Annotated in this window: 71 protein-coding genes and 2 tRNA genes; 32 read left to right on the top strand and 41 right to left on the bottom strand. The window is 34.7% G+C overall.

Annotated features, from left to right (window positions below; genetic code table 11):
- Nucleotides 1-272: 272 nt before the first annotated feature.
- Both Q8L85_07475 and Q8L85_07470 read right to left on the bottom strand, forming a co-directional pair.
- On the bottom strand, nt 273-734 hold the full coding sequence (locus Q8L85_07475) for a MarR family transcriptional regulator (protein MDP1724527.1): 462 nt from the start codon (nt 732-734) through the stop codon (nt 273-275).
- Entirely contained in the window at nt 727-1353 is a 627-nt protein-coding gene (locus tag Q8L85_07470) for a DJ-1/PfpI family protein (protein MDP1724526.1), read from the bottom strand. The genes Q8L85_07475 and Q8L85_07470 overlap by 8 nt, the downstream gene beginning before the upstream one ends.
- Before the next feature lie 148 nt (nt 1354-1501).
- Here Q8L85_07470 and Q8L85_07465 point away from each other — a divergent pair, with 148 nt between their 5' ends.
- Nucleotides 1502-1978 carry a DUF6194 family protein gene (locus Q8L85_07465; GenBank protein ID MDP1724525.1) on the top strand — a complete coding sequence of 159 codons (477 nt, stop codon included), beginning with the start codon at nt 1502-1504 and terminating at the stop codon, nt 1976-1978.
- Between the two features lie 71 nt (nt 1979-2049).
- Here the strand turns inward: Q8L85_07465 and Q8L85_07460 are convergent, their stop codons facing one another.
- The 7 genes from Q8L85_07460 to tsaD form a co-directional block, all read right to left on the bottom strand.
- Nucleotides 2050-5790: a hypothetical protein gene (locus Q8L85_07460; GenBank protein MDP1724524.1), complete on the bottom strand. Its 3741-nt coding sequence runs from the start codon at nt 5788-5790 to the stop codon at nt 2050-2052.
- Nucleotides 5791-6008: 218 nt separating this feature from the next.
- Nucleotides 6009-6632 (bottom strand): maleylacetoacetate isomerase, encoded by a 624-nt coding sequence (maiA, locus tag Q8L85_07455; GenBank protein MDP1724523.1) that lies wholly within the window; start codon nt 6630-6632, stop codon nt 6009-6011.
- Nucleotides 6633-6659: 27 nt separating this feature from the next.
- Nucleotides 6660-7247 carry a DUF3501 family protein gene (locus tag Q8L85_07450; GenBank protein MDP1724522.1) on the bottom strand — a complete coding sequence of 196 codons (588 nt, stop codon included), beginning with the start codon at nt 7245-7247 and terminating at the stop codon, nt 6660-6662.
- Nucleotides 7240-8583, bottom strand: a complete 1344-nt coding sequence (locus tag Q8L85_07445; protein ID MDP1724521.1) for a heterodisulfide reductase-related iron-sulfur binding cluster — start codon at nt 8581-8583, stop codon at nt 7240-7242. Before Q8L85_07445 ends, Q8L85_07450 begins: the two co-directional genes overlap by 8 nt.
- Before the next feature lie 575 nt (nt 8584-9158).
- A complete protein-coding gene (locus Q8L85_07440; protein MDP1724520.1) occupies nt 9159-9575 on the bottom strand; it encodes a rubrerythrin family protein in 417 nt (138 codons plus the stop codon).
- 101 nt (nt 9576-9676) lie between these two features.
- Nucleotides 9677-10672, bottom strand: coding sequence for an NAD(P)H-dependent glycerol-3-phosphate dehydrogenase (locus Q8L85_07435; protein ID MDP1724519.1), 996 nt, complete (start codon nt 10670-10672; stop codon nt 9677-9679).
- Between the two features lie 141 nt (nt 10673-10813).
- Entirely contained in the window at nt 10814-11857 is a 1044-nt protein-coding gene (gene tsaD, locus Q8L85_07430) for a tRNA (adenosine(37)-N6)-threonylcarbamoyltransferase complex transferase subunit TsaD (protein ID MDP1724518.1), read from the bottom strand.
- A 449-nt stretch (nt 11858-12306) separates the two neighbouring features.
- Here tsaD and Q8L85_07425 point away from each other — a divergent pair, with 449 nt between their 5' ends.
- On the top strand, nt 12307-13293 hold the full coding sequence (locus Q8L85_07425) for a hypothetical protein (GenBank protein ID MDP1724517.1): 987 nt from the start codon (nt 12307-12309) through the stop codon (nt 13291-13293).
- Nucleotides 13290-14660 (top strand): heme biosynthesis HemY N-terminal domain-containing protein, encoded by a 1371-nt coding sequence (locus Q8L85_07420; GenBank protein MDP1724516.1) that lies wholly within the window; start codon nt 13290-13292, stop codon nt 14658-14660. Before Q8L85_07425 ends, Q8L85_07420 begins: the two co-directional genes overlap by 4 nt.
- 157 nt (nt 14661-14817) lie before the next feature.
- Here Q8L85_07420 and cydB read toward each other — a convergent pair whose 3' ends face one another.
- Together cydB and Q8L85_07410 are read right to left on the bottom strand one after the other, a co-directional pair.
- Nucleotides 14818-15840 (bottom strand): cytochrome d ubiquinol oxidase subunit II, encoded by a 1023-nt coding sequence (cydB, locus tag Q8L85_07415; protein MDP1724515.1) that lies wholly within the window; start codon nt 15838-15840, stop codon nt 14818-14820.
- The gene (locus tag Q8L85_07410; GenBank protein ID MDP1724514.1) at nt 15833-17236 is read right to left on the bottom strand and encodes a cytochrome ubiquinol oxidase subunit I; all 1404 of its coding nucleotides are present in this window, start codon (nt 17234-17236) and stop codon (nt 15833-15835) included. Before Q8L85_07410 ends, cydB begins: the two co-directional genes overlap by 8 nt.
- 492 nt (nt 17237-17728) lie before the next feature.
- Between Q8L85_07410 and Q8L85_07405 the strand changes: the two genes are divergently transcribed.
- From Q8L85_07405 to Q8L85_07395, 3 genes are all read left to right on the top strand, one after another.
- A complete protein-coding gene (locus Q8L85_07405; protein ID MDP1724513.1) occupies nt 17729-18127 on the top strand; it encodes a hypothetical protein in 399 nt (132 codons plus the stop codon).
- A 47-nt stretch (nt 18128-18174) separates the two neighbouring features.
- A complete protein-coding gene (locus tag Q8L85_07400) occupies nt 18175-19146 on the top strand; it encodes a hypothetical protein (protein ID MDP1724512.1) in 972 nt (323 codons plus the stop codon).
- Between the two features lie 130 nt (nt 19147-19276).
- Nucleotides 19277-19353 (top strand) — tRNA-Arg (locus tag Q8L85_07395).
- Between the two features lie 168 nt (nt 19354-19521).
- Here Q8L85_07395 and Q8L85_07390 read toward each other — a convergent pair.
- The 3 genes from Q8L85_07390 to Q8L85_07380 form a co-directional block, all read right to left on the bottom strand.
- Nucleotides 19522-20235 carry an RES family NAD+ phosphorylase gene (locus Q8L85_07390; protein ID MDP1724511.1) on the bottom strand — a complete coding sequence of 238 codons (714 nt, stop codon included), beginning with the start codon at nt 20233-20235 and terminating at the stop codon, nt 19522-19524.
- On the bottom strand, nt 20219-20611 hold the full coding sequence (locus Q8L85_07385) for an MbcA/ParS/Xre antitoxin family protein (protein ID MDP1724510.1): 393 nt from the start codon (nt 20609-20611) through the stop codon (nt 20219-20221). The genes Q8L85_07390 and Q8L85_07385 overlap by 17 nt, the downstream gene beginning before the upstream one ends.
- Nucleotides 20612-20838: 227 nt before the next feature.
- Nucleotides 20839-21444, bottom strand: coding sequence for a hypothetical protein (locus Q8L85_07380; GenBank protein MDP1724509.1), 606 nt, complete (start codon nt 21442-21444; stop codon nt 20839-20841).
- 151 nt (nt 21445-21595) lie between these two features.
- Between Q8L85_07380 and Q8L85_07375 the strand changes: the two genes are divergently transcribed.
- The gene (locus Q8L85_07375) at nt 21596-23194 is read left to right on the top strand and encodes a hypothetical protein (protein MDP1724508.1); all 1599 of its coding nucleotides are present in this window, start codon (nt 21596-21598) and stop codon (nt 23192-23194) included.
- A 214-nt stretch (nt 23195-23408) separates the two neighbouring features.
- Here Q8L85_07375 and umuD read toward each other — a convergent pair whose 3' ends face one another.
- From umuD to Q8L85_07310, 13 genes are all read right to left on the bottom strand, one after another.
- Entirely contained in the window at nt 23409-23846 is a 438-nt protein-coding gene (gene umuD / locus Q8L85_07370; GenBank protein ID MDP1724507.1) for a translesion error-prone DNA polymerase V autoproteolytic subunit, read from the bottom strand.
- Nucleotides 23847-24231: 385 nt separating this feature from the next.
- Entirely contained in the window at nt 24232-24582 is a 351-nt protein-coding gene (locus tag Q8L85_07365; protein MDP1724506.1) for a hypothetical protein, read from the bottom strand.
- A 224-nt stretch (nt 24583-24806) separates the two neighbouring features.
- Nucleotides 24807-25931, bottom strand: coding sequence for an RIP metalloprotease RseP (gene rseP / locus Q8L85_07360; GenBank protein MDP1724505.1), 1125 nt, complete (start codon nt 25929-25931; stop codon nt 24807-24809).
- A 250-nt stretch (nt 25932-26181) separates the two neighbouring features.
- Nucleotides 26182-26436 (bottom strand): Txe/YoeB family addiction module toxin, encoded by a 255-nt coding sequence (locus Q8L85_07355; GenBank protein MDP1724504.1) that lies wholly within the window; start codon nt 26434-26436, stop codon nt 26182-26184.
- Nucleotides 26437-26691, bottom strand: a complete 255-nt coding sequence (locus tag Q8L85_07350) for a type II toxin-antitoxin system prevent-host-death family antitoxin (GenBank protein ID MDP1724503.1) — start codon at nt 26689-26691, stop codon at nt 26437-26439.
- Between the two features lie 96 nt (nt 26692-26787).
- Entirely contained in the window at nt 26788-27720 is a 933-nt protein-coding gene (locus Q8L85_07345) for a phosphodiester glycosidase family protein (GenBank protein ID MDP1724502.1), read from the bottom strand.
- Nucleotides 27721-27723: 3 nt separating this feature from the next.
- A complete protein-coding gene (gene putA / locus Q8L85_07340; protein MDP1724501.1) occupies nt 27724-30876 on the bottom strand; it encodes a bifunctional proline dehydrogenase/L-glutamate gamma-semialdehyde dehydrogenase PutA in 3153 nt (1050 codons plus the stop codon).
- A gap of 106 nt (nt 30877-30982) precedes the next feature.
- Complete coding sequence (locus tag Q8L85_07335) at nt 30983-31927, bottom strand: ankyrin repeat domain-containing protein (GenBank protein ID MDP1724500.1); 945 nt, start codon at nt 31925-31927, stop codon at nt 30983-30985.
- A gap of 174 nt (nt 31928-32101) precedes the next feature.
- A complete protein-coding gene (locus Q8L85_07330) occupies nt 32102-35308 on the bottom strand; it encodes a hypothetical protein (GenBank protein MDP1724499.1) in 3207 nt (1068 codons plus the stop codon).
- Nucleotides 35309-35411: 103 nt separating this feature from the next.
- Entirely contained in the window at nt 35412-38807 is a 3396-nt protein-coding gene (locus Q8L85_07325) for a hypothetical protein (protein MDP1724498.1), read from the bottom strand.
- 275 nt (nt 38808-39082) lie between these two features.
- Complete coding sequence (locus tag Q8L85_07320; protein ID MDP1724497.1) at nt 39083-39553, bottom strand: MarR family transcriptional regulator; 471 nt, start codon at nt 39551-39553, stop codon at nt 39083-39085.
- A 166-nt stretch (nt 39554-39719) separates the two neighbouring features.
- The gene (locus tag Q8L85_07315; protein ID MDP1724496.1) at nt 39720-40787 is read right to left on the bottom strand and encodes an enoyl-CoA hydratase/isomerase family protein; all 1068 of its coding nucleotides are present in this window, start codon (nt 40785-40787) and stop codon (nt 39720-39722) included.
- An 11-nt stretch (nt 40788-40798) separates the two neighbouring features.
- Entirely contained in the window at nt 40799-41938 is a 1140-nt protein-coding gene (locus tag Q8L85_07310; protein MDP1724495.1) for an acyl-CoA dehydrogenase family protein, read from the bottom strand.
- A 281-nt stretch (nt 41939-42219) separates the two neighbouring features.
- Here Q8L85_07310 and Q8L85_07305 point away from each other — a divergent pair, with 281 nt between their 5' ends.
- The 6 genes from Q8L85_07305 to Q8L85_07280 all read left to right on the top strand — a co-directional run bounded on the left by Q8L85_07305 (nt 42220) and on the right by Q8L85_07280 (nt 49825).
- Nucleotides 42220-43497, top strand: a complete 1278-nt coding sequence (locus Q8L85_07305) for a threonine ammonia-lyase (protein MDP1724494.1) — start codon at nt 42220-42222, stop codon at nt 43495-43497.
- 20 nt (nt 43498-43517) lie between these two features.
- On the top strand, nt 43518-45026 hold the full coding sequence (lysS, locus tag Q8L85_07300) for a lysine--tRNA ligase (GenBank protein MDP1724493.1): 1509 nt from the start codon (nt 43518-43520) through the stop codon (nt 45024-45026).
- A gap of 22 nt (nt 45027-45048) precedes the next feature.
- Complete coding sequence (gene ybgF / locus Q8L85_07295; protein MDP1724492.1) at nt 45049-45975, top strand: tol-pal system protein YbgF; 927 nt, start codon at nt 45049-45051, stop codon at nt 45973-45975.
- Nucleotides 45976-46355: 380 nt separating this feature from the next.
- Nucleotides 46356-47723, top strand: coding sequence for a hypothetical protein (locus Q8L85_07290; GenBank protein MDP1724491.1), 1368 nt, complete (start codon nt 46356-46358; stop codon nt 47721-47723).
- Nucleotides 47724-47803: 80 nt separating this feature from the next.
- Nucleotides 47804-48214 (top strand): hypothetical protein, encoded by a 411-nt coding sequence (locus Q8L85_07285; protein MDP1724490.1) that lies wholly within the window; start codon nt 47804-47806, stop codon nt 48212-48214.
- Between the two features lie 252 nt (nt 48215-48466).
- Complete coding sequence (locus Q8L85_07280) at nt 48467-49825, top strand: trypsin-like serine protease (GenBank protein MDP1724489.1); 1359 nt, start codon at nt 48467-48469, stop codon at nt 49823-49825.
- 231 nt (nt 49826-50056) lie between these two features.
- Here the strand turns inward: Q8L85_07280 and Q8L85_07275 are convergent, their stop codons facing one another.
- The 4 genes from Q8L85_07275 to Q8L85_07260 all read right to left on the bottom strand — a co-directional run bounded on the left by Q8L85_07275 (nt 50057) and on the right by Q8L85_07260 (nt 54685).
- Nucleotides 50057-52492: a penicillin acylase family protein gene (locus tag Q8L85_07275; GenBank protein ID MDP1724488.1), complete on the bottom strand. Its 2436-nt coding sequence runs from the start codon at nt 52490-52492 to the stop codon at nt 50057-50059.
- Between the two features lie 429 nt (nt 52493-52921).
- Nucleotides 52922-53614 (bottom strand): class I SAM-dependent methyltransferase, encoded by a 693-nt coding sequence (locus Q8L85_07270; protein ID MDP1724487.1) that lies wholly within the window; start codon nt 53612-53614, stop codon nt 52922-52924.
- Between the two features lie 79 nt (nt 53615-53693).
- A tRNA-Met gene (locus tag Q8L85_07265) sits at nt 53694-53770 on the bottom strand.
- Between the two features lie 639 nt (nt 53771-54409).
- Nucleotides 54410-54685 (bottom strand): HU family DNA-binding protein, encoded by a 276-nt coding sequence (locus tag Q8L85_07260; GenBank protein MDP1724486.1) that lies wholly within the window; start codon nt 54683-54685, stop codon nt 54410-54412.
- A 357-nt stretch (nt 54686-55042) separates the two neighbouring features.
- Here Q8L85_07260 and Q8L85_07255 point away from each other — a divergent pair, with 357 nt between their 5' ends.
- Together Q8L85_07255 and recO are read left to right on the top strand one after the other, a co-directional pair.
- Complete coding sequence (locus Q8L85_07255) at nt 55043-55780, top strand: hypothetical protein (GenBank protein MDP1724485.1); 738 nt, start codon at nt 55043-55045, stop codon at nt 55778-55780.
- 70 nt (nt 55781-55850) lie between these two features.
- The gene (gene recO, locus Q8L85_07250; GenBank protein ID MDP1724484.1) at nt 55851-56549 is read left to right on the top strand and encodes a DNA repair protein RecO; all 699 of its coding nucleotides are present in this window, start codon (nt 55851-55853) and stop codon (nt 56547-56549) included.
- Here recO and Q8L85_07245 read toward each other — a convergent pair.
- Nucleotides 56546-57139: a superoxide dismutase gene (locus Q8L85_07245; protein MDP1724483.1), complete on the bottom strand. Its 594-nt coding sequence runs from the start codon at nt 57137-57139 to the stop codon at nt 56546-56548. The genes recO and Q8L85_07245 overlap by 4 nt on opposite strands.
- Before the next feature lie 350 nt (nt 57140-57489).
- Between Q8L85_07245 and Q8L85_07240 the strand changes: the two genes are divergently transcribed.
- The 4 genes from Q8L85_07240 to Q8L85_07225 all read left to right on the top strand — a co-directional run bounded on the left by Q8L85_07240 (nt 57490) and on the right by Q8L85_07225 (nt 66156).
- Nucleotides 57490-61371, top strand: a complete 3882-nt coding sequence (locus tag Q8L85_07240; GenBank protein ID MDP1724482.1) for a leucine-rich repeat domain-containing protein — start codon at nt 57490-57492, stop codon at nt 61369-61371.
- Between the two features lie 502 nt (nt 61372-61873).
- Nucleotides 61874-63406: an acyl-CoA carboxylase subunit beta gene (locus tag Q8L85_07235; GenBank protein ID MDP1724481.1), complete on the top strand. Its 1533-nt coding sequence runs from the start codon at nt 61874-61876 to the stop codon at nt 63404-63406.
- A 115-nt stretch (nt 63407-63521) separates the two neighbouring features.
- On the top strand, nt 63522-65516 hold the full coding sequence (locus Q8L85_07230) for a biotin carboxylase N-terminal domain-containing protein (protein MDP1724480.1): 1995 nt from the start codon (nt 63522-63524) through the stop codon (nt 65514-65516).
- Between the two features lie 256 nt (nt 65517-65772).
- Nucleotides 65773-66156, top strand: coding sequence for a phasin family protein (locus Q8L85_07225; protein ID MDP1724479.1), 384 nt, complete (start codon nt 65773-65775; stop codon nt 66154-66156).
- A gap of 133 nt (nt 66157-66289) precedes the next feature.
- On the opposite strand, the gene Q8L85_07220 is transcribed toward Q8L85_07225, so the two are convergent.
- The 4 genes from Q8L85_07220 to gatC all read right to left on the bottom strand — a co-directional run bounded on the left by Q8L85_07220 (nt 66290) and on the right by gatC (nt 70167).
- Nucleotides 66290-66610: a DUF6058 family natural product biosynthesis protein gene (locus Q8L85_07220; GenBank protein ID MDP1724478.1), complete on the bottom strand. Its 321-nt coding sequence runs from the start codon at nt 66608-66610 to the stop codon at nt 66290-66292.
- Nucleotides 66611-66922: 312 nt separating this feature from the next.
- Entirely contained in the window at nt 66923-68371 is a 1449-nt protein-coding gene (gatB, locus tag Q8L85_07215; protein MDP1724477.1) for an Asp-tRNA(Asn)/Glu-tRNA(Gln) amidotransferase subunit GatB, read from the bottom strand.
- 2 nt (nt 68372-68373) lie between these two features.
- The gene (gene gatA / locus Q8L85_07210; GenBank protein ID MDP1724476.1) at nt 68374-69867 is read right to left on the bottom strand and encodes an Asp-tRNA(Asn)/Glu-tRNA(Gln) amidotransferase subunit GatA; all 1494 of its coding nucleotides are present in this window, start codon (nt 69865-69867) and stop codon (nt 68374-68376) included.
- A gap of 12 nt (nt 69868-69879) precedes the next feature.
- The gene (gene gatC, locus Q8L85_07205; GenBank protein ID MDP1724475.1) at nt 69880-70167 is read right to left on the bottom strand and encodes an Asp-tRNA(Asn)/Glu-tRNA(Gln) amidotransferase subunit GatC; all 288 of its coding nucleotides are present in this window, start codon (nt 70165-70167) and stop codon (nt 69880-69882) included.
- Nucleotides 70168-70342: 175 nt separating this feature from the next.
- On the opposite strand from gatC, the gene Q8L85_07200 reads away from it, so the two are divergent.
- Together Q8L85_07200 and Q8L85_07195 are read left to right on the top strand one after the other, a co-directional pair.
- A complete protein-coding gene (locus Q8L85_07200; GenBank protein ID MDP1724474.1) occupies nt 70343-72703 on the top strand; it encodes a methyl-accepting chemotaxis protein in 2361 nt (786 codons plus the stop codon).
- A 266-nt stretch (nt 72704-72969) separates the two neighbouring features.
- Entirely contained in the window at nt 72970-73953 is a 984-nt protein-coding gene (locus Q8L85_07195) for a hypothetical protein (GenBank protein MDP1724473.1), read from the top strand.
- 518 nt (nt 73954-74471) lie between these two features.
- Here the strand turns inward: Q8L85_07195 and Q8L85_07190 are convergent.
- A complete protein-coding gene (locus Q8L85_07190) occupies nt 74472-74729 on the bottom strand; it encodes a hypothetical protein (protein MDP1724472.1) in 258 nt (85 codons plus the stop codon).
- Nucleotides 74730-74837: 108 nt separating this feature from the next.
- On the opposite strand from Q8L85_07190, the gene Q8L85_07185 reads away from it, so the two are divergent.
- On the top strand, nt 74838-77888 hold the full coding sequence (locus Q8L85_07185) for a hypothetical protein (protein ID MDP1724471.1): 3051 nt from the start codon (nt 74838-74840) through the stop codon (nt 77886-77888).
- A 91-nt stretch (nt 77889-77979) separates the two neighbouring features.
- Here Q8L85_07185 and lon read toward each other — a convergent pair whose 3' ends face one another.
- Entirely contained in the window at nt 77980-80400 is a 2421-nt protein-coding gene (lon, locus tag Q8L85_07180) for an endopeptidase La (protein MDP1724470.1), read from the bottom strand.
- Nucleotides 80401-80585: 185 nt separating this feature from the next.
- A complete protein-coding gene (locus tag Q8L85_07175; GenBank protein MDP1724469.1) occupies nt 80586-81452 on the bottom strand; it encodes a VacJ family lipoprotein in 867 nt (288 codons plus the stop codon).
- A gap of 239 nt (nt 81453-81691) precedes the next feature.
- Between Q8L85_07175 and Q8L85_07170 the strand changes: the two genes are divergently transcribed.
- The 5 genes from Q8L85_07170 to rodA all read left to right on the top strand — a co-directional run bounded on the left by Q8L85_07170 (nt 81692) and on the right by rodA (nt 86464).
- Nucleotides 81692-82498, top strand: coding sequence for a methylenetetrahydrofolate reductase (locus tag Q8L85_07170; protein ID MDP1724468.1), 807 nt, complete (start codon nt 81692-81694; stop codon nt 82496-82498).
- A 155-nt stretch (nt 82499-82653) separates the two neighbouring features.
- Nucleotides 82654-82986: a tRNA-binding protein gene (locus tag Q8L85_07165; protein ID MDP1724467.1), complete on the top strand. Its 333-nt coding sequence runs from the start codon at nt 82654-82656 to the stop codon at nt 82984-82986.
- Between the two features lie 36 nt (nt 82987-83022).
- Nucleotides 83023-83508, top strand: a complete 486-nt coding sequence (locus Q8L85_07160; protein ID MDP1724466.1) for a hypothetical protein — start codon at nt 83023-83025, stop codon at nt 83506-83508.
- 9 nt (nt 83509-83517) lie between these two features.
- Nucleotides 83518-85356 (top strand): penicillin-binding protein 2, encoded by a 1839-nt coding sequence (gene mrdA, locus Q8L85_07155; protein MDP1724465.1) that lies wholly within the window; start codon nt 83518-83520, stop codon nt 85354-85356.
- The gene (gene rodA / locus Q8L85_07150) at nt 85349-86464 is read left to right on the top strand and encodes a rod shape-determining protein RodA (GenBank protein MDP1724464.1); all 1116 of its coding nucleotides are present in this window, start codon (nt 85349-85351) and stop codon (nt 86462-86464) included. Before mrdA ends, rodA begins: the two co-directional genes overlap by 8 nt.
- On the opposite strand, the gene pip is transcribed toward rodA, so the two are convergent.
- Entirely contained in the window at nt 86461-87402 is a 942-nt protein-coding gene (gene pip, locus Q8L85_07145; protein MDP1724463.1) for a prolyl aminopeptidase, read from the bottom strand. The genes rodA and pip overlap by 4 nt on opposite strands.
- A gap of 387 nt (nt 87403-87789) precedes the next feature.
- On the opposite strand from pip, the gene Q8L85_07140 reads away from it, so the two are divergent.
- Nucleotides 87790-89745, top strand: coding sequence for an acetoacetate--CoA ligase (locus Q8L85_07140; protein MDP1724462.1), 1956 nt, complete (start codon nt 87790-87792; stop codon nt 89743-89745).
- A gap of 13 nt (nt 89746-89758) precedes the next feature.
- Complete coding sequence (locus tag Q8L85_07135; protein ID MDP1724461.1) at nt 89759-90373, top strand: invasion associated locus B family protein; 615 nt, start codon at nt 89759-89761, stop codon at nt 90371-90373.
- 120 nt (nt 90374-90493) lie between these two features.
- Here the strand turns inward: Q8L85_07135 and Q8L85_07130 are convergent, their stop codons facing one another.
- Entirely contained in the window at nt 90494-90934 is a 441-nt protein-coding gene (locus Q8L85_07130; GenBank protein ID MDP1724460.1) for an ArgR family transcriptional regulator, read from the bottom strand.
- A 116-nt stretch (nt 90935-91050) separates the two neighbouring features.
- Here Q8L85_07130 and Q8L85_07125 point away from each other — a divergent pair, with 116 nt between their 5' ends.
- From Q8L85_07125 to Q8L85_07115, 3 genes are read left to right on the top strand one after another with little or no spacing between them, the layout of a single operon-like run.
- Nucleotides 91051-91776, top strand: a complete 726-nt coding sequence (locus tag Q8L85_07125; GenBank protein ID MDP1724459.1) for an ABC transporter substrate-binding protein — start codon at nt 91051-91053, stop codon at nt 91774-91776.
- Nucleotides 91766-92395 (top strand): amino acid ABC transporter permease, encoded by a 630-nt coding sequence (locus Q8L85_07120; GenBank protein MDP1724458.1) that lies wholly within the window; start codon nt 91766-91768, stop codon nt 92393-92395. The genes Q8L85_07125 and Q8L85_07120 overlap by 11 nt, the downstream gene beginning before the upstream one ends.
- Entirely contained in the window at nt 92388-92999 is a 612-nt protein-coding gene (locus Q8L85_07115) for an ATP-binding cassette domain-containing protein (GenBank protein MDP1724457.1), read from the top strand. The genes Q8L85_07120 and Q8L85_07115 overlap by 8 nt, the downstream gene beginning before the upstream one ends.
- The last annotated feature ends 208 nt before the right edge of the window (nt 93000-93207 follow it).

Here is a 93207-nt window from a genome sequence, read left to right as displayed (position 1 = left end):
TAGAGAAGCCCTTAAAAAGGGATTACATATTTTAAAAAAATCATTTAATAACATATTAAAATTGCTTTATCAAATGATAGTAACCGTTCATTCAGAGGCTTGCCCCTTTGAGTGAATTTCGTGTGGATCTCTCAGGGCTTGTCCGCGGGATCCATGGTACAAAAGTCTGCAGAAAATTGTTTATCGTACCTTCTTTAACATTTTCTGGATCCCGCGATCAAGTCGCGGGACGTAGGAAGGGGTTTATGTAGTGCGATTTTTATTAAAATTTACTATATGTCTAAATCCTGTTGAGGTAGCATGATAGTTTCAAGCGTATGGCGCAGCTTGTTCATGGCATCGAGAATTTTTAGCATTTGCTCCTTTCCTAGTCGTTCTTCTAGCTGCTTTGCAAATGCAGCGTGTTGTGGATTGATTTTATTGATGGCCGCGAACCCCTTTTCTGTCAGTTGAAGAAGCATGGCTTTGCGGCTTGACGGGTTTGAAGTGAAGCGCAACATTCCCTCTTCAACAAGTTGAAGGCTTGTCCTGCGTACACTCTGCCGCGTTATGCCCATCCTGCGCGCAATTTCTGCTTGGGTTAACTGTTCATTCAACACGGCTCCAAGAACCTGCCAGCGCGTTGCCGTCAGCCCTACAGGCGCTGTAAGTTGCTCGGCGACGTCAAGAAACAAGCCATTCAGTGCAAAGGCCGTTAGCGCCATTGCGCTGAGTCTTTCCTGTGTCTCACTCATTACCATGTTCCGCCATGAGTTCGTAAAAGCCTTCTGGATTTTGGGCCTTGTATAATTTGTGCCAAGACTGCAAAGTTGTTTCGGTGTAAATATCAAGTTTGCGGAAGATCTCGATTGCAAATTCGATTGGGGCGATGCCGCTTGCAGTGATCAAATTTCCAGAAGTTACGGCAAGCTTTTCTTGATAGTGGAAACCGCCTTTGTAACCTACCATTTCTAGAAAGATCTTTGCGTTACTCGTGTGTGGCAATTCGTCCAATAACCCAAATCTTGCAAGTGCTGCCGTTGCACCACAAATGGCTGCGACCGGAATACCTGCACTCAGAAATTGAGCTGCCTTTTTAACAAAGCTATCAATACTTCCTTTTGCAGCGATATCGCCACCTGGCAATATCAGCATTCGGCTGTCTTGTGGCTCCACCATGTTCAGACTCAGGTCGGGAAGTATCCGCAGCCCGCCTTTGCTGATGATGGGCGCAAGTGAATTGCCGATCGTTTTCACCTGAAACCGGCCAGGCGTTTTCTGGAGTTCTGGCGAATTTAAATGCGCGACTACATAGCCCACTTCCCAATCTGACATGGTGTTGTAAGTTGCGAGATGAATCGTTTGTTTGCTCATGCGTAAAATCCTTCATTAAAATTGACAGCAGACTACCATCATGACAGCATGCTGTCAATTTTGCCTTTGTTGATTTTAAATATTGTTAATTTCAGCGTTCATGTTATGAGTGTATGGTTAAGCATCAAATTCATAAAATAGGATTATTATGATTAAAACTGGTGATGTCGCATTAAGTATAGATTATCTAACATCCTTTATTTTAGAAAATTATAAAGGCATTCAAATAATTGATGCATGGGGTGAAAAAAGCTTCTTTTATAATCCCAATGCTTTTTTAAAACGCGGTGTTTATTTTTGTACTTTAAAAGAAAAAGATGGTGCAAACGATAAAGCTTCGATGTTGAATAGAGATGGCGTTTATAGATTAAATTTTGGCATTTCTAAACAAACCTTTTTAAGGATTTTCAGTTGGATGCCAAAACGTCCTAGTAAAGGTGATGTGATAGAGGGTGTTTATGATTTTACACAGGTTGATTTATTAACGCCGCATCCTGTTTATGGCTGGATGGCTTGGGTGTCGATTTCAAATCCCTCTATGAATTCATTTGAAAAGATTAAAGACTTGATTGATGAAAGCTATACATTGGTTTTAGAAAAATATAAAAAACGTATTTCAATTTAAATTTTTGTAATTTATATTAAACTGACTTTAAACTAATTTTATTTCATTTAAAGTCAGTTCAACATAAATAATTAAAGAATTAAATTATTTTGTTCAAAATCGTTTAATTCTTTAATTATTTTATTAAAGATATCCACAATAGTTGCTTTTGTTTCATCGTCATAAATAGTATTTGGATTTGTGCCAAAATTTAAGCTTTTTAAAAAAGAAAAGTAATTGTCCATTTTAAGGTGAAAATAAAGTGTATTTTTTCTGTCATAGGGTAACATTTTTTTGTAATTATTTTCATCATTATCGTTAAATATAATTTCAATGTCTTCGAAGATTCGTGATATTAAATTTTCTTGGTCGACTTTGTCTATTAGTACATTCTGGATATAAACATTATTTATTATATTGTCTATGGTGTAATTACTATATAGTTGATAGCCTTGACGTTCAACTAAATAACGTGTATACCCGTAATGATGTACAATACCGTACAAATAATGTTTGAAAAAATCAATAAGAAACTTTTTTTCACTTTTTTGATTGTTTGAAGTAGAATGGATATAGATAAAATCCATTAGTTTTTGTAGCATATTTCGGTAATAACCGTTAATAACATCACCCATATGTATGTGTGTCGCAATGTTATCTGGTCCCAATTGTAACATAATATCAAAAAAATGCTTGCTAAATAAAGAGAGATTTATTTTGTCGTGTGATTTATTTTTAAAATAATCTGAAAATAATATTATAAAATTCTTAATATTTTTAGGTGTATAATTTTCAGGATCGTCAAGATTCTCAGGATTTTCAGGATTATTTGGAAAGTTGCTTGTTAAAGAAATAATATCTTCGTCATATAAACAGTTTTGAATATTTTTAGCTATTTTAACAGCTTCATCTAACGAAAATATAGGATTTTCATCATTTTCATTATCTTCATTTGTAAACATTAATAAGCTTACTATGTTAATGAAAGAATAATAAGGTGTTGTTCTGTTGTTTTTTTCGTTTTGTTCATTGGCTATTTGGAAAAATTCATCATTATTATTTTGTATTAAAAGTATTTTTATAAGTTTATTAATTCTTGTGCTTGCTTTTTTTTCACTATCATAAAATGCAGTGTAAGTTTTTAAATCTGTTGGGTTGTTTAATCCGCATTGACAAATTAAGTCAACATAAAAAATTAATTTTTTGCTAGTAATTTTTCCTTTTTCGATTGCTGCATTAATTAGACTTGAAAATCTAATTAATGCTTCAGGTTTTTGGAGGGCTTTTAATTCATTAAATTTATTAAAACTTAATTTAAGTTTTCCCTTGTCTTGTTTTGTTATATCGTCATTGTATTGGACCATATATAAGAATATTTCTAAGAATCTTAAAATATTTTTTCTCTCTGAAGATATAGGGAGAAGGTCAATATGTTCCAGTTTAGAATCATTTATGCATTTATGCATTTCTTCTCGAAAATTAAAGTTATTTTTTTGAGGTGCAGATATTGAGTATTTAACCAAAGCATCTATTGTAGCTTCTGATATTGCTTCATCATTGTTAAAGCTTAAAAACATATCCTTTATTTCATGCAAATGTCCCAATATATATATCACTTCATCGATGTTGGTATGTCGACTTTTACGATTGATTAATTTTTCAAAAAATAATTTGACCCATTTATTATAATAACAGATTGTTGCTATTTGCTTCTGAATGGTTAAATCATTTTGAGAAACATTATTGTTAGATAATACTTGCGATAGAAAATCGAATATTGTTGAATTGGTGTGTGTAACGTAAATTTTAGAAATGTCCTTTAACTGATTTATTGTTTTAGAAGATAAAAGACTTTCGCTTAGAATTTTTGGAAAAATAATTGTATTGAGGGTATCAAAATTATTTTGATGATTTTCTATATCATTTGCAATATCTTCACGTTTTGCAATGTTTAAAAAATTGGATAAGTTAAAATTTTCAATGGGTAAAAGTGCTATCCAATTCCAATAGATATTATCTAAATGTAACTCAAGGGGTGAAGATTTTTGTACATGTGCTAAAGCGTCAAGTATTTTTATACTTATGTCAATATTTCCAGTATTTCTCTTCAATGCTGCAACATTGCGTAAATAATTATGAATAGATTTCATATATTTTAAGCTAATTACCCCTTCTATTTTTTTTATATTTTTTTTAATTACTTGAAAAACAATAGGGCGTTCTTGATCTTTGAGTGTCGCTAATGTTCTTAATATTTCACACATAAGCCCTGATTTTGGCATAGAGTATTTGGTTATAAGATTGGTGTCATTTTCTAGAAAAAATGTTTCTATTTCTTTGAAATAAAAGTATTGTCCATACTCATTTTGATGAATATTCAAAAGATGTCTTTTTAGAACAAATTCGGATCGTTTGTCAGTCAAATTTTTATCCGTAATTTCTTTGTATAAAATTTCAAATAAATCTTCTAAATCTATATCTGTGTTATTGGAAATATTTTCTTCGATTATGTCAAGTATAAAATTTGTGTCAAGATCATAATCTTCATTGTTTAAAATTTTTGGTGTAAAAAATTCAGATGTTAATCTTTTTATGTTTTTAATTTGTTGTGATGAAAAAATATTTTTATTTTGAAAAATATAATTGTAAGTAATATTTTCTATAATATTGGGGTTTACATTGTAAAGAAGCTTAGCCCATAAATGCCATATTTGTTCAGAGGCATCACACACAATAGAGCCTTCAAATAAGTTTTTAAGTAAATCAGTTAAAAAAATGACCTTATCATTAATAATGTTGGGCATGTTGTTTGTGATCTTCTGATCGTCCTTAAGACATTGTTGTTTTGTTAGGTGAACGAGCAGATGATATATAAAATAGATGTGTTTTAGCTCATCAGCATCGGCATCTTCATAAATTTTTTCTGTGCGATAATGAGTTTTAAGCGTTTTTTGAAATTCGTCTAAATTGAAATATTTAAATGGCATTAAGGCAAAAATATTGGTGTTAAGTAATTCTTCAAATTCATAAAATGCCTCGTTGGCGAAATTATAAAATTCTTGCAATAATTCTAGAGAAGTATTAACGTCTATGCCGGTTTCTATTAATTTTTGTAAAATTATAAAAAAAGATTGAAGAACATATCCGTCGAAATTTTTATACATTTCTTTTGATTTAATATCAACAATGACTGCTGTTTGAGAGTCTATGTCTAGCTTTAAAAATTCATCAATTATTGTGCAAATTACATTATCGTGTATATCCGTATAATCTGTGTCCGTATCTGTAAAATCCCCATTTGATTCTAAAATATAATTACCTAAATTAATTAAATTTACATTTTGCGTTATGTTAAGTTTTAACACTTTGGATTTTAAAATATGTTTTTTTAAGATGTTAATAAGATATTTGACACCTTTTTTATTTGGAAATGTTTTTATCACCTGCAATAAAATAGTTTCAATATAATTTTCATATTCTTTAATTTGTATATTATTTTTTACACAATGATAGAATCCTTTAATTTTAATTATATTAAACAAAAGTTGCTTTTTTAATTGTATGTTTTTTGAATCTTTAAAATTAATACAAAAATCTTTTATTTTTTCAAGAAGTTCATATTCATTGTCTTCTATTTTAATTTTTTTATTTGGATTTTCTTCTATATCTTTATTTTCAATATTTGGATTTTCTTTTCTTTTTTTGTGGTAACTGTCATCATTTATGTGTGTGTTCGAAAAATTTTCATCTTCCTCATCACTTTTTCCTGCCATAAGCGCTGATGTGGAGAGAAGTGAAATAAAAAAGAAATAAAACAAAATACGATTTAACATTATGTGTCCCTTTAATGAATGATAATTTTAACTATTTGTATAACTGTACAGCAATACTTACATATTGTCAATAAAATTGAATATTGCCTTAGTTGTTTTGTCAATAGTTTTAAAACTAATAAATATTGAAGACTTTATGGATGGAAGTTATTGAAATAATTTTATGAATATGTTTGGAGCGAGTGATTATTAGATTATCACTTCTAATCTGGTCGATCTTATTCTTTAGGATAAGCTTTTATAAAAGCCTCTAATTTATTCGCATGTTCTGAAATCTTCAAGCATATAGGGTAGGGGGTTAAATCAAAATGAAAACGTTGCGCATTATATATTTGTGGGATTAGGCAAATATCAGCAAGACAGGGCGTGTTTCCAAAACAAAATGTATGCTTTGTAGTTGATTGTTTTAATTTTTCTTCTAATGTATCAAAGCCTTGTTTCAGCCAATGATGATAATAATGATGTTTTTGATCCTCGTTCATTTGCAAATGATCGCGTAGATAATTTAATACACGTAAATTATTTAAGGGATGAATGTCGCATGCAATGATTTGAGCGAATGATCTAATTTTGGCACGTTGCAATGGATCTTTGGGTAATAAGGGTATAGCGGGATATACTTCATCAAGATATTCGACTATTGCTAAGGATTGGCTGATGATTTCAGTGCCAATCTGTAAAGCGGGCACAAGCCCTTGAGGGTTTATTTTTAAGTAAGGGGGTGTGCTTTGTTCTGCAAGGCGTAAATCAATAGGAATTTGTGTGTATTCTAGTCCTTTAAGATTAAGGGCTAATCTCACGCGATAGGATGCTGAGGATCTGAAATAATCGAATAATCTTATAGGCATTGTATTTCTTTCAGGCAAAATTTATAAAAAATCACGTCCTAATTCTTCGCGTGTTTCTTGATTTAACATTGACATATGACCATAAGCTGCATGATTAATGCCTATATAAACCTCTGCTGCAGGGTTTTTAAAAGCCTGAATCAAGGCCGCATCAAAAGGAAAGTGAATAAAATGAACTGACGCTGTTCTGCCACCTGGTTTTGATCGTTCTTGATCTTTTTCAGGTGTTGCGTGAATCCGATCTGTGCCAATCTGCATGTAAATCAGGTCTTCAACACCCCCTAATTGACCTAAAAGGGCGTCGCGTTTGTTTTTGTCTTCAATTTCAAACATCATGGTTGCTGTTAATTCAGATCCATTAGGAATAAGGGGGTTATAGGCATGTAATTCATCGTCAATCTGAGCGTCTCCACCTTTTTCGATGCGGAGCATTTCGTGAATTTGGTAAAACATTGTTTCGTAATTTTCAAAATAAAAATTTACGTAAGGCCCTAAAGCAATACGTCTTTTATTTTTAAGTTCAATTATTTTCGCTTTAAAATCAGGGCGTATTTTTTCGTAAGATTCTAAGGATAAAATATCTTTTTTGGTGATTGTTGTTTTAGTCATTTTTTGACTCCAATAAGCCATATGAAATGGCTATAATTTCAATCGGATTCGGTGCTTTATCATAATGAACACCCTCAATTTCCATGCCTTGCAAGATATGTTCTCCTGCTAAGGGGCATTCCGATACAATATAAGCTGATTTTTTCTTTATCATTTGACGCACGACAGGCTTTCCTTGTTTAAGCGCTACGGGGAAATTATCTTTCATCACACCCCAAGATCCACCATGACCAGAACATCTTTCAACCAAATGAATTTCCGTATCGGGAATCATGCGGAGCATTTCGGCTGCTTTATGACCAATATTTTGTGCGCGTGCATGGCAGGGTAGGTGAATTGAAACGCCACCTTCGATTGGCTGTAATCCTGGGACTAAGCCTTTTTCTTTGGATAATTCCACAATATATTCTGATAAATCATAGGTTTCCTGTGAAAGTAGTTTTATGTCTTCATCTTTAGGTAATAAAAGTGGCCATTCATGTTTTAACATTAAAGCGCAAGAGGGAACGAGGGCGATAATTTTGTATCCTTTTTGAATCCAAGGCAGCATTTCTTTTGAAACATCTTTTGCATTTTGGGCGACTTGGGCTAAATTGCCTTCTTCAAGCAAAGGCATACCGCAACATTTGGGATAGGCGATTTGGCTTTCGACCCCATTTAAAGCGAGGACGGCGCGTAAAGCGAGACCAATATTGGGGTCGTTAAAATTACCATAACAGGTTGCGTATAAAACGACTTTTTGTCCAAAACCGGGTGCCTCTTCGTTTAAAGGTATGGATTCTTTGCCAAGATCCATCAACGTTTTTGGCGCATATTTTGGCAAATGTGCATCCTTATGAACATCTGCAATCCATTCTAAAAGGGTACGTGTAAATTTATTTTTGTGAGATATTGCCCAATTGGACAGACCTGAAAATTTACTGCCCATTTTGCCATGAAAATCAGTTTTGGCGAGCAATCGCTTAATAGGGCCAACTTTCCCTTTTTTAAAATCAATCGCACGTGATCTTAAAACAAGTTTTGGGAAATCAATATTGAATTCGTGAGGCGGGACATAGGGACAGCTGACCATAAAACACATATCGCATAAAGTGCATGCGTCATTAACTTTTTGAAAGCCTTTGGAATCAACACTATCCAATTCACCTGTTTCTGAATTATCAATTAAATCAAAAAGTTGAGGGAAGGAATCACACAAATTAAAACAACGTCTGCATGAATGACAGACATCAAAAACACGTCGCATTTCGGCGTCTAATGCCGCTTCATCGTAAAACGCTTCGCTTTCCCAATCGAGATTGTGTCTGATCGGTTTGTCTAATCCACCTTCACGCATTACTCTTCCTCTTTCAAATATAGTCGATAGACTTGGATTGATACATCGTCGTGCCTCGCTCATGTATATAGGGATACATTTCGCTCGTTTCTCCTTGTCTGAATCTCAAGTCTAACGACTATAGTGGAGGGCGTCATATTCGGGATTTACAATGCTCACGTATAAAGGATACGCTCCGCTTGTTTCACCGTTCATATTCCTACCCACATTTTGAAATAGTTTGAGTAGGTAAGCGCCAATGTTATTACGTAAACTGCCCATCTTATCACAAATTCGTCGTCAGGGCGCAGCAATCGGTATTCATGTACCTTAAGTACATTCCGTTCCGGTTCTCATGAGTTCTTTTCAGCTAAAACATTAAGGTCCCCCGGACCTTAATTGTTAAGCTTCTAGATAACTCATTTCATAGACTTTGTCTTATAATCTGGACAGTCGTTTTGAGGCGTAGGCAATTGAAGTTTTATTGTTTTCCTGAACGCGTTGAAGCGAAGCTTCGAACGCAGATTCAGGATCCAGATTAAAATGTATGCTCAAAGAGCATGGCAAAATTATTTAAATTTAGAGATGGAACTCTATCAGTCCATGCTCGCTAACGCTTTTTGAAAACGACCAGCATGTGATTTTTCAGCTTTTGCAAGCGTTTCAAACCAATCAGCGATTTCTTCAAAACCTTCTTCACGTGCTGTGCGTGCCATACTAGGATACATATCTGTATATTCGAATGTTTCGCCAGCGATAGCTGATTTTAGATTAGCGGCAGTGCCACCAATTGGTTCGCCAGTGACTGGATCACCAGCTTCTTCTAAAAAGGCTAAATGACCATGGGCATGGCCTGTTTCACCTTCGGCAGTTGATCTAAAAACAGTGGAAATGTCATTGTAACCTTCAACATCTGCTTTTTGTGCGAAATAAAGATAGCGACGATTGGCTTGCGATTCGCCAGCAAACGCTTCTTTTAAATTTTCTTGAGTTTTTGAACCCTTTAGTGACATGTCTTCTCTCCAATTCACGGCATAAATTCCAGGTTAACAATACAAAAGTTGACCAAATAAATCAACTTCTTTAACCACGTTTCGTGTTTCGAAAATATCGCTTAAAACCGAGTCTCTTCTGAAAACGGACGTGATAACAAATTTTTAATTGTTGTATCAATATTGGCATCTTCATATAGAATACGATAAACACCTTCGGCCACTGGCATATCGACATCTGCATTTTTGGCTAATTTTTTAATTGAAAATGCCGTATGGTAGCCTTCAAAAATGGAGCGTGTGACGCTCATAATTTCGTGTGGTGTTTTGCCTTGGCCAAGCTCTATGCCAAAACGCATATTGCGTGATCTTTCACTGGAGCATGAAAGCATTAAATCACCAACGCCGGATAGGCCTGAAAAAGTCTGGTAATCAGCGCCTAATCGTTGCCCTAAACGTGCCATTTCAGCAAGACAACGCGTGATGAGTGCCGCACTTGCATTTTGACCAAGATTTTTGCCTGAGGTCACACCGCTTGCAATGGCATAAACGTTTTTGAGTGCGCCACCTATTTGAACGCCAACAGGATCGGATGAATAATAAGGTCTGAATGTTGGACTGCCAAAAGATTCAACAAGTAAAAATCCTAAATCACGGTCTTTGGTTGCAATTGTTGTGGCGGCTGGCAATCCAAGCACAATTTCGTGCGCAAAATTAGGGCCTGATAAAATAGCGATGGGATTACCATCAACTGTTTCTTGGACGACGTCACTTAGCAATTGTCCCGATTCGTTTTCAATGCCTTTTGAGCAAATAATCAAAGGAATCCAAGAAGGTAATTGTGTTGCAAATTTTTCTAGAATTTCGCGTGTTTTTTGGGCAGGTGCAACAAGTAACAATGCTTCAACGTCAAGCAAATCATTTAAATCAGTTGTGGCGTGAATAGAGGTTGGTAAGCCTACTTTGGAAAGATAAATGACATTTTCATGCGTGTAATTAATTGCTTTGACGAGTTCTGGATCGCGTCCCCACAAAATAATTTCGCGTCCTTCACGTGATAATGCTTTTGCAAGTGCTGTTCCCCAGGCGCCGGCGCCTAATATGCCAATACGTTTCATCAATACTCTTCCTATTTCCAATTGTGGAGGTCGTCAAATTACGGGATTCACCATGCTCATGTATGAAGGATACACTCCGCAGGTTTCACCACTTATTTTCCTACCCACACTTTGAAATAGTTTGGGTATTTTTTTAAAAATCTAGCATGTTACAGGTAGCGCTTTTAGTTCAGCCAGTGGCCATCTTGGACGCGGTTTAAAGGTCAAAGAATCAATATAGCCTCTTTGAAAACGCTCAAGTCCTGCATAAGCAATCATTGCACCATTATCCGTACAAAATTCTTTCGGTGGCGCTACAAAAGGCAAACCAAAAGAAGAAACAAGCTTAGAAAGTCCTGTTTTTAGTGCAAGATTAGCGGCAACGCCACCTGCGACAACAAAAGCATTCGCCTTTATATTTTGTGCGCTTAATTTGTGACAGGCATTTTTTGTTCTGTCAATTAAAACATCTAAGGCAGCTTGTTGAAAAGAGGCACAAAGATCAGCTTTTGTTTGTTCATTTAATATGCCCAATGTATCTATTTTGTATTTTATGGCTGTTTTCAAACCTGAAAACGAGAAATTACAATCGCCATTTCCTTTTAATGGCCTTGGAAAATTAAAGGCGCGTGGATTGCCAGATAGTGCATATTGTTCGATATACATGCCCCCGGGATAAGGAAGTCCTAAAATTTTTGCTGTTTTATCAAAAGCTTCGCCGATTGCATCATCTAGGGTTGTGCCATAAACAGTGTAGTGGCCAATATCTTCCACAAGTAAAAATTGTGTATGACCGCCAGACATTAAAAGCAACATATAAGGGAAGGGGACATCTTCCGTTAATCTGACGCTCAAAGCGTGACCTTCCAAATGGTTTACCGCAATAAAAGGGAGTTCATGTGCGTAGGCTATGGCTTTTCCCATCATGGCGCCAACAATGACGCCGCCAATAAGGCCTGGTCCACAAGTGGCGGCAATAGCGGATAGATCTGAAAATTTTAGGCCTGATTGTGATAAAACTTCAAGAATGAGGCGATCGAGGTGATCCATATGGGCGCGTGCTGCAATTTCAGGGACAACACCGCCATAATCTGCATGATATGTTTGAGAGAGAATAATGTGACCGAGTATTTTTTTATCTGAAGAAACAATAGCAACAGAGGTCTCGTCACAGGAACTTTCTATACCCAAAACGAAATGCGTCATACAACATACCTAAAACAGCGTTAAAAAATCTTGTAACTACCCAGGGGGCAATTTAATCATCTGCCCCTCCTACTTCCCGCGGCTTGAACCTGAGAGATCTTCACGAAATACTTATGTAACGTATTGAAAAAAGAAACCCGTCGTTGCGAGTTGCGAAGCAGCGAAGCAATCCAGTCCTAAAATCAATATTTATAACCTTTGAAAGGCCATTTTCTGGATTGCTTCTTCGTCTTCGACTCATCGCAACGACGAAATCCTATGATTTCGTTATGCTTAAAATTCGTGTAGATCTCCTTAGGGTCAAGCCGTGGGACGTAGGGGGTTTGGGAGTTACAAATTCTTACACGACTATAAACTATTTTAGGGCAAAAATCTCTTTCTTCTTGAGGTTTTTTATAATTTCTTGCATTTTATAATAAAAGAATACACGTATACCGAAAGCAATGCTCATGACCCAAGATTTGCAAAATTTAGATCCTGTTGAAGGCGAACCAAAAGATGTTGAAGAAAAACCAAAATTTCTGAAACTTACATATTTCTTAGCCTTTATTATAGGCGTTGTAACAACTTTAGGAGCAGCTTTCCTTATCAGTAAACTTTTTACGCAAAAAGAACGTGAGGTTGACACCATTGTTCCTCATTTTGCGGATCAACAAATCTCTCAGATGAAAGAGGAGCTTCGTTTTCTACGGGATCGCTACGCTGAATTCGTGGCGCAATCAAAGAAAAATGAGTCAAACGAACTCCCATTGGATGATATCAGTAATAAACTCAATCACTTGCAAGAGCAAATAGATCAATTTAAATTGACTTTTCAACAAACACATGATCAAAATAATCCTCAAAGCGAAATTTTGGCTCATTTGTCAAAAATTAGAAATGAAAATGAACTTATTCAAAATACTCAAAAATTAGTACTTAGTCTTTTGACTTTTAATGAAATAAAGTCAAAAATAAAAAAAGGGCAATTATTTGAAGATGAATTCAAAATGCTCAAATTAACAGAGCTACCTATCGAAGGGCTTTTGCAAGAGCTTGTGCCTTATTTGGCTGAGGGGTTTCCAACGACGCAAGATCTTCGCAATCAATTCAAATTGATATGGCAGAGCATTCCCCAAGAAAAAGTTCAGGTGGAAGAAAGTTTTTTTGCTAAAAATTTAGGCAAATGGATTCGTATTACAAGAACTGTTGATCCAAATAGTAAAAATGCGACTGTTAAGGACAATGTTTATAAAGATACGATTGCCTCCATTGAGACTCAAAATATACAGCAAGCTATTGAAATGGTATTAAGTTTACCGCGCGATAAATCGAAAAATTTCGATCCTTGGGTTAAACAAGCGCAATTACATCTTGAAGGTATTAATATTCAAGATCATATTGATCATTGGACAAAAATGACTTTCAAAAAAATTATGAAAGAAGACGATAAATGAAGCTTTTTTTATTTGGTTTAACGCTTCTTGGCATAACAGGACTCGTTTTGTGGCTTTCAGATTTTCCAGGCCTTATTACACTTGATTGGTTTGGCTATCACATTGAATTAAATCCCATTCTTTTTGTTGTGTCTCTTGTTTTTCTTTTCATCTTATTTTTGCTTGTATATAAAATCTTTGCGTTTTTTATTAATATTCCAAACCGTTTTAAGGATTATCGTGACGATAGACGTGTGCAAATTGGATTAAAGGCATTAACCAAAGCGCTTGTTTCTTTGGCTGCTGGTGATGGTCGTGAAGCGATGCGGCATGCTCAAAATGCCAAAAAAAATCTATCAGATGCACCTTTGGCTGATTTTTTTGCGGCTAAAGCGTCGCAAATGGAAGGGAATAATGATCAAGCGCGTGAATATCTGCATAATTTAACAAATCATGAAGAAACAAGTCTTTTGGGTATTAAGGGATTAATTTCTTATGCGCAGAAAGAAAATAATACAAGTCTTATTATCCATCTTGCACAACGCGCTTATCGTATTAAAGAAGATACGCCCTGGGTTTTGACTATTTTGTTTGATAATGCGATTCAAACCAAAAACTGGAAAGAAGCTTTTGATTTTGTAAAAAAAATGACGTATCACCAAATATGGTCTGAAAATGAAGCAAAACATAAAAAAGCAATCCTTTATATTGCGCAAGCTTTGGATTTACAAAAAGATAATAATTTAGCACAAGCAATTGACGACGCATCGCGTGCCTATCGTCTGATGCCTGATGCATTTGAAACGACTTATTCTTATGCGAAATTATTGCTTGTACAGAATGATCCCAAAAAAGCACGCAAATTGATTTCAAAAACATGGATTACAAATCCTCATAAAGATTTAGGGAAGCTTTTCAAAGAAACGTTGCATGATAAAAGCGATGTTGAGAAAATAAAATATTGTGAAGATTTAGTGTCTTCATGTCCCAATCATAAGACAAGCCAGCTTTTTTTAGTAGAAATTTATCTTTCAGCCAAGTTATGGGGTAACGCACGTCAAATACTGAATAATTTACATATGCAGGAACCTTCAAAAGAGGTGTGTTATTTTATGGCACAGTTAGAAGAAGGTGAATATCATCATCATGATCAAGCCAATGCGTGGCTTCATAAAGCAAAAGATAGTCCTGCTTCCGAAGAATGGATTTGTCAAACTTGCCAAACATCGACAACAAGCTGGCACCCAATTTGTCCCCATTGTCAAAGTTTTGATAGCATTTCATGGACAAAAAAATTATCTCAACCAACGCTTCTTCTCATGGAAAAAGGCGATACACCTTTTACAATTGTGGATATGAATTTAAATCCTCGTCCGGATAATCTTTAAGCTATAAGGCTATTCATATTTTTATGTGGACAATGACAAAAGCCATTTAATAGGATATGAACCAATAATCACTGTCAATAACCCTGCACACCATAATAAAACAAACCATCCCCATTGCTTAATTTTTGGGTGGCTATTCAACCAATTTTTTAAATTATTAATATAAATGCTCATGACTCGTTTTGCCTCTGAAAATATAATAGCAATATCCTGTATAACCCAAAATCAATGGTAATAAAGGCACGACGCCCACTAACATAAGAGATAGACCTGGTCCTGAAGCTGCTGCTTCCCAAATAGTGTAACGAAAAGGGATGATCCAAGGATAAATACTAATTCCTAAACCTAGGTAACCCATTAAAAAAAGACCAATACTCACAAAAAACGGACGATACTCAACATTATTACGACGAAGGTCATAAAATATTAATAAAAACAATCCAAATGTTATAAGAGGAATTGGTAACAAATAATATATGTTAGGCACACTAAACCAAAAATCTTTTATACGCTCATCAAGAAATGGCATTGTAATACAAACAATTGTCATGAAAATAATCACAAACCATAATATATAAGAAGCAACTTTTCTTGCCCATTTTTGAGTCACATCTTCTGTTTTCATAATAAGCCATGTAGAACCAAGCAATGCATAACCAAATACAACCGCAATACCTGTCATTATGCTGAAAACTGTAACCCAATCAAAGGGTCCGCCTACAAAATCTCGACCACTTACTTTCACGCCTTGCACAAAAGAACCTAAAATCATGCCTTGAAAAAAGGCTGCTGATAAAGATCCAAAATGAAAAATATAATCCCAAAAATAACGATTTTTATCACTCGATTTAAAACGGAATTCGAATGCGACACCACGCAAAATAAGGCCGAGTAACATTAAAATAATAGGTATATAGAAAGCTGGCATAAGCACGGAATACGCTAAAGGAAAAGCTGCAAATAATCCACCACCGCCCAATACCAACCATGTTTCATTTCCATCCCAAAAAGGCGCTATGGAATTCATCATACGATCACGGCATTTATGAGACGGCGCAAAAGGAAATAAAATACCTATACCCAAATCAAACCCATCCAAAAGAACGTATAAAAAAATCGCTGTTGCAATAAGTAAGCCCCAAATCATAGCAAGATCAATTGTTGATGAAAAATCAAACATTTTTGTCTCCATTATGTGCAGTTGCTTCTATAACTAAAGCTTCGATACCATGCTGATAATAATGGTCTTTTTCTTTAATAGCAGGAATTCCTTTGCGAATAAGTTTCAAAATATAATAAGATCCTGCTCCAAAAACAAACATATAAACAATTACAAAAGCTAATAATGACCAGGCAACTTGCGCACCAAGTATAGCGGGAGATACCGATTCTGTTGTGCGTATCACACCATAGGCCGTATAAGGCTGTCGTCCAATTTCAGTAACGAACCATCCAGACAAAAGTGCTATAAAGCCAGACGGCATCATCAAGATCCACCATCCTTGTAAAAATCGTCCTGTGAATAATTTGCCACGAAAATATTGTATGGTGCTCACAATACCAATCAATACCATCAGTAATCCTAATCCAACCATTACACGAAATGACCAAAAAACGGTTGCAACCGGGGGACGATCTTCCTTTGCCCATTCCTTCAGGCCTTTTATTTCACCTTCCATGTCATGGGTCAGGATATAACTCGCCATATGAGGGATTTTAACTTCATAATGATTCATTTCATTTTTTTCATCAGGCCATGCAAACAAACGCAAATCTGCACCTTTTTCAGTTTCCCAAATGCCTTCCATTGCAGCAACTTTTGCCGGTTGATGTTCAAGTGTATTTAAGCCATGAAAATCACCAATAACAACTTGAAGTGGTGCTACCAATGCAGCCATAATAGTTGCCATACCAAGCATAATACGTGCTTGCGGCAGATGCCTTTTGCGCCACAAATAAAATGCACCTACCCCACCAACAACAAAAGCTGTCGTAAGATAAGCGGCTATAATCATATGTACAAAGCGATACGGAAAAGACGGGTTAAAAATAATTTCAATCCAATTTGTTGGATAAAGCCGTCCGTCTTCACCTATAGAAAAGCCCTGTGGCGTTTGCATCCAACTATTGGCAGAAAGTATCCAAAAAGCAGAAATTAATGTACCAATAGCAACAATGCATGTTGCAACAAAATGCATTCTTTTGCTCACACGTCCCCACCCAAAGATCATAATTCCTAAAAATGAGGCTTCAAGAAAGAAAGCTGTAAGTACCTCGAACCCCAATAAAGGTCCTAATACATTGGCTACACGATCAGAGAAAATAGACCAATTGGTACCAAATTGATAGGACATCACAACACCTGATACAACGCCCATACCAAAGGCTACGGCAAAAATTTTAATCCAAAATTTATAAAGATCTTTAAAATATTCATTACCTGTTCTAAGCCATCGCCACTCGAGAACAGCCAAAAAACTTGCAAGTCCAATGGTAAACGCCGGAAATATAATATGAAAACTTATCGTGAATGCAAATTGAATACGTGCCAGCAAAACTGGATCAAAATCAAACATTAAACATACCTATGACAAAACATTTTCAACCATGAGTAGTTTTATTTTCATATGTATTGTTTTTTTTGTAAAGGCAATTTAAATAAATATTATAGGTGGTTGCATCATTCAAATAAGACATATTTTCAGACGTAGTTTTTTTAAATAACTCAAAAATTTTAATATATACCCAAATACTCTGAAACTACCGTTTTTAGCCGATGACCTTTGGTCGCTTTTTGAACCAAAAATTTCTAAGGTAAACCCATTATCTGTCGAAATTTTCGGCATCAAAAATCACCTCAAATCTCATGCCTAAAAATCTGCATTTCCAAATCATTTGGGTATATAAGAAAAAAAATGTTCTTATGTGTAAGTAAGTGTGTTTTCTATAATGATTAATTGTAAAATATCAATTACTTATATTAAAATAATTCTTATAATGTTTTAACATCTATCCTAGTTTTGAAATTATGCTACACTTTTTGTAAAGAATATTTTATGGGGATGGGTATGCGTAAACATGTCGTGTTATTTATTTTGATGCTAACAAGTTTTAATGTATCAGCTCAATTTGATTGGCCAATTTTTTCAAATAAAGATGATCCAAAACATTGTTCCCTAGGTCAGTTAAATTATGAAGCCACTTTAGAAAAAAAGCGTGTGGATTATCAGGGGCAATCTATTCTTTTCACTATAAAAAACTATGCTGAATTAGAACTTGGGCATTACTCAAAAGCTCAACATGCTGTTTTAATGCAAGCATATAATCCAAAGACAAAAACATATGGACATATTTTAAATGGCCAATTAATCAGTTTTGAATCAACAGAATATGAACTTTGGTTAAAAGGTAATTGTTTGTATGATCGTATTGTTGTTGAAAAACAAATTATTCAAGATATTGATTGAGTGATTCTATTTGTTGAAAATACTAGTATATAAGGGAATTGAAAACTATGAAGAATCAGGTTTGTATTTTTGTCATTTTGTGTTTGTTTTCTTTTTCTGAAAAACTTTATGCAATAACCGAAAAATATACAATTGATGATCGCAATATTGGATTGTTTGAACATGTTGCTGCATATCCTGAGGAACGTAATTTTCAATTGAACATTAAAGATGATATTACTGATCTTTATATAGAAACTGAGCTTTCGAATCAGCTTATAAATAATTTGAGTAATTTTTTTCCAGACGTTACTAAAATAAAATTTGGTGAAGAAGCATATATGAATGATGCAAAAATAATTCTTTTTGCTGAACAACATTTTTATTTTTTAATGCATCTTGATTTTTCGAAAAATGTTGTAGGTGATGAAGGTGCTAAAGCAATTGCTACAAACTTTTATCGTCTTATTTCTTTAGATGTTTCTGGTAATGAGATCGGTGATGAAGGCATAAAGTCGATTGTTGAAAATTTAGAGGACCTTATTTTTCTTGATATTTCAGGTAATAATATTAGCGATAATGGCATTGAAAATATTGCAGATAAGCTTAAAAAACTTGCATGGCTTTTTATTGATCAAAATTATATAAGTGGTAAGGGGGCTAAATCAATTTCTAAGCTTCAAAATCTTACGTCCCTTAAAATTTCTAATAATAATATCGGGAATGAAGGTATACGCGTAATTGCTAAAAATGCAAAAAAGCTTACACGTCTTAATGCTTCTCATAATAATATTAGTGTTTGGGGTGCAGAAATAATTGCAAAGCATCTTAAGGATCTTAAAAGTCTCAATATTTGTGGAAATTTAATTGAATGTGAAGGCGTACAGGCAATTTTCAACCATTTGAAATCCTTAACGTGTTTTGCTGTATTTTTAAGCGATATAGATCTTAATTTGGAAAGCCGTATTTTACGTTCAAGGGATGAGGTGCTAGAAGAATTATGTACGATTTATATGAATCAACAAAATAATGTAAGTTAAGTCATGGGTTTGTGGTGATTGTGAAACCTAAACAAAGCCTAATAAAACAGCTCATTAATTTTTTTTCATTCTTCTCTTGAGAATTTATGCAAAAATCCCTATTATACACCGAAGCTTGTAATAAGCATCGGCGCTCTTAGCTCAGTTGGATAGAGCAACGGCCTTCTAAGCCGTGGGTCGGGGGTTCGAATCCTCCAGAGCGCGCCAGTCTTAATTTTATCCATTTTTTTGAATTACGTTTTTGCTAAGTAGAATAATTTCTTTATTTATTAGTGTTTTAAAATTTTTTGTTTTGTTGGCTGTCATTTTTTATAATAAATAAAAAAAATGCTAGTAAAATAAATAAGAAAATAAGAAGAATAGATATTCCAGCTTTTATAATTTAATTTCTTGTATTTCATAGACATGCGCAATTTTTTCACCATCCCAATGATAGGCTAAATGGCGTTCTTGTTTACAATGAGAGATTGCTTTTGGTTTGAAAATGGCTGCACAATGGCCACCTGAATGTCGAACAGAATGAAATAAAATACCCGATGATCCTTTGTTTTTAAGATTTGCACCTATTTGTTGTGAAGCGATATATGAATGAGGATTATAGAGATCTGGCCATTGATTCCAAAAATCTAGAATATTATGAAGATCAGCCTCTATTTGACAGGTGAGGACGCGCATTTCGCATTTAATGGGTGGTTGATGCGTTGCACGTAAAAAGGATTCTCGATGATGTTTTGTTTCGCTAATAGCCGTTTGAAGTTCTAAAGCAGCATAAAAAACGCCGTAACGGCCATCAGAAAATCGACTACCTGTAGGTGATAGATGGGTAAAAGGGGCCATGATGTAATGGCTGCCGGGTCCATATACGCGTTCTTCTTCGGGGATGATGCGGATTTGACCCGCGTCGTCCCGCAACCTATCATTGGTCATGCTTTCTATATAAAATAAAGCGTTTAAATCATCTTTTTCAGCTACACGTTCGAATAATTGGATCGTCGGAAAACGGCTGGAAATAATACGCCAACCAGGATTCCATTGAACCGACGATATGGGGATTATTGGATCCCGATTAATATTAGCCACGTTGCGCATCGAGATATTTCCGTACAAGATAAAGGTCGGCGACATTGCCAGAAAGCATGCGTTCCAATGCGGATTGTCCATTAAAAGGTTGCGCAAAATTAGGGCGTTTAATCCATTGATCGGAAAGTATGGGGTCAGGTAACAAAATTTGTAACGCTTTGTATATACCTAAGATATAGGAAATGCGTTCTAATGTATCACGTGTTAGATGCCCGTTTTTATTTTTTTTCCATTGGAAAAAAGTAGATCTTGGTGGATCACCTAAAATTTTGCGTTCTTCAAGGGTGGTGAGTGCCCAAAGGTGTGTAATATTGAAAAAACCTCTGAGTGCAGGGCCCACAAGATCCTGTGGTAGATCGCCTAGATTTTGATTTGCATTAACCATCTTTTTTGTCCATATAAAGACTATATTTTTATATTAGTCTTATTTCGGACTTTACGCAAGAAGATACAGCTAAATTGAAACAGGAAAGTGTACCCTCCCTGTTTCAAATTCTGGAGGGTATCAGATTTGGGGATTCGACATGCTCATGTATAAAGAGATACATGCAGCAGTACTTTTTTACTCACCTTCTTGATCCAATTTTGAAAGTATTTAAGTGCATGTGTGTATCAAAATTGTTTTTCGTATACTTCGTATTCAATACGTTTTTTTGTAAAGCCTAATTTTTTAAGGGCCTTTACTAAATTTTGATTTCCTGGGAGTGCTTGCATTTCAAAATGATCGAAACGTGTTGCTGCAATAAGGTAATTCATGACAGTTTTTATTGAATTAAGAGCAACCTTATAATAGCGTTCGTTTAGATATGTTAGAATATTAAGGACTACATTAGGTTTTTGTAAACCTTCAAATGTTGCTTGTATAACCCCAATATCAATAGATTTTTGGGTGCTATTATCATATAATTTAATCATCCAGATGCCTGGTTTTAACATATTGTTTCCAAAGTAGGGCAACATTTCATCATTTAGTCCTACGTGAAAATTTTCTCTGACCATATCGTTATAATTGTTGATGTTAAATATAGAGTTTTTCTGTTTATCAAGACCAGCATAGGGGTGCAACACAAGTTGTTGGTTGCCAAATAGTTTTTCTGTTTTTAAAAAAGGTACCCAATTATTAGGTCGAGAATCTAAATCAGGGTCCTTTAAAGGATTTGCTATAGATAGTGAAAAACTAAATAAGAAAGCACTTAGCGATAAATAAAATAGACGCATTTTTTTCTCCTTGTATAAAAATTATTCCTACATATAATAAATTATCAAAAATAAGTAAATATAATGTTAATTTAAAATAAATCATTAACAATAAATTAACTGTTTTTCTTTAAAGTAAAATTATTGTAGATACATAAATTTGGAGTTTAAAATGAAATCATTTTTGTTTTTTGTATTCGTTTTATTGAATTTTCAAATTTTTGCGTTTAATTATGATTTAAATGAATTGGAATCTAATGTTAAAAAAGAAGTTCCTTCCCTTTTTATGGGGGACGAATTTATTAACCAGGATCTTGAAAAAAAATTAAAAAAATCGATGAAAAATGGTGTGAGTTGGTCAAGCATAAATCTAGAATTAAAGGATTTTTTTAATCAAATAGAATTTTTTATTGAGCAAAATAAAAACAAATATGTTTCGCCTGAAAATTATAAATTGGCAATTTCTATTGTTCTGAAATGTAAAGAAGATGGGCAATTTACGTATGAAAATCTTTTTCAATCTTTGATTGCGGCTTTAGCAGGTTTTTCAAATGGGTATCATCCAGAAGAAATAGCTTTCTTTGGGCCCTTTCAATCTATAAAAATTTTTGAAATTTTAAAAGAAGGTCTCAGCGAAGATAGTATTAAGCGCGCTGTTGCAATTCTTGCTATCGATAATCAAATTAAAATGCCACCATTGATGAATAACATGCCATCTGAAATTCAAGAAAATGCATTAAAGATGGTTCAAGAAATTATACCTGAGCGCGTTTATTACCCATTGTTTTCGGAAGAAGCTGAATTAGGCGTTGCAACGCTTATTAGGTCGATTTTAGATCATATTTATTTATTGCCTGTTACGTCCCAAGAAAATATGGTTCATAGTATAATGCTTAGCCCATTTGCTATGTTTTTGCATGATTATCTCCATGGAACGCTTGATGGAAGAAATGCCCAAAGAGCCTCTTTGCTCCTTAATGTAATAGCAAGCGAATATACGAAACCATCGGATTTTGTTCTTAACAATCTTAAAGAAGGGCTTCAAAAAGAAGCCAAGAAAAAAAAGATTTATGATAAAGCGCAAAAAGATCTTTATGCGTTATTTTTAGTGGATTTTCTTAAAAATAAAGATGAAGCACTTCTTAAAAAAAGATTAGCTGCATATTTTTTGAAAATTCATGATGTGCCAACAGGATCGCAAACTATTCATGCTGAACTTTTTTCGACAAGCATGAGAGAGGAAATCAATAACACGATTGGCTATTTGCAATTTCCTTTGGGCGCTTTGGGGGATATAGATCCGCTTGATACGAGTGCGTTATCGGAAATTACATCAGCGGATGATGAGACAATTTTGAAAAAATTTGTTGAGCTTCATAATTTTAATCCGCAAAATCAGGGCAATCCTCTTGATTTAGACGCGATATCACGTGAGGGTACACTTATTTTTAAAGATCCTTTTGGGGTTTTGTTAAATATTTTACTTAAAGATGGCCAGATGTTAGGTGGGTTTTTCTTGAACTATAATCTAAAACTTAAATTTGCTAAAGATTACCATAAATTGTTAACGCTTGCGGGCGTCAATTTACAAGAATTTTCAGAGGAAGATAAATTTAATAAAGAGAAAGTTGCTGAATATGTTGCTTCGGTTCGAAGCGCTTTGGCAGATCTTTTGACGTGGTTTTCTAAAGACATTGATGTTTTGATTAAAACTAAGGATCCTGATGGTACCTCAATTGATGATCGATATAGTGAAATAACTTCAAATTGATACATCGTCATTCCTTGCTCATGTAGGAAGAGACTACACATCGCGTGTCATTCCTTGTCTGAATTTAAAGTTATTTCACTATATTTGTTCCTCGTGAAGGTATTTAGGGTAATCTATAATTTATAAGATGCTAAATTGTATGAATTGCCTTAATAGAGTGATTTAATTTATGATAAGGCTTATACCCGAGTAATTTGGGTATCATTCCCGACATTTACAAATGATGGATTACATAAGTCACCACCCCCCATATAATAAGATGTTCTGGTTGTTTAACAATGATGGGTGCAAAAGCGGGGTTTTCAGGTTGTAGAACAATATGTCCGTTTTTTTGTAGAAGTCGTTTAACAGTAAATTCATCGTCAATTAAGGCGATGACAATTTTACCAAAATCGGCAGGAAGACTTCGATCGACAATAAGCAGATCGCCTGAAAAAATACCTACATTAATCATCGAGTCGCCCTCAACACGCACAAAAAAAGTGGCTGCAGGATGTTTTACAAGATGTTCGTGCAGATCTAGACTTTTGGAGCGATAATCTTCAGCAGGAGAGGGGAAACCGGCTGCAATAAAAGATTCCATAAGAATAGGTTTTTCCTGTTGTGGAAAATTTTTGGGTTCAAAGGGGATAATGTTTGTGTGCGTAAACATGTTTAACTGGCTTCTTTAAGATCGATGGTTTATCAAAAGAGAATTTTTGTTCTTCTTTTGTTCTATTTTAACGTAAAAAAAATATCATGCAAGGGTTTAATAAAATTTTTTGATGTGCGCGTTGAGCGTAGCTTATGAAATGTTTTTCGTCATATATACCGCAATAATCTGAAACTACCGTTTTAGCCGACTAACTTTGGCTTCTTTTTGAACCAAAAATTTCTAAGGTAAAGCCATTATCTGTCGAAATTTTCGGTATCAAAAATCATCTTATTAAATCTTAGACTTAAAATGGGCATTTTTAAATCATTTGATTGTATAAATTTTATGAAGGCTTTATTTTTTATCGTATTTTTTAAATAAAACATGCAGATAATTGTTTGTTTTACTTTTTTCTTTCGATGTTTATTTTTCCAATTTTATTTCTGTTTAGATAAATAGAGTATGTTATTTTGTTTTCTATTGATTCTGGGTCGCTTGGTATAAGTTCACCTTTTGAGGTTGAGCTAACTGCAATAAGAATATTCACTAATTGAAAGTTAGAGTCATTAAATTCGAACTTGTAATTATAGTTTGCATCAGAAAGTTGAGTGCTATAATCAAAATTGTTATTTAATTCTATGTCTGTTAGATTAGTGGGTTTTGTTGAAAAAACAGGCCATTTATGTGCTGAAACTGTGTTTGTAAATACAATGATTGCTATAACAAGCACAATATTTTTTATAAATTTAGTCATTTGTAAATCCTTAATGTTTAAAATTATGTAAATTTTATAACAAATTACTTTTAATTTCAAGTTTTTGATTATTTTTGTTATAATTATAAAATATTTTTTTTGAATGTATTGTTTTGTTTGAGCATTTTAAAGAAAATCGAAAAAACAATAATGAAATTGTAAAAAAGTAAGAAATCATATAAGGAAAGGCACTCTTTTATACAAAAAAGTGCCTAGATGCTTTTTTAAAACAGTGAACTAATCCACTCAAAAGCTTTGACGTGTTTTAAATCATTCCAAATGGCGAAAACCATTAAGCTTAGAATGGCTAGAACGCCAACAATTGTTACATATTCCTGTGCTTTTTCATTTAAAGGTTTGCCACGAATACCCTCAACGATACAGAATAAAACGTGTCCACCATCAAGGGCAGGTATAGGAAATAAATTGAGGAGGCCAAGACCAATGGATAGAACAGCCGCGAAAGTAACAAGTGCATCAATGCCAACTTGGGCCATTTGTCCTGTCATTTGAAAAATACGAATAGGACCGCCCAATTCATCAGCACTTCGTGCGCCTGTAATCATTTGACCTAACCCTTTAAGGGTTGTGCTCGTTATAAACCAAGTATATTTAACAGATTCCACAGCACCATCAATGGGTCCAAGTTTTGTCCATTTTTTTTCAGCACCAGGGGTAACGCCTAATTGTCCAATTTTTGAAACATTGCCAAAAACATCTTTAACTTCTTTAAGTTCAGGTGTTACAGAAATTTCAAGATCTACATCATTTCTTTTAAGTTTTAATTTAAGTTCAGTTTCTGGATTCATCAGAATGTTTTGAGCGAACTTTTCAAAAGAATCAACGCTACTACCATTTAATTCAAGAATATGATCGCCAACTTTAAGACCTGCTTTTTCAGCGGCGCTTTCAGTTTTTATGGTGCCAATAACAGGTACAGTTGAAGGTTTGCCAAAAATTTCAAATAAAGCAAAAAAAACAACGATGGCAAATATAAAATTGGCCATGGGGCCAGCGATTGCGACGGCTGCGCGTTGCATTGCACTTTTTGAATGAAGCGATAAATGCCAATTTTTCTTTTCTTCTGCGCTTAATTCAGCGTTAGGTCCTGTGCTTGCGACATTAGCGTCACCATACATTTTGACATAGCCACCTAAGGGAATTGCACAAAACTTCCATCTTGTCCCCGTTGAACTTGTGTATCCTAGTAATTCAGGTCCAAAACCAATGGCAAAAGCGTCAACTTTGACCCCATTCCATCGGGCAACCAAAAAATGACCCAGTTCATGTACAAAAACAATGACGGAGAATACTACAACAAAGGCTAGAATGTTAATTAAAATGGTCATCTTGTTCCTACTTAATTTTGTGGCTATACAGCATATTTTTTATAAAAACGTAAGGTTTTTAGGTGCGATCGACTATAGTTTAACACATCTTATTTGGTGTGTAATGGATATTTACCACTAAATCCCGCATTTTCAAAAAGGAAATTTTGTCTTTAATGAAAGCTTTTATCGTTCCTTTTGTGTAGATGGGAATATTATGGTTTGATTTCAAGCAAAGCAGTCAAGAAAATAAAATTAATTTCATTAAGGATTAGTAATGATATCGACATTGCAGAATAATAAGGTTGTTATCTTCTATTTTATAAATTAATCGGTGTTCTTGGTTAATTCTTCTTGACCACGTGCCGGATAAATCAAATTTTAATGGCTCTGGTTTGCCGACACCACTATAGGGTGTGCGTATACATTCTTTGATGAGCTGGTTAATTTTTTTGAGCGTCGTTTTGTCCGTTTGAAGCCAATATTGGTAATCTTCTAATGCATCTTCTAGAAATAATAGGTTCATCTAGATCTCGATTAAATCATGTTTTTTTAATTTGTTAGCCTCAAGTTCTTGCAAGGCTTTAGCAAGTCTAGAAGCGTTTTTAGGAGATCTAATAAGATACAACGTTTCCTCGATAGCGTTGTAATCTTCAAGTGAAATCATTACAACAGGCCTTTCGTTTTGTCGCGTGATAATGATGGGGGCATGATCATCACAAACACGATCCATGACGGCCGCAAAATTTTTACGCGCTTGTGTATAAGTAGTTGCGTCCATAATATAATCCTTTCGTTACTATATATGTACTATATAGGTACGTATTTAGTAATGTCAAATTTTTAAATTCTGTATATTTGCTGGGTAGATCTGTAGTTATTTTATTTTTTTTATAAAAACGATTGCATCTGAAACAGGGCGTACAGTTTCTACGCCATTCTCTTCATCTGTATCACCAATCGTTTGATTGATAACTTTGTCGTCAATCCATAAAGTAGATGAGCCGCCACCATCTAAATTTAGGGCATTTTGGCATCCCAAATCTTGCATGAATTTGGCAAGTTCTAAAATAGTAAAACCTTCGACTCCATGAGTCGTTTTGTATAATTCTTTTATGGTTTCTTTTAGTTCTGTAAGTGTAAGGTCACCAAGATTTTTATGGTGATATTTTTCAGTTAAGAAGGCACCTTTTTCGTTGAGGAGAGATTGTATTTCGCCCATTGTAATGCTGGTTAAATCTTTTTGATAATGATGTTCTGCGACAATAATTACAATTGTGCCATCAGATTTTGTGCCGATTGCCGTACGTGCATGATTTTGTTTATAAAAATCGCTTGTTTTTTGATGAAGATTTTGTTTTATATGATTATTCTGGATCAGGCACGGAATGCCTGACACCATTGAATGGTTTGTTGATGGATAATGCGTTGGATTTGCTTCTGTTATAGATAATTTTTGAGCATTAATGACTAAAAGGGGTTGTATACGGTTTTTGAGCCCATATTTTTTGCCGTTAATAATTAAAGTACCGCTTGCTTTGCCATCCATGTTATGACCAATGTCAAAAAAACCAGCATTAATTGCAATGGATGCTTTAGATCGTTTTGCCATTGAAGGGACGGTTTCCCGTCCTATGGCCCCATCATTCGATTTAACGATTTGAATGTCATATTCTTTAGGATTAATTGTAACAACATGAATGATATGCTTATCAAATGTTCGCTTTTCATATTGATGTGCATGCGTGAATGTTGTCATCAATATGAGTGGCATATAGATAAGAAAAGTTTTGATTAGTTTTTTTTTCATTTGCTAATCGTCTTCGTTCATCGTTACCAAACTTGTATTGCCGCCGATCGCTGTTGTATTAACAGTGTAAGTACGTTCAATTGCATGACGGAATAACGCATGTGGGCCGCCAGCTTTAGGGCCTGTGCCTGAAAGACCTTCACCGCCAAAGGGTTGAACGCCAACAACAGCACCAATCATATTGCGGTTGACATACATATTGCCAACTTTTGCATGATCACGGATGTAATCCATGGTCGTTTGAATGCGTGTTTGAATACCAAGCGTTAAGCCATAACCCGTTTTATTGATGGATTCAACAATTGCGGGCAATTGGTCGCTTTTAAAACGAATGATATGTAAAATCGGGCCAAAAACTTCTTTTTCTAATACAGAAAGATGTGAAATTTCAAAAGCATGTGGTTCTACAAAATGGCCCTTAGCACAATCAGGTGACAATGTTGCTTTATGAATAAGTTTGGCTGTTTGAGTCATTTTTTCGGCGTGTTCTAAAAGCGTTTTTTGAGCGCTCGCATCAATGACAGGACCAATATCCGTTTTAAGATGACGTGTGTCACCAATATCCAATTCATCCATAGCACCTTTAAGCATATCGATGACTTTATCGGCAATATCGTCTTGAACAAAAGCCACGCGTAACGCAGAGCAACGTTGTCCCGCACTTTGGAAAGAAGATGCAATCATGTCGCTGACGACTTGTTCAGGCAAGGCAGAGGAATCAACGATCATGACGTTTTGACCACCTGTTTCAGCGATGAAGGGAACGATTGGCCCTCGTTTTTGAGCAAGGGTTTGGTTAATATGCCAAGCGGTTTCGGTTGATCCTGTGAAAGCAACACCTGCAATTTTTGGATGTGCAATGAGGAATTGACCGATTTCGCTGCCTTTACCAGGCACTAAATGAAGCACTTCTTTGGGAACGCCTGCTTGGTGGAATAAAGTGACTGCAAGATGGGCGATAAGGGGCGTTTGTTGCGCAGGTTTAGCAAGCACAGCATTACCAGAGGCGAGCGATGCTGCTATTTGTCCTGCAAAAATCGCAAGTGGGAAGTTCCAAGGGCTAATACATAAAAAAGCACCACGACCATGAAGCGATAAATGATTTGTTTCACCAGTAACGCCTTGAAGATTCAATGGTGTTTCAAAATGTTTTTTGGCGAGCAAACCATAATATCTGCAAAAATCTGCAGCTTCCCTGATTTCAGCGATTGCATCATTAAGTGTTTTACCACCTTCTTTAATGCAATAAGCTATAAAAGAGGGTGCATTTTCTTCAATAAGATCAGCTGCTTTTTGAAGAATGTCGCAGCGTTTTTGGCCGCCTAATCTATCCCAATCTTCATAATGTGCATTGGCGAGATCAATTGCTTTTTCAGCAAGTTCAGTGCCAGCATTATACACAACGCCAATTTTTTCTTGCGTATTGGTGGGGTTAAAACGTCCTTCTTTACGGCATTCATCTATATTGATTGCAATATCACCAATAATAGGTTTGCATTCCCAATGGTAATCAATATTTTTGATTTGGGTCGAAAGATCCATAAGTACTTGAGGGTCAGATATATCGAATCCTTTTGAATTGGAACGATCTGGATAAATATTATGGGGAATAGGTAAATGCGGATGCGGATAAGAAATAAGCTTTTTGGTGCGTTCAATGGGATCTTGGATGATTTGATCAATAGGGGTTGTTTCATCAGCCAAGCGATTAACGAAAGACGTGTTGGCGCCATTTTCAAGCAGGCGTCTCACAAGATAGGATAATAATTCTTCATAACCGCCCACGGGCGCGTAAACACGGCAAGGAATGCCTAATTTTTGAGCTGGAACGATTTCATCGTATAATTCCTCACCCATGCCATGCAAACGTTGGAATTCGAAATTTTTATTATTTTTGGCATGTTCAATAATCCATGCAGCCGTTTGTGCATTATGAGTCGCAAATTGCGGGTAAAAGTATTTGTTATTGCTTAATAATTTTTGAGCGCAATGAAAATAGGAAAGATCCGTCGATGATTTGCGTGTAAAGACAGGATAGGATTCAAAGCCACGTTCTTGCGCACGTTTAATTTCAGCATCCCAATAAGCGCCTTTAACAAGTCTCACCATGAAACGTCGATGATGTTTTTCAGCACATTCGCTTAAATAATCAAGAACGGCACCTGCACGTTTTTGATAGGCTTGGACGGCGAGTCCTAATCCATCCCAATCTTTTAAGCTTGGATGGGCTGACACCATATTAATAAGTTCAAGGGATAATTCAAGACGATCTGCTTCTTCAGCATCAATCGTAAGGCCAATATTCCCTGCTTTTGCATTTTGCGCAAGTTGAAGCAATTTTGGAAAAATTTCTTTTAAAGACCTATCGCGTTGTGCGAATTCATAACGCGGGTGGAGTGCTGATAATTTAACAGAAAGACCAGGGCCTTCAAAAATACCTTTGCCCGCTGATGCTTTTTGGATTGCTTCAATCGCCATTGTGTAAGAATTAAAGTAACGTTCAGCATCTTTCATCGTTTTGGCGGATTCGCCCAACATATCGTAGGAATAACGATAGCCAATTTTTTCGTTCGGTTGTGCGCGTTTAACAGCAGATTCAATTGTTTCGCCCATGACAAATTGTTTGCCCATAATGCGTACGCCACGATATAAAGCGGTTCTGATAACAGGTTCGCCTGTTTTACCGATAAGTTTTTTAAAAATTGACCAAGGATTGGCGTTTACATTTTCGGTGAGATTAAGCACCTTGCCTGAAAACATGAGGGCCCATGTCGAAAAATTCACAAAAGTTGAATCGCTTTTACCTCGATGCAAATCCCAATTGGCAGTGGATAATTTGTCGCGAATAAGTTTTTCAGCGGTGTCAGTATCAGGAATTCGAAGCAATGATTCGGCAAGACACATTAAAACAGCGCCTTCTTGGCTTGATAGAGAATATTCGGATAAAAAAGCATCGATGCCTGATTTGCCTTCACGTGCTTTGCGTGCAGCTTCGACAAAATGTGCAGCACGTTTTTGTGTGTTTTGATGCTGTTCGGGTGTTTGGGTGGTTTTTCGAAGAAGCTCTTCAACAATATCTGATTCGTCGATGCGATAGAGACGCGCGAATTCATTGAAATAAGGGGATAAAGGTAGATCAGCTTCTTTGAGGAACATCGAAATCTCGTAATTTGTTTATATGAGTATAGAGACTATAACATAAGACAGCAAAGGGCAGAAGAGTTTATAAAGGGGGTAGGCGTTTGTGATGGTTTTATGGAATTTAGTTAAGAATGTCGCTCCACTTTTGACCGTTTCGATTAAGAGAATCTGCATCAGCACCTTTGCTGATGAGGTATCTAGCAATATCTTTATCGTAAGTATAATAAAGTGGTGTTTTTCCATTGCCGTCTATTGCGTTAACATCTGCGTTTTTTTCGTCAACAAGCATTTTGATGAATTCAAAGTATTTATTGTAATTACAAGAGTTTTTGCACAATTTATGCAAAAGAGTCTTGCCTTTTCCATTTCTTTCATTAATGAAAAATCCATGATTAAGCAAATAGTTAATTAAATTTATGCGATCATCACTAAAATAGTGTTTTTTTGAAAACAAAATAGTGAATGCATCGTCTCCTTTTTTGTTTTTTAAATGTAGATCTGCTTTGTTTTTTATAAGTAAAGAGAATAATTCTATTTCCTGCTTGCTTGGTTTAAATTCTTTATCAGAAAAATAGTGTAAAATTGCTGTATTACCTTTTTTATTTTGTATATTAGGATCAATATTAAGTGCTAGTGTTTGTTCAATTATTCTTAAATCTTTGCAGCCTATTAGACAGGTTGCGAAAGTATGAAGGCAGGAATTACCATCGTCATCAACTGTATTAATGCTTATGCCAAGTTCTTTTGTTAAATAAGCGAGTTGATCTTTTTCTCCTTGTCCAATTTTAAAGCATAATAAGGATTTTTTTGTATCTTGTGATAGGAATTCAATTTGTTTTATGCTTTTAACAAAGGATTTGAATTCGTAATCAGGATCATTAGGATCATCTGGATCATCGCTTTCGCACTCATAAGAATCATCGCTATTTGAATCAGTTGATTGAATATCAATAATTTCTTGATTGGAATTTGGATCTGTATCGTTAGATTGCTCGCCAGGTAAATGCGACATAGAAAAATTTGAAGAAAAAATAATCGTAGAAATAAAAAATATTATTTTTTTCATTTAAGAATCCCTGGTGGTGTTTTATTATTTTATTGTTCCTTTTGTAAAATAAATTTGAATATTTTTCAAACTATTTTTTATAAATAGTAGGCGTGTTGGGGATTTACTAGATCACCTACGTGACGCAATTTTTATACGACACGTAGGTAGATGTAATCCTAAATCAAATTGTGTTTATTTTTCTTCCTCTATTATTATTTCGTCATCATCATTTTCATAATGTTCACGAAGTCCCTCCACAAAATCATCTATTTTTTCTAATGGATTATCGATAATTGTCCAAAAATCTTGCGTATATTGGGCTGCATTTCTTAATTTAAGAATAATGTTATCTTTAATAAGATCGCGTCGCTGATTTGTATTTAGGTTGGTTTGCATGTTTGCATGTTCTACCTCTTGTTGTGCTAATTCTAGAACAATCTGTAAGAAATTAGTGATATCTACTTTAGTTGTTTCATCAATATTTAACACATTAAGAAATTGTTCAAGCATGTTATAGGATCTGCCATATTCACATGCTTGCCCACCTTCGAGGGCTCTTTTGAAGCTTATTATATTGCCGTTATCATCTTGTTTGCCGGCAAAAACATCTACGTATTCAAAATTTGAATAGGCTAAATTGTTTCTTAAGGTTAGAAACTTATCTTCTAAATCATTTTCGTTTGGCGTTGTTGCGTGAATATTTAAAATTGTTCTGAGTAAAAGAGCAAATAAACCTTGAGTATAAACACCTTTTTGGGGTTGTAAAAACTCTTCATTAGGTTTGGATACAGATCGTATAATTTTTAATATTAGTTGTTTTGCGTGATAACACAAAAAAGAATCTATATATTCTGTAATCTCTGCGGATGAAAGAATAGGATTGTTTTCAGAAAATCTTTTGGTTTCATGTAAATGAACGCATGCTTTGTTAAATATTTCTCTGAAAGATATATCTTTTTCTTCAGGTGTCATTTCAGGATTATTTTTAAGTTCGTCAAAATAATGCTCTAAAAAAGAAGCAAACTCATCATGTAATTTAATTTCTTTTGGACAAGAATTTAATCTATCTATAAGGACGTCCAGATTATTTGAAAATTGATCTAACAGATCATCAAAATTTGCCATATCTGACGTGGGTATTTCTAGGGTTTTAAAAAGAAAGTGCTCAAATTTTTTGATATCAGATTCAGGAATAAATAAATCGAAAACAAAGTCTATTTTGAAGTTAATAGCAATATCTGTTTTATCTTTATTTAGTGTTCCGTCTGGATTATAAAATCTTTTAGCTCTATCAAGATTAATTTTGTATTCATTTAAAGGAAATTTTTTATAAATTTCTTGAATCATATCGTCGACTACTTTATGAGTTTCTTTAGTATGAAGGGATTGTCGATCATTATAGTTTATGTCCACTCCATTGAGTCGTGCAATAATTTGATTTAAGCTGCGTCTTATGTCTATAAGCTCATAATAAATATCATTGTTACCCATTTTTATGCGTTGAGAAGATCTTAATAGATCTGGCTCAGTTTCAAGGCAGGGTGAAAAATAATGAAAAATATCATTTAGTTTGTTACGTTCAATTTCATTTAAATTTTGATATCTATCAGGATGTGCAATAAATGTTAATTGCTTATGAAATATATCTGATAATAAAACGCCGATATCAATATGTGCATTTGTGATGTGGTAAAAAATGAGTTTAGGAATGTTTTCGATGAATGTATCTGAGTGATTTGGAAAATAGTTTCTAAGCAAGTTTTTGAGATGATTATCTTGTAAGGCATTGATAGAATGTATGGCTTGTATTTTACGGTGTAAATGTCTTAAATTTTCTAATGCTTTAATGGCTTCGTTGGACTCATTTTTGTTTTTAGCACGATCCATTAATGTAAGTAACAATGAAGATATGTTTTCTAATGCTTTGTGAACGCATTGTAAATTAGTCTTTTTGTCAAATAGATGAAAAACGTTGTTTAATAAGGTTCCTTCTTTTTTTAAAAAATCTCTATAAGTTACTGGACTTGAATTTAACGTGATTGGATTAATATTGTATAATATTTGCAATGGGATCGTACAAATATCTTCGTTGGTTAAGTTTGAAAAATTGTTTTTAATGTTACTAATAAATGAAAATTGTTCTATTTCATCTAAATCTATGATGTTGTTATTGTTTATTTCTAATGAATCTATGAATAGATTAAACTGGTTTTCAAGTGTATCAATATCTATGCATTGATTCATGAATGCACGGAATCTTTCTTGTGTATTCTTACTGGGATTTTCTATGGATGAAAGAATTTTACAGAGAAATTTTATTTTTACAAAGGATAATTGCTTGCATAATATGAGTGTTTTTTGCCAAGAATCACCAAATTTTTCTTTAAATAAGGGGATGTAATGTGTTGAAATTTGGTTAAGTTCATGATCAGCCATGCCATAAAAACTTGATTTTTTAAAATAAGCGATATTATATTCATCATTAAGTTCGAATAGTTGTGGACATTTTGTATAAAATGCGTTGAATTCTTCTAAAAAAATATTTTCGTCTTTATCTTTGTTTATGTGTAATGCTTTTTTAAGAGAATTTTTTAAATCAGAGGGTAAATTTTGAAAAAACATTTTATTATTTTCAGTAAGATTTTTATATGATGTTGAAAAAATAATCTCTGATTGCAGTAATGTGTTATTGATAATTATGTTGTTTTCTTGATGAGAATAGATCTGATTGTACTCATTAATATATTGACGAATTCTTTCTTCTGTGAATTTTTTTTTATTTAAATTGATTGCATATGAAAGTACCGTCGATATAAAATCGTTTGATTTACCTTCTTGTATTAATTGATCAATGATGGTGTTAATTAAAGCGATCTTATCTTTTTTTAAATCTTTTGTTAGAATTTTAGTCATGCTTGTAATAGTGTTTTTGTTTCCTTTGTGTGTGGGTGAAAATGATTTAAATATAATATCAATTAAGTTCATATCGTTGTCGATATTTTTGCGATATAAATTTTTGAAATATTTTGCTAATGAGACTAATAGATTGCTGTTTTGACTAAGAGTTATATTTTTGCAATAAAGTTTTTTAAAAGCATTAAGAAAATCTGTTTTTTCAACATCATCTTTTATTTCATTTCTAATAAAATCTAAATATACTGAATTTCTGTTTGGAAGTGCTTTAATTAAATCTTCCCAGCTAAGTGTTTCTGGGTAGTTGCTTTGTTGCTCAGTTTCAAGTTTTGTTAATTTTCTTTTTTTTATGATGTTTCCATCCTCTTGTTCTTCTGGATTTCCCCTTTTGCCTAAATTATTGTCTTCTCCATTTTTAGTGGCATATAAAGGTCCCATTAAAAGGATAGTTGATAGAATGAATAAGGCGTTTAATTTTACTTTCATAATGATTTCCTGTGTGTTGAATAATATTAAGGTGTTGTTTATTTAAATGCGTATTAATAATGATGCGCTCATCAAAAATTTGAAAGCGCATTTATTTACATTATTATTGATTTTCCTCCTCTATGATGATTTGATCATCATCTTCAAAGTGTTCGCGAAGACCATCAACAAATTCATCTATTTGTTTCAAAGGATCATTTATGTTGTGCCAAAAATCCTGCGCATATTTACTAGGATCGGATAAGGAAAGAATAATATTTGCTTTAAGTTGGTCTAATTTATCTTCAACTGTACCAGTAGACGCATTAATGCGTTCTACTTCTGGTTGTGCCAATGCAATGAAAATTTGATTGAAATTGGATGCATTGATTGAGATAACATCGTTAACGTGTATCATATTTAAAAATTGTTCAATAATGTTGTATGTTTGTCCGAACGTGCACGCTGATAGGTCAAGGCTATATTCAAGGCTTGCATAAGCTAAATTGTTCCGTAATGTTAGAAATTTGTCTTTTAAATCGTTTTTGTTGGGTGTCGTTGCATGAATGTTTAAGATGACCCTGAGTAAGAGAGCAAATAATCCTTGTGAATATTGACCTCTTTTAGGCTGTGAAAATTCGTTTATTTTTCGAGCAGCATTTTGAGCTATTGAAAGTAGTAATTTTTTGGCTCTGTAACGTAAGAAAGCATTTTCATATTCACGAATTTCTTCTATAGAGAAAACAGGGCCATATTCATGAAATCTACATTCTTTTTGTAGGTGAATGCAGGCTTTGTTGAATAATTCTCGAAAAGATATGTTTTTATCATGTTCGCTAATTTCAGGATTGTTATCAAATTTATATTTATAATCGGTAAAATAAGCATGGAATACTTCACTCATTTTATACTCATCGTAGGATGAATTTAACAATATTGCATTTTCGTGATCAGAATTATTTTCGTCATAGTTTATTATATAATTTAAAATATCTTTTGGCGTGTTTAATATTTCATGAAGGAAAAAAAGATGTTTATCCAAATCAATGTCTAGAATAACAGATTTTAAAATAAGTTCTATACCTATATCATTTAATGTTTTAGTTTTTTGTTCGTTTGTTGTTCCATCTTCGTTGCAATAAGGTAAAAATTTGTTGGCATTATATTTATAATTATCTAATGGAAGCTTTTTCCATAAATCTTGAATCATGTCGTCAGCTGCTTTATGCGATGCGTCAGAGTGAACTGATTGACGCTCTTCGTAATTTATGTGGGTGCCACGTAAGCGTGCATAGATTCTATTTAATGATGATCTTATTTCTTGAAGTTGAGTATAAATTTGATCATCCTTTGCCTGTATTCCCTTTTCAAGGCACTCTTCGCAAAACTTCATTTCATCAAGTTGGTCGTAATATTGCTTTATATAATCTGTAAAGTATTTAAGAATTGTTTTGATTTCTATGCGTTCAGCTTCAGTTAAATTTGGTTGATTGGGATTTCTAAAAAGTGTGTTTAATGTTCTAAATATACTATCAAGGCTGGCTCTTATATTTTCGTCATTTATTCTCATATAGAGAAAAACTTGGCTTGGAATCTTAAGAATAATGTGTTCGGGTATATTGGGTAAAAAACCTTTAAAAATTTTTTGTAAATTATCTTCTAAGTTTATCATATTGTTATATTTATAAAAAAAATTATGTATTGTATGAATAGAATTATTAATATTGTCTAGTATTTTAATATTTGTATTTATCTTAATTTCTGTTGAAAGATTGTTTTGGTCGTCTGTTTTTTGAAAAGATGAAAAAAGAGTGTTTATTTTACTTTTTAATAATACGTAAAACGTTTTTAGTGATTGAGAATTGCCCATTATTAAATTAAATCTTTCTATTTCTATTATGATATGAGTAAGATATAAGCGAATTTTAGAATTTTTAATTTTTGAATTATTTACAAATTCAAGAATAATGGAATAGATTGTATCAATCATTTCGTATTCATGTGTTTTTTCTATATTGTCTTCATTTAAAAAGTTAAATATTGAACATAAAAATCGTTTAATTTCTTTAAAATTATCTGGATAATTTTTGTTTTCTAAACAAGTAAAAGTAGCATTGTATAAAATTACTATTTGAATATTGTTGAGTGTTTTTTCCGAAATATCCGGAAAAACATCCTTGAATTGTTTTTTTACACTAGATGATGGCGGTTCTATGCCGATAATATTGCTTGCAAAATGGATTAAATTATTTTGTATAATGCTTGAAGGATTTTCTATTGCTGAAAGAAGATTACAAAATAAACTTATTTGATCAAAAGAAAGATCTGCGCATAAGCAGATTGCTTCTTTCCATTTTTTGCCCAATTTTTCTTTAAATATATTAACATATTCATTCGAAAAATTTTTTAGTTGGTCATCGCTCATTGAGAGGAAAGAGTTTATGTTGAAATGACGACACATTGAATCAATAGGGTGTTGTCGAGAACGATAATTATTTTTTTTATAGTTTGTTTTAAATATATATGGAAAATTTTTATGAAATTTTTTTATGTTTGCTAAAAGAAAGTTTTTTTTATCGTTGCTTATATTTTTTAAAGTTGATTTTATTATTTGTTGATTTTTTGTTGATAATAACAAAAAATATTTTTTATTTTCGTCATTTATTGAATTGTTAAAAAATTCTAAAAAAGAGATTTCATCTTTGCTATTTTGATTTATTAACATGATGTTTTTTTTATTATTTTTTATTGTTGAATTTGTTTTTTCGTAATCATTAACATATGTTTGTACATTTTCATCTGATATATTTTTATTGTCCAAAATGTAGTTAAAAACGCTAAAAAGCAAAGTTGGGCACTTGTTTTCTTTTTCAAGTCTATCAATTGTTTTTTTTATAAAATTAATTTTTTCTTTTGTTACGCTTGCCTTTATAAATTTATTAAGGACATCTGGCATGCTAAAGGTTATTTCTTTTGATTTGGATGTAATTTTATGAAAAATATCAATTAAAATCATATTATTGTCAATATTTGTTCGATATTTCTTTTTAAAATATTTTGCTAATATTATTGCTGTTTTTGAATTTTGTAAAAGTGTTGTATTTTTTTTGTATATTTTTTTAAAAGCATTAAGAAAATCTTCTTTTTCTTTTTCATCAGTGATTTCATTTTTGATAAAATTTACATAAGTTGAAGTTTTTTTTTCGAGTGATTTTAATAATTCTTCCCAAGTGATTGGTTCTGGATAATTCAGTTCTTGTTCCATTTCTAATCGTGACAATTTTCTTTTTTTTAACAGTTTTTTGTTTTCTTTTTTTTCTTCACGTTTCCTTTTTTTTGGATTTATAGCATTGTTTTGGTTAGTGTTTGGAACTAGATGGTCTATTATATTTTGATCTTCACCATTTTCTTCTTCATCTTTGATTGAATTGGTTGAATTTTCTTCGTTTTTAATGGCGTATAATGATCCCATTGCAAAGAAAGTTGATAAGATAAATGAGTAAATCAATGTTTTTTTCAAAATAATCTCCAGGAATTGAATAATAGAGATCTTTTTACCACATGTACTATATAAGATGCAATTAATTTTTAAATAAATATGTTGTTTAGAATAATATTAAAGTCTTTTCTTATGGTTGAGTAATTTTTTGATTAAAATAGTTTTAATATATTCTTTTGAGACATAAATCGGTGCGATAATAGAAACTTCATTGGATGTTTCTGGATCGAGAGCGCTTGCTTTTATTGAATTACCAATCGTAATAAACTCAAAATAAATGTTTTTTTCTCTCGCGTTTACCCGCATTTTGAAATAGTTTGGCTGTAACGCAAAAGATCATTCCAAAAGGATTCTAGTTTTTTAAGTCCCATATTTGTATGATTTATATCTTCGGGTGTTAATCCAAATTGTTGTAGTTTTTTGATGTGGGTATCTATAAAGCCATCCATTATTTTTTTGAATTGATGCCCTTTGTAAGTGAGGGTGACTTTGATTGACCTTTTGTCTTGGCGGGATCGATGAAAATCAATATATCCTGATTGATGAAGTTTTTGGGCGTTATATGAAACATTTGACCCTAAATAATAGCCATGCGATGTAAGCTCACTCATTGTGACTTCGTCTTCGACGATATTAAAAAGAATCAAGCTTTGGACAGCATTAATGTCTTCAACGGCGCGTTTATCGAGTTCAGCTTTAATTACTTCCAGAAATTGTCTATGAAGTTGTTCTATTAATTTAATAGATTCTAAATAACTAGCTTTCACGACACGCCTTGAATAGATTAGACTTTTTCGAAACTCTACTGTTGTGGTCAATTAATGCGTCATTTTGGTACTCATATCCTCATGTATATAAGGATACATTGTGGTCTTCCGTGCCAAACTTCCTATTACTCGCCTCACATCAGCGAGTTTCGGAAGAAGTCTATTGTTATTCCTCAAATTTTAGTTCTTTCGCATCTTTAGGATTAAAATAAGTATCAACCTGTTGAGCTGAAATATCCTCAAGTTTTGAGGGTTGCCAAATAGGTTTTTGATCTTTGTCAATTAAAAGGGCGCGAACACCTTCGAAAAACTCATTTTCATTCATGAAGGATTGACTTAAACGATATTCCATCTCAAGGCCTTTTTTAAGGTCTAGGTTTTTGCCAAGTAAGATTTGTTTATGCGTTACCTTCAAGCTGGTGGGCGATTTTTGCAATAATTGATCAGCACAATTTTTTGCCCATGAATCGTCAGTTGCTTTTAATGTGGTGATGATACTGTTGATATCTTTTTGACCAAAACAATGCTCTATGATTTTTTCTTTGTTTTTAAGGGGATGCGTGCCTGGGTCTTGATGTATTTCTGTTAATATATTATCCATTTGTTGAAAAGAATCGTCACCCCATTGGGCTTCGATTAATGTTTCTTCAAGTGCGGGCAGGGAGGAGGAGGATGTATAATGTGTAACGAGCCCTAAAGCGTAAGAATCTTTGGCGTCAATTTTATCGCCAGTGAGGCCTAAATATAAGCCCATTGCGTCCGGACAACGGGATAAGAAATGCGTGCCGCCAACATCAGGGAAAAAACCAATATTTGTTTCGGGCATGGCGAAAATGAGTTTTTCAGTGGCTAAACGATATTTTCCATTAATTGAAACGCCGGCACCTCCACCCATGGTGATACCATTTAAAAACGAAATATATGGCTTTGGAAAAGTGTTAATTAAATAATTGAGGTTATATTCATCTTCGTAAAATTGTATTAAAAAATCGTGCTCACCTTGTTGTTTTGCATGATACATTGCACGCACATCGCCACCTGCACAAAAAGCTTTATCGCCTGCGCCTTTTACTAAAACCGCTTTAATACTGTTATCATCAGCCCATACTTTTAATTGTTTGGTCATCGTTTTAATCATTGCATAATTTAAGGCATTTAAAGCCTTTGGTCTGTTCAGTGTTAAGATGCCGAGATTATTACGTTCTTGGATAATGATTTCGTCGTGATGACTCATTTTGGATTCCTTTAATTTTCCAATAGTTTTTTAGCTATGATAACGCGCATGATTTCATTGGTACCTTCAAGAATTTGGTGTACGCGTAAATCCCTGAAGAATCGTTCGATAGGGTAGTCTTTTAAATAGCCATAACCGCCATGTAATTGAAGTGCTTGATTGACGACATCAAAACCGATATCAGTTGCAAAACGTTTGGCCATGGCGCAATGAAGCGTTGTATCGGGATGATGATTATCAAGAGAACTTGCAGCGCGATAAACCATTAATTGTGCCGCTGATAATTCCGTTGCCATATCAGCAAGTTTGAATTGAAGTGCTTGAAAATCAGAAAGTTTATGACCAAATTGTGATCGCGATTGAATATAATCTTTGGCGGCAGCAAGGCATGCATTGGCACCACCAAGAGAGCATGCTGCAATATTAATGCGGCCACCATCAAGGGCTTTCATGGCAATTTTGAAACCTTCACTTTCTTGGCCTAATCTATTTTCAATGGGAATTTTACACTCATTAAACTGTACAATCGCCGTTGGTTGACTGTTCCAGCCCATTTTTTTTTCGGGTTTCCCAAAAGTAAGGCCAGGGGTGTTTTTGTCGACAAGAAGGCAGGAAATACCTTTGGCACCAGGTCCATTGCTGCGGACCATGACAAGATATAAATCGCTAATGCCAGCCCCTGAAATAAAAGCCTTGCTACCATTAACGATATAATGATCGCCTTTTAAGATCGCTTTTGTTTGAAGGGAGGCCGCATCTGATCCAGCGTTAGGTTCAGTCAAACAATAACTGGAGAAATGCTCCATATTCATCAATTTGGGCAAGAATCGATTGCGTTGTTCTTCTGTGCCAAATTGATCGATTAATCCTGCAACCATATTATGGATTGAAAGATAGGCGGCACTTGAAACGCAGGCGGAGGATAAGGATTCAAATAATAAAGCGGCTTCTATGCGACCTAGACCCGAACCACCAACATCTTCTTTGACATAGATACCAGCAAACCCTAAAGATGCTGCTTTTTTAAATGTTTCAACAGGAAATGTTTTTGTTTCATCCCAATGCGCAGCATATGGTTTTAATTCATTGTCAGCAAAATCTTGCGCAAGATCTTTAAGGGCGTTTTGGGCGTCAGATAAAATAAAGTCCATCAATTCCACATTTTTTTTGGGTGTTAGATAGAATGTAACTTTATTATTCTAAATAAAATTTAAATGAATGGAAGTCTTAAATGAAAAAATCTATTCATTTATATGAGGTGAGATTTAACAGTCACGTTTGTTGAATATTTTCTAGAATTTCGAGCTATTAGGAATGGAAGCTTATTGTTTATAAAAAAATACATATCCGTTCTTCCCCCTATCATTTTTAGACCAAAAATTATACACTCTAGTGAATTCTATATGTTCTTCTTATGATAGATAGGTAGATTATGATCACCCTTAAGCATATAAAAAACGCAGCACAGATTATTGAAAATGATATTTTTAGGACGCCTCTTGTTTTTTCACCGCAGCTTGCAAGTGTTTTGGGTGTTAAGGAAGTTGTTCTAAAGCTAGAAAATTTGCAATATACCGGGTCTTTTAAGGAAAGGGGCGTTGTTAACAAATTAGCAGAATTAACGCCTGCACAACGTGCACAAGGTGTTGTTTGTGCGTCTGCCGGGAATCATTCACAAGCATTGGCCTATCATGCATTACGTATGAATATTCCTGCGAGTGTTGTGATGCCAGAAACAACGCCTTTGAATAAAATTTCAAGATGCCGTTCTTATGGACCACAGGTGATTCTGTCTGGTCAAATTCTGGATGAATCTATAATCATTGCTAAAGAAATTGCAAAAAACGAAAAGAAAGTTTTTATTCATCCTTTTGATGATGAGTCAATTATTGCAGGGCAGGGAACAATTGGTCTTGAAATATTTCAAGACAAGCCTGATTTAGATTATTTGATTGTACCTATTGGTGGGGGTGGTCTTATCAGTGGGATTGCAACTGCTGTTAAGGCTTTGAATCCTAAGATTAAAATTATTGGTGTTGTATCGGATGCTTATCCACAGCTTCATGAAAGATTGCAGGGTGGAATCGTTACCCATTTTTCGGATACAAAGCGTCGTGAAACATTGGCAGATGGTATTGCAGTTAAAAAAACGGGTGAATTTACATTTGAGTTGATCCAAAAATATGTGGATGAAGTTCTAGTCGTTGACGAACATTTTATTGAACTTGGTGTGTTCATGCTAAGTGAAAAACAAAAATTCATTGTTGAAGGGGCAGGGGCGGTGCCTTTGGCTGCAGCTTTACAATATAAGCATCTGTTTCAGGATCGTAAAATCGGTTTGGTTATTAGTGGTGGTAATATCGATTTACGTGTTTTATCCTCTATTTTGATGCGTGGCCTTATGAAGGCTGGGCGGCTCGCGCGTATTAATGTATGTGGAAGCGATGCGCCTGGGACGCTTGCAAAAGTAGCTAGCATTATTAGCCAAAAAGGTGGTAATGTTATTGACATATTTCACCAGCGTGTTTTTTATGACTCGCCTGTTAAACGGGTAGATATGCAATTCATGATTGAGTTTGAAAGTATGCAACAAATGCAGATCCTTATTCAATCGCTTAATGATGAAGGTTTTGAGACAAAAGCCACAGATTCTATAAAGCTATTGAGCGAATATTATGATGATTATAAAACAGTAAAACTTGTATCGTAAATCAGATGAATGAAAAAGAAATGACAGAACAAGAATTAAATATACCTTTAGAAATTGTAGAATCCGACAATCTTTATCGCGATGTGCGTATTAAAAAGATGGAAGAATTAAGGGGAATGGGTGTTAATCCTTATCCTTATAAATTTGAAAAAACGCATGATGCTTTACCCTTACAAGAAAAATATGCCGAATTGGCAATGGGCGAAGAAACGAATGATAAAGTCATCGTTGCTGGTCGCATTATGGCGTATCGTAATTCGGGTATGTTTATTGATTTGCAAGATGTAACAGGCCGAATTCAAGTTTTTTGTCATAAAAATAGACTCGATGAACAACAATTAAAAGTCATATCGCTTTTTGATTTGGGCGATATTATCGGGGTTTATGGTTATATACGAAGAACGCCTCGTGGTGAATTAACGATTAATGCTGAAAAAGTAGATTTGTTATCAAAATCACTTTTGCCACTCCCTGAAAAATATCATGGTCTAACAGATAAAGAAGTGCGTTATCGCCAACGTTATCTTGATTTGATTATGAACGAATCAACACGCGTGACTTTACGTAATCGCAGTAAAATTATTGCGTCCATCAGACAATATTTGAACGGTCTAGACTTTTTAGAAGTCGAAACACCGATGCTTCATTCAATTTTTGGTGGTGCTGCAGCACTTCCTTTTGCGACGCATCATAATACGTTGAATATGAAGCTTTATTTAAGGGTCGCACCAGAACTTTACTTAAAAAGATTGATTGTGGGTGGCCTTTCAGAAAAAGTATTTGAATTAAATCGTTGCTTTAGAAATGAAGGTATTTCTTTTAAGCATAATCCTGAATTTACATCGATTGAAATTTATCAAGCTTATGCTGATTTCACTGATATGATGGATTTAACTGAAAATATTATATCCTATGTTGCTGAAACGGTCTTCGGGACCTTGGATTTTGAATATGATGGCAAACAAATATCCTTTAAAGGGCCTTGGGCCAGACGATCAATGCTTGATTTGATTCATGATGTGACAAATGTCCATTTTGGTGAATTAGATAACGCGCAAGCCTATCAAGAAGCCCATAAGTTAGGCGTTGAAGTGCCCAAGGGTGCGAATTGGGGTAAAATTGTTGAAGCAGTTTTTGGTGAAAAAGTAGAAACAAAACTTATTCAGCCAACGCATGTAACACATTTTCCACGTGAAATTTCACCTTTAGCGCGTGAAGATCGCGATAATCCTAGATTGACAGAACGTTTTGAAAGTTTTGTGAATGGTTGGGAATTAGCCAATGCTTTTTCGGAACTTATTGATCCGATCGATCAACGTGGTCGTTTCGAGCAGCAAATGAGTGAGCGCGGGGCAGGTGACGTCGAAGCGCATCCTATGGATGAAGATTTTGTGACCTCACTAGAATATGGTATGCCACCAACAGGTGGGCTTGGCATTGGTATTGATCGTTTAATCATGTTGTTAACAGGATCCTTGACGATTCGAGATGTTATTGCTTTTCCAACATTAAGACCCAAAACTGACTAGATAAAGACTGCGGAGTAAATAAATGCGATTGATTTTAGCTTCTTTAACGTTTGGTTTTATGGTGCATGCAGTAAGTATTGCCAAAAGTGCTGATGATTTTATTGAGGAAGTGGAAGAGCTGAATCATAAAATGCAGGATGCGCATCCTGCTGGACAATATGATATACCACACCATCAGCCTGCTATATTACCTAAAAATCATTTTGCGCCGCATCATGCACCAACGCCTGAAGCGCGTGCTGAAATTATGATTAGTAATCTCAATGATGTTGTGCGTGATTTAACAGGTAAAATTGAAAAACTGGAACATCAAGTTGGTTTGTTAGAGCAAAAATTAGGCGATAAGCCCCAGGATGTTGCTACTACTACATCAAATGTTCCATCTAACGATGCAGTCACCTATGAATCAGATACGCAGAAGGCCGCTGATGATGAACAATATGCCTCTTCAAAAGAGGCGACCGTTAAAACTTTAGGAACAGTATCACCAGAAACTGTGCAAGCCTTAGATCCCGAAATTAAAAAAGCGAAATTAGAACCTGTAAAACCTTTGGAAATTCCAGGTACAGCTAAAGAGCATTATGATTATGCTTATAATTTGTTGCTTTCGAAAGATTTAGGTGGCGCTCAAATTGCGTTTAAAGCGTTTATTAAAAAATATCCCAATCATGAATTGGCAGCGAATGCTAAATATTGGTTAGGTGAAACGTATTATGCGAGCCAAAATTTTCAGAAAGCAGCCAAAAAATTTTTGGTAGGCTATCAAGAGCATAAAACAAAACCGAAGGCACCTGATAATTTGTTGAAGCTCGCTTTATCATTAGAGCAGCTTAAAGAAAATCAAAAAGCCTGTACGATTATTAAGAAAATTCAGTCTGAATATCCTACGGCGACAGCTATTTTAGAGCGCGCAAAGCAAGAATCTGCAAAATTGAAATGTGCGGGTTGAGGTGTAGTGTAAATTCTAAAAAAAACCAATCTATGGGTCAATTTTTTTTCATGCTTAAAACTTGCCTACACACCTTTGTTTTCCTGAACGCGTTGAAGCTTTGCTTCATACGCAGATTCAGGATCCAGAACTAAATACATGCTCGTAAGAGCATGACAAGTTTACATAAATTGTGTCATGATCTTCGATCATGATTATTATCTGGACCCTGAATCCTACTCGAAGCTTCTCTTCTCTCCTGTTCAGGGAAACGGCTGGATATTTGCCAGATTTAAAACCTTAATTATTTTTTGTCCCGTAGATTAATAAAAAATTAATTTGACGGCTTAATTCTTTTATATTACAGATAGCTACAATCTAAATAGGGTGGAGTTTATTTGATGAATATTCGTTATTTTGCCGTTTGTGCTTTTTTTCTTATGTCGTGGGAATCTTCTGCTGGATTGTTTAAAGATTATCTTATTTATGTATCCTCGTTAGAAAATCTTGAGACATGTTATGTTTGTGGTTATACGCCAGAAGAAAGATATCAAGAATTATTAAGACGCGCAGAAAATAATCCAGAAGCGCTTTCATGTGTCATTAAAGCTATTGGTGAAGGTGATATAGGACAAAATGAAAGACCTATAAAAGATAGATTTGAAGAACTTCAGGATTATTCAAATCAAGGAAATGAACTCGCACATAAATATGAATTGAAATTTTTAAAAGATGGATATCGTCTTGATCTTACTTTAGAAGAACGTTTGAAGATTTTAGAAAAAAAAGCCGAAATTCAAAATGATTATGAAGCAGACGCAATACATAGTGAGCTTCTTTATAATAAATTTTTCGAATTTCATTTTAGTGGTGTTCCTTTAGAAGATAATATTTATTTTAAGCGCTTGATCCTTAAGGCGGAAATGGGTGATGAGATTGCATCTTTTTATATTAATTCTTGGATTGCACATGAATCTATTTATCCAGAAGATTGCTATTCTGTACGGGTTGAAAGACGGATGAGCGAGGATCCTGATTTTAAAAAAGCACGTATTAAAAGTTATCAAAATGAACAAAATGCAACTATTTTATCTAATGGATTTAAAAGATCGTTAAAATATTTATTTCCTTTATTGCCTGTGCAAGGTTATGTTTGGTCGGTTAAAAATATTTTTCTTTCAGAAAAAAAACAACGTATAAAAACTTTAGAAGAAAAGAAAAAGAATGATAAATCTGTTGAATTATTATTGTCGCTTGATTTACCTTTGGGTAAAGATCTTTGTTCTTTGTACGATGATTATTTAATAACAAAACGCTATGACAAAAATGGAATAATTAACGAAAAAATAAAGACATTGAACAAAGAACTGGAAGAAGAAAAAAACAAAATAGATAAAATAAAAAAAGAAAAAAGAGATTTAAAAATATTAAAAATTTCAAATTATTTGTGTATTAGTGACGATCCTTATAACGCTTTTAAAAGCAGAAAACAAAAATTATTAGAAAAAGAACAACAGCTTGAAGAAGAATATACCATATTAATAGAGAATGAATGGAAAATTCAACGTAATATAGATTACAATAACAGAGAAATTAAACGTCCAAGACAAAAAGAATATCTTAAAACGCTTTATAGCCATTCGCCAGAACAGTTCAAATATCATCAACTTGTTCGACGTGAAGAAATTGCTAAAAAAAAGAAAGAATTTATAGCTAATATTGATTTTGAAAAATTGTGTGAGCGAGCAGCTGATCTAAGTGGTTGGTAAGAATTATAGTTGTTTAAAGTTTCTAATATTAACTAATTTTTAACACTCAACATTTATAATAATATCAATGGGTCAATTGAATGTTTGGAGAAAAAAATGTTGAATGTTTCAAAAAACTGAGTTTGGCAGGTGCATTTCTTTTATTGTCTTCTGTATTTGTAAATAATACTTATGCGGTTTCAGATGCTGTGCTTATTTATGAAGGAACAGTGACAGGTAATTGTGAAACTTCACTTGAAGCAATGTATTTATCAGCAAATCCTGAAGGTAAGCCATCAAAATTTGATAGATTAAAGGGTGCTGCAAAAAAACTTGTAGGAAAATCTAAAGTTCCAATAACTAATGAAATGTTTAATGCTGCACAAGGTATATATAATGCTTCATTAGAGAAATACGTTTCTGCTAAAAAGACAAAAAGTGATACTGAGCTTATGAGTCAATTAGATACAATGGCTAGTCAGTGTAAAATTTTTGCGGCACCACTTGGGTGATTTGCAGAAGGATAATGTCAAAACGTTTTAGAATGATTGTAAATAGCCCCAAATTGATGTTTGGGGCTATTATTTTGAATTGTTATAATAAATTGTAAATTAGGTTGAAGCTAATCTATATTTAATTATTTTTGTTGAACATTTAAATAAAACATATTATATTCTTTAACATAAAAATACATATTTAGTTATTTTTTTTAATAAAAATTATGTTGTTTTATAATTGATTAATAAGCCTTAAAAGGATGTGCAATGTTTAAAAAAATTATTTTTTCTCTTTTTTCTTTATGCTATCTATCAACTTCTTTTGCTGTTGTGTCCAATGGTTATCACAAAGATCAAGATTATGTTGATTTAGCTCATAGTGATGAAAGATTTAACGCTATTGGTTATATTTATGATTATAATAAAAAAGGATGGTCTACAGGGACTCTTGTTCAAAACGACACAAAAGCAATTGTAATTACGTGTATGCACTCTTTGGAAGATTATATTCCTGATGATTATGATGCCTCAAAATCTGAACCGATTCCTGTTGAGGGGCTTTATATGGGGTTTGGCTCTGAAGTAATGTTTAGCAAAAGCGTACAATATAAAGTAAAATCAATTGTTTTAAATAGTGAGTATATTAAACATTTTCGTTTAAATTCAAAAAATAAGTATCGGTATGATGTAGCATTTTTAGAGCTTGAAAATAGGGTTCCTGGCGTTAATGCTGTTCCTTTGGTAGAGGCTGGGTCTGGAAAAGTGGATAAAGGTGCATTTTTGGGATATGGAAAATGCATAAAAAAAGCTGCAATTGTGCCTAATTTAGAACTTTCAACGGTGAGAACGCGAGAAGATTCTCCAATGTTAATGTCAATTCTTAGAAAACCTGATTTGGAGTCGAATCCAAATAATAATTTTTTTAAGAAATGGAAAGCTTCAGATTTTAAACCTTATGCTATGGCTGAACATGGAGATAGTGGTGGTCCGCTTCTTATTAAGTCTCGCAAAGGCAATATCTATGTTGCTGGAATTGTAAGTGGTTGTGGCTTTACTAATGCTGCAAAAGATAAAGAGTTTTTAAAATCAATTGATAATTTTGAATCAATTGATATGTCGAATTATTCACTTGATGATCTTTATGATAATGTTAGTATTTTATTTGCAACTATTATTGATTATTCTGACCGTGGGGTATGGCTTAATGGTTCAATAGATGAAATGTTTAAAATTACACAAGGTAAAAAATTATTACATAATAAAAGCTTGATTGATTTATACTGTGATATTGAATCTAAATGTCAATTAACAGAACATATTTTAGAACCATCTGCTGCTTTAGATTTAGAACAACCTGTAACGATTTCTATTGATGCTCCAGCATATGATCTAATGCTCAATTCAAATGAAAATATTGGCATAAATAATGTAGAAATTGAACGAAATGAATTTGGTTATTCTTTAAGAGGAAAATTTTATGATATTCTTGGTATTATGAATTTATTTTCTTTGAATAGAACTGGATTATCCCGTGCAAGTATTGATGTGCGTATAAAAGGATTTAGTAAAGAAGCCAATAAAGAAATTCATGATTTTCTTCCACTCACTATAAATATAAAAAATTAATAAATTACATTGTGAAATTGCTAAATAACATGTAGATAAGCCCCAAATTGATGTTTGGGGCTTTTTTATTATTATGCAGGACTATACCTAAATGATCTGAAACTACCGTTTTTAGTCTATGACCTTTGGTCGCTTTGAACCAAAAATTCCTAAGGTAAAACAATTACCTGTCGTTATTTTTGGCATCAAAAATCACCTCAAATTTCATGCCAAAAAATCGGTATTTCCAAATCATTTCGGTATAAGCGTTAATTTCTTTTGTTCAACTTTAGGATTTTTTGGAATTTCAACATATTTTCCTTTTGCCCAAAGTTTAAGAAAATTCATGTAATAAGGCGATAAGAAATTGCCTGATTGACCTGGTGCAATCATAAATTGGCTTTGCTCAAGATCGCTCATATCATAAATGGCGCGAAGTCCAGGACCATGTTCTTGAATAAATGAATCCATTGGCAACATAACAGAGGCTGCTTCATTAATTGTATATTTGTGACCAGGTGTCGAAATGTAATGATCTGTTATTTTATTAATGATCGGAATATGTTTGAATAAACTATGTTGGAAGCCTGCTTTATGCGCCTTACCCCAACGCCATTTCTGATGATCCTTGCCGAATTTGTCCGAAAGCATAATATACGCTTTGTCAAAGGCTTCTGTCACTTTTGCTTTACAAATTACATTGTTTTCGGGGCTGGATGTTTGGCAATTGTGATGTCCGTTGCTAAGCACTTGGATAATTGATTCAGGGCGCCACCATAAATAATCATCATATAAATCACCTAATCTGTTTTTGAAGGTAACTTCATGTAATTGTTTGAGCCACGCTTCAAAAAACAATGGCTCAAACGCTTTTTTAGACATTGAACCATCCCAAGATTTGATATTTGCATGGAGTTGTGCTTCTGCTGGTCCTTTGGGTTCTGCTTCTAACAAAAGAGGCAAGAAATCTTGGGCGAGTACTGAAACAGTGTCGAGCTGGATTTTTTTAAATGTGTTAACACTGTGTTTTTGAGGTTCATCAAAAAGTGTTTTAAGACGTGATGCACGTGCACCTGGTATATCATATTCATACGCAATGTGGTGTGGATAGGATTCATCAACGATTTTATTATTTGCATTAAAAACAAGGTTTGATTTTGGATTATATGTATGGGGCAATTCATCAAATGGAATAAAGCCATTCCAATCATAATCACCACTCCATCCTGGTACTGCCACAAGCCCAGATCCTTTTTTGCGAATAGGTATTCTTGCAGGTGCATAAAAGCCAATATTGCCGTCAATATCTGCGTAATGAACGTTTTGTTGTGGTGAATGGATATTTGACATTGCTTGTTTAAAGTCTGTCCAGTTACGCGATAAATTGAGTTGATAAAGACCTTGTGATGTTTTATCACCTGGTTCTAAAGCTGGCCAAGCGAGTGCTAAAACTTCATTTTTGAAATTTTTTGTTTTGGCGTCTTTTAAAATATCTGAAATAACAACACCATGTCGTGTTTGTCTTACTTTCAAATAAATTTTTTGTCCGCCTTTAATTTTGATTTCTTCATCTCGTGTGACAAAGGGTAAAGATCCTTCTGGCGCCAAATAATGATCAGAATTATTAGGATCAATTTTTTCAACGAATACATCTTGAACGTCACCCATGGTTGTTGTGCAACCCCAGGCGATATTTGCATTACGTCCTAAAACAACGAAAGGTACAGAAGGGGCTGTTGCACCTACGAAGGTGTGTTCAGGTGTTTCAATACGGGCCAAATACCAATTGCCAGGTGTGATTAATTGAAGATGTGGGTCATTGGCAAGAATAGGTTTACCAGATTCTGTACGATCGCCATGGATAACCCAAGCATTGGAAGCAATTTGAGGTGCCAGTTTATTGGGGATCGATGTTAATAGTTTTTGTGCAAGATCGGACGCTTCTAATTCTTCTTTGGTAAGGGTGACAACTCCATTTTCGGGTGTGTTTGGCCAAAATTTATTGAGTTCCTCTTCACTCATTATATGAAGCATTTGACTGCGCAAAAGATCATTACGCCAATTATGACTAAGGGCCAGTGCCATAGATTTTTGCCAAAGCAGCGAATCTTGGGGTTTCCATTCTTCAGGCGTATAGGTTAGAGCATAAAATTCGGGGGAGAGGGCACCTTTATGATCTTTAATATAAGCATTAACGCCTTTGGTATAGGCTTCTAAAATGTTTTGAAGCTCTTTGGAAAGCAGTTCAAAATCTTGTTGAACAAGATGGTTAAAACCCATGACGCGCATAAATTTATCGTTTTCCAAAGCGCGTTCACCATAGACTTCGGATAACCGACCTGATGTATAACGACGGACCATATCCATTTGCCACAAACGATCTTGTGCATGTAAAAAACCAAGCGCAAAAGAAGCATCTTGCAAATTTTTTGCTTTAATGTAAGGGATGCCTTCCGCGTCGCGTGTAATTTGAACTTTTTCGGTAAGACCTGTAAGATTATATTCTTCATTGTCTTTTGGTAAACCTGTTTTCAACCAAAAGTAAAATCCTGTCCCCAATATAAGCGCAAGAAGTATAAGAGTTAAAAATGTGTAAGATGTGTACTTAATAAATTTTTTAAATCGCGATGGTTGTGTATAATAAATCGAAGGTTTTTTGTGTGTAATAGTCGAGGAACGTGGATTCATTTTAAATTCCTTAATAAGACTAATTCTGAATTAAAGATGTTAGAAATTATATTATTTCGTCGTTGCGAGTTTTCCAACACTCAAAAGAGGTGGACTTAAAAGGAATGACAACTACCATCCGTCATTGCGAGGGGCCCAAATTTAAAAGGGGCCCCGCGGCAATCTCCTTGAAAAATTGAGATCGCCACACCCCCCCCAAAAAAAAAGAGGTGGGGGTTCGCGATGACGATGTGAGGTGGCTCGTCATTAGAAGCTGCAAAGCAGCGAAGCAATCTAGTTCTAAAATCAACATTTATAGCCTTTGAAAGGCTATTTTCTGGATTGCTTCTTCGTCTTCGACTCATCGCAACGACGGAAATTCTATGTTTCCAATATGATCAATTCGAGTTCGCGTTAAAAGTTAAGTATTAACAATATCAGCAGTATATATTACTTTTCTGCAAAAACAAGGAAATCATGATCTATAAACTGACCATTTGACCAACTTAAATGATTTGTCTCAATCGTCACTTTTCTAAAATCTTTATATAAATCAATTAATTCATTTTTAGTTAAAAAAGTTTGTACCATGTTTTTTTCGGAATCAGCAGGCGTTCCATTGCCTAAATCTGTTAGATGGTATTCAAAAGAAGATATTTTTTGACCATAGCGACAGCGCCAATCTTGATCGCCGCGTGTGACAAGAAACATTTTGCCACCAGGCTTTAACGATTGAAAACTTTTCTTGATGGCAGTTTCCATGTCTTGCTTGGATCCATAATATAAAACGGCGTAGCATACGATCCCATCAAAGAAATCTTCTGGATAATCCATTAAATGCGCAGGGTTAGTTTTGGTTTGTATCTTTAATCCAAGTTCCTGCGCGCGATTTTGTGTAACGTTTATGCCTTCACGGGAGATATCTGTTGCGTAAACATCAAAACCTTCTTGTGCCAGGAAAATGGCATGTCGGCCAGCACCGCAACCAAGATCTAGAATTTTAGTGTTTTGTTTTATAGGAAATTGCGTTAATGCCCAACGTACAACTAGTTCATTGGGATATTTTGGGCAAAATCTATTTTGCGCATGCAATTCTTCCCATGTTTTTTGCATTTCTATTTGTTTTGAGGCTGTATGGTGCATTTTTTTCTCCCTTATGATTAAGGGGTAGCAAAAATTCAGCTATATGAAAAGTGATTAAATGAAAATGATAAGAAAATTATGGTAGCGAAGGAGGGATTTGAACCCCCGACACACGGATTATGATTCCGCCGCTCTAACCAACTGAGCTACTCCGCCACGTATCTAGTTTTTTAACCTTTCAAGCCCTTATCTGTCAAGCATTAATGATATAAATTTTAGAAAACACCTAAATTTTAGTGTAACTACCCACCCTATGGGTAAATTCGTCATCAAGTATCCGCTTCCTCAATCTACGGGGCAATTTTTATTTTTAGGCTAAAAATTTGCCCACACACTTTTGTTTTCCTGAACGCCTTGAAGCGAAGCTTCGAAGGCAGATTCAGGATCCAGACTAAAATACATGCTCGAAGAGCATGGCAAGAGTTTATTAATTTTGCCATGATCTTCGATCATGAGTGTGATCTGGACCCTGAATCCGTGCTCGAAGCTTTGCTTCTCGCCTGTTCAGGGAAACAATGGTGGCGGACAACTTGGTCATCCATTTTAAGTCCACCTTTTTTTGGTAGTGGGAAACTCGCAACGACGGGTTTCTATTGTTTTCAACATGTTGCAGAATTATTTCGTGTAAATCTCTCAAGCTTGGCCGCGGGATCCATGCTGCAAATTGATGTAAATAAGAAAATAAATTTGGATTGCTTGTAATGAAAAAGTGTAAAATCTAATTTATTATTAAGCCGCTTGTTTAAGTAAGTTGATATACTGTGAACAAGCGGTTAATAGACTGTCTTTAACGAATTAACCGTTAACAGCGTCTTTAAGGCCTTTACCGGCTTTAAATTTAGGTTGGCGTGATGCTGGAATGTTAATTTTTTCGCCAGTACGTGGGTTTCTGCCTTCAGTTGCAGCGCGACTGGAAACAGAGAATGTGCCGAAGCCTACAAGGCGAACTTCATCACCAGTTGTAAGAGCTGCTGTGATTGCATCAATAACAGCATCAGCTGCACGAGATGCATCAGCTTTAGTAATACCAGCTTGATCAGCTACTCGAGTAATTAAATCGTTTTTGTTCACGTTACACCACCTTTGTTGTCGTCATTAAATGTAGATTTATAAAGTCCATAATTTGACTGTAAAGCTTACAAAACGCTTTCGTCAACGAAAAAAACGCAGGATTTTCAACAAAAATGAGTAATTTTGATTCACTAAATTAACCTATGCGCACAACCATTTGAAAAATAATAATAATTTTTTACAATGGCGGTAATGCTGCTTTTTTAACTAATGCAAAAAAAACATCACATTTTAATTATTTTAATGTGTGTGTTTGATTTTGTTGACATGTTTTGAAACCCACCCTAACCTCAATTAACAATGAAATATAGAGTCCGGAATCTTAAGACTCCTTTAGAAAATTGAGGAAATGCGGTTATGAAAAAATTACTCTTTGGTTTAGCGTGCTTGTTTGCTTTTAATCAACAATCATCAGATGTTAATGCTGGGGCCTTAAGACAAGGCGAATTTTCAATTATTCCTTATGGTGGAATGGCACCTTCTACTTTTGTGCATCGAAAAAAATCATCTTTTATTGTTGATGGTAAATATTATTGTGAAAAAGCACCTAATTTTAATGATATCTTGAAGTTTCCATTTATATTTGGTGGTAGTATTGGGTATAACGTAACCAACCAATTTGAATTTTTTGCAAACGTTGATTATACGATCGCTGGTACAGGTAAAAAAAATGTTGCGCGTTCAATAAGACCTGATACAAATTCACTTATGAAGTATCAAACGGGTACATTTGGTGCATTAGGTACTTATTTAGGGGGGCGTTACTACTATGATTGTGGTGGGACTTGGTATCCCTTTGTTGGTGCAAAACTTGGTGTTGTTTCACGAAAATCAGTAAATACGAAGGTCTTCATTGATAATATTCGTTTTGCTAAAGATAAATTCTTTGATTCTAATACAGCCTTTGCTGGCGGGCTTCAACTTGGATTAGATGCAGAACTCGCTGAATATATTGATTTTATATTTATGGCGGAAGCTATTGGAAGTGGACGTCTTAAACCATCAAAAATAAGAACACATTTTCCATTTTTTAATCGTGTTGGCGGCATGTTCACATTCCCTGTGACAGCGGGCATTCGCTTTAGAATGTACTAATTAATCTTTCGAGTGTATATTCGGCCCTTGGGTTTTACTTAAGGGCTTTTTTATTTGGTGAGAGATTTATATGCAGTGGCGTGATGATGGTTTACTAATTGGTATAAATCCTCTCAATGAAGATAAGCTTATATTAACGTTTTTTACGCGTTTTAGAGGGCTTGAATCTGGACTTATTAAACGAGATGAATTGCCGCTTCTTTTAGGATCAACTTATTGGATTGATTGTTCGTTGCGCATTCAAGAAAGCTTAGGCAGCTTTAAGTTAGAACAAACTAAAAATTATGCGCAACATTTTTCAACACAAAATTTACTTCTTGTATTGGGCTCACTTCTTGATTTTTTGCGTTTGCTTTTAGCGCCCAAAGATCCTCATAATATTTTATATGATAAAACAATTGAATTTTTATCAAAACCAGTGTCTTGGCCCAATATTCTTGTTGAATATTGCAGATGGGAATTACAGCTTTTAAAAGAATTAGGCTTTGGGTTATCTCTTGAAAAATGTATTGTGACGCGTGAAACATCTAATTTGACTTATGTGTCGCCGAAATCAGGTGCCGCCGTATCATTAAATGCTGGTATGGCTTATAAAAATCAATTATTAAGATTACCAAAATTTTTAATCGAGGAATCCTCTATCTGTCAGATGGAAGATATTGTTCATGGATTAACGTTAACGGGATATTTTTTAGAGCAAAAGCTTTTCCCGCAATTTGGAAAAGCTTTTCCCGTATCAAGGCAGAATCTTATTCAGGTGCTTAATTAGTCTAAATTAGAAGCTGCAAATTCCCAATTAACGAGATTATCTAAAAAGACCTGAACAAAATCAGCACGTCTATTTTGATAATCAAGATAATAAGCATGCTCCCAAACGTCACATGTTAAAATCGCTTTTTGACCATGCGCCATGGGTAAATCGGCATTTGCTGTTTTGGTGATTTTAAGTTCGCCATTTTCTTGAACAAGCCAAGCCCAACCACTTCCAAACTGCGCGAGTGCTGCTTCTTTAAACTTTTGCTTGAAAACATCAACAGAACCAAAAGCTTGGTTTATTTTGTCAGCTAATTTACCAGTTGGAAGTCCACCGCCTTGAGGTTTCATACAATGCCAAAAGAATGTATGGTTCCAAACTTGTGCTGCATTATTGAAAAGACCAGCTTTTGCAGGATCTTTAGCAGATTCAAGAATGATTTCTTCGAGCTTTTTCTGGGCGAGGGGGGTATCTTTTGTAAGATTGTTTAAATTCGTGACATAAGTCTGATGGTGTTTGCCATAGTGAAATTCAAGCGTTTTTTGTGAAACATGGGGTTCTAACGCATTCATTGCATAGGGTAAGGGGGGGAGTTCAAAAGGCATCGACACTACTCCTTTTAGCATTTCAGTTGATTGATTTTTAACTGAACTTTGTTGTTTGGGCAAGTTTAAATCATGAGAATTGTTGAGAGCGTATATATTGAGTGGTACGAGTGTAGACGAAAAAAATAAAATTTTTGTCCATATAAATTTTTTCATCTCGAAGATCCTTTAAAAAAATTAGTTTCAAGATAGCTTATACCCAAAACAAATATTATGCAAAATACAGACATTGAAGAAAAGTTTATAATTAATATTATAATATAAAATCATGTTAATATCAAATAAAGTTGACATTTAAAGTAAAATACAATAAAATACATTATTATTAATTTTAATTAAAGAGATTTTAAATGAATAAAAAATTATTTATGTTTTTGTTATTCGTGAACACCATGTTTTCTACAATTTCTTTTGCAATGGACAATAATGGGGGTGATCCATCTGACAGTAATAACAATGGAATGTTGCGAAAAAGAGAACGCGCTGCAGATGCCAAAGAGCCTAACAGCAAGAAAAAACAAACCGAAAACACAATAATTTTAAATAATCTTAATGCGAATGCTTCTGCCTTAAGCTTGCTGGATGAAAATAGTCGCGAATTTATTGTAGCATTCCAATCGCTTAGATTTGATTCTGATTGCGATGAAGACGAAAAAGAAGATTTCATCAAAGAAATATTAGAACAAAACAATCCATTTTTGATTCTTCAAATGATAAAAAAAATTATCGATAATCGAAACTTATCTATAGATTTTGGTACAGATGATGACTTTTGGGGCTATTTAATTGCTGCCCTAAATACATTAGATTCAAAAAATTATGATGATTTCCTTGAAATCAGTAAAATATTTGACACAACCACGGACCCTTGGAATTCAGAGCATTATGCCGATTTTGTAAAGATATATAATTTGCTTAAAAATGAGTTTCCTGGCGTTTCTAATTTCTTAAAAATGTTTAAAGATGCCATTAAAATAGATTTATATCCTTACGAATTCAAAATTATTATTGAATCGCTTTTAGGTACTAAACAATATATATTTTATGAAATTCCATTGATCGGCGCGTTTTGTAATTCTCCTTTTTACAATCGTGAACTTTTTGTTTCTTTTATAGAAACACTTCGATCCCATTATAAAAGTGATGATTTTAAAGATAATGGTTTCAAAACGATTCTTGATTCAGCAAACGTCGAAAAAATGCTTGATCCGCGGCATAAAAAAAATATTAAGGCTTTGACAGATCATTCAGAACAAATTATTAAAACCTTAGGTTTAGAAAAAAATATTTATGATTCAGAATGTTTTTTTTCGCTTGTGCAGCTTTTAAGGCAAGTGGATCCATTAAAATATGACTCTATTATACGTCGTGCACTCAAAAGTGAATTAACAGAAAAGTCTACTATTTATTGGTATGAAAGCCTAAATGAAAAATATTATCTTTCGTTGCGTCAATATCAAAATCTAATAAGCATACTCAATCTTATCGATCCTATTTATTATGATGAATTTGATAACGAGGTTTTTCAATGTGCTTATCATTTTACGCATGATAAAGCCTTTAGCCCTGAGATTTTAGTAAATATACTTAGTGAACTCAAAAAAATTAAAGAAAAGACAGGACGGCTAATAGGTAGAGACGGTGATAAAGAGTATCAGGATCAAATTAAAGAATTAATTGGATATGCAAGGCAATTAACAGATGGAATGATGCTTGATGATATGCAATATATTAAGGTTTTTCTAGAGATCATAAAATTAAAAAAATTCGAAAGTTACGATTTTAAAACACGGACTTTAGATAAGATTATATATTTTAAAAAAACATATGGATTATCAAACGTTGACGATTTATGTAATATAATAGAGCTTTTAAATTGTTCGGAAGATCCTTATAAAGTGATTTATGAAAATTGTTTTCATATCATTAAAGATCAATATGGTTTAAACCCTGTGTCCGGCGAGATATTTCAATATATTGATTTGTTTCCTAGGTTAAAAAGCCTTACAGTCCATTCTATTGTTTTTGGTTTTCCTGATGCAATAACCAGGTTAACTGATTTGGAAACACTTAGCTTTTCAAGCCATAGTGATTTTTTTGTGCCGGACTCAATTGATAATCTAAAAAATTTAAAAGAGCTTAAGATTGGTAGCCAGAAATTCGTTACTTTACCTGAATCCATAGGTAGTTTAGAAAACTTGGAAATACTCGATCTCTCGGGTTGCCAACTTACTTCTTTACCTGAATCGATAGTTAATTTGAAAAACTTAAAAGAGCTCAATCTCTCGGGTTGCCAACTTACTTCTTTACCTGAATCGATAGGTAATTTAAAAAGCTTGAAAAAGCTTGATCTATCGCAGTGTCGACTTACTTCTTTACCTGAATCGATAGGTAATTTAGAAAGCTTGAAAGAGCTTGATCTCTCGCAGTGTCGACTTACTTCTTTACCTGAATCGATAGGTAATTTAGAAAGCTTGAAAGACCTTGATCTCTCGGAGTGTCAACTTACTTTTTTACCTGAATCAATAGGTAATTTAAAAAGCTTGAACGTGCTTGATCTCTCGCATTGTCAACTTACTTCTTTGCTTGAATCGATAGGTAATTTAAAAAGCTTGAACGTGCTTGATCTCGAGCATTGTCAACTTACTTCTTTGCCTGAATCGATAGGTAATTTAAAAAGGTTGAACATACTCAATCTCAATCATTGTCAACTTACTATTTTTCCTGACTCAATTGGAAATCTGATCAATCTATTCCATCTTTTTTTAGATGGTAATAATTTAACCACTATCCCTGCAAGCATAAAAAATTTAAGAATCTTAACTTTATTCAATCTTAGGAATAATCCCTATCTTCTTCCCAGAAGTGATAATCCATTGCAATGGGGTAAAGAAGAATTGCGTGCCCATTTTGGAGATCGACTCGAATTTGATGAGCCTTCTTTAGAACCTCTGCCGATTCAAACAAATAAAATGGGTGTGTATTCAGCTTTAGACAAACAGTCTTTACGCATCAATCGGAACATTTTTGTTAGCAATAAATTACCTGAAATTAATGTGGATAAGGTCTTTAACGGTCAAGAAATGCTTGATGTGTTGGAACAAATTATGGCGGATCTTAACTTTTACGACAACACAAAACCAGGCTATCTTTCTTACGAAATGCTTGCCAGTGATTTTGCAAGTGATGCCAAAAATAAAAATCTATCAAATCTTGATAAAGTATTTCAATACCTTGCGCCGCGTTTAACAGGCTATATCAGGGCCCTTTATAGATTACCGTTGATAGGGGATGATGTTAAACCCTGGAAAATGTACGAAGCCCAAATTCCTGAAACCCAAAAAGCTCTAACTTTTATTATGGATCGCATCAATCATACAATCGATCCAGACGCGAAGATGTTATTGTTTAACTTGCTGGTGAACGGACTTTTGCATTGTCCCACAGGCCAAGCTGAAGGTATTAACGCAGTCGCTTACGCAATATCAGAAAATGGATATCAAATAAATAACTTTAAGGATAATTTAAAACGCTTCTTAGCTGTTAAGAAAAACGCTCATTTTACAACGGCCATTTTGGCAAAAGCGGCTGAAAATTCACAAAACGTTCACTTAATAAGTTCCTATCGCGATCAATTAAAAGATGAATTAGGCCTAAATGCTGCCATCACTTCGTATCAAGAACGTATGGGCACTATGGGACAAGATCCTTTTGCCGGAAATAAATGGAATGTCGTTGAAGTCTTTTATGGTCTAGTCAGCCCTGATCGTCTGATTGATTGGGTTATGCAATCATCCGAAACAAACCAAGATGCTCAGGACCTTAGAGAAGAGCTTGGCATTGGCGGTAAAGACTTATCGCTTGCTGATCATGAAAAGGAAATTCTTCGTTTAAGAGCTAAAACACGACAAAACAGACAATTTCGTCCGTTTACAACAGGTTCGATTGTGGAATATTTATATCTTCAAGGGTTAATATCTGACGATGAAAATGATACAAAGTGGCAAAAATATTTTACCGCCGATCCTTTAGATACAGAAGGTGCGCCTGCAATCTTAACCCGGGAAGGTGCTAAGGCTATCCTGATTCATGCAGGTTTTTTAATCGATGATTCCATAAAAAATGAAATGATTGCGGATCATGACGCAGAGAGCAGTAATAACATAGACGATAATATTCCAGATGAAAATAATTCAAATAATTTCACTAATTGGAATTCAATTGATGATTAAGTGATAGATTGTAATACGCTAAGGACTTTCTTGCTCTTCTATCCCCGTGGTTTGTACGCGGGGCCCATAAATCCAAATAATTTTTGAAAATGTCCCATATAGTTTTTCAGCATCCCCAATTATGCATTTGTCCTGATAATATGAAAACAATCTGGCCGATTAACTAAAAACATTGTAGGATTTTCAAAAGGTAAAAAATTAATAGACCGGACAATTTTTATTTTTATAATAGAAAATTGGCTACACATCTTTTTTTTCCTGAACGCGTTGAAGCAAAGCTTCATACGCAGATTCAGGATCCAGAAGTAAATACATGCTCGTAAGAGCATGACAAGTTTACTTAAATTGTGTCATGATCTGCGATCATGAGTGTTAATTGGACCCTGAATCCTACTCAAAGCTTCGCTTTTCACCTGTTCAGGGAAACGGATGGATGTTTGGTAGGTTTTTAGTCAAAATTATTTTTTGTTCGGTAGATTGGTAAAAATAAAAAGGCATAAATATGCAGGCTATTCTTGATGAATTAGAACGACGTAAAAATGCTGCTTGTTTAGGTGGTGGTGTTAAACGTATAAAAGCGCAGCATTCTAAGGGTAAACTTACGGCGCGTGAGCGGATAAAAGTTTTGGTTGATGAAGATTCCTTCGAAGAATGGGATATGTTTGTCGAACATAATTGTGCTGATTTTGGCATGGAAGATAAAAAAATTCCAGGCGATGGTGTTGTTATTGGGTTAGGTAAAATTCACAACCGTCCCGTTTTTATTTTTAGCCAAGATTTTACCGTTTTTGGTGGCAGTTTAAGTGACGCACATGCGCGTAAAATATGCAAAATTATGGATCATAGCGTTCGTTTGGGTATTCCATTGATTGGTATCAATGATTCAGGCGGCGCGCGCATTCAAGAAGGTGTTGTGTCATTGGGCGGTTATGCTGAAGTTTTTCAACGTAATGTTTTAGCATCCGGCGTCATACCTCAAATTTCATTAATTATGGGACCATGTGCGGGTGGGGCTGTTTATTCGCCTGCCATGACCGATTTTATTTTCATGGTCAAAGATAGCTCATATATGTTTGTCACTGGCCCTGATGTGGTTAAAACCGTAACACATGAATCAGTCACCCATGAAGCGTTGGGTGGTGCGGTTACGCATACGACAAAATCTGGTGTTGCAGATTTAGCTTTTGACAACGATATTGAAACATTGCTTGCGACACGTCGTTTTTATAATTTTTTACCACTCTCAAATCGTGATGAGCCCCCATTAAAACCAACAAATGATCCTATTAACCGTCTTGATTATGCATTGGATCATCTGATTCCTGAAAATCCGAATATGCCTTATGACATGTTGGATTTAATTGTTAAAATAGTTGATGATGCAGATTTTTTTGAAATTCAACCAGATTATGCCAAAAACATTATCATTGGTTTTGGACGTATGAATGGGTCGACAGTTGGATTTGTCGCGAATCAACCTTTGGTTTTAGCGGGTTGTTTAGATATTGAGTCTTCCAGAAAAGCGGCACGATTCGTACGTTTTTGCGATTGTTTTAATATTCCGATCGTTACTTTTGTGGATGTGCCTGGTTTTATGCCCGGTATTGATCAGGAATATGGCGGTATTATTAAGCATGGCTCTAAATTATTATTCGCTTTTGCTGAAGCCAGTGTACCAAAAATTACGTTGATTACACGCAAAGCCTATGGTGGCGCTTATGATGTGATGTCGTCCAAACATATTCGCGCGGATATTAATTATGCCTGGCCAAGTGCTGAAATTGCAGTGATGGGACCGAAAGGGGCTGTTGAAATTATTTTCAGAGAAGATATTGGCGATAAGGATAAAATTGAAAGACGTACAGAAGAATATCGTCAAAAATTTGCTAATCCTTTTATTGCAGCGCATTATGGTTTTATCGATGATGTTATTATGCCGCATCAAACACGTTTAAAGCTTTGTAGATCTTTAGAGATTTTAAAACGTAAAAAAATCGAACAGCCGTATAAAAAACATAACAACATTCCGCTATAGTCTTTTAATTTCATGCGGATACGTCGTCATTCCTTGCTCACGTATGAAGAATACGCGTCGCGCGTCATTCCTCGTCTGCGCATAAACTTAAAAAACTATATAATTTGAGGATCCTATGCCCTTATTTCAAAAAGTACTTATTGCCAATCGTGGTGAAATTGCCTGCCGCATTATTAAGACGCTTAAGAAATTATCCATCAAATCAGTAGCTATTTATTCAAGTGCTGATAAGGGCGCCTTATACACGGAATTGGCAGATGAGGCTTATGAAATAGGAGGTCCCCAGGCACGCGATTCATATTTGAATATTGAAAAAATTGTTAATCTTGCCGTAAAAATAGGTGTGGACGCTGTTCATCCTGGTTTTGGTTTTTTAGCTGAAAACCCTATGTTTGCAGAATGTCTCGATGAAGAAGATATTGTTTTTATTGGACCCAATGCACATTGCTTGCGTGTGTTGGGCGATAAAATCGAAGCAAAAAAAATTGCGCATAAACTCAATATTCCTATTTTATCAGGTGATCTAGAACCTGTGAGCGACCCTCACATTGCAGCATTGCAGGCAGAAAAGCTTGGATTTCCAGTTTTAATAAAAGCAGTTGCTGGCGGTGGCGGTAAAGGGATGCGCCGGGTTTATGAAAAGTCAGATTTGAAGGATGAGATTGGACGTGCGATGAGTGAGGCACAATCGTCTTTTGGTGATGCCCGCGTATTCATTGAAAAGTTTGTCGAACGGCCGCGTCATATTGAAATTCAAGTATTGGCCGACAAGCATGGCAACGCGATTTATTTAGGCGAACGTGAATGTTCATTACAACGTCGTTATCAAAAAGTTATTGAAGAAGCGCCGTCGCCTTTTGTTGACGCAAATCTACGTGAAAAATTAGGTAGGGATGCTTTAAAAATTATTAAAGAAACAGGCTATTCTTCAGTGGGGACGGTTGAATTTTTAGTGGATTCCGATAAAAATCATTATTTTTTAGAGGTAAATCCAAGACTTCAGGTTGAACATCCCGTGACAGAATTGGTGACAAATATTGATATTGTTGAACAAATGTTACTTGTGGCTAAAGGTTCAATATTAAAAATTGCACAAAAAGATGTTGCGTTAAAAGGCTGGGCCATTGAAGCACGGATTTGTGCTGAGGATCCATTGCGCCATTTTATGCCTGCCATTGGCAAAATTAAGGCGCTCCAGATGCCTGAGGCTGATAATATTCGTATTGATACAGGGATTGTTGAAGGCAACGAGATCAGTCCTTATTATGATTCCATGATCGCAAAAGCCATTGCCTATGGTGAAACGCGTGATGAGGCGATTCAAACGTTGGTTTCGTATTTGGATAGTTGCGTTATTAAAGGGCTTGATCATAATATTCCTTTTTTACAATCGCTTTTACTCAATCCGAATTTCCAGCAAGGTGATTTTTCAACGCGCCTTATTGAAGAAACCTATCCGGATGCATTTTCGTATCAAAAACCAGACGAAAATTTTGCCAAATTGCTTTATAAAATTGGATGTTTTTATCAGTTTTTAACTTCAGAAAAACATGATGCAAATGCGCGTGCACAAAGCATTTGGTCGGTTACTATTGGCACTATTTCGCACAAAATTATTGTAACGCCCACAAGTGATAATTCAGCTGATATTTGGTATGAAATGGGTGACGTTATAGAATCAGGGATAGAATCCATCACGATGAAGATTTATCCAAATTTATCTTTTATTGAAGTAAATACAGCAAATGAACGATATTTTTTACACGTCGATCGTCAGGGTTATAATCTATCTTTTATTTGGCGTGATCAAAAATGTATAGCAGAGATTGTGCCTTTTCATATTGCTGATTTGTTAAAACATATGCCTGCAAAAAAAGCTGATGATCATTCTCAATATGTCGTGTCCCCTATGCCTGGATTATTATTGTCACTCAAAGTCGCTGAAGGTGATTTTGTGAAAAGTGGTGAAGCCTTAGCGGTGATCGAAGCCATGAAAATGGAAAATGTCGTCCGCGCCCATCGTGAAGGAAAAATTATTAAATTACATGTAAAGCCTGGTCAAAGTCTAAAAGCCGAGCAACCTATGATTGAATTTGAAATTGTTGCATAATTACTAACTATAAATTGTGATCATAATGTATCCTTAGTTTTTTTTTTGAGCATTATAGAAAATTGAGCTTGCAAGCTTTCTAGAATGAGCATAAAGCTATAGAAAACAGTACTCATAACATGTATTCTTTGATACTTACCGCAATGCAAAAAATATGTTGCAATGCAAAATTTAAGTTGATACACTTAAAATTGAAGGATAAACGAAGTTATTAGGCTAAAAGACAAAAACGCTTAAACAATAGGAAGGAATGACAATGGCAACAAAAGTAAATCCAGATCTTAAAAAAGGCATGGAAGATATGAAGCAACATCATGCAGCCTCATTATCAGCGATCCATGAATCTGGTAAAACTCTCCATAAAGGTATGACTGATATTCATCAATCTATCAGTGAACATATTGCAGATTCATTTAATTCTACAATGGAAGCAATGAAATCAATGTTTTCTGCAAAAACACCTCAAGAGGCTGCAGCTATTCACAAAGAATGGCTTCAAGGGTCCGTTAAAAATCATATGGACAAAACAACACAAATTTCACAAAAAACAGCTGCCTTGTTTAAAGAAGCTTCTCAGCCTATGCATGATTTATCAAAGCAAGCGACGCAAGAAGCAACTGCAAAAACCTTTAAGCAATAAGCTGAGCAATCCCACGAGCTTATCCAGGCTCGTTTCCAGGGGATCCCTCGCAGTGCGAACTGCGGGGGTATTTTTTTCCATTATTCATCTTAATTCATTCTGCTATTCTAGTTTTTTAAAGCCATTTTTTCTGTTAAGCACAAAGCTTTGTATCAAACTTTCTAATAACCGCATTAAGTAAACACTCACGATTGCTGCTTTTAATTTCATGTGGATCAAAGTCAGATGCAATATTGTTGAAAAGGTCTATGGCTAATTGCAATTCTTGTTTTTGATCAACAGGTAGTGAGTCTGTTTTTAGAAGATTGGTAAGTTTATAATCTGCAAATTTTTTGATGACAATTGAACGAGAACTGACTTCTTTCAGGCAAATGCCGTAGAGGCCTTTCATCACATATCCCCATTCTTCGTTAAATGTTTTTTCTAAGCCTATTTCTAAATATCCCGCTCTCATATCCCGTAACTTATTTCTAAAAAGTGAAAACAATTTTTTACCAAAAAGCCCTCCAAAAGAAGGTTTTTTTTTACCTCTCTCCTTGTGGGAGAGGTCGCGACCAAAGGGAGCGGGTGAGGGGTATTTTACAATTTTGGAGAGATGAGTATTTGTTTAGCAATGCTTAAATTATGGCATGATGGTATTGCTCTTTGTAAACGCTATAGGTACCCCTCACCCGTCGCTGCGCGCCGACCTCTCCCACAAGGGGAGAGGTGAAAGAAACCGAAGCAATTTCATTTTTTTTGTCCCGTAGATTGATTGGAGTTAAAATTATCCCTGAAGCTTTTTCAGTAACAACTCATTCAGCAATTGTGGATTGGCTTTGCCTTGACTCGCTTTCATGGTTTGGCCTACAAAGAATCCAAATAATTTGTCTTTACCGGATCTATATTCAGCAACTTTGTCTTGATTTTGTACCAAAACATCATCGATTAACTTTTCAATGGATGCTGTGTCGCTGACTTGGACCATGCCTTTTTCATTCACGATTGATTCAGGATCTTTACCTGTTTCAAGCATATCGATGAAAACGTCTTTGGCCATACGTCCTGAAATGGTGCCATTACCAATTAATTTAACAAGAGCATTCAAAGACTTAGCTGTCACTTGTACTTTATCAAGGCCACCTGATTTATTCATGGCGGCAGAAAAATCACCCATTACCCAATTGGCAGCAAGCTTACCATCGACATCTTTGGCGGTTTCTTCATAAAAATTGGCTAATTCACGTTCAGCTGTTAGGAAATCAGCGTCATAAGAAGGTAAATTATATTGTTTGACGAAGCGCTCTTTCTTTTGATCAGGAAGTTCTGGTAATTTTGCCTTTTGTTGGGCCACGAAATCTTCAGTCAAGCGCAAAGGTAAAAGATCAGGATCTGGGAAATATCGATAATCATGTGCATCTTCCTTTGTCCGCATGGTACGCGTTGTACCTAAAGTTGGATCAAAAAGACGCGTTTCCTGGGCGATACTACCGCCAGATTCAATAACTTCGATTTGACGTTGTACTTCATAATCAATCGATTGCATGACAAAGCGAACGGAGTTTACGTTTTTAATTTCACATCTTGTACCGAGTTCTGCGCCTGGTCTACGCACTGAGATGTTAACGTCACAACGTAAATTGCCTTGCTCCATATTGCCATCGCAACTGCCAATATAACGTAAGATTGAACGTAATTTTCGGACATAAGCACCAGCTTCTTCGGGCGACCGAATATCAGGCTCCGACACGATTTCCATTAATGCAACGCCTGCACGGTTAAGATCAATGTAAGTGCGGTTAGGGTGTTGATCATGAAGGCTTTTACCGGCATCTTGCTCTAGGTGAAGACGTGTAATGCCAATCATTTTGGTTTCACCATCAGCTAGCTCAATTTTTAATTGGCCTTTACCGACGATGGGGTGAAGATATTGCGAAATTTGGTAACCCGCTGGTAAATCTTGGTAGAAATAATTTTTACGCTCGAAGACAGAGGTTAAATTAATTTCAGCATTAAGACCTAATCCTGTACGAACTGCTTGTTCAACACATACACGATTTAAGACAGGCAACATACCAGGGAAGGCGGCGTCAACAAAGGACACCTGCGCATTGGGCTCGGCACCAAATCCTGTGGGGGCACCAGAAAAAAGCTTTGTATTGGATATAATTTGGGCATGGACCTCAAGACCAATAACGACTTCCCAAGATCCTGTTTTTCCTTCAACAAGCTTCATTTTTAGTTTCCTCTAATAAGACGTGCTTTTTCTAAAAAGCCAGAAGATTTTTCAATTACACTACCAATGTTCAAAATGGTGCCTTCATCAAAAGGCTTCCCAATAACTTGCAATCCTAACGGAAGTTCGTCATCTGTAAATCCTGCAGGGATTGAAAGGCCTGGAAGACCAGCTAAGTTGACGGTAACGGTGAAAGCATCATTAAGATACATTGATAAAGGATCATCCATTTTTTGACCAATTTCAAAAGCAGGATTCGGTGTCGAAGGGGTTAATAATGCATCTACTTTTTCATAAACTTTCATGAAATCGTCACGAATAAGTTTGCGAATGCGAAGTGCTTTAACGTAATACGCATCGTAATAGCCTGAAGAGAGCACGTAAGTGCCAATCAATATACGACGTTTAACTTCGCGTCCAAAACCTTCACCACGCGTTTTAGCGTACATTTCATTTAATGTTTTACCAGAAGCGCGATGACCAAAACGAACACCATCATAGCGTGCAAGATTAGACGATGCTTCTGCGGGTGCTATAATATAGTAACAAGGAAGCGCATATTTTGTATGCGGTAATGAAACGTCAACAATTTCAGCGCCAGCATCTTTTAACCAATCAATGCCTTCTTGCCATAATTTTTCAATGCGTTGTGGCATGCCGTCTAAACGATATTCTTTGGGAATGCCAATACGCATTCCTTTAATGTTGCCAGTTAGTGCTTTTTGAAAATTGGGGAGGGGCACATCAGCAGATGTTGAATCTTTGGGATCAAAACCTGCAATACCTTGGAATAAAAGAGCAGCATCTTCAACTGTTTTCGTTAAAGGACCTGCTTGATCCAAAGAGGATGCAAAAGCAACCATACCGTAACGTGAACATCGTCCATAAGTAGGTAAAAGACCTACAAGACCACAAAAAGCAGCGGGTTGACGGATGGAGCCACCTGTATCAGAACCTAAAGAAGCCAGACACATATTGGCAGCAACAGCTGAAGCTGATCCACCTGATGATCCGCCGGGCACTAAATTTTCTGGGGTGTTTGAGCCCTTTTTTCTCCATGGATTTTTGACTGAACCAAAATAACTAGTGATATTGGCAGACCCCATAGCAAATTCGTCCATATTTGTTTTGCCAACCATTAAGGCGCCATTTGACCATAATTTACTGGTCACCCCTGATTCATAAGGGGGTACAAAATTTTCTAAAATATGGGAGCCTGCTGTAGTTCTTGTGTCTTTTGTACAAAAAAGATCTTTAACGCCGATGGGCATCCCATCTAATAATTTAGCTTCATTCTTTTGATAGCGTTTATCTGATTCTTTTGCTTGTTGTAATGCGAGCTCTGGTGTGGGGGTAATAAAAGCATTTAAATGCTTTTGGGCATCCATTTGTTTTAAATGTGCTTCGGTAAGCTCAACAGCTGTGATTTCACCTTTTAATAATTTTTCTTTGGCGCTTGCAATTGTTAATGTGCATAATTCTGATTGTTTGGACATATTGGCTATCACCTATTCAACGACTTTAGGGACTGAAAAAAAGTCTAAAACTGTTTCTTGAGCATTTTTAAGAATATCTGAGGCATGATTGTTGGATTCAGGCGAATCTTCACGCATTCTTAAAGAATAGGAAACAGCATGATCAAGGGGTTCAACATTGCATGTGTTAACCTCATTAAGCTGTTCAATCCAGGCAACAATCTTGTTTAATTCGTCTGCAAATTGTGTTTCTTCATCATCTTTTATCTCTATTCTTGCTAGATGTGCAACTTTTTTTACGGTCTCACGGGTGATCGTCATCTTTAAAAACCTTGTCAATGGTACAAATGTTCTACACATTACCACTTTTTTTGATCAATCATCAAGTGTCAGTACGACACATTAAAGACAATGTTACGTCTATATGTTTGTAAAAAAATCCTGCATAGTTTAAATAATAAGTAGCAATTAAAAATAAGTTTCTTAGGGGAAGTTAATGAGCATTCGTACAACGCTTATAGGTATAGTCTCGGCTTTGGTCATTCTTGTTATCAGTTATTCAAGTATTTCATTTTATCATTCATACGAAACTTCACGTCTTGCCCGAGAAACAATTCAAATAAATGATATTTTAAATAATTTATTTGACAGTGCAGATGCAAGTTTTAATGCACGTGGCGGTATTATGCTTGCTTTGTCTAAAGAAGACCCTATTGCTACAGATCAAAAGAAAAAAATTGAGGATGCTCGACAAACTGCTGATGAATTATTAGAAAAAGTGATTACATCTGTTAAGTTGTTTAATGATTTTCCGGGGAGAGATGCAACTATTAATCAAATACTTAAAAACAAAGAAGAAATACGTGAGTTTTTTAAAAAAGTTGATATTGCAGCATCGCAACCACTTTCTAAAAGGGATTTGGACGTAGGTATTCATTATTTAAAATCTGTTGCGACTTTATATATTTCAATGAGTAATCTTGCTGATTTAATTAATGTGTATCTTTATGAAGAAACACCTTTTGATCATTTAGAGCAAATAAAAAGATATTTATCTTTTGTTTCTAATGAGTTGAGTGAATTAAGAGGGCGCTTTACAAAAATCATTTCGTTAGATAAAACTATCGAAAAAGAGGATTTGCGGGATTTGATGGGGCATTTGCCTGTTGCAGCGACAATGTTCAGATTAATAGAAGGATTGCTTGAAGGTCCTATTTTAAAAAAAGCGCTTTCTGAAAAGTATATAAAGCTTAAGCAATCCTTTGTTGAAAATTACCAAGTTGTTGTAGAAAAAGTATTTGAAAATGGCATTAAAGGTATTCATTATCAATTAAATGCGGACGAATGGTTTGAAAAAACTACAAAATTTTTGAGTGATGTGAGTATTTTTTCGGATCAAGTAAATGAAATAGAAAATAATTTATCTCAAAGTGACAATCAAAAATCGTTCACAAATGCAATAATTGCTGCAATTGCTCTAATCATTGGTTTTTCTTTAGCTTCGTTTGCCATTTTTGTAATTGTTAGGCGGGTTGTTAGGCCTATTGGAATATTGCAATCCAATATTAACGCTATCTCAGCTGGTGATACGACAATCCATGTTGATGTGTCGCGCAATGATGAAATTGGTATGATTGCAAAAGCATTAAATAATTTGAAGGAAATAGTTGGGAAATCTTTTCAATTGCAGCAAATGGTAGAAGAAATGCCACTCAGTATTTTGGTGGCTGACCCTCAAAAAGATTTTGCAATAAGCTATGGTAATAAATCAAGTTTAACGATGATGGAAACATTTGAACAATTTTATGGTTTTAAGTCTTCTGAATTGATAGGCACCAAAATACACCAATTTCATAAGAATCCAGACCATCAAAGAAAATTACTTTCAAATCCAAATAATCTTCCTTATAAAACACGCATAAAAATAGGAAATGATTGGGTTGATTTACAAGCGTCCGCAATATTAGATAAAAATGGTAAATATATAAGTGTAATGTCTACGTGGAATGTCGTAACGACTCAGGTAAAACTTGCTAATGATTTTGAATCTTCAGTTAAGGATGTAGTTGGATTGGTTGCATCATCGGCCAGCCAACTTAAATCATCTGCAGAAATTATGGCAAATAATGCTGAAAAGACGAATCATAATTCAAATATTGTTGCTGCGGCTTCTGAGCAAGCTTCAGCTAATGTTCAGACTGTTGCGTCAGCCGCTGAACAGCTTTCCCATTCAATTCAAGAAATAGCGCGACAAGTATCACAATCAACCCTTATTTGTACAAAAGCTGTTGGGCAAGCTAAATCAACGAATACGACGATTCAATTTTTAGCGAATGCCGTACATAAAATTGGTGAAGTTGTTAATCTAATTACAGAAATTGCAGGTAAGACTAATCTATTAGCATTGAATGCTACCATTGAAGCGGCACGTGCCGGTGAGGCGGGTCGTGGTTTTGCTGTTGTTGCATCTGAAGTAAAAGATTTAGCAAATCAAACAGCAAGGGCAACCGATGAGATTGCAGGACAGATTTTGTCGATTCAAAACTCAACAAATGATGCGGTGAAATCCATTGAAATAATTGGTTCAGTTATTTCAGAGCTTAATGATATTGCAACAAGTATATCCTCGGCTGTTGATCAGCAAGGAGCAGCGACTAAAGAAATCGCAATGAATGTTCAGCAGACAGCCCAAGGAACGCAAGAAGTGTCATCGAATATCATTGAAGTGAGTATTGCTGCTTCTGAAACAGGAAATATGGCAAGTGATGTGCTCATTGCAGCGGACGCACTTACTAATCAATCGTCAAAATTATCAGAAGAAGTTGATCGCTTTTTGAAAGAAATTAAAGCGGCGTAGGTTTTGCTTGAAATGCGACTGCTGTAGTCAATTAATGTATTGTTTTTGTAAATCTTTATTTAAAGTTAAGTGATTTTTGTTTTAAAAAACATCGCATGTTATTTATTATTTAAATCTAGAGTTATATTCCTTTGATTTTACAATATTATTTAATTTTTTATGATTCTAATCTTCGTTTATTGTCTTTTGTATTTTAATAAAAACGAATTGTATATTGTATGCAAAAATGATACAAATCATTTTTTCTTTCTAAGATCGAGGTCAATATGAAAAAATTTTGTATTCTTGTTTTTTCTTTTTTAATGTTGCTGCACCTTAAACTTTTTGCATTATTGCCTGAATTTGAACAATTATATCCAATAGGCACTATCGTCACACAAGATGATTTTTTTGATCGTTTTGAATATAAAAAGTTTATTGCTTCAGGAGGTGAATCACAGGTTTTTAAGGTTTGTGAGAAGGAAACAAATAAAGAATATGCGCTTGTTGTTTGTTCGCAGTATTATGGTATTTATAATGATTCTGATTCATACGAGGTTATTGTTCGACGCAAGTCCTTTGTTGAGCGAATGATTCAGCTTCAGAAATTTAATCCGCATCAAGCGGTTATTCATGCTTATTTTTGGATAAAAACGATGTCGTTAACGCGACAGAATGCCAAGTTGTATAGTGTTCCTGAATATTATGTTAATCGGTATAATCCTATCCCGGATGGACGATTTTTCAATGAATTAAGCTTGGATGATGTAAATACAGATAAGTTTAAATCTTTACCTGAAGAGATAAAAGGAACTTTAAATTGTTGTATGTTGCTTGAACTTGGAGAAGCTGATTTAGAGTCTGAAGAATATAAAAAAAAAGAGATAGATAAAAAATTAGAAAATCTGGTAACACAAATCTCTTGTCATTTTATAAGGCATGCAGATGTTATTCAATGTGATTATAAGCTGAGAAACCATATCTATATCAAATCTGAAAATGTATTTTATGGTGATAGAGCCATGAGTGATTACCAATATTGGCATTATGTTGTGAATGGTAAACATTTCTATATTCCAGCTCTTCCTATTGTTATTAAGCGAATTGATTATGGTGGATGGTATTTATTTATACGTGATCTTTCTAGTAATTTTAAGGAAAATAATTATTCACGTAGATTTTTTGATGATAATGATTATGCAATATATAGCGAAAAGCCAGATGTTCCAGATGATCAAATATTAGATATTTTGATGTATACGCCAGAATAAAATTTTGTGGAAGCTTGTGGATAATTATAGTAACTTCCTACGTGCCGCGAACAAGTCCTGAGAGATCCACACGAATTTAAACACAGCGAAATCTTAGGATTTCGTCGTTGCGATGAGTCGAAGACGAAGAAGCAATCTAGAAAATAGCCTTTCAAAAGTTATAAATGTTGATTTTGGGGCTGGATGCCGCACGGGTTTCTATTATTTTCAATATGTTACAGAATTATTTTGTGTGGATCTCTCAGGAATAAGTCACGGGCATATGATTACCAACAAGTATTTCAAACCATTGATATTTAAGAACTATATTTACATAGATCTCTTTACTTTACAGGACAGTTTATATTGTTATCTTAGAATTTTGTCCCATTGCCATTGTTTCCCTGGGCTCGTTGATGCAAAGCTTCATACGTAGATCCAGGGTAACAAAGATGTGTGGGCAAGTTTCTATCATAAAGATAAAAATTGCCCGTAGATTGATGGACTATTGTTTGCAGGTTTTGAATTTAAAATTAAATTCAATGCGTCGTTAAACCTCTTTCAAGATCATCCTTTGAAGCATCTGCAATGGGAAGTGCTTTTGGAGGATCTTCAGCTTCTACCCATTCAATAGGAACCAGTTTAGCGGTTAAAGCATGTGCAAGCACTTCTTTAATCGTTTTAACAGGCACTATATAAATATGATCTCTTAAAAATGATTTATTTGCATAAAGATAAGAAAAATAAGATTGTAAGTAATTCTTATAATGATAGAGAATGGAATTAAAAGTTGGCAATAATTAGCTTGATTTTTATTTTTTTATTAATTTTTTAGAATGTATTTGATTTTTTATTGATTTTATACTAAAATAATAATTATTTTTTATTAATCTAAAGGTATTGCTATGATAAAAAAGTATTTTTTTGTACTTATGTCGTTTTTTGTATTTTTTTTATCTGTAAATTATTCAGATGCAACGATTGATGAGGCTGTTAATGCTGCAAGGCCAGATAGGTCTACACCTTGGTATCTTTCTGATAAGCCAAATATCACTTTTAATGAATATTATATTTCAGCAACAGATCTTGCGTGTGGTTTTAGGGCTTTTGGATATGACTCACGCGAATCTGCTATTGATGCGATGCTTAAAGCGCTTGCTGATCAAGATCCTCGATATACAAAGCGTAATGAAAAATTACGTGAATATATAAAAAATGATTATGCAGAAAATATTAGTGTTGAAGAATATTTAAATAAAATTAAAAAAACACAATATGAGCTTCCTTTTAATGCAAATAAATTATTTCTTGACAATGATAATGTTGTAAAAAAAATCTATGAACCTCTCAATATCCCTTATACATTTATCAATGCTTTTGCCTTATTAACACATAAAAATCTTCATATTTATAATATCCATTCAAATGAAAATAAAAATATTTATTTGAGTCATTCTTTTATGCATGATAGTGGAAGTGTAAAAGAAGATTTATTTCTTTTGTGTAAAGGGATTCATTACAACAAATTAGTGCCGACGGGATATCAAGGTACAAATGCACGTGCAAAGGATGCAGAAGATAAATATCTTACAGAGTTAAGATTACGTTTAATGCAGGGAGAAGAGAATTCTAGGCAACAAGTTTCAGATATTTGCACAACATTCGTGCATGATGAGTCTGAAATTCAGCCAGAGTTAATTTTAAATAATAATGTTTCTGTTGAAAATCAAGAAATACAAGAAAATATTTTAAACAATAATATACTTCCTTCTAATCATTTAAATAATATAATATTGGATGATGACATTGACGAGCCTATTGAAGAATTTAGCGCTATTGAAATAAAAGACTTTATTCTTGGAAAAAGAAAAATGCTTCCTGATTGTACCATCGAGCAGTCTTTGATTGGTGCGTATCAACAAGCAGAAAACGTTTTTGATAAAGAAAATGCTTTATTTGTATATGTTCAGCTTTATCTTAAAAGAAATTATGTGCCGAACGCTTCTTTTGTTGAAGATTTAATAAAAAAATTGGATGTACTTATTAAAAAAAAGGGATCAAAAAGCAAAACAAAAAAACATCGTCATTATGCATCTATTTTCAAAGGACAAATTTACGTCAAAATGAATCGATTGGATGATGCTTGGCGTATATTTGCTGATTTGAACGAGAAAAAAAATAGTTTTACAAAGACATTTTGGTTGGATATGGCTGAAATGATCCTTTTGCACGACTATACGCCTGGCGGGATGAATCGTGAAGAGGCCACTAAGCTTGCTTGGGAATTGTTTAATAAAAAAGTAAATTCAAGGAATACACATCGATCAAAAAACACTAAAAAGGTAATAATAAATGATATTGTTATTGTGCCTGCTTATTATAACAGTAAAGTAAGTAACGAGCGGCGCGAAAAAGTATTGTCTGTAGTTGAGGACAGAAACAGGCAGCGCGCTACGCCGGTTCAAAATAGATTTAATCAGCCAGAATCAGTCAATAACCAGAGCGTTGTAAGCATTGATAGGCCGCAAAATATTCTAGGTAGAAAAAGAAGTGATAGGATTGATTCTCAACAAAGGGCAAATAAAAGGCAGCGTGTTGGACAAGATGAATGTGTTAATATAGAAATATCCGTCTTATCTGATGATAATAATGATACTATAATAAATAATAATCATCATCATGAATTTTTGAATGAAGAAAATATTAACGGATCCAGTGATGATTCTGTGGAGCTGGATAATTCAGTATGTTCTAGCAATTTTTTAATGCAGCTGGATGAAAATAATTTAAAAAATATAGAGTTACGTAAGCTTATTTTAGAAGGAAAGCATTATTGTTTTTTGAAAGATGGTAAGAATGCCCTTATCTGTTTTAAGAAAGTGATAATGCTTTGTGGAAGTGATTGTTTTAATGAATATTATGTTCAAGCTTTGATAGGACTTGGAAATGCCCGTGATCCAGAACGTTTGCAATCTGATTTTTATCAAAAAGCCGAAAAGATTGCCTATGAGAAGGGATTCAAACAATTAGAATGTGAGGCACTGATAGGACGTTGGAATGCCCGTGACCCTGAATGTTTGCGATATGAACTTTATCAAGATGCCGAAAAGATTGCCTATGAGAATGGGTACAAAGAATTAGAATGTGAGGCACTGATAGGACGTGGGAATGCGCGTGATCCTGAGAGGCTAAAGTGTTATCAAGAAGCTGAGAAGTTAGCACGTGAGAATGGCTATACAGAATTATTATGTCATGCGCTGATAGGACGTGGGAATGCGCGTGATCCTGAGGGGTTGCAATGCTATCAAGAAGCCGAAAAGATAGCCTATGAGAATGGGTACAAAGAATTAGAGTGTAGGGCACTCATAGGACGTGGGAATGCCCGTGATCCAGAACGTTTGCAATATGAATTTTATCAAAAAGCCGAAAAGATTGCCTATGAGAAGGGATTCAAACAATTAGAGTGTGAGGCACTCATAGGACGTGGGAATGCGCATGATCCTGAGGGGTTGCAATGCTATCAAGAAGCCGAAAAGATAGTCTATGAGAATGGGTACAAAGAATTAGAGTGTAGGGCACTCATAGGACGTGGGAATGCTCGTGATCCAGAACGTTTGCAATATGAATTTTATCAAGAAGGAGAAAAGATAGCGCGTGATCATGGGTATACAAAATTAGAGTGTGAGGCACTGATAGGACGTGGGAATGCCCGTGATCCTGAACGTTTGCAATATGAATTTTATCAAAAAGCCGAAGATATTGCGCGCAAGAATGGATACAAAAAACTTAATTATGATGCATTGATGGGGATGGGTAATTATTATTCACATGCCAAAAAACAGAATAAAGATGCTTTGTATTGCTATGAGGACGCGCTTAAGTTGAATATTTCAAGAAGTGATAATGATAAAGCGCGAAAAGGAATTGAAAGGGTTGAAAGATTTTTAAGTAGCTAGCTTTGAAGGTTACCATTGTTCTTCATTCAAAAAAATGGGGCCAGAAAGGCCCCAAATCTTTTCGTTTAAAATCATGATACTAAAATTACGATTAATGCGTCGTTAAACCTCTTTCAAGATCATCCTTTGAAGCATCTGCAATGGGAAGTGCTTTTGGAGGATCTTCAGCTTCTACCCATTCAATAGGGACCAGTTTAGCGGTTAAAGCATGTGCAAGCACTTCTTTAATCGTTTTAACGGGTATTATTTCCATATGATCTTTCACATTGTTTGGAATATCCGCTAGATCTTTTTCGTTCTCGTATGGAATAATCACTTTTTTAATGCCGCCTCTAAGCGCTGCCAGTAATTTTTCCTTTAATCCGCCGATCGGTAAGACCCGTCCACGTAAAGTGATTTCACCTGTCATTGCAATATCTTTGCTCACGGGGATACCTGTAAGCATGGATACGATGGAGGTACACATTGCAACACCTGCAGAAGGACCGTCTTTAGGGGTCGCGCCTTCTGGCACGTGAATATGGATATCGCTACGTTCAAAGATCGTTGGTTTGATACCAAATTCAACAGCTTTTGCACGGACATAGCTGATAGCTGCTTGAACGGATTCTTGCATCACATCACCTAATTTACCGGTAATGGTTGTTTTGCCTTTACCAGGCACACGAATAGCTTCAATTGAAAGAAGATCGCCGCCAACTTCAGTCCAAGCAAGGCCTGTTGTGACACCCACTAAATCTTCAAGTTCTGCGCGGCCATAATCATATTTTTGGACGCCTGCAAACTTTTCAAGATTATCTTGTTCAATCTTAAGTTTTTTGATTTCGTTCAGTGTAATTTCTTTAACAGCTTTTCGCGTTAAATTAGCAAGTTCACGTTCTAAATTACGAACGCCTGCTTCACGTGTGTAATAGCGAATAAGATCACGTAAAGCGCCTTCAGAAATTTCCCATTCTTTGGGTTTAAGACCGTGCATTTCAACTTGACGCGGAATCAAATGTTGTATCGCAATTTCAACTTTTTCGTCTTCTGTATAGCCAGGAATACGAATGATTTCCATGCGATCTAAAAGGGCAGGGGGAATTCGCAAACTATTGGCTGTTGTGACAAACATGACATCTGACAGATCGTAATCAAGTTCAAGATAATGATCGTTGAATGTGTTGTTTTGTTCGGGATCTAAAACCTCAAGCAAAGCAGAGGCTGGATCACCGCGCCAATCGGCACCAATCTTGTCTATTTCATCTAATAAAAATAATGGATTAGATGATTTTGCCTTTTTCATCCCTTGGATAATTTTACCAGGCATTGACCCAATATAAGTACGTCTGTGGCCTCTGATTTCAGCTTCGTCACGCACACCACCCAATGATATACGCACAAAATTACGACCTGTGGCACGTGCAATGGATTTGCCTAAAGATGTTTTACCAACGCCAGGCGGTCCAACGAGACATAAAATAGAGCCACGCATTTTTTTAACACGTTGTTGTACAGCAAGATATTCAAGGATGCGATCTTTAACTTTTTCAAGTCCAAAATGATCTTCATCCAATATTTTTTGTGCTTCTTTAATATCGCTTTTAACTTTTGTCGATGCTTGCCAAGGAATAGATAACAGCCAATCAAGGTAATTCCTTACAACGGTGGCTTCAGCTGACATCGGGCTCATATTACGAAGTTTTTTAACTTCTGATATTGCTTTTTCTTTGGCTTCTTTGCTGAGCTTCGTTTTTTTGATTTTATCTTCAAGTTCTGCAATTTCGTCTTTGCCTTCTTCGCCTTCGCCCAATTCTTTTTGAATAGCTTTCATTTGCTCATTCAAATAATATTCTTTTTGGGTTTTTTCCATTTGGCGTTTAACGCGGTTACGAATGCGTTTTTCAACCTGCATCAAGCCGATTTCGCTCTCCATAAGACTATAAACACGTTCGAGTCTTTTGCTTACTTCAAGATCTTCAAGGAGTGATTGTTTTTCAGAAAGCTTCACGACCAAATGAGAAGAAATAGTATCAGCAAGTTTACTTGGATCGTCGATTTGATTGACCACAACCAGAATTTCTGGTGGGGTTTTGCGATTCAGCTTGATATATTGTTCAAATTGACCGACAACAACGCGTTTTGTTGCTTCTAATTCGTTGATATCACCTATTTCTTCAGAAAGTGAAATGACTTCTGCTTCGAAATGGTCTTTATTGGGAATAAATTTTTGTACTTTAGCGCGTTCTCTACCTTCAACGAGCACTTTTACAGTGCCATCAGGTAATTTCAATAATTGTAAAATGACGCCTAATGTTCCAATTTGATAAAGATCTTTTTCCTCGGGCTCTTCAAGTGTCGCATCTTTTTGTGCAAGAAGAAGAATGTTTTTTTCTTCGCGCATTGCAACTTCAAGTGCACGAATTGATTTTTCGCGTCCCACAAAAAGGGGTACAATCATATGAGGGAAAACGACGATATCCCTTAATGGCAAAACTGCTATGCCAGAAGTTTTGAGAGATGTTTTAGCCATTTGAACCTCTTTCATTTATGGTGTCATATAAAGATTAGGATATATCCAATCCTGCTCCTCCTTATTTATGGACTGATTTTGGGTTTTCAAGCAAGGGCTTATGGATATTTTATTAAAGAAAAAGGCATCATCAGCGTTATTTTTGCAAAAAACGTCGATGATACCTTGTTTTGAGTCAACAAATTTTATTTTTTAATCTGTTGTGGATGAACGCTGCCTTTGAATTCTACAGGTTCACTTGTAGTTTTTGTTTTGCGACGCTCGTCTTTATCATCACTATATAAAGAATCATAAGAAGTCGTTGATGGTGGATTGTCGCTTGTGCCATGCGTCCAACCTTCTCTGTTTTGGAAATAGGCGCTTCTTACACTTGCGTAATAATCAAGAGATCCTCTTTTGAAGTCATCAAGTTCTTCGATATAACGTGAACGATCGTCAATACCTTCTGGAACTTCACGTGCGAGCGTCCAGTAAGAATCACCGTTAAGGATGAGGATGAGATTTAAGGGGTCCATAATATAATCGACAGCACGACCTACGCCATCTCTGAAGTTTGATGGGCCTCTGAATGGAAGCATAAGATAGGGGCCGTTTTGAACACCCCAAGAGGCAAGCGTTTGGCCAAAATCATGACGTTTATAAGGTATATTCCAGTAGCTACAAACATCATATAAGCCACCGATCCCTAATGTGCTGTTGAGTACAAATCGGCTAAATGCACGACCAGCTGCTTTGAATTCGCCTTTTAATAAAGCATTTGCAAAATTGTTAGGCTCGCGTAAATTTTGGAAAGCATCTCTGAATCTGTTGCGGAGTTGGTACGGGAAAATGCCTCTGTAAAGTCCTGCTGCAGGTCTTGCAAGAAGTGTATCAAATTGATCGTTAAAGACAAAGATTGCTTTGTTTAACGGACGCAATGGATCACGATCAGGATTTATTTTTTCAGACATAGGCATATCGATATGCGCTGTGTTCTTATGTGTACAACCGGCTGATAATATTACTGACGTGCAAAAAATGGATGTTTTAATAAGTCTTAGAACTTTTGACATGATTTCCAATCCCGAATTCCGAAACACTCTGTTTATCGAACTTAACATAGTAAAATTAATATGTTCAATCAATTTATCTTGTTGTTTTTATCTGCCAAAAACATTGTGGTAAAGGCAATACATATTTTTTTCGGAACCTCTAATTTATATGCACTTTTATTGCCTAGGCCTTGTAAATTTTAGAGGTTTTGTTTTAAAGTATATTCAATGAAAATTGTTAGAAAAAAGGTTGTTTAATAGTGCATTTTTCTTTTGAAATGTTTCCACCGCACTCACATCAACAACATATTGAATTTATGTCTATGTTTGAAGACATTGATTTTATGAAACCGAATTTTATTTCCATAGGGCAATCACCCATTGAAAATATATATCGTGATGCTTTTATTTTTGATGTGAAACAAAAATTCAATTTAAATGTCTGTCCACATCTTACATGCGTTTCGATGTCTAAAGATAAATTGATTGAATTGGTTAAAAAATATTGGGAAAAAGATATTCATTATATTCTTGCGTTACGAGGTGATTTTCCTAAAGATCATGCGTTAAGCAATGATCATTTTATATATACTAAAGATTTTATTAAGGTGCTGAAAAATATTGCACCTTTTGAAATCATCGTGGCAGGATACCCTGAAAAACATCCCGAGATCGCGACGATAGAAGAAGATATATTGTATTTAAAGCAAAAAATTGATGCAGGTGCCACAGCAATTATTACGCAATTTTTTTTTGATAATGAGGCATTTTTAAAGTATAGGGATCAGGTCGAAAAAGCAGGTATTCATGTGCCGCTTATACCAGGTATTATTTCAATGACTAATATTGAAAAAATAAAGAAATTGTCGGAAAGATGTAATGTCGATATGCCCATTTGGTTGGTAGAAAAATTTCAAACAATAAATCCTGTAAAATATGTTGAAGAGTTTTTATTGAAACAATGTGATGTTTTATTAAAAGAAGGCGTTAAGGGGTTGCATTTTTATACCTTGAATGATCCTTCTTTATCAATCAAGATATGTAAAGAATTAGGAATACGAGGGTAAAAATGATTGATAATTACCCACCTTATGGGCAAATTCGTCGTCAAGTCTGCGCTTCCAGTGCTCATGTACTTAAGTACATTCCGCGCCGGTTCTCACCTTTTCTAGACTTTGCCACATAATCTGAGTAATTAATGTTCAAACATATGGAGAGATATATGATTGATTATGATGCATTTGCAAAAGTTGATATTCGGTCGGGTGTGATTGTTAAAATCGAACCATTTGAGCGTGCAAAAAAACCTGCTTTTAAGGTTTGGGTTGATTTCGGGTCTGTTATTGGGACTAAACAAAGCTCGGCACAAATTACGCAAAATTATGAGCCTGATACATTATTGGGTCGTCAGGTTTTAGGTTGTATAAACTTAGGTGCAAAAAATATTGCTGGTTTTCAGTCTGAATTTTTACTTCTTGGGTTTGAAGATCAAAAAGGCGCAATTTCTTTGGCCACAATCGATCCAAAAGTTCCAAATGGGCAGAAAATGTGTTAATGCTTTAACACCATATTATTAAGCCTTGAGTGAATGATGAATTTAAAATCTATCGGATATGTTTCTTTTTTTTTAATGATGCTTATCGATTTTTTTGTATATCCAATGTTAGCAAAATCATTTTTTTTGCCTAACCTTGCATTTTTGTTTATATTTTTAACAATATTTTGTTTTTATAATCATTTTTTTATATTAACAATTATTGTGATGCAGTTTGTGTCAGAACTACTTTTTTATGAAAGTTATGGTTTTAAGACTTCTTTGATGATTGCTTTTTTGATTTTGTGTGAAAATGTTTATGCAAAAGCAAAGCTGATAGATTTTTTTAGTCTTTGGCAAAAATTCATGTATCTTATGATATTATTTTGTTTTTTTGAATCTAGTGTAAATTTTATTATTCAAAAACAATTTTTATCATTCTATGAATGTTTATTAAATTATATAACAAGTGTTTTATTTTTTCCGATTGCTTATTCCTTAATGTGTTCTTTTCAACGTAACCCTGAACATTTCAGAGAATAGTGATTTTTAATGTCTATTGATAAACTTCAAAAAGAATTATTGACAAGGAGATCATTGTTATTAGGTGCAGGGAAAATTGGTCTTTTATCAATGTTGCTTGGTAGGTTGTTTTATCTACAAATTATTGATGGTAAGAAATATAAAACATTGGCCGATGAAAACAGAATATCAACGAGGCCCTTATTGCCAGAGCGTGGCATGATTGTTGATCGTTTTGGTAAACCATTGGCAATGAGCCATGAAAGTTATCGATTGCTTTTTATGCCTGATCAAATGACTTATTTTAAAGAATCTTATCAGGTTTTAAAAGAAGTTATTAAAATTGATAAATCTTATGAAGAATTGTATAAAAAACTTAGATTAAAGCAAAATTTCCCTTTACTATTAGTGGAAGATTTATCGTGGGAAGATGTTATTAAAATTGAAACAAAAATAGCCGATTTACCGGGTGTTTTAATTGATAAATATAAAAAAAGACAATATGTGAACGGTCCCGCTTTATGCTCTATTTTAGGGTATATAGGTCCTATGTCACAAGAAGAGCAGGACAAAAATAATTTTTGTTCACCAGAACAACGTATTGGTAAATCAGGTATTGAAAAACAATATGATGCTTTATTACAAGGTGAATTTGGATATAAAACAGTAGAGGTCAATGCGCGTGGTCGTGTCGTGCGTGAACTTGAAACATCTTTGCCTAAAAAAGGGCAATTGATGACACTTACACTAGATTATGATCTTCAAGAATTTACGTATCAACGATTGGGCGATATGCCAGCGGCATCCGTGACCCTCAATGCAAAAAATGGCGAGATTTTGAGCCTGGCCTCAAGTCCTGGTTATGATTCACATTTATTTTTAAATGGTATTAGAACAGATGATTGGAAAAATCTATCGACTGATATGTATTCGCCGCTCATTAATCGCGTTATTGCAGGCAATTATGCACCTGGTTCCATTTTTAAAATAGTCGTAACGCTTGCAGGTCTTGAAAAAAATGTAGTGTCTCCTACAGAACGTATTTCGTGTAATGGACATGTAGAATGCGGCAATCATAAGTTACATTGTTACACTTCACATGGCTCTCTTAATTTGGTTGATGCATTGCAACGTTCTTGTGATGTTTATTTTTACACTATTGCTGATCGTATAGGCGTAAAATCGATTGTTGATATGGCTAAGAAATTGGGGCTCGGTGATGTGACTGGCATTGACATACCTGGTGAAAAAGCAGGGCTTGTTCCAGATGCAGCATGGAAAAGAAAAAAATATAAACAGCCTTGGCATAAAAGTGAAACAATGATGATGGGCATTGGCCAAAGTTATTTATTGGCAACACCGCTTCAATTAGCGCTTATGATGACACGCATTGTAAGTGGTAAATGTATTAATCCAAAACTTCACCAAGACAGTGTTGAAGAAGGCATCATTAAGCCAAAGGCTTACCAAGTTTTTGAACCACTTAATATTTCAGAAAATTCCCGCAAAATTGTTTTAGATGCCCTTAATAAAGTAACAAACATAGAAGGGGGGACGGGTTATAAAGCAAGGATTACACAAAAAGGTTTCGAAATGGCTGGTAAAAGTTCGACAACGCAGGTGAAACGTATTTCGCTCGAGGATCGTAAAAAGGGGCTTCATAAAAGTAAAGATAGACCTTGGCAGGATAGAGAACATGCAATGTTTGTGGGTTATGCGCCCGTGCATGATCCTCAATTTGTAACCTTTACGCTTATCGAACATGGTGGTGGTGGTGGTTCTGTTGCGGCACCTGTTGTGCGTGATATTCTTTTGAAAGCACAAGAACTTTCAAAATTAAAGACAGACCAAGGACAAGGAAATGTCTAAGCATTATTTTTCAAAAACAGAGCATAGTTTTTGGTATAAGATCAAACAAATTTCACTTCCTTTTGTTTTTGTTATTCTTTCGATTGCATCTATTGGTATTTTAATGCTTTATTCTGCAGCCAATGGTGAGTGGGACCCATGGGCATCGACACAACTTGTTCATTTAAGTATTGCTTTAGTGGCTTTTGTTATTGTGACTTTTATAGATACTCATTTTTGGTATAAATGTGCCTACTTATTATATGCTTTCGCACTGATTTTGCTTCTAGCTGTTGAAATTAAAGGTTATATAGGCATGGGGGCACAACGTTGGATTAAAATTGGTGTTCTTAATATTCAACCTTCCGAAATTATGCGTGTTGCCGTTATTCTTGCAATAGCACGTTACTATCATAATGTTCATATACATCAAGCACGCTATATAGCAACATTGATTGTGCCTCTTACATTATGTCTTATCCCTGTTGCGCTCGTCATGAGGCAGCCAGATCTTGGAACTGCTCTTATTATCTTGTCAGTTGGTGTTGCGCTTGTTTTTTTATCAGGTGCTGCCAAAAGATTGTTTGTGGGGGCTAGTGTAATGATTGCAGGATCTATTCCTATTGCATGGCATTTTCTTCGACCCTATCAAAAAGAGCGTATTTTGACATTTCTGGATCCAGAACGCGATCCATTGGGAACGGGATATCACATTATACAATCAAAAATTGCTTTAGGGTCAGGTGGTTTGACAGGTAAGGGTTTTTTAGAAGGATCGCAATCTCACCTAAACTTTTTGCCTGAAAAACAAACAGATTTTATTTTTACTATGCTTTCAGAAGAATTTGGTTTTATCGGTGGTGCGAGTGTTATTTTTTTGTATTTTCTAATAATTGCTTATGGATATAAAGTTGGATTAACGGCTACAACGCAATTTTCAAGATTAACTGCTTTGGGGATGACAACAGGTTTTTTCTGTTATGTCTTTATTAATATGGCGATGGTTATGGGGATATTGCCCGTGGTTGGAGAGCCCCTGCCGCTTTTATCTTACGGTGGGGCATCTTTGGTAACGACCTTTATTTCATTGGGATTTATTATGAATGCGCGTATTCATGATAAAGTTTAACGAATAGATCTAAATTCGTTAGTGGCAATCACTAATTCTTTTGCAAGGCCTGCTTCAAAAGCAGAATGTCCAGAATCATCAGCAAAGATTAGTTTGGAATTGGTCATTCTTTGTTTTAATTTATAAGCCGTGATGGGGGGGCAGACAATATCGTAACGACCATGAACAATAATGGTTGGAATATCTTTGATCTGATCTAAATTTTCAAGAATGGGCGCGTCTTTAATGAAAAAGTCATTATAAAAATAATGCGCCTCAATCAAAGCAGGTGCTAAATAATCAGAAGAACTTTTATCTATTTTGCTGACAGGCACTAGTGAAACACAACGATTTTCGTAATTATGCCAAGCGAGTGCTGCTGGTAGATGAATTTTAGGATCTGTATTTTTAAGGCGATTGTAAAAGTTTTCAAGATAATTATCACGTTCTTTTTCAGGTAGAAAGCTCATGAAGTCAATGCCAGCCTCTGGGTTAAATTTACCCATACCAGTAAAGAACCATTCTGTTTCATCGTGCTCGCCTAAAAATACGCCGCGTAATATAAAAGCTTTGATGCGATTGGGGTAATCAATACCGTAGCATAAAGCAAGCGTGCTTCCCCAAGAGCCGCCAAAAAGAATCCAAGAATCAACCTTGAAGAAAATTCTTAATTTTTCAATATCATCAATTAAATCTTTTGTTTGGTTGTTTTTAATTGAGGCATGAGGTGTCGATTTACCGGCACCACGCTGATCAAAAAGAATAATACGATAATGATCTGGATCAAAAAATCTTCGATGATCTTCTGTACAGGAGTATCCAGGCCCACCATGAAGGAATAGGATTGGCACACCTTCAGGATTACCGCATTCTTCCCAAAAAAGTTGATGGTCATCACCTACAGGGAGAAATCCAGTACGGTATGGTTCAATCGGTGGGTATAAAATTTCGTTGATCATTGTATTTCTTTCTTGGCCTTTCTAACGTAAGACATTATTATAGTTTAATATAAAACATTTTTTAAGTCAGTTCAACTGACTTTTTTTTTACAATAAAAAAAAATCTAAATGTCTATCGATTATTGATGTTTTTTTAGAAATTTGATTAATTGTTAAATAAAAAACTTAAATAAAGTATATTGTTCTGTTTTTTTATTTAAGTGAAAAACTTCAGATTTTAATTTGCAGGCAGTTATTTGTAAATTAAAATTCAAAGATCCTTGTATCCTGTGATTGCGTAATAAGAAAAGTTAAATTATGATGATCAAACTTAGATTCACTCACATTTTGAGGTGCTTAATATTATTTAGGTTTCTCTGATGGTTCTTCAGCTTTAGGAATGAAAGAATGGAAAACGCAATTTGGCAGCCAACACAAGAACAAATTAAAAAGTCAAATCTGCGTTATTTTATGTCTTTTGTAAATCAACGGCGTCATACTGATTTTGAAGATTATGCACAATTATATAAATGGTCTATTGAGTGTCCTGATTTTTGGTCAGATTTGTGGGATTTTTGTAAAGTTGTGGGTGATAAAAGTGGTCCTGTTTTATCAGGGGATGGCACTATTTTAGGTTCGACTTGGTTTTTGGCGTCAAAACTTAATTTTGCTGAAAATTTATTAAGACGAAGGGACACGCAAAAAGCACTTGTTTTTTGGGGTGAAAATCGTGTTAAAAAACATATTAATTATCAAGAATTATATGACGAAACATCAAAATTTAGAACATATTTAGAAAATAATAACATCGGTATTAATGATCGTATTGCTGCTTTTATGCCGAATATGCCTGAAACAATTATCGCCATGTTGGGTGCAAGTTCAATGGGCGCTGTTTGGTCATCTTGTTCGCCAGATTTTGGCATTGAAGGTATTGTTGATCGTTTTGGCCAAATTGAGCCAAAAATACTTATCGCCGTGGATTCTTATGTTTATAATGGCAAGCTTATTGATTGTTCCGATAAAATTTTAGCGCTTTTAGATCGATTACCTTCCTTAAGTAAAATTCTTATTGTTAATTATATGGGGAATGCATCAATTGTTGAAAAATTGCAACATCATCCTAAAATCGAATTTTGGTCAGATATTGTAACCCCTTTAGAATCAAACGAGATTATATTCGAACGTTTTGATTTCAATCATCCGCTCTATATTATGTTTTCGTCTGGGACAACAGGTGTGCCAAAATGTATTGTGCATGGGGCAGGGGGAACGCTTTTACAGCATTTGAAAGAACATCAATTACATTGTGACGTTAAAAAAGATGATCGTCTTTTTTATTTTACAACTTGTGGGTGGATGATGTGGAATTGGCTTGTAACAGGTCTTGCGTCCCAGGCTTGCTTGCTTTTATATGATGGATCACCTTTTTTTCCTAAGGGTAATATCTTATTTGATTTGGCACAAAGCGAAAAAATGACGCATTTTGGATGTTCAGCTAAATATATTGAAGCCCTGAAAAAAATACATTTAAAACCCATTGATAGTTACCATTTGATGTCGTTGCGTATGATGATGTCGACAGGATCGCCTTTGGTGCCCGAATCTTATGATTTTGTGTACACTAATATCAAGGAAGAAATTTGTTTGGCTTCTATTTCGGGTGGCACTGATATTGTTTCTTGTTTTGCCTTGGGCTGTCCTATTTTGCCGGTGTATCGTGGTGAATTGCAAGTCCGTGGTTTGGGTATGGCAGTAGACGTGTTTGATGATGAGGGTAAATCCATTGTCGGACAAAAAGGGGAGCTTGTTTGTACGAAACCATTTCCAGCAAGGCCTTTATATTTCTGGAATGATCCAGACGGTGAAAAATTTAAGAATGCTTATTTTAAATCTTTTCCTAATTTATGGGCGCATGGTGATTATGTTGAATTAACCAAACATCAAGGTATGATTTTTTATGGGCGATCGGATGCTGTTCTGAATCCAGGGGGTGTGCGTATAGGGACAGCAGAAATTTATAGACAGGTTGAACAAATTGACGATGTGCTAGAAAGTTTGGCGATTGGACAAGATTGGCATGGTGACGTACGTGTTGTTTTATTTGTAAAACTTAAAGAAGGTAAAAAATTAGATGTAAATTTGGTTGACCTTATTAAAAATATGATTAAATTGAATGCATCGCCACGTCATGTGCCTTCAAAAATCATCGAAATTGCCGATATTCCAAGAACAAAAAGTGGCAAAATTGTAGAGCTTGCGGTGAGAGATATTGTTCATGGTCGAATTGTTAAAAACAAGGAAGCTTTGGCAAATCCGGAAGCACTTGATTTGTACGAAAATATTACTGATTTACAATCTTAAGGTTTGTTTTTAAATGCGCTTTCTATCATATGTTTTTTTTATTGTTTGTTTTTCGTCTGTTGTTGATGCAGCGCCTACTACAAAAAATTTAGCTTCTAAAGCTGTAGTTTCTAAAAGTGTTTCTTCTAAAAATGCCCCTTCTAAGAATATAGTTCAGAAAAAACGTGAAAATAAAAAAGAAGAGCCTGTAAAATTAATTGGACAATATAAGGATTGGATTGTTCAAGAATTAGTGGATAAAGGCAAAAGACAAGCCTATATGATTGGATCCCCTAAAAAATCGACAGGTAAATATGATAAAAGAGGTCAAGTCTATCTTTTAATTTCAAGACAAGGTGATCTGAAAACTGGTAAAGATATCGTAAGCTTTGCAGCGGGTTATACCTATAAAGCGAATGCTCAAGTCGACTTTATTTTTCAAGATAATAAAAAATTTACCTTTTTTACCCAAGGGGAGCGCGCTTGGGCACCCGATGATAAAACAGATAAGGCGATGGTTGAGGCCATGAAAAAAGGGTCGTTGATTAAAATTAAAGGTAAATCAACAAAAGATACATTGACCGAAGATGAAATATCTTTAGCAGGGTTTCTTGCTGCTTATAAAATATATTTAGAGAAAAATAAATAATAAATAGATTTATAATATGTCCAATTAAATTCCATAAGGTCGCAACTTATACTGGATATGTACTAAATTTATCTATTTTTGAAATGAATTAAAACATTTATTTATTAAATGAATAATAACTTATCCAAATTTTTCTTGTAAAATATCAATAACATCTTGAATGTATTTTTCTTCTTCGATTATTAGAAGAATTGTATCATCGCCTGCAATAGTGCCAATAAGTTTTTTCATTGAACCTTCAATATAGGGGTTAAGCGTATAATTTTTATCAATTTGGATGGCAACAGCATTAGCTTGCCCGGGGTCTGTGTGAAGAACTACAAGATTTGGTTTTGAAACTTTGATACCAATTATTTTGGGTGTTTGCCACTGCGTTTCTTCAATTTTTTTGTAACTTGCGCCAATTTTTTGAATATTAAGTTTTTTAAGTTTACGCGAAATGGTTGCTTGAGGGATAATATGCCCTTTTTCTTTTAAGAAAGTTTGCAGCTGACTTTGTTCATGAATTTCATTGTTGGTGATAAGTTGCAAAATTAGAAAATCGATATTGTCAGAACTCATTTTAAACTCCCTTTTATGAATAATATTCACTTTTATGAATATATACTCTTTCTGCTTGACAAAAGCAATCAATGAATATATATTCACTATATTGAATAAATATGCAAGATGAGGCTATGATGAAAAAATTAATGTTTTTGGGACTTATTTTAGGGCTTTCGGCCTGCCAGAAAGATAAAGATGAAAATGTAATACGGGTTGGAATGTCTGCTGATTATCCACCTTTTGAATATATGGAAAAAGGCAAGCTGGTAGGTTTTGACGTTGATCTTGCCGAACAAATAGGTAAAGAGCTCAATATGAAAATTGAATTCAAGGAAATGTCTTTTAATAGTTTGATTCCGGCTTTACAAAAAGATCATATCGATGTTGTGATGGCGGGGATGACAGCGACCGAAGAACGGTTAAAGGAAATTGATTTTTCTGATATTTATTTCAATGATCAACTGGCCTATATTTTTAGAAAAGATAAGCAAGTAGATTCGTTGGAAAATCATTCGATGGGCGTTCAATTGAGCAGTACAATGGAAGTTTGGGCTAAGAAAAAGTATGGGGATGCTGCAAATATTGTACCGCTCGATAGTAATAATATGTTGGTAGAAGCTTTAAAAACAGGCAAAATTGATACTGTTATTATTAGCGAACCTCAAGCTAAAGCCTTTACAAAAGCTAATCCAAATCTTGGTTATAAAATAATTGGGTTTATTGATAATGGATGTGGCATTGCAATGCGTAAACAATCGCCTTTAAAAGAAAAGATTAATTTAGCGCTTAAAAACCTAAAAGAAAAAAAAGTAATGGATGAATTGACTAAAAAATGGATTGATACAAATGTACAGTGATATTCTTTATATTTTGGGGGGCGTGGGTGTCACGCTCCAATACACGATTGTGTCCTTATTAATAGGTTTTTCGCTTGGTATTTTATTAGGCATCTTAAAATTTTTAAGCAAAAGACCTTACTTGATTAATTTTTTTATTTCTGTTTTTAGGGGGACGCCGCTTTTACTCCAATTAAGTTTTGCTTATTTTGTGTTGCCCGAACTTATTGGTTTTAATTTAAGTGTTTTTGAAGCAGGTATTTTAGCGCTCGGGTTGAATTCTGCAGCTTATATGACTGAAATTATTTGGGCAGGGATAAAAAGCATCCCTAAAGGACAATTTGAAGCCGCTAAAACCCTTCATATTTCATCTTTTTTAATGTGGAAAGATATTATTTTGCCGCAAGTGCTTAATCGCATGATGCCAGCTTTGGCGAATGAAGTGATCACTCTTTTGAAGGAAACAGCGCTTATTTCGGTAATTGGTGAAGTCGATATTATGCGTCGCGCGCAATATTTAGCAGCTGAACAATTTAATTATTTTAAACCCTTATGTATTGCAGGTCTGTCTTATTATTTATTGGTTCAAATTTTAACGTTTATATTTAATTATATTCAAAAAAGGTGGCATTATGCTTAAGCTTCAAAATGTATCCAAGCATTTTAATGACCAAACGATCTTAGATAATATCAGTCTCACGATCGAAAAAGGGTCCATTGTAGGGCTTATGGGGCCATCAGGATGTGGTAAATCAACACTTTTAAGATGTATCCAGGGTTTTGAATCTTATGATAAAGGTTCGATTCTGTGCCAGGAAAAAGTGTGTTTGATATTACAAGATTTCCAATTATTTCCGCATATGAATGTGCTTGATAATATTACCTATGGCATGAGGCATGTCTTGAAAATACCGAAGAAACAAGCGGAAATTGAAGCGCTTAGCTTACTTAGAGAGCTTGGTCTTGAGGATAAAGCAAAAGTTATGCCGCATACTTTGTCAGGCGGGCAGAAACAACGTGTGGCGATTTTGCGGGCAATGGCATCGAAAGCTGATTTATTATTGCTCGACGAGCCAACATCAGCCTTGGACGCGCAATCAATTGGCGAGGTTGTTCAATTGATCAAAAAATTAAACGCGATGGGTTTGACGCTTTTGGTTGTGTCGCATGACGAGTTGTTTTTAAAAATGATTACAACGACGATATATGGGTTGAAGCAAGGTGCATTGCTTGAACAGAATTAGAGGTAAGGGAAACATATTGAAAAGAATAGAAACCTGTCGTTGCGAGTAGCGAAGCTGCGCGGCAATCCAGTTCTAAAATCAACATTTATAGCTTTTAAAAGGCTATTTTCTGGATTGCTTCTTCGTCTTCGACTCATCGCAACGACTAAATCCTAGGATTTCGCTGTGTTTAAATTCGTGTGGATCTCTCAGGGACAAGCCGCGGGAC

This window comes from Alphaproteobacteria bacterium (assembly GCA_030680745.1).
Lineage (GTDB): Bacteria > Pseudomonadota > Alphaproteobacteria > JAUXUR01 > JAUXUR01 > JAUXUR01.
This window is presented reverse-complemented; position numbering and strand designations above follow the sequence as displayed.

Coding starts and splice junctions, on each gene's coding strand:
- gatA (MDP1724476.1), bottom strand. CDS start 69,867: ATGTCCAAACAATCAGAATTATGCACATTAACAATTGCAAGCGCCAAA.
- Q8L85_07465 (MDP1724525.1), top strand. CDS start 1,502: ATGATTAAAACTGGTGATGTCGCATTAAGTATAGATTATCTAACATCC.
- Q8L85_07285 (MDP1724490.1), top strand. CDS start 47,804: ATGTTTGGAGAAAAAAATGTTGAATGTTTCAAAAAACTGAGTTTGGCA.
- Q8L85_07220 (MDP1724478.1), bottom strand. CDS start 66,610: ATGAGAGCGGGATATTTAGAAATAGGCTTAGAAAAAACATTTAACGAA.
- Q8L85_07375 (MDP1724508.1), top strand. CDS start 21,596: ATGAAATCATTTTTGTTTTTTGTATTCGTTTTATTGAATTTTCAAATT.
- Q8L85_07310 (MDP1724495.1), bottom strand. CDS start 41,938: ATGGACTTTATTTTATCTGACGCCCAAAACGCCCTTAAAGATCTTGCG.
- cydB (MDP1724515.1), bottom strand. CDS start 15,840: ATGTTTGATTTTTCATCAACAATTGATCTTGCTATGATTTGGGGCTTA.
- Q8L85_07140 (MDP1724462.1), top strand. CDS start 87,790: ATGGAAAACGCAATTTGGCAGCCAACACAAGAACAAATTAAAAAGTCA.
- Q8L85_07175 (MDP1724469.1), bottom strand. CDS start 81,452: ATGTCAAAAGTTCTAAGACTTATTAAAACATCCATTTTTTGCACGTCA.
- ybgF (MDP1724492.1), top strand. CDS start 45,049: ATGCGATTGATTTTAGCTTCTTTAACGTTTGGTTTTATGGTGCATGCA.
- Q8L85_07450 (MDP1724522.1), bottom strand. CDS start 7,247: ATGACTAAAACAACAATCACCAAAAAAGATATTTTATCCTTAGAATCT.
- lon (MDP1724470.1), bottom strand. CDS start 80,400: ATGGCTAAAACATCTCTCAAAACTTCTGGCATAGCAGTTTTGCCATTA.
- Q8L85_07470 (MDP1724526.1), bottom strand. CDS start 1,353: ATGAGCAAACAAACGATTCATCTCGCAACTTACAACACCATGTCAGAT.
- Q8L85_07280 (MDP1724489.1), top strand. CDS start 48,467: ATGTTTAAAAAAATTATTTTTTCTCTTTTTTCTTTATGCTATCTATCA.
- putA (MDP1724501.1), bottom strand. CDS start 30,876: ATGTTCCTCAAAGAAGCTGATCTACCTTTATCCCCTTATTTCAATGAA.
- Q8L85_07255 (MDP1724485.1), top strand. CDS start 55,043: ATGAAAAAATTACTCTTTGGTTTAGCGTGCTTGTTTGCTTTTAATCAA.
- Q8L85_07440 (MDP1724520.1), bottom strand. CDS start 9,575: ATGTCACTAAAGGGTTCAAAAACTCAAGAAAATTTAAAAGAAGCGTTT.
- Q8L85_07240 (MDP1724482.1), top strand. CDS start 57,490: ATGAATAAAAAATTATTTATGTTTTTGTTATTCGTGAACACCATGTTT.
- Q8L85_07315 (MDP1724496.1), bottom strand. CDS start 40,787: ATGAGTCATCACGACGAAATCATTATCCAAGAACGTAATAATCTCGGC.
- Q8L85_07195 (MDP1724473.1), top strand. CDS start 72,970: ATGAAAAAATTTTGTATTCTTGTTTTTTCTTTTTTAATGTTGCTGCAC.
- Q8L85_07410 (MDP1724514.1), bottom strand. CDS start 17,236: ATGTTTGATTTTGATCCAGTTTTGCTGGCACGTATTCAATTTGCATTC.
- Q8L85_07290 (MDP1724491.1), top strand. CDS start 46,356: ATGAATATTCGTTATTTTGCCGTTTGTGCTTTTTTTCTTATGTCGTGG.
- Q8L85_07270 (MDP1724487.1), bottom strand. CDS start 53,614: ATGCACCATACAGCCTCAAAACAAATAGAAATGCAAAAAACATGGGAA.
- Q8L85_07335 (MDP1724500.1), bottom strand. CDS start 31,927: ATGAAAAAAATAATATTTTTTATTTCTACGATTATTTTTTCTTCAAAT.
- umuD (MDP1724507.1), bottom strand. CDS start 23,846: ATGTTTACGCACACAAACATTATCCCCTTTGAACCCAAAAATTTTCCA.
- Q8L85_07275 (MDP1724488.1), bottom strand. CDS start 52,492: ATGAATCCACGTTCCTCGACTATTACACACAAAAAACCTTCGATTTAT.
- Q8L85_07345 (MDP1724502.1), bottom strand. CDS start 27,720: ATGAAAAAAAAACTAATCAAAACTTTTCTTATCTATATGCCACTCATA.
- Q8L85_07125 (MDP1724459.1), top strand. CDS start 91,051: ATGATGAAAAAATTAATGTTTTTGGGACTTATTTTAGGGCTTTCGGCC.
- Q8L85_07160 (MDP1724466.1), top strand. CDS start 83,023: ATGAATTTAAAATCTATCGGATATGTTTCTTTTTTTTTAATGATGCTT.
- tsaD (MDP1724518.1), bottom strand. CDS start 11,857: ATGACGCATTTCGTTTTGGGTATAGAAAGTTCCTGTGACGAGACCTCT.
- Q8L85_07400 (MDP1724512.1), top strand. CDS start 18,175: ATGAAGAATCAGGTTTGTATTTTTGTCATTTTGTGTTTGTTTTCTTTT.
- Q8L85_07425 (MDP1724517.1), top strand. CDS start 12,307: ATGACCCAAGATTTGCAAAATTTAGATCCTGTTGAAGGCGAACCAAAA.
- rodA (MDP1724464.1), top strand. CDS start 85,349: ATGTCTAAGCATTATTTTTCAAAAACAGAGCATAGTTTTTGGTATAAG.
- rseP (MDP1724505.1), bottom strand. CDS start 25,931: ATGACCATTTTAATTAACATTCTAGCCTTTGTTGTAGTATTCTCCGTC.
- Q8L85_07230 (MDP1724480.1), top strand. CDS start 63,522: ATGCCCTTATTTCAAAAAGTACTTATTGCCAATCGTGGTGAAATTGCC.
- Q8L85_07350 (MDP1724503.1), bottom strand. CDS start 26,691: ATGGACGCAACTACTTATACACAAGCGCGTAAAAATTTTGCGGCCGTC.
- Q8L85_07405 (MDP1724513.1), top strand. CDS start 17,729: ATGCGTAAACATGTCGTGTTATTTATTTTGATGCTAACAAGTTTTAAT.
- pip (MDP1724463.1), bottom strand. CDS start 87,402: ATGATCAACGAAATTTTATACCCACCGATTGAACCATACCGTACTGGA.
- Q8L85_07330 (MDP1724499.1), bottom strand. CDS start 35,308: ATGAAAGTAAAATTAAACGCCTTATTCATTCTATCAACTATCCTTTTA.
- Q8L85_07445 (MDP1724521.1), bottom strand. CDS start 8,583: ATGCGTGAAGGTGGATTAGACAAACCGATCAGACACAATCTCGATTGG.
- Q8L85_07420 (MDP1724516.1), top strand. CDS start 13,290: ATGAAGCTTTTTTTATTTGGTTTAACGCTTCTTGGCATAACAGGACTC.
- Q8L85_07225 (MDP1724479.1), top strand. CDS start 65,773: ATGGCAACAAAAGTAAATCCAGATCTTAAAAAAGGCATGGAAGATATG.
- mrdA (MDP1724465.1), top strand. CDS start 83,518: ATGTCTATTGATAAACTTCAAAAAGAATTATTGACAAGGAGATCATTG.
- recO (MDP1724484.1), top strand. CDS start 55,851: ATGCAGTGGCGTGATGATGGTTTACTAATTGGTATAAATCCTCTCAAT.
- Q8L85_07365 (MDP1724506.1), bottom strand. CDS start 24,582: ATGACTAAATTTATAAAAAATATTGTGCTTGTTATAGCAATCATTGTA.
- Q8L85_07380 (MDP1724509.1), bottom strand. CDS start 21,444: ATGCGTCTATTTTATTTATCGCTAAGTGCTTTCTTATTTAGTTTTTCA.
- Q8L85_07185 (MDP1724471.1), top strand. CDS start 74,838: ATGATAAAAAAGTATTTTTTTGTACTTATGTCGTTTTTTGTATTTTTT.
- Q8L85_07305 (MDP1724494.1), top strand. CDS start 42,220: ATGATCACCCTTAAGCATATAAAAAACGCAGCACAGATTATTGAAAAT.
- Q8L85_07130 (MDP1724460.1), bottom strand. CDS start 90,934: ATGAGTTCTGACAATATCGATTTTCTAATTTTGCAACTTATCACCAAC.
- gatC (MDP1724475.1), bottom strand. CDS start 70,167: ATGACGATCACCCGTGAGACCGTAAAAAAAGTTGCACATCTAGCAAGA.
- Q8L85_07165 (MDP1724467.1), top strand. CDS start 82,654: ATGATTGATTATGATGCATTTGCAAAAGTTGATATTCGGTCGGGTGTG.
- Q8L85_07235 (MDP1724481.1), top strand. CDS start 61,874: ATGCAGGCTATTCTTGATGAATTAGAACGACGTAAAAATGCTGCTTGT.
- Q8L85_07355 (MDP1724504.1), bottom strand. CDS start 26,436: ATGAACCTATTATTTCTAGAAGATGCATTAGAAGATTACCAATATTGG.
- Q8L85_07460 (MDP1724524.1), bottom strand. CDS start 5,790: ATGTTAAATCGTATTTTGTTTTATTTCTTTTTTATTTCACTTCTCTCC.
- Q8L85_07475 (MDP1724527.1), bottom strand. CDS start 734: ATGAGTGAGACACAGGAAAGACTCAGCGCAATGGCGCTAACGGCCTTT.
- Q8L85_07120 (MDP1724458.1), top strand. CDS start 91,766: ATGTACAGTGATATTCTTTATATTTTGGGGGGCGTGGGTGTCACGCTC.
- Q8L85_07200 (MDP1724474.1), top strand. CDS start 70,343: ATGAGCATTCGTACAACGCTTATAGGTATAGTCTCGGCTTTGGTCATT.
- Q8L85_07115 (MDP1724457.1), top strand. CDS start 92,388: ATGCTTAAGCTTCAAAATGTATCCAAGCATTTTAATGACCAAACGATC.
- Q8L85_07385 (MDP1724510.1), bottom strand. CDS start 20,611: ATGGTTAATGCAAATCAAAATCTAGGCGATCTACCACAGGATCTTGTG.
- gatB (MDP1724477.1), bottom strand. CDS start 68,371: ATGAAGCTTGTTGAAGGAAAAACAGGATCTTGGGAAGTCGTTATTGGT.
- Q8L85_07435 (MDP1724519.1), bottom strand. CDS start 10,672: ATGAAACGTATTGGCATATTAGGCGCCGGCGCCTGGGGAACAGCACTT.
- lysS (MDP1724493.1), top strand. CDS start 43,518: ATGACAGAACAAGAATTAAATATACCTTTAGAAATTGTAGAATCCGAC.
- Q8L85_07135 (MDP1724461.1), top strand. CDS start 89,759: ATGCGCTTTCTATCATATGTTTTTTTTATTGTTTGTTTTTCGTCTGTT.
- Q8L85_07245 (MDP1724483.1), bottom strand. CDS start 57,139: ATGCCTTTTGAACTCCCCCCCTTACCCTATGCAATGAATGCGTTAGAA.
- Q8L85_07390 (MDP1724511.1), bottom strand. CDS start 20,235: ATGCGCAACGTGGCTAATATTAATCGGGATCCAATAATCCCCATATCG.